This window comes from Sphingobacterium sp. GVS05A, assembly GCF_019969845.1.
Lineage (GTDB): Bacteria > Bacteroidota > Bacteroidia > Sphingobacteriales > Sphingobacteriaceae > Sphingobacterium.
This window is the reverse complement of record NZ_JAHXYR010000012.1, coordinates 1-115,343: the sequence shown is the minus strand read 5'-3', so window position 1 is coordinate 115,343 and position 115,343 is coordinate 1. Positions and strand designations below refer to the sequence as shown.

Sequence of the window (115,343 nt, the reverse complement as noted above, 5' to 3'; positions counted from 1 at the left end):
CCGTATTACTGTTCGGACAGGAGACTTCAGAAATTGACCAACGATTGCAAACTATTATGCAACGATATCAAGCAATAGGACTTAGTGTAGTACTTGTAAAAAACAACCAGATTTATTTTCATAAGAATTATGGCTACAAAAATATTAAGGACAAGACTTCGCTAAATGACAATGATATCTTTCGGATCGCTTCCATATCAAAGTCGTTTACCGCTACCTCTCTTATGCAGCTTTTAAAACAGGGTCGATGTTCTTTAGATGATGATTTCGGAGATCTTATCGGTTTTCCGATTAGAAATCCAAACTATCCCGAGGTAAGAATAACCCTACGGATGATACTTTCTCACACCTCGAGCATTAACGATCAAAACGGTTATTTTAATCTGGATGTGATCAATCCAACCAAAAATCCGAATTGGAAAAGTTCTTATAATAATTATACACCAGGCAGCCAATATCAGTATTGTAATCTAAATTTTAATATGGCAGGAGCTGTATTGGAAAAATTGACGCAGATGCGTTTTGACAGCTACATCTCCAAAAACATTCTCAAACCATTGAATCTTTATGGTGGATATTGTGTTGACTCACTGGATCATTTGAGATTAGTCCCTTTATATTCATTCGATAACAAAGCTAATATTATCGAAGAACCGAATGCATACGCACCAAGACGTGATGAACTTGCAGCTTATCAATTGGGTTATACGACTCCTGTACTCTCCCCGACTGGTGGTATGAAGATATCGACACTCGATCTTGCAAAATATATGCTTATGCATATGAACTATGGGATGGGTAACGGGAACAAAATACTAGATAAAAAATATGCAAAGATCATGCAAACAGCTGTTAATAGCGATGCAGGGTATGGTCTCGCTATTATGAATGAAAATACGGTAATTCCAGGTGTTACATTAACGGGACATACGGGCTCTGCATATGGCTTATACAGTGCAATGTTTTTCAATCCTGTGAAAAAATATGGATTTGTAGTGATCACCAATGGTTGCGACATACCTGATAGCGAAAATTTTAATCCGCTACTCAAAGACTGCATCCGCGCCTTATATGACACGTATATAAAATAGGTTAAAATTCATTAAAAAGTTTTGCAATTTCTATTTTCAACCGTTTATTTTCAACTTCGAAAAAAGGGTCTAATAAACCGAGGAGTTGGAACACATTCAGAATCATACCCTTGTCCTTCATCCATAAAAATACCCCCAAATAGATGAACACTATTTGGGGGTATAGCTTTATTTCTCGCTTTTACTTATTTCTTTTTTCCCACCCAGTTGACGATCGCTGGATCCAATGGATTGGTCGCTGATCGAAAGCGATGTACCAATTTACCATTTTCGTCGATCAGGAATTTTTCAAAATTCCATTTAATATCGCCGGTAAAATCGGGATTTTCCTGTGTAATCAGATATTTAAATAAAGGCGAAATCTGATCTCCTTTGACTTCTACTTTTTCAGCCATTAAAAAATCTACTCCATAGTTCTGTTCACAGAATTCCTGAATCTCTGTATTGGAGCCTGGTTCTTGTTGTCCAAAGTTGTTCGCTGGAAAACCAATGATAACCAATTTGTCACCAAATGTCTTGTGTAGTTCTTCCAGGTCCTTATACTGTTTCGTAAAACCACATTTAGAAGCTGTATTGACAATCAATATCTTCTTTCCTTTGAAATCAGACATTTTCACCTCTTGCCCTTCCAGCGTCTTAAAAGTGAAATTATAAATTTCGGGGTTGCCAAATAACATTGACATGTACACCATAATAGTTGCTACGATCATATTTATTTAATTTAAAGACTCAACAATGAGTTACTCTCTCTTTCTAGCACCGCACTAAACAATTCGTTAATAGGTGACTTTAGTATTGTTCCGACCTTGATCTGATGTGCCTCACACACTTCACGCAATAACAAATCAAAGCTATAAGCAATTGAGCCAACAAAGTGGCACTCATACTGTGTATAATCTGCATAAGTCAAAATAGAGGCCTGAACAAACTCTTCAAAACCACCTTTTACCAGATCAATAATAAATGGATGGGTAATATTATCAGACATAAATGGCGCAAAGGAGGCTAAAAAAGCATTTGGCCGTTCTTTCTGGTACACATTTTTTATAACAACCTCTTTATTTATACGGTATTTAACGGCGAATTTCTCGTTCAGATCTTTTGGCATGCGCCCATATAAAAATAAGCGTAGGAGCTTTTTACCGAAGTAAGCGCCCGAACCCTCGTCTCCCAGCACATAACCATTACCATTGTGGGAGGCCATGAGCTCCTCACCATCAAAAAAGCTAAGATCCGATCCCGTACCAAGTGTAGCTACATATCCTTTTTTATTACCACAGGTCGCTAAAGCACTACCAAAAAGATCGTTCTCAACTGCGATATAGGCATTTTCAAACAAAGGGGTCAATGCATTTGAAACCATTTCACGACGATCAGGGGTAATACAGCCCGCTCCAAAAAAATAAAGCTCTGTAACCTCGTCAGCATAGGGTATTATTTCAGGTATTTCTTTAATAACCCGTGTGATTTCTTTTTCATTAACGAAAAAAGGATTGAGTCCATTTGTACTGAACGAAATAGGAGCACTATCAGGCAATTCCAATTTCCAATCCGACTTTGACGAGCCACTATCAACAACTAAGATCATACAAATTCTTGATTATTTTCCCCTTATAAACTAGTGTATCAAATATACAAAAATTACCTCCAAACTGAAACGACGATTCTTAAAGAAAATATGTATCTTGGATTTCTTATGTGACATCTTTACAATCTAATGAAACTTTTTGAATCAGTCAGAATTCGACGGGTATAATGAACTAATGAAGAACCAATAAAATACTTTTTTGTTTGATTTAAGCATAAGATACTTTTAATTTTGTAAGCGCATACTAAAATTATTTTTCATGGACAGTGACCATTTAAATGTACCCACAATAAACTTTGAGGTATCATTTCCAGAAGTACAAGCTCATTACATTGACGTAAAAATGAGCCTCAAAAAACTCAATCAACCCTATGTCGATCTAAAGATGCCAGTCTGGTCACCAGGTTCTTATTTAATTCGTGAATATGCAAAAAATGTAGAACGATTTAAACCTGTCGATGCCAATGGAAATCCCATTCCCTTCAGCAAAATATCAAAAAATACCTGGCGCATTACGACAGATGTACTGGATCAGATCGATGTACACTATTCGGTATATGGCTTTGAGGTCTCTGTCCGTACAAATTTTTTCGACAGCGACCACGCATTTATCGTCCCAACAGCAACATTCCTACATATTGAAGGTTATCTTGATGTCCCTTCGACCATCGTTATTGTGCCAAAAGAAACCTGGAAAAGTATATCAACAGGACTTGAATGGTTAACACAACATACCTTTCATGCGCCCAACTTTGATGTTTTATATGACAGTCCGATTGAAGTAGGTAACCAGGATATTTGGAAGTTTCATGCTGCAGGAGTAGAACATGAGTGTGCGATGGTGGGTGGTGGCTCTTATGACAAAGAGCGTCTTACCGCAGACATTACACGTATTGTGGAAGAAGAAACCCGTATTTGGGGATCAAACCCCAACAAACGTTATGTCATTATCACACACAACTACCAATCTGGTGGTGGCGGCCTTGAACACCTTAACTCCACTGTACTGGGAGCTTCGAGAAATGCCTATCGCAATGAACACAGCTACAAAACATATCTGAGCCTCGTGGCCCATGAATATTTTCACCTTTGGAATGTCAAGCGCCTTCGCCCAAAAGCATTGGGTCCATTTGATTACGATGAGGAGAACTATACCACAGGATTATGGATTATGGAAGGGGTTACCTCCTATTATGACAATTTAATCATCAAACGCTGTGGGTTCTATGATGAAAAGGAATACCTTTCATTATTGGCCAATGATTTCAATATTATATTAAACCGTCCGGGACATGAGATACAATCTGCGGCTGCATCAAGCTTCGATACCTGGATCAAATATTATAGACCAGATGAAAATACCATTAATTCGGCCATTTCTTATTATAACAAAGGGGCTATGCTTAGTGCCCTGCTTGATATCAAAGTAATAGCTGCTACAGATGGAAAAATCAAATTGGATGACATCATACGTGCTGCTTATGAAGAATTTTTCTTAAAACTTGACCGTGGCTTTGAAGAAAAAGAGTTTCAGAGCCTAGCGGAGCATATTGCCGGGACCTCGCTGGATGATATATTCCAGGCTGCGCATCAGGATGGCGAACTCGATTACAACGCTTATTTTAATTTGGTAGGATACGAAATTGTGGATACCAACAAAGATAATGACACATTAACCTTGGGTATCACAACCAACAAAACAGATGGTGTAATCAGTGTTGCAACTGTTGAAAAAGGGACGGGTGCCTACGATGCGGGTTTAAACGTCAGAGATGAATTAATTGCAATCAATAATATCAGACTTGATTTAAAAGACAAGGAGATTGATTTTATCATCCAACATGCTACTGATGGTGAAATATTGAATTTCCTTATTGCAAGAGATGGTCTGGTTCGAGAGATACCGGTCCAGATCAGAAGAAATAACAAGAAGATTCATGAAATCCGTCCACTTAAAGATCAAACGTTCCTGCAGGAACTGTTGGGAAAAATCTGGATGGCTTGATGTGAACGTTAGTCAATATGTGCCATTTAACAGAAAGAGCAGAAATATATTTCTGCTCTTTCTCTCAATATTAAAACTTATATCTTACCGAAAATCCAATAGGATCAAATATCTTGATGCTGGATTCATTCAGAAAATCAAAATAAGGTTTTACATCCAATGAAATCTGAAATGGGGCTTGTGGAATATTATACTCTATTCCGACAATACCGTCTATACTTAAATTAAGATGTGAGTCGAACGATTGACGTTGACCATTTATAATTTTGTCTTTTTCTTTGTACGACCCGATACTTCCACCAAAACCATAGTACCAATTTAGACCAGTCGCTAAAGGTTTGTAAATCTCATACAATCCGACAACACGAAACCGGCGGAAATCAGAATTGCTTTGAATACTCATAATACCTTCCAATGCGTGGTTTGAATTAAGTGTATGACGATAAGTAATCCCCTGAGCAGAACCAAACCGCCCACCAATAGCGCCTCTATTATCCAACTGAGCTACAGCTTTATTGGATAACGCACCAAACATCAGCATTCCACCGACAGCCAAAAATATTTTTCTCATAAAAATTGAACGCTTTATACTCTACTTTATATCTTTCAAAAGTAACAATTACAGCTATAACGACACAATGTTTAATTTGTTATGACATTAATCCCAATATCTCCAACTTTATTTCTGATATTTTTTTTATATTTAAGTCAATAGTGATAACCAAATAAACTCAAGTGATATGGGCAGAATTTTTGACTTTATAACCTTATATAAAGAAAAATACGCAAAGGACATTATGGTTGCGGGCAGAGACTCCAGTGGCAACTGGAAAACTTACTCCACCAAAGAATATACAGATGCAATTGATTCCTTGAGTAGGGCTCTATTGAAATTGGAGCTTAAGAAAGGGGATCGTGTCGGAATAATGTCCGGTAATAGACCGGAATGGAACTTGGTTGATTTTGCCTGCAATCAAATAGGACTTGCAACAGTTCCCCTTTATCCTACATTATCTACTCAAGATCTTTCATTCATTGTGAACGATTCTGATGTTAAAATGTTATTTGTAAGCAACAAAGACCTGACAGCCCGTATTGAGCAGGCGATCAAGGAACATGGCATACAACCCCAGGTATATACCTTTGATCAGATTGAAAATCATACTCCTCTAACTGAGTTAATTGCAAGTGCAAAAGAAGACACGACTGATCTGTCCTCTCATCGCGATAGCGTTACCGAAGATGATCTATTGACCTTGATTTATACCTCGGGCACCACAGGGCGTCCCAAAGGTGTTTACCTATCCCATAAAAATGTCTATAGCAATGTCACCGCCTGCAATTATCTGATACGGGAAGATTTCAAAACTGCACTTAGTTTTCTTCCGTTGTGTCATATTTTCGAACGCATGGTTGTCTATATGTATTATTCAAAGGGGATTCAAATTTACTTTTCGGAAACCCTGGATAATGTAGTTGCCGATATTAACGATGTAAAACCAGATGTCTTTACAACGGTGCCACGTGTACTGGAAAAAGTCTACGACAAAATCATTGAAAAAGGTAAGGCACTGACCGGTATTAAAAAGAAGCTATTCTTCTGGGCGGTAGACTTAGGGCTAAAATTCCAGGAGCCAGGCAAAAACGGCATGCTCTATTCGATTAAACTGGGTATTGCCCGTAAGCTGATCTTTTCTAAATGGCAGGAAGCATTAGGAGGTAATATTAAGATTATTGTATCTGGTGGTGCGGCTCTTCAAGAGCGCTTAGCGCGTATATTTTGGGCTGCTGACCTTAAGGTACTTGAAGGATATGGATTGACGGAAACATCTCCTGTTATTGCCGTAAACTCTTATTTACCAAATGGACTAAAATTTGGAACAGTCGGAAAACCGCTTAAAAACCTTGAAGTAAAAATTGCATCAGATGGTGAGATACTAGTGAAAGGCCCTAGTATTACAACTGGCTATTATCAAAACGAGGAAGCTACTAAAGAAGCTTTCGATGAAAATGGCTTCTTCAAAACCGGAGATATTGGCGAAATTACGACGGATGGTTTCTTAAAGATCACCGATCGAAAGAAGGAGATGTTTAAAACAGCTGGTGGAAAATACATTGCACCACAGTCCATTGAAAACAAGTTAATGGAATCAACCTTGATCGGCCAGGTGATGGTAATCGGCGAAAATCGCAAATTTCCAAGTGCATTAATCGTCCCTGCCTTTGATGTCCTTTCAAAATGGGCTGCTCAAAAAGGAATATCCAGCAGTGCAAATGAAGAACTTATCAAAAATTCCGAAGTTGTTCAGAAATACCAAGAGGAAATAAACCGATTATCAGGTAACTTTGGCCATTGGGAGATTGTCAAGAAATTTATTCTTTTACCAAAAGAATGGTCAATAAATGAAGGTCAATTGACCCCAAAATTGAGTTTGAAACGAAAAGTTATTTTAAAAGAGAATGAAGCTGCCATCGACAAATTGTATGTAGAGCAGAATCAAGAATAACAATTTGCACGATTATTGGAGCGGATGATCTTATTATGAAGCACGTTACACTAAAAGATTTATTTACATTCGGATACTGGAAAAATATTTGGCAGGTCATGATTGATGCCTTCAACGGATTCAATGATGATAAGTGCATGAAAAAAAGTGCATCGCTAGCCTATTATACGATCTTTTCGATCGGTCCGTTGTTAATGATCGTCATTTGGTGTATCGGTTTCTTTTATGGTGAACATCTTCAAAGTGGTTCTTCTGCACAAGATGAAGTACTGAACGAAGTTACGATACTTTTTGGACAGGGTGTGACCACGCAGATTCAATCCTATCTTCAGAAAATTACATTTGAAAACAAATCCAATATAGGCATTACAGTCGGTATTGTTACTTTGGTCCTTTCCTCCACGACTTTATTTGTCGATATCCAGGATTCAATAAACAATATCTGGAAAGTTAAGCCTAAACCTAAGAAAGGCTGGCTAAAATTAATCATCAATAGACTAATTTCCTTTTCCATCGTTATTGCTTTAGGTTTCTTATTAATTGCTTCATTGATGATAAATGGGGTTATTGTCGCGGTCACCAACCTGGTCATGACCTATTTCCCCATTATTCCGATTGCCCTGATATCTTGGGTAAATACCGGTATTACGTTTTCTGTCATTGTGATACTGTTTGGATTTATCTTCTCATTCTTACCGGATGCCAAGGTGAAATTCCGCGATATGCTCGGCGGGGCTATTTTCACTGGGCTTCTTTTTATGCTGGGGCGCTACGGAATTTCAATTTACCTCAACCTCTCCTCCACGGCGAGCTTTTACGGTGCAGCAGGTTCTATCATAATCATGTTATTGTGGATCTATTATTCCGCTGCAATACTTTACTTCGGAGCTGAGTTTACCAAGTTTTATGCGATCAAATTTGGAGCGGGCATCGTTCCGTCCGCATTTGCTGTTGCTGTTGAACAAACAGAAAAAGTCAAGAAAATGGGTTCTGATGCTGAAGCCCATATCGGAGATACAATCCAAGTCTTAAAGTAGTCACATTATTTTTTCTCTTTTTTTCCACTGATAGAGCCGTCTATTCCGATCACATCGATCACCCTGTCACCAATTTGTGTGATATCTGATTTCAGACCGATCATCACAGTAAAAATATTGACCGGCGTATCCTGTATTTTTCGGAAATTATGTAAGTACCCTAACTCCAATCCAAGAAAAAAACCATTGAATTTGTAGTCAGCTCCAGCACCTAGTTTACTGGATAGGTTAAAACGATTTATATTTTCCATCTTAACCAGTTTCTGATCAGCTATCACATTCGCACGGGGCTCACTTGTCAAGCCTATTCCCGGCCCAAGAAAACCGTAAACATTCAATCGGCGCATCTGTTTTCGCACACCGCCCGAAAATGCGAAAGTATAAAAATTCGTATTTGCATCCTCAATACGATAGGCAAAATCAGGATCGGGAAGACGTTGCTTGTATTTAAATGACAGGGTATACAATGTTGGCGACACAAAAAACATCGAATTTTTAAGGGAAATATCCAGGCCAATACTACCAGAAAATTTTGGGGAGAGTATATCTTTCGTTTTGCCTATAGGAAATCCCATTCCGGTTGTTCCCCAATAGTAAACTTTCCGATAATGTATTGTATCAACACCACCCTGGGCATAGGTAGCGATGCTAAACAAAGGAAGAAGAACGAAAACAAGAAGAAATTTATTCATTTAAAAGCGTTTAATATTGAATAAGAACAATATTAAACGCAGAATGTTCCAAGTATCTAGAATATTTTAAAGATAACTTTTGGATTGTGGACCTTGATTAAACAACAGATCGATAATACTCAAATCTGGATAGAAACCATTTTTGTCCAAAAAAACCTGATAGTATTCTTTGGGAGCAGCCAATACACTTTCCTTTTTTGGATGTATGATTTCCCTATAATCGATCGCCTCCGCCTCATTGACCGTATATTCCTCTGTAAAGGAAACTGTTCTTTTTAGCTTGATTGATTTTAGTACCAGCTCCAACTGTGCAACGTTAAAGTCCAGGAGATAATCGAATTTTTCCTGATAAAAACGACTAAAATCATCTTCATAATATTCGAAATACGCAGAACTCCGGTAAGCGGTCTGAATACTCAACCAATGTAAACGCTGCCAGTCAAATTCATAACTGATCCGGATATCTTTCATTGGGACGCGTTCCTTATTACCATGTTGGATGGGAACTATTAAATCCTGTACCCCATTGGCAGAAGCAATGCGTGCCCGTGTACGATAGCTCTGTTTTTGAAAATGTTCATATTTTTCGATTACAACAGGGAGATTATTCTCCTGAATGGTATGAAAATAAGATATCGGCGGAAGATAACATGCTGGAAGTAATAACTGCGATTCCATAAAAACTGATGATTTTTGTTATAAGTGACGCAAAAATAACTTAATTTAAGGATATTTGTAAAATACAACTGGGAATTTTAGCTATAGCATGAAACAAAAAGCGTTAAACGCATTAATCTATGTCATCTCTCTTCTCCCCTATTGGTTTCTATATTTGATTTCCGATGGGCTTTATTATATCCTCTATTATATTATTGGGTATAGAAAGGGTATCGTATTCCAAAATTTAGAAAATGCTTTTCCCGAAAAAACTGAGGCTGAAAGACTAGTAATCGCAAAAAAATTCTACCGCTTTTTTCCGGATTTACTGGTAGAATCCATTAAGCTAAAAACGATTTCAGCCAAAGAAGTCAAGCGGAAAATGACTTTAGAAAATGAAGAGGAACTAACGCGTCATCTCGCTGCCGGGAAAAATGTGATTGGGGTAACCTCGCATTATGCCAACTGGGAACTCGGGATACACCGTCTGAGTTTGATCACTGATTTTCCAACATTGATTGTTTACAAACCGTTAAACAACAAGGACATTGATACAGTCTACAATTCGATGCGCGGTCGTTTTGGAGCAGAAATGGTTCCAATGAAACAAATTCTCCGACATATTGTAAAATTGAAAGGGCAGCCCAATGTCAGTATGCTGGTCGCTGATCAGACCCCACTATATTCTGATTCTGATTATTTTATCAATTGGTTGAACCAGGAAACATTAGTTTATACAGGAGCTGAGCGGCTATCAAGAATAAGCAGGGCCCCCGTTGTATTTTGTTATATTGGCCGAAAAGCAAAAAGAGGGCAATACTTCTGCAAGTTTGTTACCCTGGTAGAAGATCCTTCCGAATTTGCCGAACATGAAATAACGGATTTACACAATCGCTTTGCGGAGCAAATGATTCATGAAAATCCCGAATATTGGCTTTGGTCACATAATCGCTGGAAAAGGAAACGTAGAAAATGAGTAAATTACCAAAAGTAGCTGTTGTCATATTGAACTGGAATGGTCGTTTCTTCCTGGAGAAATTCTTACCTTCCGTCTACAACAGTTCTTATCCAAATATTGAATTCGTCATTGGTGACAATGCATCGGATGATGATTCTATTCTATTTGTCAAGCAGTACTATCCCACTATTACCATTCTTGAAAACGACAAGAATTATGGATTTGCTGGTGGATACAACAAAGTCCTGGAACGTGTAGATGCGGATTATTATGTCTTGTTAAATTCAGATGTAGAAGTCAGCCAAAACTGGATAGAGCCTGTTATTGCTTATATGGAGCGTACCCCGGGTATTGCTGCCGCACAACCCAAGATACTATCCTTTCATAATAAAGATAAATTTGAGCATGCCGGTGCCGCCGGAGGCTATCTGGACTATTTCGGTTTTCCTTTTTGTAAAGGAAGGATTTTACACGAAGTTGAGGAAGACCATGACCAGTACAATCAGGAATCTGAGATTTTCTGGGCATCAGGTGCCGCGCTTTTCATCCGAGAAAAAGCCTGGAAAGAAGCGAATGGTTTAGATGAAGATTTCTTTGCTCATATGGAGGAAATTGATCTATGCTGGCGATTGAAAAAGATGGGCTATAGTATAGGTTACTGTCCAACGTCCGTTGTCTATCATGTAGGCGGTGGGACATTAAATGCCAGCAACCCTAAGAAGACCTACCTGAACTTTAGGAATAATCTGGTTATGCTGCAAAAGAACCTACCTTTGGGTAAAGCAATTTGGATAATTTTCTTACGCCTTTGGTTTGATTTAGCAGCATTGATGAAGTTTCTAATTGACCGAAAGCCGAAAGATGCATGGGCGATCAGTCGCGCACATCAGTATTTCTTCCTAAACATTTTTAAAAATGCTAGAAAACGAAAGAAATATACAGCGACAGAAAACCAGACGGGACAGTATAATAATTCAATTATTATTGATTTTTACACGAATAATAAACATAAATTTTCGCAATTGAATCCAAAGGATTTCAAATAAGGCATTTGAAGTCCGCATCTTAAAATGCACAAAAACGCATTTTAGAAATAAGGCACTCTTTACAACAAGATTCTTTATTTATTTTATTTAAACGTACTTTTTATTTGTAATTTTGCAACATGTTGGCGATGGATATTGAAAAAAAGATAAAAGACTTAACAGCAGAACTTAATCATTACAACTATCAATACTATGTATTGGCGAATAGTCTTATTTCAGATTATGACTTCGATCTCAAATTAAAGGAACTCGAAGCACTGGAACGTCAATATCCGGAATTTGCCGATCCAAACTCACCTACACAACGCGTCGGTGGCGATATCACATCTAAATTCCAAACAGAGAAACATCGTTGGCCCATGCTTTCATTGGGCAATACTTACAGCCAGGAAGAGCTGTTTGACTTTGATCAGCGAATCCGCAAGATCATAGGCGATCAGTTTGAGTATGTCTGTGAATTAAAATTCGACGGCCTCTCCATCAGCCTCACCTATGAAAACGGAGTACTGAGCAAAGCAGTTACCCGTGGCGATGGAACACAGGGTGATGTTGTGACAAGTAATGTCAAAACGATTCGCTCCATTCCAATCAGACTCAAAGAGGGCGACTACCCGCAACAGTTTGAAATTCGTGGGGAGATATTTATGCATAAATCCGCCTTTTTACGTCTAAACAAGGAACGTGAAGAGAATGAAGAGCAGACTTATGCCAATCCGCGCAATTTCGCTTCGGGTACGATAAAACTTCAGGATTCAGCGGAGGTTGCCAAAAGGCCCTTGGATTGTTTTCTATACTTCTTGTATTGTGACAATAGAACCAATTTATTTCACGATCACTGGAACAGCCTTGAACAAGTGAAAGACTGGGGCTTTCCTGTCTGTGAACATACAAGAAAATGTAGTACACTAGCTGATGTCTTTGAATTCATTGACTATTGGGACACCGAACGACATAATCTCGGCTATGAAATCGACGGTATCGTCATCAAAGTGAATGATTATGCCCAACAGGAAGATTTAGGTTTTACGGCGAAAAACCCAAGATGGGCGATATCCTATAAATTCAAAGCCGAACGTGTTGAGACAACACTAAATACTATTAGCTATCAGGTTGGGCGTACCGGAGCGGTCACTCCTGTTGCTAACCTTCAACCTGTATTGTTAGCGGGGACCACGGTCAAACGCGCTTCACTGCACAATGCCAATGAAATTGCACGATTAGATTTACATCAAGGTGATACCGTTTATGTAGAAAAAGGTGGAGAAATCATCCCAAAAATCATTGGCGTGAACCTTGAAAAGAGATTAGCAGATACGACAGCCTTTATTTATCCGGACAGCTGTCCAGAATGTGGCACCACATTAATTAGACAGGAAGGTGAAGCAGTTCACTACTGTCCGAATGAAACAGGATGCCCCCCACAGATCGTCGGTAAAATGCAGCATTTTATCGGGCGTAAGATGATGGATATCGAGGGAATGGGCGATGAAACAGTAGAGACCTTTTTCAAAAAAGGACTATTGCATAATATCGTCGATATCTACGGTCTAAAAGATCATCAGGAAGACTTACAGCAACTCGACCGCTTTGGCCAAAAATCCATAGACAATATGCTTTCGGGCATTGAGAAATCAAAGGAGAAACCTTTTGAGAAAGTGTTGTTTTCTTTGGGCATACGTCATGTTGGCGAAACAATCGCAAAAAAACTAGCACAGCATTTCAAGAACATCGATGCCCTTGCTCAGGCTTCAACGGAAGAAATTGAAGCGGTACAAGATATCGGACGCCGTATCGCGGAGAGTGTTAAAGAATATTTAGACAACCCTATTCATCAGCAACAACTCATCAGCCTAAGACAGTATGGCTTAAATTTGGAAATTGAGGAAAGGGAAATCATTCTGGCCAGCGAAAATCTCAGCGGAAAGACCTTTTTGATTTCAGGTGTATTTGCTGAGTATTCCAGGGAGCAGCTCGCTGAGCTGATTGAGAGCAATGGAGGCAAGATGCTTTCTTCCATTTCTGCAAAGTTGAATTATCTGGTTGCAGGAGATAAAATGGGACCATCTAAATTAGCGAAGGCAGAAAAATTAGGTGTCCCAATGATTAATGAAAAGGATCTCTTAGACCTTATTCATGCCAAATAGGATTTTTTAATTAAATTTATATAAATACAAAAACAAGATGAACGAGCTTCACGGCGCAGGAGTAGCATTGGTCACTCCTTTTAACTCAGATGAATCTGTTGATTTCGAGGCATTAGGTCAACTCATTGACTTGCAAATCAACGAGGGTATGGATTATTTGGTTTCTTTAGGTACAACTGGAGAAGTTGCCACATTAACTAAAGAAGAACGAAAGCGTATCTGGGATTTCACTGTCAAGCGCGTGAACGGTAGACTTCCTTTGGTTGCTGGCATCGGTGGTAACAATACCGCAGAGATTGTAGAACAGATCAAAGCTTTCGATCCAACTGGTTTTTGTGCCATTTTATCTGTGTCACCTTATTATAACAAACCGACACAGGAAGGAATTTATCAGCACTATAAGGCTATTGCGCAAGTTTCCCCTTTACCTATTATATTATATAATGTACCGGGCCGTACAGGTAGCAATATGACAGCACAAACGACATTACGTTTGGCGAATGATTTTTCAAATATTGTTGCAATAAAAGAAGCTTCCGGCAATTTTGCTCAATTCAGCGAAATCTTACGGGACAAACCGGCAGATTTTCTATTGATCTCCGGAGATGATCCGGTGACCTTACCCATGATGGCACTCGGTGCTGCTGGCATTATCTCTGTTGTTGGAAATGCATTTCCAAAACGCGTTGCCAAGCTGGCAAAATTATGTGCAGAAGGGAATTATCATGAAGCAAGAGCAATACATAACGATCTACTCCAGATAACAGATCTTTGTTTTGTGGAAGGAAATCCTGCTGGCGTCAAATATATTCTTAAAAAATTAGGTATCGGTAACGACACTTTACGCCTTCCATTGGTAGGTATCAGTGAAAAAACACAAGTAGCGATAGCAGAAGAAATGCACAAATTGAATTAAGTGATCAATTTGTTTGTTATTGAAAAGTTTAGATCTCGCTTGAGGTCTAAACTTTTTTGCTTCAAGGCGTTGCAATATAACAATATAATACCTACCTTTGCACTTCCACAAATGTGGAATTTTAAATAACAAAATTAATTAACAAAATGCAACAGTACGAATCTGTAATCGTTCTTACCCCGTTGCTTTCTGAAGATGCTGCGAAAGAAGTAATCGCAAAATTCAAAAACATCTTAACAGAAGGCGGAGCCGAGATTGTCGCTGAAGACAATTGGGGTTTGAAAAAATTAGCGTATCCAATCCAGAAAAAATCTACTGGATTTTATCACTTAACTGAATTCAAGGCTCCAGGTGAATTAATCAACAAATTAGAGGTTGAATACAAACGTGATGAGCGCATTATGCGTTTCTTGACTGTAAGTTTAGACAAACATGCTAGAGCTTACAACGAGAAAAAACGTAGCGGTGCATTCAACAAAAAAGCTGAAACTAAAACTGAGGAGGGCGCAAACTAATGGCTAACGAAAATATCCAATACGTAACTGCTCCTAAAGTAGAGGACAACCGTAAAAAATACTGTCGTTTCAAAAAGAATGGTATCAAATATATCGATTATAAAGATGCTAACTTCTTGATGAAATTTGTAAATGATCAAGGTAAAATCTTACCTCGTCGTTTAACTGGTACATCTTTGAAATTTCAACGTAAAGTAGCTCAAGCTGTTAAACGTGCTCGTCACATCGGTTTGTTACCTTACTTAGCTGATGCAATTAAATAAGGAGGACGATAGAAAATGGAAGTAATTTTAAAACAAGATATCAAAGGCTTAGGTGAGCAAAACGATATCGTTAATGTAAAACCAGGTTTCGGTCGTAACTACTTAATCCCTCAAGGATTTGCTATTCAAGCGACTGAATCTGCAAAGAAAGTTTTAGCTGAGAACATCAAACAAGCTCAGTTCAAACAAGAGAAAATCAAAAAAGACGCTACTGAATTAGCTGGTAAATTGGAAGCTGTAAAACTTTCGATTGGTGCTAAAGCAGGTGAATCTGGCAAAATCTTCGGTAAAGTAAATAGCATTCAAATTGCTGATGCGTTGAAAGCAAAAGGTTTTGATGTAGATCGTCGTCGTATTACATTCGAAGTTGAACCTAAAGAAATAGGTGAATATATCGCTAACTTAAACTTACACAAAGAAGTTAAAGTTCAAGTTCCTTTCGAAGTAATCGCTGAATAATTTTATATTATTTGGTACAACATACAAAAGCGGCTATTTAATAGATAGCCGCTTTTTATTTGTCTCTTACCTTACCTTACCTTACCTTACCTTACCTTACCTTACCTTACCTTACCTTACCTTACCTTACCTTACCTTACCTTACCTTACCTTACCTTACCTTACCTGCTTAAAACAAAAAACTCGCGCTGCTGAGAACAACGCGAGGCATAATCTAGGGTATTTGAAAGGGAAAATCTTTATTTAAATCAAAATATCAATAAAAAACCAAAAACAAAACAAATAAACCAATAAAACATTCATTTTTATCTCGTTTTCATATTCAAAAGAAGCAAAAATTATCCATTTATCAAAATAAAATCAATTTTATTTTGATAAAAACACATAAAATATCAAAATACAATAGAAAAAATAAAAATAACACCACTAAAAACAAGCAAAAGTCAACAAAACACAATAAATACACATAAAAAACAAACTTTAATAGCATAAAAACAAAAGACAAGACAAAAAAAAGACCTGAAATAAAAATATTCCAGATCCTTTACGTTAAAACAACAATTATTATGCTAATTGCTTCTCTAATTTCTCATTTAAAACAGACTTTGGAACTGCTCCAATTTGCTTATCTACAATTTCTCCATTTTTGAAGAACAATAAAGCAGGGATATTGCGGATACCATAACGAACTGAAATCTCTGGATTTTCATCTACGTTTACTTTTCCTATCACAGCCTTACCTTCGTAATCTTTAGCTAATTCTTCAACAACAGGACCAACCATACGACAAGGACCACACCATTCTGCCCAAAAATCAATTAATACGGGTTTGTCCGCTTTCAAAACAACTTCTTCAAAGTTGCTATCTGTAATTTCTAATGCCATAATCTTAATCTTTTTAATTTTATAAACCGAAGTTATATTTATGATACTACTTAATTGCTAAAATCAATAAACAAAGATAGTAACAACTGTCAATGTAATTGTAATCTTAATTACACAAAATCTAATCCAGATTAGTTCAAACGGTAATTAATCCCTTCAAACTTATCTATACAGTCCAAAAACTCATTTGTGAGGTTTATTTTCAGACTTTTAGCTGGCATTTCGACAGAGATTTCGTCCTGAGGATCCCAGATTTTAAATTTCAATTGACAATTTGGCACAACGCCTTCAATCTCGTTCTGCGCCAAGATATCTTTAATGCCATCTAAGAATTCTTCATTCAACTTCGGCAGAGGAATATTAATTGTAAAACTCTTCGCCATCTTTTCTCGGAGCTCAGAAAGCAACTGTACACTTCTTAATTCGAAACCCCAGTTTCCGACCTGTCTAAAACGCTCCTGAACCAATCCGCGCAATTGAACGAAATAACCCTCTTGTAAATACCCCTTTAATTTCACATACTCTTCACCAAACACCGCCATATCGTAAGAATCGCTATAATCCTCAATAATAAAAGATGCAAATGGCTTACCGTTTTTAGTCAGACGGTGGTTTGCCGAAGCTATAATCCCACCAATAACCAATTCTTTGTTCTTGATACGATTAAATTCGAGTAATGTCTCTTCATCTACTTCAGCAGCTTTTGCTTTGTTAATCAGGGAGAGATCAGACACTGGATTATGACAGAAATGTTCGATCTCAAACCGATAAGTATCTAACGGATGACTTGTCAGGTATATACCGATGACATCTTTTTCGTATTTAAGCTTCTCGATCAATCCCCATTGTGGACAAGGTGTTAATACAGGTTCCGGTAGTTCGGCAGCTTCACCAGCACCAAATAAGCTGGCCTGTGCAGAGTTTTCATTTTCTTTATAGCGTTGCGCAAATCGGATTGCTTTCTCCATACCTGTTGAATTATCCTCGGTATGGAAATACTGCGCACGATGGGTACTTTCAAAACTATCAAAACCACCGGCGTAAGCCAAACTCTCAAAAGCTTTTTTATTGACCGCACGTAAATCTATACGCTTGGCCATATCAAAAACAGATTTATACAATCCAGATTGTCTCGTTTGCACAATAGCATCTACAGCACCTGCACCTACACCTTTAACGGCACCGATACCAAATCGAATCGCTCCACGTTCATTTACCGTAAATTTATAGTAAGACTCGTTCACATCAGGACCAAGCACCTCCAACCCCATACGCTTACATTCCTCCATAAAGAATGTAACCTGCTTGATATCATTCATGTTATTCGAAAGCACTGCCGCCATGTACTCTGCAGGGAAATGCGCCTTTAGATAAGCTGTCTGATAAGCTACCCATGCATAACAGGTGGAGTGTGATTTATTGAACGCATAACTGGCAAAAGCTTCCCAGTCAGTCCAGATTTTCTCCAGTACTTTCGCATTATGTCCTTTTTCCTCCGCCTGTGCAACAAACTTAGGCTTCATCTTATCAAGTACAGCCTTTTGTTTTTTACCCATCGCTTTACGCAAAACATCAGCATCACCTTTGGAAAAACCCGCCAGCTTTTGGGATAAAAGCATTACCTGTTCCTGATACACCGTAATCCCGTAAGTTTCCTTCAAATACTCCTCACAAGCATCCAAATCGTAGACAATGGGGTCAATTCCATGTTTACGCTTAATAAAACTCGGGATATACTCTATTGGCCCCGGACGGTATAAAGCATTCATCGCAATTAAATCGGCGAATACCGTAGGCTTCAGATCGCGCATATACTTTTGCATCCCCGGAGATTCATACTGGAATACACCGATTGTCTCTCCGCGCTGGAAAAGCTCATAGGTCAATACGTCGTCTATCGGAAATTTGTCGGGATCTAAAACTATACCATGACTTAATTTAACATTCTCAACAGTATCCTTGATAAGTGTCAGGGTCTTCAATCCCAAAAAGTCCATTTTCAATAGACCAGCACTTTCAACGACGTGGTTATCAAACTGGGTCACATACAGATCGGAATCCTTTGCCAGGGAGACAGGGACGAAATTGGTAATATCATCCGGCGTAATAATCACACCACAGGCATGAATACCTGTATTCCGGACAGACCCTTCCAATACCCGTGCCTGACGAATCGTTTCGGCTTCGAGTCCGGCGCCATCAGCGATTGACTTTAAGCGATTGACGGCCTCGATCTCTTCTGTTCTTAACTTCTCCTTTAGACCAGCATCATCCAATGTAAATATTTTGGATAACTTCAGATTTGGAATCAATTTGGCAATTTCATTTGCATCTCCCAAAGGCAAATCCAGCACACGGGCGGTATCTTTAATCGAAGACTTGGCGGCCATTGTACCATAAGTAATGATCTGAGCCACCTGGCTGGCGCCATATTTATTGATTACATACTGCATGACCCGTCCACGCCCCTCATCATCAAAGTCAATATCAATATCGGGCATGGAAACACGATCGGGATTTAGAAAACGCTCAAATAGCAAATCGTATTTTATGGGATCAATATTCGTGATGCCGAGGCAATACGCAACAGCTGACCCAGCCGCAGATCCCCGGCCCGGCCCCACCGAAACACCCATATCACGCGCTGCAGCAATAAAATCCTGTACAATCAAAAAATATCCGGGATATCCTGTTTTTTCAATTGTTGCCAATTCAAAATCCAGACGTTCCCGAATATCATCCGTTATCTCTTCGTAACGTTTCTCTGCACCAACATAGCATAAATGGGCAAGATATTTATTCTCCCCTCTTTTTCCACCATCTTCATTGTCCTCGGCAACCTGAAATTCTTCTGGTATATCAAATTTTGGTAATAGGACATCCCTGTTCAATTTGAAGATCTCCACCTTATCTAAGATCTCCTGTATATTAAGAATCGCTTCAGGCAAATCCTTGAATAAGGTTTTCATTTCATCAGAAGATTTAAAATAATACTCCTGATTTGGCAATCCGAAGCGGAACCCCCGCCCCCTACCTTTAGGTGTAGAAAGCTTCTCGCCATCCTTTACACATAAAAGGATATCATGGGCGTGTGCATCTCCTTTCTTTTCGTAATAAGTATTGTTGGTGGCAACAACTTTAACATCGTATTTACGGGCAAACTTAAGTAAGGTCTGGTTTACCCGATCCTCATCTTCCTGTCCATGTCGCATTAACTCCAGATAGAAATCTTCCCCAAAATGCTCCTTCCACCATTGCAAAGCTTCCTCCGCCTGGTTTTCACCGATATTAAGCACTTTACTGGGCACTTCCCCTTGAAGATTTCCCGAAAGCACAATGATATCTTCCTTATATTGTAGAATAAGATTTTTATCTATGCGGGGCACATAATAGAATCCGGCAGTATAGGCGAAAGACGCTAACTTGGCTAGATTATGATAACCGCGTTTATTCTTCGCCAACAAAACAACCTGATAACCATTATCCTTTCTGGATTTATCTTTATGATCTTCACAGACAAAGAATTCACAACCTACTATTGGTTTTAGGAGCTGACCAGTAGGTTCCTCCCCATTTTCCAGCGCTTCCGCATTCTTTGCTTCCACCTCCTTATTATGTCCAATGACTCTGGAAACGAATTCAAATGCCCCCATCATATTACCGTGATCGGTAAGCGCAACAGCAGGCATATTATCCTTTACCGCAGCAGAAACCAACTTGTCATACGACATCGTCGATTGTAGGATAGAAAACTGCGAATGGTTATGTAAATGTGCGAATTTCGCTTCTTTAAGTGCCGATAATGTATCTGCATCTACAACAACACGAACATCATCCGGTTCAGCCCGTTTTCTGATCTCATCAGAAGCTGCCTTTAAATTAATGTGTTTAAGCCCTGCAGTAGGAACGGGACCAGGATTATTTGTTTTGAAATCAACAAAGTAACCAGTATCTACCTGAAGTTCTTCTGCCGTAAACACCTCTCGTCTGACCAATTCCAGAAAACAACGTGTTGTCGCTTCAACGTCGGCAGTGGCATTATGGGCCTCAGCAAACGGAACTCCAAACAAATAGGAGTGTAATTCGGTCAAATTAGGCAGTTTATACCGACCACCACGTCCACCAGGAATTTTCAACAGATCCGCAGTCACTTCGGTACAGGTATCCAAAACAGGCATGCTCGCCATTTTAGAATCCACACCATAACGATAAAACTCACAGCCCATGATATTGAGGTCAAAACCGATGTTCTGTCCCACAACAAATTTCGCTTTATTTAACGCTGTATTGAATTTTTCCAGGGCAATCTGTAGTGGCACCCCCTGTTCTTCAGCCAATGCGGTAGATATACCGTGTATTTTTTCAGAGTCATAGGGTATATCAAATCCATCAGGTTTAATCAAAAAATCCTGATGTTCGACCAAATTTCCCATCTCATCGTGGATCTGCCATGCCAACTGGATACAACGCGGCCAATTATCCGTGTCCGTAATTGGCGCGTCCCAACGCTTCGGCAAACCCGTTGTCTCTGTATCGAAAATAATATACATAAATTTCTAAACCTCTTTAATACAATACGTTAAATGTAATCAAATTTACATTTATTTGAACTTGAAATTTACGAAATTCTTAGGGAAGATTATGTCAGATTTTTGCGAAAAGTATTAACAGCTATTTAATATTGTACCTGTTACACTATCCCTTTATTTACTATATTTGAACTTGACTCCAATTTCTATGATTAAAGCGATTTTTTTTGATATAGATGGGACATTGTTAAGTTTCAAAACTCATCAGGTCCCCGAATCCACACAACAGGCATTTCAATTTCTAAAAGAGAAAAACATAAAAGTTTTCGTTTCGACCGGTCGTTCCTTTAATCAATTGGGACATATCCGCTATCTTGATTTCGATGGTTTTATAACATTTAATGGTGGTTATTGTGTCACTAAAGATGAACAGGTTATCTATAAAAATAACATTGTCCAAACGGATATTCGTTCATTACTGGATTATGCGAAGCATCATCCTAAGCTTACTTTTTCATTTATGTCCGAAAAAGAAATTTCCCTAAATCAGGTCACGCCCGAAGTACTAAAAATGTATCAACAAGTCAATGTAAAGACGCCGCCTATACGTAATTACGAAGACAACTTTGATCTGGAATCTGTCATGCAGATCAATGTTTTTATCAATCCGGAGGAAGAGGCTGAATTTATGGAAAACGTTATGCCCAATTCGGTTGCATCACGATGGACATCCGTTTTTGCAGATGTAAACCCAATGGGCCAAAGTAAAAAAGTTGGTATTGATGTTTTTTTAGAACATTTTGGCATCGAACTTTCGGAAACCATGTCCTTTGGTGATGGGGGAAATGATATTACCATGCTCGCCCATACACAGGTTGGTATCGCCATGGGAAATGCGAATCCCGAAGTAAAGGAAATTGCAGATTATATTACTGACGATGTGGATAGCAACGGCATCTGGAATGCCTTAAAACATTTTGGTGTTATTTAGAAGTGAATTGTGAGTGTAGCGCGACAGGTATTGCTATTGCTGTTCAATAGCAAACTATGTCGTTCTGGGAAAAGATATTCCAATCTGTTCTGGAAATCTGCCATTAGGGTATTCTCAAATTGACCGTTCAGGTAATGATTCATACGATGACTTACCTCAAATAGCATTATTTTGGGAGATCCCGAGAGACGGATTCGGATAGGATGTGAAGACATGCTATTATATCCGTTTGCAACTGCATTTTGCACCATCGGAAATAATAGAAGCGGAGGTATCATCAGCTCATTTTCCGATTGGAAACGGTTTTCCCATTTCAGTGAGAAACCGGCAGGCATTAACCTATTGACGATTTCGAAATATTGGTTTAACAAACCCAGCTCGACCTCTATTTCCTGGTAGGTCCCGAGCTCCAATAGCAACATTTTTTTTTGAAATATCCGATATTCCGGTTCCACCACAGCTTCTTCCGCTAAGATCTTTTCCATTAGAAAATGATCTATTTGACTGTTACCAAATGACAATCTATCGGACAGTGCTAATGCCTCTTCATTTCTTACAGACTTTTTACGCAGAATGCGATCAATTATACCTGACATTTCTTAAATTGCTATAGATTAGATACACAAAAATAAGGAAACATTATGTCAAATATTGCAATAGTTATTGAAGAAAGAGCCGCAGACATAGGTAATTTCTTGGTGGGAAGACTACTTCCATTCAGACAAAAAAGGATGGTCGGTCCGTTTATATTTATTGACCATATGGGGCCTGAAACGATCTCCGAGCCTCAGTTCATGGATATTGCTCCACATCCTCATATTGGACTATCAACATTAACTTACCTCTTCGAAGGGAGCATTATGCACCGCGACAGTCTAGGAAACGAGGTCGAAATAAAACCGGGAGCGGTAAACTGGATGACAGCCGGAAAAGGGGTAACACATTCCGAACGAACTCCGGACTACCTAAGGTCTATCACTCATGAACTACATGGTTTACAGATCTGGGTCGCATTACCAAAGGATCTGGAAAAGATGGAACCAAATTTTGTTCACATTGAAGAACCTCAACTTCCCCATTGGAGCGAAGACGGTGTAAACTATCGTCTGATTGCAGGTGAGATTAACAATCATCGTTCGGAAGTACCCGTATACAGTCCCTTATATCTTATTGAAATTAAAGCTGACAAAGACTCTCTTATTAAGCTAGGTGAACATCTCTACGGAGAAAGCGGATTGTACATTCTTCATGGCTCGGTACATGCAGAAGGCCAAGAATTTGGCCCAAAACAAATTCTGGTTGCAAAGGATGCCAAATTATGTGAATTCGAAATCAAAGCCGGCACCTCAGTGTACATCTTTGGTGGTGAACCTTTCCCCGAACAACGCTATATCGACTGGAATTTTGTTGCTTCGGACATTGAGACCCTCAAAATCGCCAGAGCAAAATGGGAGCAACACGAATTCCCTGAAGTTCCCGGAGATGATGGCTATATTCCCATTCCGCCAGTAAATCCGACTTTAGGACAAAAGAAAACTTAAAAACAGTACAAAGCTTGGCTGAATGACATAAAAATAGGGGTATCTAAAAAGTTCAGATACCCCTATTTTTTTATTTTGTTCATACCCCTCCAATGTACCTTTTTCAAATTTTCAATGGAGAGTGCTTCTACTTTCTGTATAGATTCTTTTTTCGTTACACTCTACTTCGTTAATGTTCTAATGCGCTATCCCACTGACACCACCAGAAACAACAAGTTTCATCGCATCGGTAGGTGACATATCCAGCTTTTTTACCTTATCCGCACTGATGATAACAACCTGACCGGCAAAAGAATAAGAATAGGGAAAATAAACCATCACCTCATCTTCCAAACCAATACTTTTTAGATCATGTTGTGTCAGGAACCCTATCTTTTTTAGTCCGAACTCGTTTACAGTTACCAGCACGGGTTCATTGAATTTTTTCGCATCACCCACAAATGCTTCGGTAAAATCCTTTATCGAAGTATACAAGGTATTCAAAAGCGGTATTCTTTTGATCTGATGATTAATCCACACTTTAATCGGGTCAGTTACAAAATTCGTAAATATCACCCCCGCAAGAACAAGAATAAGAATTACAGTCAAGATTCCGATTCCGGGAATATATAGCGGATGCCCTTTTTCATCCTGAAAAAAATGTTCTGTCAGATTCAGCGCAGAGTCTATCGACGCAAAAATCCATACGATCAGAAAGACAGCACCAGCCAAAGGCACAACAACGAGAATACCTCGAATTAGATAATTAATAAATCCCCTGAATAATTTGCCCAGCATGAGTTAGAAAATCAAAATATATTTATACAAAAATGCAGAATATCCTTTATTATTCATAAAAATATACTCTTTTTACCCGTTGCGAGATACTCGTCAACAGTTCATAAGGAATAGTTCCGATAGATTTCGCAGCAAGCTTAATATCGGGGTAAACAATTACCTCGTCTTCCTCGGCGACTTCGATATCCGTAACATCAAGCATACACATGTCCATGCAAATATCTCCGATCGTCGGTACAAGACAGCCATTGACCATCATCTTACCTACACCATTGCCAAAACGTCTGTCATAACCATCTGCATAACCAATTTTTATGGTTGCTGTTTTGCTATCCCGGAGCAATACCCCATGCCGATTATAACCTACCGTCTCTCCAGCAGCTAAATGTTTTATTTGCGTCACATTGGTCTTCAAACTACTGACTTCTCTGAGCGGAAGATCATGTCGTTCAACATCGATCCCATACAGTCCGATTCCCAACCGAACCATATCAAAATAAGCCTGCGGCCATAGTTCGATGCCCGAGGTTGCTGCAATATGTCTTAAGAACGAATAACCGAGACCTTCTTCAAGGCGCTTTGTAAATTGATCCAAGAGGTCAATCTGCTGTTGGGTGAAAGTATTATCCGCTTTATTTCCAGCAGAGGCCAAATGGGAAAATGCTGATTTTACCTGAAGTATCGAACCATCTTTTAGCTCCGTAATGAGTCTATCGACTTCATCAGGCATAAAACCAAGACGATGCATTCCTGTATCCACTTTGATATGAACCGGAAAGGATGCAATTCCCTTCCCTTTTAAGTAATTCAAGAAAGAAGACAGAATTCGAAAGCTATAAATCTCAGGTTCAAGATTATGCTGAACGATGGATTCAAACGTATTTTCATCCGGACTCATCACAACGATTGGCAATGTTATGCCTGCTCCCCTCAGATCAACCCCTTCGTCGGCAAATGCAACAGTCAGGTAATCCACTCTATTGAACTGTAAAAGGTTTGCAATTTCAAAGCTTCCACTTCCATAAGAAAATGCTTTGACCATCGACATCAATTTTACATGTTTTGGCAACAATTGACGATAGACATTCAAGTTATTCTCCATGGCATTCAGGTTGATTTCAAGCACGGTATCATGTGATTTCGCCACTAACAACCGGCTGATTCGTTCAAAATGAAATTCACGCCCCCCTTTCAATAAAATAGTAGAATCTTCCAATTGAATAGCTCTGATATCTTCCAAAAATGCTGTTGTACTAGGGTAAGACACCGATGGAACAGCAAATTGATCAGCAACCTGGGCCAAAATCTCCCCGATCAAGATCAGTTTATCTAGACGGTATTCTGAAAGTAAGCGTTTCAATTTTGACAGACTTTTCTCATCTGTTATATTTACTCCAGGTATATCGGAAAGGATCAATATTTTTCGGGGATGCTGGCCCTGTTGATTTAAAAACTCAAGCGCAATCTGCAGGGCATCCAGATCATTACTATAGGAATCATCAATAATCGAGCTATTCTTTTTCCCTTTTTTGAGTTCTAGTCGCATCGCTACAGGCTGCAGCTCCTTAATTCTCGATGCAATTACCTCTTTTTCATAACCAAAACGCAACATAACGGCAACACAGTTGATCGCGTTTTCCACATTTCCTTTATCGACAAAAGGCACCTCGATGGCAAATGTCCGTCCGCCATAGAAAAGTGTAACTACCGTGAACTTATCATCCACCTGCTTGAGGGAATAAACCTCCAATGAAAGCCCTTCATCAAATCCCCAGGAAAACTTTCGAGGTCGATAGGGCAGTTGAATATCCTCTACATAACGGCTGGGAAAGATCATGGTTTCAACATCCTTGAACAGGTTTATCTTTTCGTAGATCTTTTCGTTCTTTGACTCAAAACCAGCTTTATGGGCCACGCCTATATTTGTTAGCAAGCCAATTGTTGGTTTGATCATATTTTCCAACGTCACCATTTCCCCCTTCTCTGAAATTCCAGCTTCGATAATAGCCAGATTATACTGGTCTGATAAACCCCATAACGAAAGTGCAACGCCCAATTGTGAATTGTAACTTTTAGGGCTGCGGTAGATTTTATATTCAGGAGACATGAGTTGATATAACCATTCCTTGATTATTGTCTTCCCATTGCTGCCAGTTATGCCGATAACCGGAAAGCTAAACTTCTGCCTATGAAAAGCCGCCAATATTTGCATAGCTTCAAGACTGTCCGAAACCCATATCAGATTTGCATCCGGAAATAACAGTTCCTGTTCCTCATCAATCTGCAGAACAAAGTTTCTCACGCCCTTATCATAGGCCTCTTTGATATAATGATGACCATCCCTACTCTTCTGAAGCGCGAAAAACACACCATTATCAGCCTGAACAATCTTCCGACTATCATAAAATAAATGCTGAACTAAAGAATTGGGATCCGTGATAAATGTGCGATTAGGGTGTAAAATCTGGACGATTTCCGATATTTTATACATTCTCCTGATATTTTGATTGGATCAAAACTGAACATTTTTTTAGTTATTTCATATTATTTTTGAAATTTTGACAATATGTTCGAGGAAGATAAAAAAAACAAAAAGATACTAACAGCACGTCAGGCTCAATTAAAGGCTGAAAGTTATTGTGCTTACCAGGAAAGATCCCAGCAAGAAGTGCGGGACAAACTTTACGGTTGGGGGTTACATGAGGAGGATGTCGAAAATATTATAGCAAATTTGATCGCAGAAAACTTTTTAAATGAAGAACGCTTCGCAATAGCCTATTGCAATGGTAAGCTTCGTATGAAGGGGTGGGGCAAAATCAAAATCAAACAGGCTCTAAAAGGAAAGCGGGTTTCTGAACAATTAATAAAAATTGCATTCAAGCAGATTGACCTAGACGAATATGAGACTATATTGCAAAATATTATTGACAAAAAAATTCGGGAAATAAACAGCAAAGATTCTTTCATCGTCAGGAACAAAGTCTATCAATTTGCGTTGTCTAGGGGATTTGAAAGCGATTTAATTTTTTCTATACTGAATTCAAAGGAGTTATAAAAAACAACAAAATAAAGTAAACAAATATTTTGCAATATTAAATTTTCGCTCTATATTTGCATCACCAAAAAGGAACACGAGGTTCTTTTTAAAATTGAAATAAAAATTCCATGCGAAAATAGCTCAGCTGGTAGAGCACAACCTTGCCAAGGTTGGGGTCGCGAGTTCGAATCTCGTTTTTCGCTCACCTGCCTAGGTGGTGGAACTGGTAGACACGCAGGACTTAAAATCCTGTTCCCGTTAAGGGAGTGCGGGTTCGATTCCCGCCCTAGGTACAAGAAAGCTCATCAGTCGATGGGCTTTTCTTGTTTATGACAGTAGATACAGCAAAAAGCCATAAAGTAAACTCAAAAGTATAAGCTGCAACATCCCGATCCGATATCTAAACAATAGAAAAATTGAAACAGCAACCCATAGCAGTGCTCTCCAATCCAATTCCGCCACAACGAATGCGTTAGGAAGCAAAATACCCTGTCCCAAATAAAAAGCTAAATTAACAATCACACCCACCACAGAGGCGGTGACCAAAGAAAGTACGTACTGGATTGCCGTATTCTTTTGAGACCGCTCGATCAAGGGAGCCCCAACGAAGATCAATGCAAAATTTGGCAAAAAAGTAAAATACGCGGTAGCCGTCAGACCTACCGTAGCCATGACATACGAATGGTCGAAATGGTTGAATCCAGCCATAAATCCCACATAGGCCAACACGATTACCAACGGACCTGGCGTCGTCTCGGCCAAAGCAAAACCATCTATCATTTGCATTTTTGTCAACCAAAAAAATTTTTCCGTAACCAGACCGGCTATATAGGGAATAACAGTATATGACCCTCCAATGGTAAAGTAAGCCGATCTCGTAAACAAAAAAGAGAGCTCTTTCCAAAATGCAGCATCTGGCATAAATACATACAGGAAAATAAACGGCCCCAACCACAACAGGAAAAATGCAGATAATTGGATGCAAGTCTTACGTACAGAAATTGGAGGCACTTTCTCTAACGAATTAATAGGATAACATTCTTCGACATCTTTCGCTTCTTCCTTTTCAACTATAGCGGTGCCTTTTTTAGTTTTTAGAAAATAAAGAATAAAGCCCCCAACAATAACCCCCAGAATAATCCAGGGCATAGGTATTTTAACGAAATAAGAAAGTGAAAATGCCGCTAGAGCCACGATATAATGCCATGCACTCAATAATGATTTTTGCCCCACTTTATAGGTTGCAAACAGTACAATCGCTAGAACTGCGGGTTTTAAACCCGAAAATAATGCAGAAAGAATAGTCGAGTTACCAAAGTAGACGTACACCAGACTAAGTCCAAATATGATAAACAAAGAAGGTAAAATAAAGAACAACCCCGCTAATATCCCACCTTTCAGACCATGCAATTTCCAGCCAAGATAGATGGTCAATTGATGCGCTTCAGGTCTAGGCAGCAACATACAAGCATTAAGCGCTTGAAAGAACTTCTTATTGCTTACCCATTTTTTCTTGTCCACCAAGAAATCATGCATTAAGGTAATATGCCCTGTTGTTCCACCAAAACTTATCCAGCCCAGTATAAACCAAAACCGGAGTGCCTCCCGAAAATCAGGAGTACGCAACTCATTTCTTTCAACGGATATTTTTTCTCCCAATATTGTCTAAGAATTTATATTATGATCACTGTAATTATACTGATGAAGATAGGAGCTAAATCCATGACGCATTTTAACAAGAATGCTTAATGCCTCCGATAAGGCATAAAAAAAGCGATATATTTATAAAATATCTCGCTTTTTAGTTCAGGAAAAAGTCCTGATAATTTTATTTTTTATCGAGGATAGTCACTTCCACCCTTCTATTTTTTTGACGTCCATCTGGCGTTTTGTTATCACCCACAGGGTTTGACTGACCAAAACCCTTAGCAGTAATACGGGACTCCTGCACGCCCGAATCTACCAAAAATTTCTTTACAGATGCTGCACGTTTATCCGAAAGCCATTGATTATATTCAACAGTACCAGTCGCATCAGTATAACCATCAACTTTAATTTTATTATTGTTCTCGTTCAAAATTACGGCTAGCTTACTTACTTCAGTCTTCGCTTTATCAGACAGATAAGAAGAATTTGTCGGGAACAATAGATCGGATGAAATACTGAATTTAATCCCCTCATCAGTCCTTTTCGCGTCATTAAAATCCTTTTTCACATTTTTCAAACCATCATCAGTTCCATCTTTTGTGACAACAGCCCCAGGATTAACTACAATAGCCTGTTGTTTACAAGAAAATAATGATAAACTTGCACATACGGCCAATAGTCCCAAATTAATTTTTCTAAGCATCGTTTTTAACGTATTTATTGTCGATTTAAGCAGGGTAAATATAAGGAAAAAACTCTAAAAAGGAGCTGCTTTTCCTTATACAGGATCGTAACAAATCTATTTCTTCACATAGACTGTATCCAATGTCTTTTTAATCTCTGGAATCCGTTCATACAATTTCCAGATCATCCCTGTATTGGCATTTTCGATCATTATGGCTATTGTAGCCTGATTCCTTGCCCGATAGCTCTCAGAAACATCATTGTTTTTCAGGTCGATCCATGCTCTGAATCCATATTGTGTAAATAGCACATCAGCATATTCTTCGTAAAATTTACGCATTGCCTTCAGACCGATCTCTCTTTCAAATGGATAGGAAGCAATTGAAATTGCGGGATTGACAAAATATCCCTGATAAGCATTGTCAGTGTGCTCAACACCCCAGATATCCGTAAATCTCGTCCCGATATTCAATTCATTGTCTCTCCGTTTATAGGCAAGGATATAATCAGACAGATACTTTTTATAATCCACAAAATTATCCACTTTTCCCTTAGGATCCATGATTAAGAATGGCCGATAAACAGACATTAATGACTCCGTCAGATTTCCTCCCGCAATACTTTTCGCGAAGATAACCTTATCATCCGAATAGATTGAGGCAGGTGCATTCCAAACACTACCAATCAATGGGTTGTTGCTTATAGAGCGCGCAAGTGAGTCATTTAATTTTGTTTTTATCTCGGGAGCCAGCGTATTTAACTCATCAGTAAAATCCATTGCATCCCCATGTTTGGTTGCAAATCCATTCATGTAAGCTGAAGCGGCTAAAGGATGTGTAGGAGAAGACATCGCCAGCAGATAGGTACTTAGACTCTCATTAAATCCACCCAATGGGCGTGACCTCGCTGTACTATCTATAGGTGACCACTTATTCCAGAGAACATCTGTATTATTTGGATCTGTAAAATAACGCCAATTTATTCTTTCCCATAAAGTAGTAATTGATTTCCTTAAGGATTGCTCTTCCGGATCCTCCTTTGCGAAGTATTCACGGGCGATTAACAATGACTCCATTAAATGGGAAGTTCCTCTTATATCATAGGTAGGCACAGAATCCCGATAGAAGGGTACACCTGATCTCCCATCGTAAAAGGCAGTAAAAACACCCTGATGATTTTGTGCTGCCCCTAAGAATTTCACCATACGTGTCATCCGTGATAACAAGGCCTGCCTGGATATCAATTGATTTTCAGCAGCAACAAGTAGGCCCAAAATGGCATAACCTGTTTCATTCGTTGAAACAACAGCCTGCCGATTTCCGCGATCAGGGAGGTACATACCACTGTTTACATCATAATTATCAATAAAATAATTGACATGCGCATTCCGAATAAAATTTAGCATCTCAGCATCGGTCCCTTTTTGGGTCTGTATTTCTTTTACATCTGAAAAAGGGGACTCTACATAGTTGTAATCAACCCATGCTATTTTATAATAATATTTTTTATTATACTCATTCACCCGGTCGAGACACTTCTGTACATAAGTCGGTAAGATTGCGATTGGTTGAAAATTGAGTTTATCTTCTGATCTATAAATTTTCACATAGCGGATACTCGGGGTTAATGGCAACTGCCATACAAGTTCAACTTGTTTATCTACGGAACTTATTTTAGATAAAATAGCTGCCGATGACAGTTTCACTTTTGGATAATTTCTTGGCAGGAACTCTATTTGATCAATAAAAAGCTGATGTGTAGTTGCGCTGGTTCCATTTTGTTCTAATAGTAATGAGGAAACGGCTTTTCCAATAGTAATTCCCTCAAATTTTGACACTGGGATAGAAACATTGAGCCAAGTATCATAAGCAAAGTCTTCGATGTAATGGGTAATATCCAAGGCATTACTGCGTACATCGCTTTGTTGCAATGCAACTTTCGGCAACTGTCCCTTTTCGGTATTACTTTGGATAAACAACTTAAAGGTTAAATGATCATCCTTAGCGATCATATATTGAAATTTTTGCTTATCATTTAATATACTGGCTTCCCATTTACCATTAGGGGATGAAACGTAACGTAGCGAAAGCGAATTCCCTGGAGTGAAAAATAGGCTATCCGAAACAGGAAGACTATGATTCACATTCTGTACCCAAGACTCTCCAGTGTAATGCGCCATGCTTTTTGCGTAGCTTCCATTGATTATACTATTATCAAATAGGACCTCCGGATAACTCTCAGATCTTGCAAGTATGGGCGAAATCAATAGAAAAAGAAAGTAAAAGTATTTTTTCAGCATAAGTCAACATTTTTCACAGGCTTACAATCAAAAATTAAGCCACCACCGAGATTATAACGCAAATGTAACAAAGGATTTCCAATGATATTGTACGCTCAAATTTTAATTTCGGAAAAAATGCGCTAAATTAGCCCCCTGAATATTTTCATAAAATAGATATATGAAAACCACGTTTGATTTTGAAAAGCCAATTGCAGATTTGCAATTGCAGATTGAAAAGGTAACACAAGTTGCCGAAAAAACCCAAGTTGATATGAGCGCAACCGTTCGTGAACTTGAGGAAAAACTTGCTTCTACGGAAAAAGAAATATACAGCAATTTAACTGGATGGCAGAATGTTCAAATGTCCCGTCATCAGGATCGTCCACAGACCTATGATTATATCGAAGCTATCTGCGATGAATTTATTGAATTGCACGGTGATCGCACCGTAAAAGATGACAAGGCAATTGTAGGTGGAATGGCCTCAATCGATGGTAATCCTGTTATGATCATTGGTCATCAGAAAGGTAAAAATACCAAAGAACGTCAATATCATAATTTTGGCATGGCCAATCCAGAAGGTTACCGTAAAGCATTGCGCTTGATGAAAATGGCTGAAAAATTCAATAAGCCTGTTATCACTTTGATCGACACGATGGGGGCTTATCCTGGTTTGGAAGCTGAAGAGCGTGGACAAGGTGAAGCCATTGCACGCAACCTGATGGAAATGGCAGTACTTAAAGTTCCTATCATCTGCGTTGTTATTGGTGAGGGTGCTTCCGGAGGAGCCTTGGGTATCGGGGTAGGTAATCGTGTGTATATGATGGAACATACGTGGTATTCCGTTATTTCACCAGAATCTTGCTCGTCAATCCTATGGAGAAGCTGGGATCATAAAGAGAAAGCAGCCGAAGCGTTGAAACTAACTTCCAGTGATATGTTAAGCAATGGTCTGATAGACGGTATCATTCCCGAGCCATTAGGCGGTGCTCATCAAGATCCCGCAAAAGCAGCCGCTAATCTTAAAGAACAATTATTAAAAGATCTTGCTGAATTGACAGCAAAAGACAGCGATACATTGATCAAAGAACGAATTGACAAATTTAGCAATATGGGCGTTGTGACAGAATAATGTTACTCCCCTATTCCTCAAAATATAAAAAAGTCGGCACCAATTGCCGACTTTTTCATTTTAACAAGTTATTTGTTTCAGAAAAGCCAAAAAAGGTCTACCCAAAATCGCTCGATTTACGATCAAATTCCACTGATCTCAAATAGGAATCCACATCGTCAAGAAAAATAAACACGTAATTTATAAACGATTATAAAATATATCAATAAAAAACACAGAAACTCTTTGACACAATCACATATTTTTATACCTTTGCATCACTTTCAAAAACAGAAAGGATTCCGTAGCTCAGCTGGTAGAGCAATACACTTTTAATGTATGGGTCCTGGGTTCGAATCCCAGCGGGATCACAAAAAAAAGCTAATCTTGCGATTAGCTTTTTTTATTTACAACATCAGGGTGCCCTCCCCGTAAACTATTTTTAATCATGCGTCAGTACGACCTCCAAAAATTTCACTGTTTCTCCCCCAACAATATTTTTTGCACAAAGTTCCACGGATTGCTTTCCTAATGGCAAGTCTATTTGTCCGAGTCTAATCGAATTTCCTCGTCCACTTGTTGGAGATGACGGATTAATTGAAAAATTAAATGCTTTCCCACCTATTTTTAAAATCATATCTCCACCAGTATTTCCAACATCCTTGACATAGCGTACCGAAACATTAAACTGTGCTCGTTTTAACACATTGATATCCCATACGAGATATTGATTGCTATTTTTCCATCCGGATACATAATAACGGTCTCTTTTGCCATCTCCAAATTTCATCGCATCCCCATACTGTTTCGCATAGAAAGACAATAAACGATTTTCGGTGACCTGTGCATCCACATAAATAAGATCATTGGATTCAGGCGCAGCTATATCCTGTTTTAACTGGACAACAATAACTTCATCTGCCGGGTCAGCAGCTATTTGATCCAATGGGATGTGAAGCCCCACAGCGTCGGAACTATACCCTTTAATGCTCTTCTTTGAAGACAATAAAGAGAGGGATTTGATACCAGCTGTAAGACCTCCTACAGTCAATAGCTCTCCTTTTGGTCGATTAAAGACATGCAGATACAATGTGCTCTTTCTTTTTGTGATCACCCCCCATTGTTGACGTGGCAAGGGAGAAGGATCCACCCCCATAACACTCTCTTTATTTTTTGTCATCCACAGCCCCATCCCCTTCAAAATATCCACATCCGGTTCATCGAAACTGCCATCGCCTTTGGGACCAATATTCAATAAAATATTCCCTCCCATAGCCGTTGCTTTCGCCAACAACTGGATAAAATGGGCGGTTGGTTTATGATTCATATCTGTTAACGAATAACCGTATGAATCATTGGTCGTTGGGATAGCCTCCCAATAAGCCCCGTTAGAAACAGGATAGAACTCTTCTGGCCGGTCAGCGGTATTTAAATAATCACCATAATTCTTGTCGCCTGTACGTGCTAATCGTCCGTTAACGACAATCGTAGGATCTGCTTCTCTGATAGCTTTCAGAATCCTAAAATTTTCCGACAACGGCAGCTTATGTGGCGTATCAAACCACAGTAAATCGGGATTATATTTATGGATCAGTTCTTGTATTTGCGGAATAGCTTTTTCATCCACATAACGTTTTGCTTTGGGTAACCAGTCTGGGTGGTTGTCAAACCAGTTTGCTCCACCCAAAAGCTTATCTCCGCCCGGGTTGTTATAATCCCAGTCATTCCCCGGCGCATTGGGATCTTCCCAATCGAACGCATGAGAATAGTAAAATCCAAATAGCAAGCCATGTTTATGGCACGCGTTGGCAAGTTCCGCCATTGGATCTCGTTTGAAAGCAGTGCTCTTGGTAGAATAAGCGCTGGCATACTGCGACGGGTACATCGCAAAACCATCGTGATGTTTGGAGGTGATGATAAAGTACTTCATACCTGCATTTTTAGCTAACATCACCCATTCTTCCGCATTAAAATTTACAGGATTAAATCTCGCGGCAGAATCCAAGTATTCCTGACGGGGAATCTGCATGACACGCATGAGATGCTCAGCATATCCACCTCCTCTTTTCCCCTTCCAGATATTACCATATTGTGAATAAATGCCCCAGTGGACAAACATTCCAAAGGAAGCCTCTTTCCATTTTTTGATACGTTGCTCCTGTCCCACTAAGGATTCTTTCCACCAGCCTGCTTCCGCAGCGGATATCGCGTTTCTATCCCTCGTGCTCGGGTCATTAAACATATCTGCAGCTTCATTTCCCTTATTTACATTAACCTGTCCCATCACCACCATTACAGCAGTTGAAAGCATTAGAATAAGGCAATGCCTGATTTTTGTCATTAGTTTCGATATTATAAATTGTCTCCAATAGCCGAACTAAAGCTTTGAGGAAGACAATAGTTCAACAGAAAAATTTGTGTTACCATCAAAAATAGCTCAAAAAGCTAAAGATAAGGTGCAATTTTTGTTCATTTTAGGGGAGTAACAACCAAAGTCAGAAAAAATAAAACCTATCCGTTTCTGTGGTGTTTATTTTATACTATAAACTTAAGGACTCATGAGCAATCCCTCAAATTATTGGCATGTTCAAATAGGATCTACCGCCAATACCAGTGAAACCTTTATTGAAGTCACCAAAGACGGTCCGTATATTTTACACGGGCAGGTACCCTTTCATTTGCAATATATTATTCCAGACCGACAGAGCGTCTCCAGATCCTATGAAAACGGGGAATCTTTTAAACTTGAAAAAGACACCTATTTATGTCGCTGTGGGCTGTCCAAAAATAAACCCTTTTGCGACAACTCTCATGAGCAGGCCAGATCTTTTGGTGTTGACTTGACCGATACAGCGACACTACATGATTCGCTCCAAACAGCAGAAATTATTGAAGGGCCTGTATTTTCTCTCAGTGACGATGAAAAATTATGTGCATTTGCACGCTTTTGTGATCAAGGAAAAAGAATTTGGAATGAGATAACCGATAGCGATGAACAGTCCTTAGAAAGCGCAGTCAATATGGCCCATTACTGTCCTAGTGGCAGACTGATTGTCTGGAACCAGGAGAATACTCCCATCGAAGAAAATACTATCGCTGAGGTCGGTCTCATTGAAGACGTATTGAATCAGTGCAGTGGACCTATCGCACTTTGGGGTGGGATCCCTGTAAAAAGCAGCAGTGGCAAGTATTATGAAGTACGAAACCGCCAGACCCTTTGTCGTTGTGGGCAATCATCCAACAAACCATTTTGCGATGGCACACATGCCTCAATGGAATTTCAGGATGGACTCAGTAAGTACACACAAAAATAGCAGATACAAGTTATCGGTATTTATACAATATTTGTTTAAAATTCAGAACATGGAAAAGTTAACCGCAAAAGCAAGCATTCAGATCCAAAAAACCATCAGTGAAGTTTTTGAAGCCATCGTTGATCCCAACAAAATGAATCGCTATTTTATTAAGTCCTCAACAGGCCGTCTAGAGACCGGAAAAACTGTAGAATGGACTTTCCCTGAGTTCCCCGACAGTTTCCCTGTAACCGGAAAAACAATCCGTCCAGACGACTATATTTCCTTTGACTGGAGTGGCGGATTAGCAAATCAACTGGTTGAAATCAGCTTATCTTCCTTCGGGGAGGGGTCCACTGTTGTCAAAATTACAGAACATGAAATGAATAACGATGAGGAAGGCATTTTGATTATGATGCGTCAGACCGAAGGGTGGGCAAATTTTCTAGCCTGTATGAAGGCCTATCTTGAATATAATATCAATCTTCGGAAGGGTGCTTTTGATTTTATGTTTTAACAGAAATAAAAAATGGTGGCAAATAAAACCTCTTATATCGAAAAAAGTGTCGATGATTTTATTCAGGATATACCCGATGCACAAAAGCGGGAAGACAGCATCCAATTGGTACAATTGATGCAATCTGTTTCAAACGAAGCACCGAAGATGTTTGGCGAATCCATCATCGGCTTTGGACAGTATTACTATAAATATGCTAGCGGGCGTGAAGGGTATGCTCCCTTAATCGGATTCAGTCCCCGTAAGGCTGCCATTTCACTTTATGTATATACCGGACTTGAAGAACATAAATCACTTATCGAACAACTGGGCAAATATAAAATAGGCAAAGCCTGCATTTACATTAAAAAACTGAGCGACATCAATACGGAACATCTGACCACATTAATGCAAGAGACCATCCAATTTATAACAACCAAATACGCAAGGATCAAGGATTAGACACAAAATTATGACAAGTAGCGTTTCAACAATTGACGAGTATATTGACCAGTTCGAAGGGGATAAGAAGACGTATCTCAATCAGGTAAGGCAGCTGATTGCTGGAGTAGTCCCAGCTGAAACTACAGAAACCATCTCCTATCAGATGCCTACATTTCGATATAATGGCAATCTGATCCATTTTGCAATGAATAAACAGCATCTCGGAATATACCCCGGACCTGACGCCATCGAGCATTTCGCAGCAGAACTTAAAGATTTTAAAACATCAAAAGGAGCAATACAGATTCCGATAGATCAACCCTTACCAGAAAAAATCATTCGTGATATTGTTGCCTTTAATATCGAAAAACTCAAGGATAAACAAGGCCCCAACTGGCATAAAAGCAGAGGAAATTGGCTAGAAGCCGAAGAACTGATGCAACAGATTATGCTCAAAACCACACTAAAAAAAGAATTCAAATGGGGCAGTGACATCTATACATACAAAGGGAAGAATGTCATCGGGTGGGGTGGTTTCAAAAACTTCTTTTCCCTATGGTTCTATAATGGTGTATTTTTAGAAGATAAGGAAAATGTCCTGATCAGCGCGTCAGAAGGTAAAACCAAAGCTCTTCGACAATGGCGTTTTCAGCATGTCAGCGAGATGGATAGCACAAAAATCGAGGCTTACATTCAAGAATCTATTCGAACAATTGACGAGGGAAAAGAAATTAAACCCACCAAAAGCGAGGCCGTACCTCCTTCTGGAATTCTTTTGAAAGCACTCCATTCAGATCAGGGATTTCATGATCACTTCAAGGCCCTCACACCAGGAAAACAAAAAGAATATATTCAGTATATCGACGAAGCGAAACAAGAAAAAACCAAATTATCCCGTCTAGAGAAAATCAAACCACTGATTACTGCAAATAAAGGATTACACGACAAATATAAATAAGTGGAATTTTAAACTAAAAATCGACGCTCATGGAAAATTCAATTATACCGTCCCTATGGTTTGATCAGAATGCGAAGGAAGCTTTTGATTTATACTGCCGGACTTTTCCAAACAGTCATATTGAAAGTAACTCCCCGATCGTTGTCGAGGCACTGCTTAATGGCGTAAAATTTATCGGCATCAATGGAGGACCGATGTTTAAGCCAAATCCATCCATATCATTTATGGTGATCTGCGAATCAGCCGAAGAGATTGATCGCATCTGGAATACATTATCCGTAGACGGAAACGTACTGATGCCACTAAACAGCTATCCCTGGAGTGCTTATTATGGCTGGGTAGCGGACAAATATGGTGTAAACTGGCAGTTATACCAAGGCAACGTAAGTGACACAAACCAACAAGCAATCGTCCCTACGCTAATGTATTGCGGGCCTCAACAAGGCAAGTGCGAAACAGCAGTTCAGTTCTATGAAGAACTATTCAAAGATTTTCACAGCAACGGTATTTTACGTTATCCGGAAGGCGATTATAAAGGGGAAATCCAGCACACTCAATTTCTTATCAATGGATTTACCTTAATGGCCATGGATAGCGGAGTCATTCAGGACTTTACGTTTAGTGAAGGTGTTTCCCTCACCATCCTCTGCCGGGATCAAGCTGAAATTGACTATTACTGGAATCGCATTACACAACAGGGACAAGAGAGCATGTGTGGATGGTGTAAAGATGAATTCGGCGTGAGTTGGCAAATTGTGCCAACACAAATTGCTACATACCTTCAAAATCCTGGAGCTGGAGAAGCCTTGATGAAAATGAAAAAAATAATTATCAAAGACTTGATCGGATAATTTTATTTAGGACAATAACATTCCACCGTAGTGGGCGGGATAGATAAAAAAACGGGAGTATCCAAAAAGATTGGACACTCCCGTTTTTCATTAATATCATTCGTCTACGATCTCCTTTTAGAAATTCAATTTCAGGAGAGTTCACTTTCAATCGTTGAACAGTTCTGGTTATGCGTTTACCTGCAACGCCACTGCGTATAACTTCATCTGTTTGATCATCGACAATAAACCATTGGCCCGTGTTGGCGACAAGTGTTCTTTTAAACCGATTTCATCAACGAAATACAGGTCTGCATCAACAATTTCTTTTGCTGTATGTCCCGACAGCACTTTGACCATCAGACTAACCAAACCCTTGGTGATAATCGCGTCGCTATCTGCTGTAAAAAACACTTTTCCATCTTTCACCTCCGGATACAACCATACCTTGGACTGACAGCCCTTGATAATATATTCTTCTGTCTTATATTGTTCATCAATTAAAGGAACTTCCTTCCCCAACTGGATGATGTACTCATATTTTTCCATCCAATCCGTAAAGAAAGCAAAATCTTCAACTAATTCGTTTTGTATTTCATTAATTGTCATAATCGTTTTTATTACACTAACATATTGACTGCACGTTGAATACCCGCCACCAAGATATCTATTTCTTCTTTTGTGTTATAAAGTGCCAACGAAGCCCGGATCGTTCCAGGGATACCAAAGCGATCCATTACAGGCTGAGCACAATGGTGTCCAGTTCGCACAGCAATACCCAATTTATCTAAAATCACCCCTACATCGTAGGGATGTGTACCTTCAATGATAAATGAAATAACAGAACATTTTTGATCTGCAGTACCTATAAATTTCATTCCCGGGATCTCCGACAATTTTTCCAATGCATATTCCAGTAACTCGTGTTCGTAAGCCTCAATATTTTTTAAGCCAATCGAATTGATATAGTCTATTGCTTCATTCAAACAGATTCCTGCTTCAATATTCGGAGTGCCTGCTTCAAATTTAAAAGGCAGCTCATTATAGGTTGTCTTTTCGAAAGTCACTTCCTTAATCATATCGCCACCGCCTTGATAAGGAGGCATTGCGTTTAACAGCTCTTCCTTACCATACAACACGCCGACACCTGTGGGGCCATACATTTTATGCCCTGAGAAAACTAAAAAGTCAACATCGAGATCTTGCACATCAACCCGGATATGTTGGACAGCTTGCGCTGCATCTACCAATACGACAGCCCCATGCTTATGCGCAATCGAGATAATCTCTTTTACCGGATTGATCGTCCCCAGCGCATTAGAGACATAAGTTACAGCAACCAGCTTCGTTCTTTCGTTAATAAGGTTTTGATAGGCGTCCATATCGAGCTCCCCCTTATCATTCATCGGAATAACACGGATCTTACAGCCTTTTTCATCACAGAGCATCTGCCAAGGAACAATATTGGAGTGGTGCTCCATTGCAGAAATAATAATTTCATCTCCCGCATGGATAAATGCTCTGCCATAGCAGGTAGCAACCAAATTGATACTATCGGTCGTCCCCTTCGTGATAATCACTTGCTTGTCTTCAGGCGCATTAATAAAAGATTGAAGCTTTTTACGGGTCACCTCAAAAGCATCTGTCGATATCTGGCTGAGGTAGTGAACTCCACGATGTACATTACTATTCATATCTGTATAATAATGTGCAATGGAATTGATTACCGCATTGGGCTTTTGTGTTGTCGCACCATTGTCCAGATAAACCAAAGGCTTGCCATTTACCTGTCTTTTTAGAATAGGAAAATCCGCACGTATTTTATCTATATTATATTTTTCCAAAGTCGTCTAAATAATTTATACAAAGTTAATAGTATTTTATCGAATACATGGCCGACAATCTGTTTTTTATGTCATTATCAATCATCCAAGTTACTTGACCAATTAAATTAAAAAGTGACTCAAAACCATTAAAGAACCACTTTTTGTAGGTCATTTGCCATTTTTTACAATTATATCTTGCTTTTATAATTTATTGATGCTATTTATTTACCTTTGTATTGATATGCAAGAATTACCTCTAAATTTACCAGAAGGCTCACGTAAAGAAGTGATGGCCTACTTGGAGCCTTTCATGTTGAATGAAATGAGCGAATACCTGAAGCCTGTAGAAGAAATGTGGCAACCTGCTGATTTCCTTCCAGACGCTTCAAGGGATACTTTTTTTGAGGAAATAAGAGATTTACAGGAGAGTGCGAAAGAACTGTCCTATGACTTGGTTGCGGTATTAGTTGGTGATACGATTACCGAAGAAGCCCTTCCAACCTACGAATCTTGGCTGACAATGGTTGAGGATGTCGATAAAAACGAACAAGGCGGATGGATGAAATGGGTTCGTGCGTGGACTGCAGAAGAAAACCGTCACGGCGATCTATTGAACAAATACCTTTATCTGTCGGGTAGAATAGATATGCGTCAGTTTGAAATGTCTACACAATATTTGATACAAGATGGTTTCGATATCGGAACTGGTGCTGATCCCTACCGTAACTTTATATATACATCATTCCAGGAACTTGCCACCAACGTATCCCATCGTCGGGTATCGGGACTTTCTAAAAAAGGAGGTGACAAGCTTCTGGCAAAAATGTGTGGTGTCATTGCTTCAGATGAAGCACGCCATGCCAAAGCATACATGTCTTTCATATCAAAGGCTATTACAGTAGACGCAAACGAAGTAATGATTGCATTTGAAGATATGATGCGTAAAAAGATTGTCATGCCAGCACAGTTTTTGAGAGAAGCAGGCGAGCCTCAGGGCGAAGCTTTTGCACACTTTTCTGATGCCGCACAGCGACTAGGTGTGTATACTGCATTGGATTATGTCGATATCTTGAAAGAACTTAATAATGAGTGGAAAATTGATCAAGTTTCAGGCCTGAATGACAAAGGTGAGAAAGCAAGAGACTACCTCTTAAAATTACCGGATCGCTTGACTAGATTAGCTGACCGCATGAAGATTCCTGAAAAAGATTATAAATTCAAATGGATTTACGGATAAACAAAAAAGCTTGACCAGAAATAGTCAAGCTTTTTTGTTTATTCTATTTACTTTGTTGTCGGCTGTATGATTGTAAAAATTACAATATAGTAATCATGATCCCCAATAGGTCTACTCTCTCCATACCCAAGTAATCTGAAAATTATTGCGTATTATATTCATTAATTCTATCTATTTGAATCTAAAATAGATATATATAACATTAAATAAAAACCATATATATCGTTTTTCATAATGAAGTCCGAGTATTCTGCATTATTCAGTTACCCTTCGACGATGCTACGGAACATATTTACCTCTTCTTCGCCCCTGAGAGCAGATAACAGCATGGTGTAACCTAGGCCCTTACACTATATTTCCGTGCGTAACTCGGACTCACCACGGACTCATGTCGCATTCACCACGGTCACAGTGTAACGCAGGTACGATGATGTGTCGAAGCGGGTACGACGCATTGACGAAAAAGGTTTGCACCGGATATAAGAAAGGGAGCAAACTCGCTATGAATTTGCTCCCTTTCTTATAAGCATCTAGTCTGTCAATTATGACTAAGTACCAACTCCCAAAAAGATTTTTAATACGATCTCCTTTGGAAAATATTTGATTAGGGCTTATTTCACATTTCCCATTAATTTCCGCACCACAGGCGACAATGCGATGAGTACCACACCTGCGATTAAAGAATACAAGCCCAATTGCTTATAACTTTCAGTGTACGTCACTAAGTTATCCGCCAACGAACTTCCTTCTTTTGCTTCAGCCATACTCGCACCGATCAGGCCAGCTACATATTGTCCATAAGCACTTGCCAAAAACCACATCCCCATCATAATGCCTTGTAACCTTGCTGGTGATAGTTTCGTCATAATGGAGAGTCCAATTGGCGAAAGACAAAGCTCCCCGACGGTAATCACTAATAAGGCAAGTGTAAAGATATCCAATGAGGTCATCCCTTCATGAGCGAATAAACGCGTCGCAAAAAGTACATAATAACCTAAACCTAAGAAAACAAAGCCCAAACCAAATTTGATAATAGTATTCGGCTCAAGTTTACGTTTTCCCAACCAAATCCAGAATAGCCCAAATAATGGTGCTAAGGCAATAATAAATAATGCACCGCCAGAATTATTGACACCATTTGGATCAAGTGTCACTGCCCCAAGTAAAGAATCATTCAGGTGCTTGGCAGCAAAGATGCTCAATGAACCACCACTCTGTTCATATATCCCCCAAAAGATAATGGAAAACAAAATAAATACCAGTGCAGCAATTAATTTCTTGCGTTCCTCCTTGGTCACTTGTGACATTTCATAAAACAGATATAACAGTGTCAATGGGCCAATGGTATACATAAAATAGTCCGTATATTGGGTTTTCGACACCATGATCTGAATAACGGGTATAAAGATCAAAGTCAGCGCATATACTGCATATTCAACCCATTTTGGCAAGGCTTTCGTCTTTACGATAGCATCTGGGTGTCCAGGTTTAAGCCCGATAGGCCCAAGATGTCTTTTGGTAAAGTGAAAATTAATCAAACTTGCCAGCATCCCTATTGCAGCTAAACCAAAGGCAACATTCCAACGGTGAGGTTCGGAGATAACCGAGCTCAACATATATCCTTTACCAATGGCGACACAAACATAACCACCTAAAAATGCGCCTAGATTGATCCCCGCATAGAACAACGAGAAACCACCATCACGACGGCTATCGCCATCACGATAGAGCTCCCCTACCATCGTAGAAATATTCGGTTTAAAAAAGCCGGTGCCAATAATAATAAATGAGAGACCAAAAAAGAAGTATTGATGTGGATCCGCGGCTAGGAAAAGACTCCCTACAATCATTAATATACCTCCCCAGAACAATGATTTTCTAAAACCTAAAATCTTATCAGCAAAAAGACCGCCGATAAATGTAAAAGCATAGACAAATGCTTGGGTAGCTCCATACTGTAAATTAGCCTCTTTCTCCGCAAAGTTCAGTTGTGTGATCATAAAGAACACCAACATGCCCCGCATCCCATAAAAACAAAATCTTTCCCACATTTCCGAGAAAAAAAGGCTCCAGATCTGTCTTGGGTACTTTCCCTTAAAATTTTGAATCTCCTCTAGCGATTCCCGTGTACTAACCTCCATACTGTATTTATATTAATCAAAAAAGCTTCTTTCGTAAAAGAAGCTTATATAGTTATTATTTAACTCCGTGCATCAATCTTTTGATCAAAGGATTGAACAGCATGACAAGCAATCCGGCCAAAGCTGGAATAGCCGTAAATAAAAAGAAAAAGTGACTCAATGAATATTCCTGTTGAATTGTTTCTACCTGTCCGCCCAGTACTGCTGCAACCTTTTGTGCAATAGCGATTGCTAGATACCAGATACCGAACATAAAAGCCAACATCCGTGCTGGAACCAGTTTAGAAACATAGGATAGGCCCACTGGAGAAATAAACAATTCTCCCAGGGTATGAAATAGGTAGGTCAAGACGAGAAATACCATAGAAATTTTCATTCCTGGTGCTATGCCCCATGAACCTAACCCGATAATCAAAAATCCGATGGCAACCAGTATCAGACCAAATCCATATTTAAAGGCAGCTGAGGGATTGTATTTGGATTCCCATATCTTAGATACCGTGGAAGCTAGTGCAATGATAAAAAATGAGTTGAGAATAGAAAACCAGGATACTTTGATTTCGGAAGCTTCTTTGTTAAACTCCTGATAAAGCATCCAGATTGCTGCACCCCAGATAAGTCCAAAGCAGACAAATAATACGATATTGGAGATGGCAATCTTATCCCAGGTTACCTTTGCAAGTTTTATTAAAACCCAACTGATAATTGCTAGTGGTACAATCGTTAATAAACCATTGACCACATTAAATGTCGTCAATGCAGCACCTGTAAGCGCTCTATCGATATTATCCCTTGCGACAATGACCAATGAGGTTGCCCCCTGTTCAAAGCTCATGAAAAAGAAGATAAGGAAAAACGCCAAAAGCACCACGGCAAACATTCTATCCCGCACAGTCTTGTCATAACGCAAAATCCGGGAAACGATCAAATAAATAAACAAGATCAGTGCAATAATGACCATGATATACTGACCTCTCAAAAAAGAAGTATCCAGTCCAGCGAAAACATCAATAATACCATTTTTCGACAATGGGTCATTGAAGGCATATACGAAGCCTATTATAGCGACAATACCAATAAGCACGAAATCCTTTATTGTAAACGGATTTTTAGTATCCGTATCATTGACAATAACTTCTTTCTTCTCCCCGGTCGCGGATTTGTCCAAAATACCAAGGTTACCCATGAGTGGTTTTGCAAACACAAACTGAAGGGTACCTAAGAGCATAAAAATACCAGCCAATCCAAATCCCCAATGCCATCCATATGTTTCAGCGATATAACCACAGAGCATCATCCCAAAGAAAGCGCCTGCATTGACCCCCATATAGAATATCGTATACGCTCCATCCTTCTTTTCAGGAAGGTCTTTATACATTTCGCCAAGGATTGAAGGCATGTTCGGTTTGAAAAAACCTGTTCCGATAACCAAACAGATCAATCCCAGAAAAAACATGATCGCGGTATCAAAAGCCATTGCGGCATGCCCTAATGTCATGATTGCTGAGCCAATAATAACAGCTTTTCTGGATCCGATGTATTTGTCGGCGATGATTCCACCGAGTATTGGCGTCAGATAAAGCATCATTGCATATGTTCCGTACAATGCACCTGCTTGTTGTGCTGTCCAGGCCCAGCCAGAGAATGGGCTACCTTGAATAACTGCGGCAGTTAAAAATTGCATCAATAGGACACGCATACCATAGAATGAAAACCGTTCCCACATCTCTGTAAAGAAAAGTACGAACAGTCCTGAGCGCTGTCCTAGTACATTCGATTTAAAAAAATCGTTCGACGGGCTAGTAGTTATATCCCCGTTTAGTCTCCCCATAAGTAATCAACCTTTATTTTTATAAAATACTTACAAAGAAACAAAAACAAAATCACTTTTGGCCAAAATAAAGTTGCATAAACAAAAAAAGGCAATCCAAATGGGTTGCCTTTTCAGTAACATTTTTAATATGCCCTATCTTTTGTGCAATTGTTCGTAAAGATCAATGACCTTTTTCTGAAGTTCGATAACTTCGCCATCACGTAGTTGCAACTTTTGCGTTAACGCATTGACCTCATTGACATACTCTTTATCCTCTTCTGAATCAGAAGTAGATAATAGTTGAACAACTGTCAAATTGAATAATTTTGAGATTTGATTTAGGCGCGACAGATTTACATCTGTAATACCTGTTTCAATTTTAGAAAATGCTGGGATTGAGATATCCAATCGCTTTGCAACATCCTCTTGACTCCACCCCTTCTGGTGTCTAAGTAATCTGATTTTTTTTCCTAATGCATTCATCTGGTAGATATTTTAAACAAAAATAGTAAATAAAAATATAATTTACATTAAATTATATTTTTTTCTCTAAAAATCCCTAAAAAACCGATCAGCGAGCACGGAGAGATTAACCCCATTATAATTATTTAAACTCATAAGTAGTAAATTGTAACCCTTAGATTTAACCCCGTCCAAAAACGAATACAGGCCATCCAAGCTCACAACAACCTCTAAATCAGGATTATTAAAACTTTTTTTAATATTCTCAGGAACACTTTCAATATCCTTATTAAGTTCCTTACAGGAGTGGATATTCACGTAGACCACAGAGAGATCCGACTCTCCCATCGAGTCCGCATATTGTAACAAAAAGGACGAATCTAAACTATCATACGAGTTTAATTCGATAATTGTGACCAATTTCTGATTAGGAAATTGTTCTTTTACCGCGTGAATACTCGACCTAACTTTATCCGCATTGCAGGCATAATCTTGATAGACCACAGATCCTTCTGAGCTCGCCACAAACTCCAGATAACGGATAGATGTATTAAAACTCTTTATTGCATCAAAGAACTCTTTCTTTTTAATGCCCAACCATTCACAGACTGTATAAGCGCCTGCGATATTAGACAGATTATGTTTCCCGAATACTTGTAAAGGAACTTCTCCGTCTGCGGTATTTAGATAGGTAACACCCTTATTGATTGTGTAATCGGGGATCTTATAGCCATGCCGGTTAATCTTACAGTCTTTGGTATCCTGCAAAACTTTTTGTAGAACAGCATCTTCTTTATTATAGATCAGCGTTCCTTTAGGGGGTATGGAATCAATAAAATCTTCAAATTGTTTAATATATTCCTCTTGAGATATTTTGGAATTAAATTCATTCCATACGATACCAGAGATGAGTGCGATATTAGGCTTATAATATAAAAATTTCGACTTGGAATCAATTTTGGACGAAACATATTCATCTCCCTCGATAATAATAATCTTATTATGCTTGGTAATATCCACAAGTTTATCAAAACCTCTTAATTGCGCCCCAACCAAATAATCAAATTCTTTTCCTAAGGAGCGCATGACGTGCATAACCATGCTCGTAATCGTTGTTTTCCCGTAGCTCCCGGCAATAACCACACGGATTTTATCCTGTGAGAGTTCCTGTATAAACTCTGGAAAAGAATAGATCTTCAGGCCTAATTCCTGGGCCTTTTTTAATTCAGGATTATCTGCTTCCGCATGTGCACCCAAAATAACGGCATCAATATCTTCCGTCACCTTGTCGGCAAACCAACCCAATTGATCTGGCAATAACCCAGCTTCGATGAGATGGGAACGGGAAGGTTCCACAATCTGATCATCAGATCCAGTAATTTGGTGCCCCTGCTTCGCCAAAGAAATGGCAAGGTTATGCATCACACTACCACCTATCGCTATAAAATGAATACGCATCGCTCTGTTACCGTTTCACAAACTTGGCTGCACACCAATTATTTAAAACTTTTTTGGAGATAAATTCGAAACCTAAAGACTCAGCGGTATCACGTAACATCGCCAAATCTTCCTGTTCATAAAATCCGCTTAAGTATAACTCTCCATTTTTATTGATACTTAAAGCATATTGTGGTAATTGTTCCAATAGAATATTTCGATTGATATTTGCTAAGATAGTATCGAAAATTCGGCCTTCTAAAACTTCGAAGGAACCACAAATAGCCTCGATATTGTCTACGGTATTAAGCTGTCTATTTTCGATCACACTGTCCACACAGATTTCATCATAATCTACTGCCAGGACAGCATTAGCGCCTTTTTTGGACGCCAAAATCGCTAGAATACCAGTACCACAGCCCATATCCAGCACCTGCTTACCCTCAAAATCATTCTCTAAAATATATTGGAGCATCATCGATGTGGTCTGATGGTGTCCTGTCCCGAAGGACATTTTAGGATCAATGATTATTTCATAAGGGAAATCAGATTTTGCGTCATGAAACGTAGCACGTACATAACACTGTCCACCGACTTCAATGGGATTAAAATTACTCTCCCAGAGTTTGTTCCAATTCTGGTTTTCAATTTCCTGAACCTTATAATCTACTTCAAATCCCTCATCAAGATTTAGCATTAACGTTTCTAATGCTTGCAAATCAAGATTTGCAGCTGGAATATAAGCTGCAAATCCTGATTCGGTATCTTCAAAAGTATCAAAGCCGATGTCTGCCAAATCAGATACCAATAGATCTTTTTGCCATTCCTCACCCGATAGCATTTGAAAGATAACCTCTATGTATTTCATTTCTAAAAATTAGCCGTTAAACACTTTGGCAATATCTATAAAATCTCTCGATTTCAAAGAAGCTCCTCCAATCAAACCACCGTCAATATCTGCCTGTGCAAATAGATCCTTCGCATTGCCCGGATTACAAGATCCACCATAAAGGATACTTGTGTTATCCGCTGCTTCTTGGCCGTATTTTTCTGCGACAACCTGACGGATAAACTGATGAACTTCCTGCGCCTGCTCTGGGCTAGCCGTAAGTCCTGTTCCGATCGCCCAAACTGGCTCATAAGCCAATACGACAGCAGCAAAAGCTTCATTGGACAAATGGAACAATCCAGCTGTCAATTGTGTTTTAATTATTTCAAAGAAATCACCCGATTCACGTTCTTCTTTTGTTTCTCCGATACAAAATATAGGCGTCAGGCCATGTTTCAGCGCGATATCTACTTTAGCAGCCAACAACGCATCTGTTTCGCCAAAATAAGCACGTCTTTCAGAGTGACCTAAGATCACATGTGAAGCACCCACCGATTTTACCTGACCTGCTGAAATCTCACCTGTGTATGCTCCAGACTCCGCCTGATGAATATTTTGTGCACCAATATTCACATTAGCAACATTCTTAGATAATTGCCCAAGACTTGACAAGTGGATGAAAGGGCTACAAACAACCAGTTCCTGATTTCCAATTACCTCATCTTTGGCCATATTGATAATTTCAGAGAATAAACTTAATCCTGATTGATAGTCTAAATTCATTTTCCAATTACCAGCTACGATTTTCTTACGCATGATTTTTACGATTTAATTATATTTTTTGTTAAGTTGATTCAATTCCCTTGTGAGCCGTTCCGGTAGTTCCTCATTTTTCGACATATATAGCGCTTCAAGATACTCCATAAACTTATCAAAGTTATAGATCTTTGTATCCCCATTGAACACCCAGGCAAACGACGGTACAAATTTAGCATAAAAACTTGTATCTGCTAACATACTTGCAATTCCAATTACGGTTCCAGTATTGAAAGACGAGTTAATCCCCGCTCGTGTATAGTCACCTATAAAAACACCACACTTCAATAAACCTGTATCTCTAAAGTCTTCCAGTTTATAATCATAAATCGTAACCGTTTTTAGATTATTTTTTAGATTTGAATTGGACGTTCCTGCACCGAGATTACACCAGTCACCAATGACCGAACAGCCCAAATAGCCGTGATGACCTTTTGCGGAGAAGTCACCAATAACTGAATTACCCACTTCACCACCTACAACACTCTGCTTACCAACAGATACATTCCCATAGATTGTTGCACCCATTTTTACAACAGCCCCCTTCCCTAAGTATAAAGGCCCTCGCAGATGTGCTCCTTCCATAATCGTGGCACCTTCATCAATGTAAATGGGTCCAGTGGTCGAGTTGAGTGTCACACACTCCATCGTGACCTGTTCAGCAATGTAAAAATCTGTACCCAGCAACCGGTTTGTCGAGGAGATGGTCGCCGTGACTGTCTTTTTTGCTAAAAGATTGAAATCATTAACAATTTCTGCGCCCGTTAATAAAAACAGGTCCTCTACCCCTTTCAACAAACATATGGTATCATAAGCATCCATTAGTTTAAAGGCACCCTCTTGATGATATCGCCAGGCGATGACTGTTCCATTTTGTTGCAGGGCATCCCCCGCTTCCATTGCAGTAATAGTCCGCAATAAGCCCTCAGATGGAATAATATTCTCGGACAGGCATACATCACCATCTTCCAGAATACCACCTTCAGCAAGCTCTAATTTGAACACCTGAGCCAAGCGATACCATTTCTCCCTTAGTGTCAGTATACCTACACGTAAGTCAAGACAGGATTTAATAAAGGTAAAAGGATATAAACTCTTTTTATCAAAAGAAGTCAACGGGAGAGTGAGCTTATCCAACGGTCGGATAGCATCAAAACAATCTACAAAAAAGATTTTCACAAAATAAAAATAACAAAAAAAACCCGACAAATAACATTTATCGAGTTCTTAATATTGTAATATACAGATCTGCTACAATTATTTTTTGTTGTAACGGCTACGGAATTTGTCGATACGTCCAGCAGTATCAACCAATTTCATTTTACCTGTATAGAAAGGGTGTGATGTATGAGAAATCTCTAATTTTACAACTGGATACTCATTACCATCTTCCCACTGAATAGTCTCTTTCGTGTCAACACAAGATTTAGTAATAAAAGCATAGTCGTTTGACATATCTTTAAATACAACTAATCTGTAATTTGAAGGATGCAAATCTTTTTTCATTATTATTATGATTACGTATATTCAATTATTGAGGTGCAAAGATAATTTATAAAAATGTAATTTGCAACAATTGCAAAGAATAATTCACTGAATTTTTCCACACTTTCAGTTACCGGCACTTAAACGGTTACAAATGTAACAATCTTTATTTATCCCCCAAGAATTATTTTGTTTTCCAAGTTTTTTCTCCTAACTTAACTTACTACAATTAAATCATTTACATAATTATGAGCAAATTAGATGAAAAAATTGCTGCATATACTGCAGAATCCAAAAAACTAGGTCTATCGCTAGATGATGCGTTTATTGCAAAAGTGACAAAAGGAATGGGGCCTTCCATTTACAATGCAGATTCAGAAACTATTGCAGCATCAGATCCCGAGGAGCTTAATCGCGTCAAGCAAAATTTCCTGATCAAAAAATTAGGTCTTAAAGATGGTCCTGATTTAGACAAGGCATTAGAAGAGGTTATTACCGCTATTGGTAAATCCAATAAAAATAAATACCGTGTTTTGGTGTATGCTTTATTGGCAAAAAAATTCAAAAAAGAATCTGTTTACCAATAAGCATCAAAATTTTAATAATCCAACTTCTATCCAAAAATCAATTCTCCAAAGAATTGAGGTAAGTGGAAATTAGGGGTTGGATTATCTACTTTATTCCATGACAGAAAATGCGGATTTTTTAGGTTGTCACCACACTTGTAAAAGTTCCCATGTATTTTCTTCCCTTTCAGATCACTTGTATCATTAAATTTAAAGACAGCCAGTGGAATGACCTGGATCATGCTCCAACGTCTGTCAGTGCCACTATGCCGCTCAATCATGGAGAATGCTTGCACCGTCTCGATCTCCGCCGCGCTGAGTCTGTTTCTCGTTGATTTATCAGGAGTTCCGTAGCCGATCAATCCTGTTCCTATCAAATTAAACTCAATATTATAATAATGCTTACGATCATCAAATGAAACGAAAAGCTCTACACAACTATCCTCCCAAACATTTTGATTCACCTCCGCATAATTTCCACGCAATTGCTCTTCTGCGACATCAAACTGTAAGAGCAATGCTTTTTGCGTGTAACCAATTTTAAATCGCACCTGCGGCTTGTAAGGATACGACTCGCTCCAATTACTATATTCCAATGTATTCCATTCCAAATCTTTGACAAGATCCGAAAGCTGATTAAAATTGTGACTGCCGGTCAAATCTGCTGTAATAGGCAGAATGGTTAGTTTCTTCATATACAATAAAGTTAAGAAAAAGAAGCTTCATCATCAGATGGAAGCTTCTCAAAATATTAAAGGTATAAAATCGTTAAATACAATCAAAAATTACCTTTCTCATAAATTCCTCATTCTTTTCCATCTCCTCTACCAATTTCAGCTGTGTATTAGTGCGTACCAAATTATGTTCATCATATTTGGTTTTATAATAGTGGTCGCCCTCGATATAATCGGTCAAGAAACGTACACCTTGCATATAAGGCAACAAAAATGCGCCATCCACCAAAGTTTCTTTTTCCAGTGTCGTCAAAAATTCGTTTGCTTCTTCCAAATATCCTTCCGCATAAGCCTTATATAACGAAAGGTTCAGCACGATTTTCGATATATCCTTCTCATCTTCGGCTACGGGATTAATAATGGTACGGATGGCATCCCCAAAATCATAAGCCACATACCCTGGCATTACTGTATCCAAATCGATTACACATTGCATTTTATCATGAACGTCAAGCAATACGTTGTTAAACTTTGTATCGTTATGTGTGATACGTAGCGGCAATGCACCTTTATTTCCCAAATCCAGAATCGTCTTCATGCGGTCTTCACGGCTAAAGATAAAATCCAGCTTATCTTGCACCAGACGAACACGTTGGCAGACATCTTTTGCGATAGCCTTTCTCAGGTTATCAAGTCGGAATTCTACATTGTGAAAATTAGGAAGCACCTCCACAATACGGGAAGCATCCAAGTCAGAAAGCTGTTTCTGGAACAGTCCAAAAGCACGTCCGCCTTCTGCGGCCTGTACTTCTGTCTCTACAATATCATAACTCTTCGTATCCTCGATCAGGATAAACATACGCCAGTAATTCCCGGTACTATCTGTTGTATATAGCTTGCCGTCCAGTGTAGGAATGATTGTCAGAACATGATCACTAACCTGCTTGCCGTCGGCAACTTTTACTTTTTTACTGAGGTGTTTTGTTACGATTTCAATATTATGCATCAGGCCGTCCACATTTGGAAAAACGTGATGGTTAATGCGTTGCAATAAATGCGATATCCCACTATCTATGGAGGTAATTACACGATAAGTATCATTGATATGACCAGAACCAAAAGGCTGCACTGAAATGATATCTCCTTCTAATGTGAATTGTTTTGCTGCGTTCTCTACTACTAATTGGTTAAAATCAGACATTAAACTATGTTTTTTAAATCATCAATGTGCTTGCAATATCACAAATTGAATTAATAAATGATAATTTTTATTTCAATCAAACGATTGCATGAAATTTAATAAATTTAAACAATCGTTTGCACTTTCATTTATAGCAAATGAAATAATATATTTGTTGATAAGAGCCAGTCACATAGACGGTTCTTATTGTAAGATAAATAACTAATATACAAACTCCTCATATCTCAAAACAATGGATAGAAGAAATTTTATTAAATCAACTGCCATCACTACCGCTGGAATCGGCGTTCTTTCAAGCACAGACTTATTTGCTCAAACAAACGGGAAGATAAAAATCGGCTTTATCGGGGTTGGTCTTCGTGGACGTAATCACGTTCAGATTGCCTTACATAGAGACGATTTAGAAATTGTGGCAATATGTGATACACAAGAAGAATCTCTTGCACAATGCCGTAAACAGTTCAATGAGAAAGGCACCAAACTTCCGAAAGAGTATACTGGAGGCGTTGATGCTTATAAAAAAATGTTGAGCAACGAAAAATTAGATGCCGTTATCATCGCAACACCTTGGCAATTTCACAAAGACCAAGCTATTGATGCCATGAAAGCGGGTTTATATGTAGGTTGTGAGGTTATCGCAGGCTTGACCGTACAAGATCACTGGGATGTCGTAAAAGCTTCCGAAGAGACAGGAAAACCTTACATGACATTGGAAAATGTTGCTTTCCGTCGCGATGTGCTTGCTGTACTAAATATGCACAGACAAGGTTTATTCGGCGAATTGTTACATCTTGAAGGTGGTTATCAACATGATTTACGCGAAGTTCTATTCAATGATGGAAAGAGTTATTACGGTCATGGTGTAGAGTACGGACCAAAAGCACTTTCTGAAGCACAATGGCGTACACAATTTAACATTGACCAAGATGGTGACCTTTACCCAACACATGGTTTAGGTCCGATCATGCAATTTGTTGACATCAACAAAGGCAATAGATTTACACACATCACATCTTACTCAAGTAAGGCACGTGGTTTGGCGGCTTATGTGAATAAAGTATCACCAGGACACGCTAACAGCAAGCTGAACTATAAAAACGGTGACATTACACAAACGATGTTACAATGTGCAAATGGTGAAACAATGTTGTTAACACATGATACCCATTTACCAAGACCATATTCTATCGGTTTCCGTGTACAGGGTACAGACGGTATATGGATGGACGTCGCTAAAGGTATCCATATCGAAGGTAAATCAAAACCCCATACTTGGGATCCGGCAGACGAATGGGTTAAAAAATACGACCACCCTATCTGGAAGAAATACGAAGAATTAGCGACTGGTTCAGGTCATGGTGGTATGGACTGGTTTGTGTTCAATGCTTTTATCCAAGCTGTAAAACAAAAAGTTCAAACGCCAATTGACGTTTATGATTCAGTAACGATGAGTGCGGTATTCCCACTTTCTACAGAATCTATCAAAAAAGGTAATAAAACTTTAGAGTTCCCAGATTTCACAAAAGGAAAATGGAAAACAAAGAAAAATACCTTTATGCTGGACGATAGCGGTATGTAATAGCACAAAATAGTATAAACCATAGAAGCTGTATCCCGAAAAGATACAGCTTCTTTCGTTATAGCATTTAATATAATACCGATAGTTCTACCATTTAGGCTGCCTTTTTCTTAAATTAGCGTTCACAAACAATTTTTCCATAACATTATGCTCACCGAAGCAATTATAATCTTAGTACTAATTATCTTAAATGGAATCCTATCTGCTTCCGAAATTTCAATTGTTTCCAGCAGAAAGGCGCGCTTACAGGCCGAGAGCGATAAGAATAATCCAGCTGCCAAGATTGCACTACATCTCAAGGAATCCCCCAATAGCTTTCTATCCACAGTACAAATTGGGATTACGCTAATTGGTATCTTAACAGGTTTCTTTTCGGGGGGTAGCATCTCTGCCTACCTGATCGAAGTTTTTAATACATCGAGCATACTCGCACCCTATAGCCACGAGCTAGCGGTTGTTTTGGTGGTGCTGATCATTACCTATTTTTCATTGGTTCTTGGCGAACTGGTACCCAAGCGTATCGGGATGGCTATCCCTGAAAAATATGCCATGTTGATTGCTTACCCGATGAACTTGCTCAGCAAGATTGTCAGACCATTTGTCTGGTTATTGAGCGCCTCGACAGAGTTTATTGTCAAGATCCTCAATATCAAAAGTACGGGAAACAGTGTTACCGAAGAAGAAATCAAGGCATTGGTCGACGAAGGGGTCGATAGCGGTGTGATTGAAGGCATTGAACACGATATCGTGGATCGTCTCCTCAGTTTAGGTGACAAAAAAGCGATCAATCTGATGACTCACCGCAAGAACATTGTGTTTCTGGATCTTGAAGACAGTTTTGAAGAGAACAGGCAGATTATCCTTGACAATGACCATTCCATTTATCCTGTTTGCGAAGGTGGACTGGACAATATCAAAGGTGTTGTCCATGTCAAATCGCTGCTTAGACAATGTTTTCAAAACAAACCCTTTGATCTCAGGGAACTTCTGCTGCCGATCAAGTTCGTCAACGAATTCAGTCCTTCATATAGTATTATGAATGCGCTGAGAACATCGCAGGTGCATCAAGCAGTGGTTATCGACGAATATGGCTCTCCACAAGGTATTATTACACTACGCGACATCGTAGGAGACCTGGTTGGTAACATTACCGAAAGCGACATCAGTGTACGTCCCAAAATGCGTCAATTGGAAAGTGGCGACTATGTCGTTGATGGCCAATATCAGATCGAGGATCTCTTGGATGAATTTGAGATAGGCCTTTCAGAAGAAGACGAGGACGACATCAACAATGTTACAACAGTCGGAGGTCTGGTATTTTTATTATTGGATCACGTCCCTGAGGAGGGCGAACGTGTACGCTTCAAAAACATGGTATTTGAGGTTTTGGATATGGATGGCAATCGTATAGATAAGCTGTTATTAAAAGTCGAGGAATAAAACAAAGTTTATCACTTTCAATAACAATAAAGGGCCGATCATAATAGATTGGCCCTTTATTGTTATTCTAATTTTAAGACAGTTATCTTAGTTGATGCCATGCATCATCTTTTTCAGAATAGGATTGAAAACGATCAATAATAATGCAGTTACGGCAGGAACGATAGCAAAGATCATAAAGAAATAAGACATCGAATGTTCCGTTGTAATTTTATCAATATAGGAACCTAAAAATCCACCAATAAAATTAGCGATGGCAGAAGCACAGAACCAACAGCCAAAAAGTAAGCCTAAAAACTTCTTTGGAGAGAGTTTACTTACATAAGAAAGTCCTACAGGTGATAGACAAAGTTCTCCCGCTGAGTGGAAGAAATAAGCGATAACAAGCCATATCATACTAACTGAAGCTGTTTTGGCCCCCTGCGGAATATCATTTGCACCGTAAGCCAAAGCCGCAAAACCAATACCGACCAGGATCAAACCCATAGCGAATTTTACGGGTCCCGAAGGATTCCATATTTTTTCCCAGAATTTACTGAAAGACGATGCTAGCGAAATAATAAAAAATGCATTTAATATCTGGAACCAAGAAGCGCCAACCTCCGAGCCTGTTATACCGATCTCACGAAATACTTTCCATAAGCCCAGGCACCAGATAATACCAAAGGAAATCGCTGTAAACAAAATCGTCAATGGATATTGTTTATAGATCTTTCTGGCAAGAGCAGTCAATACAATAGTTACAATAACAATGGGAACAATCGTTAGGATAGTATCAATCCATTTAAAGGCTACTGCTGAGTCCCCTGAAAGTACACGCTGTGTATAATCTTTGGCAAAAATAGACATGGAACCTCCGGCTTGTTCAAAAGATAAAAAGAATACCACACTGGCAAGCATGAATATTGTAACGACAATAAGGCGGTCTCTAACGACATTACCGGGAATAACCTCATCAACCTCTTCTTTATTTTTAACTTTCTCGTCGTGATGAGCCTGTAGAGCTTTGGGAGTATCGCCAATAATTCCGAATATTTTCTGTCCAAAATAGAATTGTAACATTCCAAAAAACATAAAAACCCCTGCTAAACCAAATCCATAGTGCCAACCGATCTTCTCACCGATATAGCCACACAAAAGCATTCCTAAAAATGAACCAGCATTGATACCCATATAGAAAATCGTATAACCTGCATCTTTCTTCGCACTTTTATCTGGGTATAGGTTTCCAACCATTGAGGAGATATTTGGTTTAAACATCCCATTTCCCAAGATCATCAAGAGTAGACCTAAGAAAAAGAAGCCTGAATTGACAGCCTCAAATGCCATGGATAGGTGACCCAGCGTCATAATCAACGCACCTATCAAGATAGCCTTTTTAAAACCGGTCAATTTATCCGCAATCATACCACCAATCAGCGGAGTCAAATAAACAAAACCTGTATATAAACCATATAACTTCATTGCGCGTTCATTGCTCCATTCCCATCCCCCATCAGCGATCGTACTGATTAAAAATAAGGTCAATAGCGCCCGCATTCCATAATAACTAAAACGCTCCCACATTTCCGTAAAGAACAGCACAAATAATCCGGCAGGATGCCCATTTACCATCTTGTCATCTATCCCCTGCTTGGCCAGATGTGCTACAAGAACTTGATCTTTTTCTTGATTCATATAATTTCAATAATTGTTTTATAACTCAGGTTTTGTTTTTAATTTGATAAAAATCGCATGAAGATACACTATTTTTCTATGAATTAATCAATCCCATGCATCATCTTTTTTATTTTTTTGTTACCAAGCAGCAGAAATACTGCCGCTATCATAGGTATCACGGTAAACACGGCAAAGAAAAACGACATGGAGTGTGATTCGGTAATCTTATCAATGTATGAACCAATAAATCCACCAATAAAATTAGCGATGGCATTGGCACAAAACCAAAAACCGAATAACAGTCCCAGGAATTTCTTTGGCGACAATTTACTCACATAAGACAAACCCACCGGACCGATGCAAAGCTCACCCACCGTATGAAAAAAGTAAGCCAATATCAACCAGATCATACTGACCGAAGCCGTCTTTGCCCCTGTTGGAATCTCTGCGCTCCCTATTGCTAAGGCAGCAAACCCAACACCGACCAAGGTTAGCCCCATCGCGAACTTAATCGGACCAGACGGATTCCATACACGCTCCCAGATCTTACTGAATGAAGTGGCTAGCGTTATGATAAAGAAAGAATTGAGCATGGGAAACCAAGATACGGTCACTTCCGAATTCATGCCATGATATTCACGGTACACCTTCCATAGGCACAACGACCAAATAATCACAAATGAGATGCTGGAAAAGAGTATGATTAAGGGGTATTTACGGATTATTTTCTTCGCCAATACCAACAGTACACCGGTAATCACAACAATAGGTACGATAGTTAACGCGAAATCTGCCCATTTAAAAATTGTGGCAGCATCTCCGCTCAGTACACGCTGGGTATAATTTTTGGCGAATATGGTCATCGAACCTCCGGCCTGTTCAAAAGCTAAATGGAATACAATACTTGAGAACATAAAAATTGCGATGACCAATAGCCGATCACGTACAATATGCCTTGGGTGTTCATCGTCCTGATTCAACTTCTCCGAAACCGAGTTTTCTTTTTCTGGTGTATCCCCTATTTTCCCAAAGATGCGTTGTGCAAAGTAAAACTGCAACATGCCCAGAAACATAAATATACCGGCAAGTCCAAAACCATAATGCCAGCCTATTTTCTCACCGATATAACCGCACAGCATCATACCCAAAAAGGCTCCACCATTGATCCCCATATAGAAAATCGTATATCCGGCATCCTTTTTACCGCCCTTATCAGGATATAGCTTACCGACCATAGAAGATATATTGGGTTTGAACAAACCATTTCCCAGAACAATAAGGACCAATCCAGCCAAAAAGAAATTTTTATTAAATCCCTCCATAGCCATCGAAATATGGCCTAGGGTCATGATGACCGCCCCTACCATGATAGACTTTTTATATCCTATCAGACGATCCGCGATAATTCCACCGAATAAAGGCGTTAAAAAGACCATGCCCGTATACAGGCCGTACAGCTTCATGGCCTCCGAATTTGTCCAGCCCCAGCCATGTTGCGCAATCGTCGAAACCAGAAAGTTTACCAATAGCGCACGCATGCCATAGTAACTAAAACGTTCCCACATCTCCGTAAAAAACAATACAAATAATCCAGCGGGATGCCCTTTCACCAATACTCGTTCAGCCCCCACTTGATTTAAGTGAGATTCCAGAACAGCATCTTTTTCAAAATTCATGTTTTTCTAATCGTTATTTTTCAATATCAGGTAGTGTGATTTCAATTTATCCATTGCTATCCAGATCAGATCGTCCTATGTTCATAGGCCACCAAAGAAGGTGTTGCAATCAAATCAGTCGACAAATAATATGGACAAAATTTAGATTTACTTCAATAGGATATCTCCTATCGATTAAATTCTCGGTTAAGAACAAAGTTCTCCCCAATAGCATGAAAAGAACTTTGTTTATATACTTTTATATTAGATCAATGGACGCAAGCGCTCCAATAATTTTTTAGTTGCGAAGATTCCTTCCTCTTCACTCAATTTACTTCCTTCGTACTCAATCCCAATATAGCCTTTGAATTTCGCCTTTTTCACGATTTTTAACATACGCTCATAGTCAATTTGAGTTTCATTACCATTCGCATCAAAATCATGTGTTTTCGCACTTACACCATGCGCATAAGGCATTAAGTCTATCACACCTTGATAACGGTCATATTCATAGAAATTACCCAAATCAGGTAAACTTCCACAATATTTGCTTCCTACAGCTTTCAGGGTTTTAGCCAACCAGTCACCATGCGAGGAAATACCACCATGATTTTCAACGATAATACTGATACCCGCTTTCTTTCCGATATCAGACAACGCTGTCAAGCTTTCCACCACACGTTTGCTGACTTCATCAGGTGTACCTTTACCAGCTGCATTAACGCGGATGGCATGGCAACCTAAAAAGTTTGCCGCAGAAATCCATTTATAGTGATTTTGTACAGCCTGTTTTCTTTTAGTTTCATCTTCGTCACCAAGATTTCCCTCACCATCAACCATGATCAACACATTCCTTACACCATTATCCTTTGCACGCATGTTCAGTTCAGTCAGGTAATTGTTATCATTAGCCTTATCTTTAAAGAATTGATTCACATACTCTACACCATAGATACCATATTTTTTTGCAGCTATAACCGGGAAATCCAAATTGTTCAGATCACCTTTAAATAAAGTTTTATGCAATGACCATTCAGCCAAGGAAATGTCAAACCAGTCTTTCTTTGCTACAGCAAAGCTCTCCAACGATGGCGCCAATGCTACACCAGCAGAGGCTAATGCAAGGTTTTTAAGAAAATCTCTTCTAGAATTCATGTGTTTAGATTTAAAGTGTGTTATTTATATATTTCCCCAACCGGTAGTCAGTACATCCACGAGATGCATGGTTTGGATGGGTAATTTATGTTTATCAATATACGCCTGCAGTTGCAACAAGCAAGACGAATCTGTCGAAATTATATAATCAGCATTCAATGCCATAGCATTCCTGACTTTCTGTTCCGCCATGGCCGCCGATATTCCCTCAAACTTGACAGCAAAACTTCCACCAAAACCGCAACAGGTTTCACTATCTTTTACTTCCACCATTTCCAATCCCAGCACCTTGCTCAGCAATTTTCTCGGTTCATCCTTGATCTTACACTCGCGCAGGGCTGAACAAGAGTCATGATACACCCCAACACCTTCCAATTCAGCCCCAAAATAATCTTTTTTCAAGACATTGACCAAGAAATCGGAAACCTCCATGACCTGTTGTTGTATTTTATGACATTGGTGGGAATCTGCAGAATTTGCAAACAGATCGCTATAACCATTTCTGACCATACCGGTACAGGAGGCCGAAGGAGAAATAATGACATGATCTCCCGAAAAATCTTCTAAAAACTTCTTTCCTACCTGCTTCGCTTCGTCCCAAAAACCGGCATTATAAGCCGATTGCCCACAGCAAGTCTGATCAGGATTATAACTCACCTCACAGCCCACCTTCTCCAATAAACGGATCGTATTAAAAGCGGTTTCTGGATAAAGCTGATCTATAAAACAAGGAACAAAAAGTTCTACCTTCATATTTAATTCAATCAATAAAATTAAGATTTATTGGATATTAATATCCGCACCAAAAGTAACAATCCAATTACAAAAAATAAAGAAAGTACCAGTGCTGAATAGCGAATATTGTGTGTGATCTGTTCTATCAGGCCAAAGGAGAACAAGCCAATGACGATAGCCACCTTTTCTGTAACATCATAAAAGGAGAAAAAAGCCGTCGTATCCTTGATATCCGTTGGGATCAATTTGGAATAGGTCGACCTCGATAAAGATTGAATTCCGCCCATAACCAAACCGACCAATGCGGCAATAATATAAAACTGCATTGCTGTAGACAAGTAGAATGCAGCGATACAGATCGCAATCCAGATCATCACTACGACGATCAGCACCTTAATATTTCCAAAAAGCTTGGACAAGTACGACATCAAAAATGCACCTAAGATCGCTACAAGTTGGATTAAAAGAATTGTAGCAATTAATCGCTCAGCTCCAAGATGAAGTATTTTCTCTCCAAATGAGGAGGCCACGATCATCAGTGTCTGTACCCCGATTGCGTAGAAGAAAAAAGCGGGTAGAAACTGCTTTATTTCGGGTATACCTTTAATTTTATGGATCACATGGCTAAACTCATCCCGCACATTCTGTACAAAGCTTTTACCGATATTATTGCCTGTAGCTTCAATTTTAGGCAAATATTTAAAGGGAATCATGGAAAAGCCCAACCACCACAGTCCTACCATCAAGAAAGATATCCGGGCTGGCAACGATGGATCGGTAATACCAAACCACTCCGGTTTCAAAACCACGATAAAACAAAGTATCTGCAAGGTCACACAACCGATATAACCAAAAGCAAATCCCTGTGCACTCACCCGATCCTGTTGATCTACAGTTGCTAACAGCGGCAAGTAGGAATTATTGAACAACACACCACCGATATAACCCATCGCAGCCAAAGCGAAACAGATAATACCGATCTCCAGGGTATCAAGTTTGAAGAAAAACAGACACATACATGAGATTGCTCCCACATAAGTAAAGAATTTCATGATCGGTTTTTTCAATCCTTTAGCATCTGCATAGGACGATATAAAAGGCAAAGAAAATGACATTAACAAATAAGCCGCAGCCAAAGCAAAATTAGAAAGCGCAGTATTGACAATCTTCAAACCAAAGAAATCAACAACATCACCATGTTCCTTTGTCGTTGTAATTGCGGTATAGTATACTGGGAAAATGGTCGAAGTGATCACGAGGTTGTAAGCGGAATTGGCCCAATCAAACATCGCCCATGAACGAATCAGTTTTTTATTGTTTTTTACAATTGCTTCCATTTAAATTGGCTTAATAAGTTTGACGAATATAAGTAATTATTTTAGCCATTTCTTTACGAATTTCACCTGCGCGATCATCAATATAATTATTGTTCATAAAAGAGAAAGCAAGTCGTCTTCCCGACCTTGTGACCAGATAACCACTCTGGTTATACACAGACGTAATTGTTCCGGTTTTTGCGAAAACAAATGGTTCGCCCTGGTCTTTATTATAGGTTCTTTTCAGTGTACCATCCACCCCACCTGCAGAAAACAGTCGAAAACGCACCCGCTCATCTGGGATCTTATTTTTCAGAAGCACCAGAAGGTCAACATTATTCTGTGGTGTGACTTTGTTATAGGAAGATAGTCCCGATCCATCAAAAATCGCCACCTCATTCGAAAAAAACTTATAGACTTTATTTTTCATCCAGTCCCGAACCAGATAGGTATCAAATTGGCCATACTGCTTCCATGAGCACATCATCAAAAATTGTTCAGCGATAAAATTATCACTTGGCAACATCATCTCCCGGATCAGATTTTTGGTCTCTCCGGAATACAATATCTTTGTATCATTCGGTTTTTTATAGGCTATCAGATTTACTTTTTTGCCGAGTGTGTCTGACAGTAATTTCACAAATAGACTATCGGAATAAATAAACGGTACTTCATTGACATAATCGTTTGGAACAGGGCGTTTGGACATCCAAAAAACATTGCTCCGAAATGAGCGGGAAAGTTCAAAATCACCAGCTTTAGGTTCAGGTAAAAAATTCAGGTCTTTCTGAAAAATCCCAGGAGAAGTATTTAAATGATTATACCCTCTTTGACGGAAAGTGACCACATTGCCATAAATCGGAAAAGTGCTTATCTCAGGCTGATAGTATGCTTCGAAATCCTCCATTGCCCAACCGTGGGCATAGAACTTATTTTTCATTGTTCCGGGCACAACATAAATTGTTTTGTTCGTTCTTTTCAGAAAGTTATAGACCACCCGTGTATCAAGTCTATTATGCAAAAAAGTTGGATCTCCCGTCCCCCAGATCAACAGTGAGTCACCCCTTTCCACATATTCCAATCCAGGAATGGAGTCACCCAACAGCTCCAGCGCCGCATAGGTTGTATACATTTTGGTATTTGAAGCCGGCGTAAAATGCTTATTGCCATTGACGTCCAGAACAAACTTATTCGCATTTAAGTCATACAGTGAAAATCCATAGAAATGATCATTTAATATTTTTGATTCCTGAAGCATCCGAAAGACGTCTTCAAAATCTTGAGACTTTGCAATAAGGGTAGAGAATGGGATAAGCCAAAGCAGCAATATCGTGCGCAAGAAATTTTTCATTGGTTCAAACATACAAAAAAGAGCAACAACTCCTTTTCTCCTATTGCCAAAATTCAGATACAAATCATTTAAAACGGCAAAAGGAGGAAATTAACTCCTCCTTTTGCTGTCTTTATATCAGGTATTAATAACCTGGGTTTTGCTTTAAGGCGCCACCGCTTCTATCAATTTGTGACTGTGGAATTGGCAGATATTCATTTTGGGGCTTAAAGTTCAAACCTTTATAACGAGCCATAAAACCACCTTCAAAATTAGCATAGCTTTCCAGAACGGTTTTAGCTTCGCCCCATCTCACTAAATCATAAAACCGGTGTCCTTCCATCGCCAATTCCAGACGACGTTCAAAACGGACAGCTTTGCGTGCAAAATTTTGATCAGGGAAAGCAGGGTAAGGTTTCACATCATATGCAGCTGCCGGCACATCATCTCCCGTTAGTTTTGGGGGTAATTTAGCAGCTCTTTCGCGAATAGCATTGACCGATTTCAAAGCCCCGTCCAGATCACCAAGTTCAACCTGGCACTCTGCTGCCATGAGAATAACGTCAGCTAAGCGAATGATATTTACATCCAGATCAGTGATATAAGCTGCACCAGCCGCCGTGTGTCCACTGTGTAAACTTTTTGGGATCATTGTTTTTATACCCACAAAAGGTCCTCCTGAACCTACTTCACGGATCCAGGCATCTCCCGGCATTACACCATAATCATAAAAGTGTACACCTCTACGACCTACCGTGTAATCCAAACGAGGATCGAAACGTAAGTTCACATCTAACTTGTATTTTTCCTTCTCTGCTGTAGATAAACCAAAATCAGATTTATACGGATTATTACGGTAAGTATCTAACATTGGTAAGCCTTTAGCATCGACTTTATAAGCATTTACCAGATCGATGGTTGGTTGATAGAATCCACAACAACCAACAGGATTGCTCCCGTTCAAACCAGACAACATATCCCCTACGTTAGCGTTATCGCCGCTTCCATCAGGATTGATGGCATGCTTTGCTAGCAAAAGCGCCTCTGGTCCATCTTTCGTAAGTACATCGAAATTGTTCTGATAAGGCATTGTACGAATATCTTTACTTCCGATGACATCTTTAAATAAAGCTAAGGCATCAGCATATTTCTTTTGATATAAATACACTTTACCCAAATAAGCTTGCGCTATTCCTTTATCCATACGCCCTGACTGCTTATTGATTTTTGTCTGTGGAAGGTTAGCGATACCAAATTTCAGGTCATCGATAATTTTAGGAACAACATCATCTGTGTTTGGTTTTACTTTAGCATCATCCACGGAGGTATTTTCATCGACATAAGCCAAATTTTTGAAAACCCGCCACAGGAAGAAGTAATAATGCGCACGTAACACTTTTGCCTCGGCTTCAATTTCCGTTGCTCTGGCAGAGGTGACAGTTTTTCCTCCTGCTTGATCTAATTTCAGTAAGCGTAATGTATTATTTGCACGTGACACCCCTTCATAATACACTTCCCACATGGTGCTCAGATTATCATTAGAGCTATTTGGCGTATGGAACTCGATCATATTCATATTGGGTTGATCCGTCGCCTCAGAGCCTTTATGTGCATTATCGGCCCCTACCTCGCCAAATAACCATTGGCTCGGTGCTGAGGCATAGTTCCCCCAGGTTCCGTTCACATTCCCATTCAGGATTCCATAAGCACCTATTAATGACGCTTCGATCCCTTTCGAATTGATGACCTGACTCTCAGGCAGCTCACCCTGCGGATCCCTTTCTAGAAAAGATTTACCACATGAGCTCAATAACATCAATGATATACCTAGAACTGTAATTATATTTCTTTTTTTCATTTCAATCAAATTTTATCGTAATTCATTCCGTGCTTAAAATCCAAGACTCACACCCAACATATATTGACGTGCCTGTGGGTACACACCAAAGTCAACACCCAACGCGGAATATGTTGATGGTGTTGCACTGACCTCTGGATCCAAACCTTGGTATTTCGTAATGGTAAACAGATTCGTAACTCCTACATAGGCTCTCAGTTTCTTTATACCAGTATTGTTACCAAAAACCTTATTGGTATCAAAATTATAGCCAACCTGAAGGTTCTTTAGCTTTAAGAAACTAGCATCTTGCACATAATAGCTAGAAGAAGCATATTCATAGGCTGATGCATTGTTTACCTGCGATGGTATCATGCTTGAGGGATTGTTCTTTGCATCCCACGCATCCAGCACCCGTTCGCTTTTTTGCCCTCTGAAAACACCGAAATCGGTAAAATAACGTGTCGCCTCATAGTTTTTATTTCCTTTTGACCCATAGAAATAAGCCATAAAGTCAAAATTCTTATAACCGGCGTTGATATTGAATGAATAAACAAAATCAGGATGTGGGCTTCCGATTACTGTACGGTCATTGGCATCAATTTTTCCGTCTCTATTAACATCTTCGTATTTAAGTGCCCCGGCTCTGGATCTTCCATCTTCGTACTTCGCGACAGCGGCATTGGCCATATCCGCATCAGAATAGATTCCGATGACCTTATAGCCATAAAAAGCACCTATTGCTTCACCAGGTTTGAGGATTGATGTTTCCATACTTCTAAAACTTCCGTACACCTGTTGGCTAACAGAAGGGGCCAATGATACGATCTTATTCACGTTACGTGAGATAGTACCAGACAAATCCAATGTAAAAGCGCTCTGTTGACGTCTCCCGTAATGATAATTTAAAGACAGTTCGATCCCTTTATTTTCCATATCTCCGATGTTGACATAAGGCGATGCGGCACGACCCGCCGCAACCGCTGGCAAAGGAAGCAGATACAACATGTCTTTGGTCTTCTTATTGTACCAATCGAAGGATCCATCAAAATCACCTTGTAATAAGGTAAAGTCCAAACCAAGGTTCAACGCAGAAACCTGTTCCCATTTAACATCTGGGTTACTATAGGCGTTGTGCCACATTCCTGATGTCAAGCTTCCGTCAATTGGGTAGGATGAAGAATTTACCGCAACTTGATAACGATCTAAATATTGATTGGCAGGAATACGTTGATTACCTGTCACCCCGTAACCAGCTCTGATTTTCAGATCAGAAAGCCAAGATATGCCTTTCATGAATTCCTCTTGCGACAAGCGCCAAGCTGCACTGGCACCTGGGAAAGTACCATATTTATTGTTTGGACCAAAATTGGACGACCCATCCCGACGCACCGTCGCACTTAAGATATAACGGTCTTTGAATGAATAGTCAACTTTTCCAAAAATAGAAAATAAGGAGCCTACCGAGCCACCGCCTTCACTCACACGGCCTGTTGATGCGGCGTCCAAATAAAGGTAATCCAGAGTTGACATGGTAAAGAACCCATTTCCTTTACCCCTGATCTGTCTGTTTCTATTTTGGATAGCCTCAGTACCTGCTAAGATAGCTAGACTGTGATCTTCATTAATTGTTGCCTTATAATTTAATGTATTTGTCCAAGTCCATTCCTTATTTAACCCAAAGAACTCATTGATCCCATTATTAAAACTTCCTTCCGTAAATTCGGGATTAGGGTAGGTATATGATATCCCATTATAGTTTTCATACTTCATACCGAAACTACTACGGAATGTCAGTCCAGAAAAGATATCATATTCCCCAAATACGTTTCCGAAGAACATATTGCTCTTGTTCTTATTATCTTTTGCACGATAGGCAATAGCGACAGGATTTTCACCGTTACCAAATTGTCCTCCAACGGATCCAGCAAAATTTCCGCCCATATCATAAACCGGAATAATATTATGGATACGATAAGCGAAACCAAGGGCACTTCCTTCACCGATATAATCACCCGCAGTATTTGTATTCACCCCTACTCCGAAGCCTTCTGTAAAACTGTATTGCATGTTTTCGCCAAAGCGCAACTTGTTATTGAAAGCAGAGAACCGTGTATTTGAACGAAGATTATATTTTTCAAAACCGGTATGGATAATAGTACCTTTTTGTTTCAGGTAACCTCCGGAAATCGCGTATGAAGCATTCTCTCCACCACCAAGCACACTTAACTGATGTGATTGTGTGGGTGCATTTTGGGACAATGCATCAAACCAGTTGGTACCTGACTTATTTGCTTTTGTGATCTGGAAAAAATCAGCACGACTATTGGCGTCAAATTTATACTTTGACATGTCGATATCAGCGTCTGTAATTACATCTTTACCGCCTACTTTAGGTCCGTTTATAAGATAATCTGGCAACTTCTTACTTTCGCCGTTTAATAAATTTTCGATATCCAAGGTCTGTTGTGGAGACAACATCTTTGGAAAACGAGAGCTATTTGGTACTTGTACACCATAGTATGAATCAAGGTTAAATTGAGGTTTCCCCTCCTTTCCGATCTTTGTGGTAATGATAACCACACCATTATTCGCGCGTGAACCATAGATTGAGGCTGCGGAGGCATCTTTCAGCACCTGCATGGATTCGATATCGTTTTGATTAAGCCAGCTTAATTTGCCTTCATAAGGAACACCATCTATAATATAAAGTGGTTCATTATTGTTGATCGTACTATAACCCCGGATCTTAATTTGCGGAGTTGACCCCGGTGCACCATCTACGACAATTTGAACCCCTGTCGCCCGTCCCTGTAATGATTCTACTGCACTGGCAGCTGGAGTCGTTTTAAGGTCTTTCACGCTCACCACCGCAACGGCTCCGGTCAAATCTTTCTTACGTTGTGTCGAATAACCCGTTACTACGACTTCTTCCAATGCACCTTCAGCAGAATTTAACGAAATTGTCAGATCCGCTTTTCCAGTGATTGCGACTTCAGCGCTTGAGTAACCAATGTAACTCACGACCAAAACATCACCAACTTTTCCCTGGATCGTAAATGCTCCATCCGCGTCTGTTGATGTTCCCTTGCTTGTTCCTTTAATTTTAACCGATACACCGGTAATCACTTGGCCTGTAGTGGCATCTTTTACTACACCCTTAATGGGTATTTCCTGCAATCCTTTAGTTTTCACCAACGAAACGACTCCAACTCGACCATGAGCAACAGCTCCTTTGGCAGATACCTGAGCAGTCATTCCGCCTGCGATGAGTAGAGAACTCATCAGCAAGAACCTCTTATTGAACTTTTGGCCCAATATGAGATCAAAACAGCAATTTTTGTCCGTTTTTTTCATCATAATTTAAATAGGTGGTTTAAAAAATTTATGTTTATTTATCTGTTTGTTTAGCTTGGTATTGGTTTATTTTAAGTCTTGGTCGTTCAGCTCCAACAGAGACAATATGCATTATCACTGATTATGAGCCACTTTGGTTATCATTTTCAATTTTTTTTGGTTATTTACAGAAATGTTAAAATCTGTTAAATAAATGTAAAGAATAAAAAATATAAAAAAAAGAAAATTCTTACTTTAAATCACAAGACACTATAAATCAAGTTATTGTAATTCATACACTAAGTCAAACATTCATATTTCTGTTACAAAAGAACGTTGAGGAAATTTAGTTCATCTGCTTCCCGCTCAATATCAAGTCGGAATGTCAAATATTCGCCAAATACATTTAAATCCGCTAAAAGGTACTTATATTTGTTTTGATGAATGTAAGTAGTTTATTAGAACGGGCACTCCGATTTGAGTTCCTTTCCAAGGAAGAGGGTGTTTTTTTATATCAGAATGCACCTACAGCTGATTTGACTTTCGTAGCCAATGAATTGCGCAAGATACAAGTACCACATGGCAAGGTAACCTGGCAGATCGACAGGAATGTCAATACGACCAATGTCTGTATTGCAAACTGTAAGTTCTGCAATTTCTTTCGTCGTCCCGGGCATGAAGACAGTTACATCACCGATATTGAGAGTTACAAACAAAAGATCGAAGAAACATTTAAATTTGGTGGCGACCAACTTTTGCTACAGGGGGGACATCATCCGGATCTAGGTATTGAATTCTACAAAAATCTATATAGACAGTTAAAGGAACTTTACCCTACACTGAAACTCCATTCACTCGGCCCACCTGAAATCGCCCATATTTCTAAACTGGAAAATATGAGCCATATCGACGTGTTGACCCAGCTGAAAGAAGCGGGTCTGGATTCTCTGCCTGGTGCTGGCGCCGAAATTCTTAATGACCGTGTCAGACGTTTGATATCTAAAGGAAAATGTGGCGGTAAGGAATGGCTCGATGTGATGCGTGCGGCGCACAAAATCAATCTACCTAGTTCCGCTACCATGATGTTTGGGCATATTGAAACCATCGAAGAGCGTTTTGAACATTTGGTATGGATCAGAGAAGTACAAGATGAAAAACCTGCCGATTCTTATGGTTTTATAGCCTTTATACCTTGGCCTTTCCAAGATGATGGCACATTATTAAAAAGACTCCGCGGCATTACCAATGATGTTACCAGTGAAGAGTATATCCGTATGATCGCTTTGAGCCGAATCATGTTACCTAATATCAAAAATATCCAGGCATCATGGCTTACGGTTGGAAAACGTACCGCCCAGCTATGCTTGCATGCCGGTGCCAACGATTTTGGATCCATTATGATCGAGGAAAATGTCGTTTCGGCAGCAGGTGCTCCCCATCGGTTCACCTCTAAGTCAATACAGGAAGCTATTCTAGAAGCGGGTTTTGAACCGCAATTGAGAACGCAAAAATATGATTTCAGAGAACTGCCTGCACACATGGTCGAACAAGTCATTAACTATTAATACCCTACATTGAAAGACGTCATTAGAAATATTGAAGCTATTATTTTTGCTTCTGCGGAAGGAATAGATCTTGCTGATATCAAACAGATTCTACAAGAAGCCTTGGCTATTGAATTATCGAAAGAAGAGTTGCGTGAATTGATCAAAAAGATTGAAGGCAAATATCAGGATGAAGACCAAGTATTGGAGTTACGCTATATCAATAATTCGTACCAGTTTCTGACCAAAGCGGTCTATCACGAGGCGATACAGCAACTACAAAATCACAACAATAAACGCAAGCTCAGTCAATCGGCTCTGGAAACACTTGCCATTATCGCATACAGACAGCCGATTACCAAGCTGGAAGTTGAGCAGATCAGAGGTGTCAGCTGTGATTATTCTATTCAAAGACTACTAGAAAAGAAACTGATCAAAATAGCTGGAAAAGCCGATACAATTGGGAAACCATTATTGTACGCAACCAGCCAACAGTTTATGGATCATTTCGGAATCAATGGTGTTCGTGATCTTCCGCAGCTAAAAGATATCGTTACAGAAGACAATGCAATTGGTGAAACAAATGAGTAAATAAAAAAAAATAAATTTTTATTTTTAAAAAACAATTCAACATATTGATTAGCAGAAAAATAAAGGGCTATATTTTTTTCAAAAAAAGTTTTAAAAAATAGTTTTCTTCTCTAATTTTACAACATTGAATAAGCAACAATAAAGTATTATTTTATGAACACGGCAATATTAGCTAACGAAGATCTTGAAGAAGTAAAATTCGCGTCTTTCAATGGACCTGATGACGACGATGATGATTTCGAAAACGATGATTTCGAAATTCCTGAAATTGAAGGATTGGATGACTTCGACGATGATGATGAGTTTTAATATTTAGTGCAATATAACACTACCTATCAAAACCAGAGAATCATTAAAAAAATAAGGCGTTCAAACAAATTGAACGCCTTATTTTTTTTACTCACCGATTTATTTCGCCTGGTCGATCAACTTATGCAATTCCATCTTTGGGATCATCCCACTCTGGCGCCATAGCTGTTGACCATTTTTAAATAATATAAAAGTAGGTACTCCACTTACTTTATAAATGGAAGCAATTTTTGGATTCTTATCCACATCTATTTTTATAATCGATAGATCCTCCTGATAAAATTCCTTTACATCCTGTAGCACCGGTGCCATCGTCTGGCATGGACCGCACCACGTCGCAAAAAAATCCACTAAAACCAGCGAATTTGATTGAATAATCTGGTCAAAAGTTGCCATTATTAATTCTCCTTTATTTCATTTTTCAATGCCTTATATCCACCCTGAATATTGCACACATTTTTAAATCCCTTTGCACGCAAAATAGAAATGGCAACCGCACTGCGATAACCCGATTGACAATGCACATAAAGTAGCTTATTATCTTTTTCTAGCGTGTTACCAAAATTAATGAAATCCGTCAAGGGAATGTTCATTGCATTGTCAATATGTCCTTTATCAAATTCTTTCACTGTCCGTACATCCACAATATGACCTGGATCTGATCTTTCTCTAAATTCCCCAACCCTCAGGTTTATAACAGAATCGATAGGTTCACGGCCCTTCCAACGGTCTATCCCTCCGTCCAATATACCGATTGCCCGCTTATAGCCCAATTGCGCTAGAAGTTCCGCCACCGCAGTACGATCTTGCTCCTCAGCAACAATTAAGAGTCTTTGGTTCTTATCAGGGACAACCTGTTGCAGGAAAGTATCAAATGGGCCATTAAAACCTACATTGATCGATCCTGGAATGAACCCCTTTAAGAAATCGTCACCTGACCGTGTATCCAAAACCACCACATCATGCTGTTTACGCAGTTTTTTAAATTGCTTCAAGGCAAGTAATGGTAAATCAGCTGTGGTATAATGTGATTCTTTTTGCTGTAGATTTGATTTTGCATTAGCTGATAGAGCACCAGGACATATAAAGACAGCCCCTATCAATGCGGCTACTAAAATTCTGTTCATCTTATTTGCTATTTAAAGGGGATAAGTAATTTTTCCAATTCCGTTATTTTACCATTATAGATATTTAAATCGACATTTCCACGGATACCGGCCACCGAGCCTTTTTCTGAAAATTGCCAAAATGCCCAATGCTCTTTAGGATTTTCGATCCAAAAATTATAGTTCGCGATCCAAAGGGTATAGTTCGCAAATTCCTTTTCCAAAAAATCACTATAGAACTTATCCCCGGAGTATAGGATAGGTTTGACTTTATAATGTGCTTCCACCTCGTCGAGCCAACGTTTCAATCCCACTTTCAGGCTATCCATCGATTGCTGTTTTGGATGCTCCTCGATATCGAGTACAGGGGGAAGATCGCCTGGATGGAGCTGAACCTTGCGGATAAAATTTTTGGCCTGTTTGACCGAATTTTCATTTGGCCTAAAATAATGGTATGCGCCCCGTAATATAGCTCGGTTACGTATTTTGGACCAATTTCGGCTAAATTTATCATCTATTCCTTTCTCTCCCATTGTCGCCCTGATAAATACAAAGTCAATGGGAAATTGATCGTTGATCGTATTTAGTTTCTGCCAGTCGATATCTTCCTGATACGTCGAAACATCAATACCAAACACCTTGTCATCATGCTTACTCATGATTTCGATATTACGGATATCATATTTAGCTTCCTTTGTTAAGGATTTATTTTTGGATGTTGCCACACGGAAGTAATACATTATCCCGGCTTTATAGTGCCATGCAACAAGAAATAAGAAAAACATAAACATCCCCACGATCATCCATATCCATTTGGTTTCGCGAGGTTGCTGTTTCTTTCCACTCCCTTTTGTTCTTTTTGATTGCTGTTGCGCCATACGATGATGAAGTTACGGCAATCACAATTAACTCGCAAAGTTTTCGTAACAATTTATATTTTTGTATATGATCGTATACAACCCTAAAGATTGGCTGTCAGCAACTTTCAAACTGCATAAATCAGACACTTTTATAAAGCTATTACCTTTTCTTATCTTAATAGCTATCTATTCCTGGGGGATAGCCTACCTCGAAATGGAATATCTCAAATTAAATGAAAGAAGCTGGGTTAAAAACATTACCATCGTCCATAACCTGTTGGGTTTTGTGATCTCCCTATTGTTGGTATTTAGGACCAACTCGGCCTATGACCGTTGGTGGGAGGCACGCAAGCAATGGGGTACATTGACCAATATAAGCCGGGCCTTTGCCTATAAGCTCAACGCTATGCTCGATGCGGATGACAAGGTCAATCGCAGTTTCTTCCGAAAAACTATTCCTCTGTTTGCAGAGACCCTATACGATTTTTTGCGATCCGACTACACCAAGTTTATGCTCGATGAAAATGAGCATCCCGAACTTAGGGCATTGGACAGCAAGAAGCATGGTCCAAATCAGGTTTCCAATATGATTTTCCAGAAGATAAACGATCTTTACAAAGAAGGAATTATCAGTGGAGACCAATTGATTATACTCAATGAAGAGATTGTGTCCATGACCAATGTATGTGGTGCCTGTGAACGGATAAAAAATACGCCAATTCCATTAGCTTATAGCGCGTTTATCAAGAAGTTCATTATCTTCTATACAATGACACTTCCTGTAGGCTATGTTTTTTCGATCGGATATTTTGTTGTCGTCGCCGTTCCTTTTATCCTATACGTATTAGCTTCGCTTGAATTGATCGGTGAATCCATTGAGGAGCCCTTTGGTATAGATCAGGATGATCTACCGATAGATAAAATAGCTGCCAATATCAAAAAACACTGCCACGAGATTATTCCGGCATAGCATTTTTAAAATAATCTTGCTCATTTTCAAACCATAAGACATTGCTGCAAAAATAAGTTTTGCAAATCTATTCAGAATTTCTACTTTTGTCGCGGAGAGTTGGCAGAGTGGTCGAATGCGGCGGTCTTGAAAACCGTTAACTGTCACAGGTTCGGGGGTTCGAATCCCTCACTCTCCGCCACCAAAAATAAAGCCCGACGATAGTCGGGTTTTGTCGTTTATAGACTTTTGCAAACAATGTTTGATAAAAAGTGTATAAACGACGAAAAAATCAACGGAGTGAATGGCTTTATTTTATGGTGAAGCCTCCCCCATTGGGATCATGTTATTATCCCTCACTCTCCGCAGAAAGATCCTTCATCGACAGATGAGAGATCTTTTATTTTACAGATAAGTTGATAGAAATTTACACTTATTCATAATCTGGTATATTTTTGTCGAGGATGATATTTCGACTGATTGTTAGCTTACCCGATTCTATTATTGGGGAGGACTCTCCCTGAACCACCACGATTTTCAGCAGTCTCTCTTTTCACAATTGATCCCGCGTGATCGAATAAAAGACTGATTTTGCCGTCTAAGCAATTTGTAATTTTAAAAAAAATCATTCAATAAAAACCTGATATCCAGCAATATTTTCAGAACAAATCGTCCAAACGGCACATTAAACAAAGAAAAATGTAAAATAAGTTTTGTAAATCTGTTCAGAATTTCTACTTTTGTCGCGGAGAGTTGGCAGAGTGGTCGAATGCGGCGGTCTTGAAAACCGTTAACTGTCACAGGTTCGGGGGTTCGAATCCCTCACTCTCCGCAGAACAAGCCTTTCAGAAATGAAAGGCTTTTTTCGTTGTATTCGGATTCGAACCAGAAGGGTCGGCCGGGGTTCGAACTTTTAGATTATGATGAAAGTAACTTCTACCGAACACTTTCTCTACATACCGACATATCCCATATAAAACAAGAAGGAAAACCCTGTTTTTCACTTGTTAGACTTGATGACGAGCCTTCCTTTTTTAATATTCAGCTCGATCATGCATTCACAAAATCCTATGATATGTTTACAAAGCGAGAGCGAGAAATTTTAGATTGTATCGTTGAGGGTAAGATGAGCAAAACAATTGCCGATGAGCTGTGTATCAGTCTTCACACGATAAACACGCACCGCAAGAATATTCTTGCTAAAGCTGGTTTAAGACACCCGTGGATCTGATAGCAAAGGTAATAAAGAGAGGTTGACTATAAGTCAGAGTCTACTTACAATCAAACAATGTCGGAGTCCGATCTTTCATTTCCAGATCAATAAGAATAGATTTATTTTTCAGTCCACCGGCAAAACCAACGAGCTTACCCGATCCACCGATAATCCGATGACAGGGCACAATAATAGATATCGGATTCTTGTTCAATGCGCCACCGACTGCCCTTACAGCTTTTATATCGCCCAGTTGGCGCGCCAGATCTCCATAGGTTCTAGTCTGGCCATAGGGAATAGTGAGCAAAGCTTCCCACACCTTAAGCTGAAACGGAGTTCCCAGCATATCCAGCGGCAGGTCAAAAACAGTACGCTTCCGATCAAAATATTCCAAAAGCTGTTGTTGAGCAAGCAAAAGTAATGGTGCATGGTCATCTCTATCCGGTTTAGATAACTTCGTCCGAGTATAGTCTTCACCTTCCCACAATACGGCAGTAAGACCACGCCTCGTCGCCACAAGCCTTATGCTCCCTACCGGCGATGCGATATTTGTATAGATAAATCCGTTATCCTGCTCCATATTTTTTATTGGCAAGTTACTAATCTTTTTTATTTCATTTCCAGCTAAGAAAAGATGTATCTAGACAATCTCTCAAAACTGTCTGCCAACACTTTATAACCACCATAATGGTTTTATGATAGTCACAACCAGAGAAGACACGTTCTCAACCTTAGAAGTTAGTATCATTAAAACACTATTATTAGCAACAGCGAATGTTGGTCTATCGTCTTCTGCTAGACAATTCCTTAACCTATTGTAATTGAACCCTCTGAAAAAAATCAAAGAAAAAACGACTCACATTGAAAAAAAACTATGGAATAGTTCCTTCTCAGGCATCATATCAATGAGTATGAACAAGAGTTATAACCTAAAGACCAAGCATCATGGCAGAATTAAACCAAAAAACACAAGAAAGCGGAAAGAAAAAAATTAGAAGCCGAAAAATGGCTCCAAAGGTAGATCTGACAGCGATGGTAGACCTTGCTTTTCTTTTGATCACCTTCTTCATGCTGACCACCACCCTAAACAAACCTGCAGCAATGGATATTGCCATGCCAGACAAAACCAAAGGCGAGGCGACACCACCAGTGCTCATTGACGAAAACCGGACAGCGACATTGATTCTTGGGGATGGGAAATTTATGTGGTATCATGGCGACTTCAAGAAGCCCATTGCCTTTTCTGAAAAACCAAGCGATTTAGAGAAAACATTACCGCAGGTGCTCGCGCAGTTGAAAGCAAAGATCAGTAACATGCCCAACAACAAGGATATGATCGTACTGATCAAACCGAGCAAAGAGGCTAGGACGAAAGATGTGATCCATACAATTGATGAGATCAAACATCAAAACATTACACGCTATGTCATTGGTAAAACGCAAGAAGAAGAGGAAAAACAATTATTGGCTTCCATTCAGTAAAATACGAAAGGGAAAGCACCAATAGCAATGAAAATCGACTGAAGTTCTTTCTGATCAATAAACCGAGCTTAACGAGTCCATTGATGCCTTAATGAAAGATACGAATCAATAAATACAGGCAATTCAGAAAAAAAAGTCTATGTATTCAATATTCCAAACAGGACTTTAGCGATCCGAGCATAATCACAGACAAAAGGGCCATTCAAAAATTGAATGGTCCTTTTGCCTCTGTGTTCAGTATTACAATCTATTATCTTTTGTCCAGATTTTCCCAATAGCGTTCCACGTTCTCTTTTACCTCGGCAGGCAAAGAAGCATAATTGTCTGAATAGAAAGTCTTTGTATATCCATCCTCCGCCTCTGCTCGCATACGATAAAACTGTCCTTTATATAAAATCAGTGCGATACAACTCAATTGCTTTTGAACATCGTCCTTAGGGTGTCTGGAATAGATAAACACCGCATCCAGTTTTCCATCTTTGTCAGCGTCAAAAAAAGCTTTTCTGGATTCCCACACCGAAGTAATAATACCATCTTCAGCGACAGTTTCCTCCACAATAGGTACCCACATACCATCTTTTCGCTGAAATTGCTGTACATATAGTCTATCCGGATCAGCTCCGCGTTCCTCTTTTGAAAAAATGATATAGTTATCTTCCTTTTCGGTCTGAATATGCTCCACCTGCAGCACACGTTTGCCTTTAAATGGAAAACCCGAAGATTCAAAATTTTCTTTGTTGACTGTAATATCGGTGATTTGTGCCTGCGCGGTATAACATCCCAGCAGCAGCAGGACAAAAAAAGTGTATTTTCCCATAAGTTTTCCCTAAATATCTATTCAAATTACTGACAATAAAAGAAAAATCCAATATTTTTAACATGCATCTTTACATCAACCTGATTCAATTCTCCTATATTCTCGCTAAATTTATCCTATTCATACACCGTGCAACAGCTACAAATGAGGTATCCGTTTCACAAAAGCAGGCATTAATCCCATGAAGCAGGACATTCAAACCATCGCGGACATAAAAATATTAGTCGATCAGTTTTACAGCACCGTTCGTCAGGACAATCTCCTTGGCCCTATTTTTCAGGAGCGAATCCAGGACAATTGGGGCATACACCTGGAAAAAATGTATCGCTTTTGGCAGACGATCCTCCTAGATGAACATACCTACTTCGGTAGTCCATTCCCACCCCATATCCCCCTACCCATTGAGGCGAAACATTTCGATCAATGGCTCCTTCTGTTTGAAGCGACCGTCGATCGGCTATATACAGGTGAGAAAGCCGACGAAGCCAAATGGCGCGCACAAAAAATGGCACAGATGTTTCAGTTTAAAAAAGAATATTTTAATGCCAATCCAAAAAAGAAACCCCTGATATAAAAACATTTTCACGAATATCTTCTTACCCCTCTTCTTGTTTATTTTGTAACAACAAAATGCTTATCACAATCACTAAAATCAAAATAAACAAATAAAAATCAACACAATACATACAGATAACAAATTTTAACACTTTATATTCTACATAATGTAGAATACATTCTATATTTGTAGTATGAATAAATTATCAGCGACTGAAGAACAATTGATGGGGTACATCTGGGACATGAAAAAGGCCTTTATGAAAGACCTTATGGAAGCCTATCCTGAACCCAAACCTGCCCCAACGACGATTGCGACATTATTAAAGCGGATGACCGAAAAAGGTGCCATATCGTACGTGTTATATGGCAATTCAAGAGAGTACTATCCCCTATTCAATAAGGACAGCTATTATCTCGCACACGTCAATGATATTGTTGAAACGTATTTTGATAATTCAGCCTTAAAATTTGCATCTTTTTTCACAAAACAATCGCAGTTGAACAAGGAGCAATTGGAAGAACTGAAAAAAATAATTGATTCAGAAATTAAAAACAAAGCGACATGATTATCTATTTGGGAAAATTGATCGCCTGTTCAGGCTTACTGTATCTGGTATACATTTCTCTTTTGCAACAGCAAAAGCTCTTGGTATTTAACCGATTTTATCTGCTTGCCATTATACCTATCGCTCTTTTTGCACCATTGGTGCAGACTGCACTACCATCATTTATCCCTGATTTTTTTCATTTTAATAGCAATCAGCTGGAAGTAGCTCCGGAGCATATGGAGGTGGTCACCGTGGTTCCCGCAGCCGTCCAACAAGAACCGCTGATCACGACCAACACGGCTATTTTCTTTACCTATGTACTGATTGCGATTGTGCTTTTGATTAGGTATATAGTAAGCTATAAAAAGTTTTCATCCTACATCGGGCGCGCATCAGCGACAGACAATCCTTCAATTTATAGCATTCATGGCCTTAAAACTCCCTTCTCATTTTTCAGACGAATCTATGTACCCCGTGGCGCATATTTACAAGGAGAGATTGAGGCTTCGATTATCGCCCATGAACAGGCACATGTAGACCAGCTACATTCCATAGACGTGATGCTCATGCAGTTCATGCGCATTGTATTATGGTTCAACCCTTTGGTTTACCTGATCGACAGAGCTGTTCGACAAAACCACGAATACCTGGCAGACGATGCCGTAGTACAGGTTTATGAACGCGCCAGTTACCAACATCTGATTATCCAGTGGAGCATGTCCTCCCCCGATATAAACGCATTACCGGCCAGTAATTTTAATTTTTTAACAACAAAAAAACGATTAATTATGTTACAGAAAAGAACGAACAGTGGTAAGCTCCTGCTGATGCCTGCGCTTACCTTATTGCTGACAACAGCAATTAGCCTGTTGTTTTCGACTCATGTCGAAGCACAGAAAACAACGCCGGCCAAAACAGAAAAAACTGAGCCTGCGAAACCGGCCAAAACTCCCCCCACTTCCAAAAAACCGGGTGCCCCAAAAGCGGTATCTGAAAGACCTAATCCGGCAAGAAGAGAAGGAGCTCCCGCAATGGAACCCAAGAAAAATGCTGCTCCAAAAGAAGAAACAATACACTTTCCAGAGCCCAAAAAAACAGGTGGAAACAGCAAGAAAACAATAAAAAATAAGCCGCCAGCACCTAAAGAAGTAAAATTCGATGCGGCACCCAAAGTGGAAGAAGTGTATGTTGAAAACGTAAAATTTCAGGAACCTAAACGGATAACTATGCGCGGAACGGAGAATGTGAGCACTGTCACATCAGTAAACGCAAACAATGTTCAAGTCAATGATCCCAAAACTGTTTCGATAGTAAAAACAGGAACTGCTGCATCTGCAACGGCAAAGGTAACAGAAATTAGGTCGGCAGAACCAAATACGATAACGAATGTAAACGTGCGCTCTACTAGTACCATCAGCTCCGAAGCAAAGGAAAACAATGGAAAACAAGCTGCCAGAGTCATACTTCGAGGCGAACCGGCGAATAAAACAAATTCATCCAAGTAACAGGAACTGATTTCAAGTAGCACAAAGCCTTACCTTGGATTTAGAAGGCAAAGCAAAAAAGGGGCCGTATCAAAATAGCTATTTTGATACGGCCTTTATTTTTGTGCAGTGCCCATTCACAAGATACCCAACCCGATAAATTAAACTAAAAAGTATAGACAAAAGATAAACTGTTTATTTAAAATAGAGTTAATATACAGCTAATATCGCAAGAATACCTTTGTGGTATGAGAAGAAACCAAATTACAATCCTGAGTTTATTATTGTCAGTGGCAATAGCTGGCTGTAAAGACAACGACAAAATCGAAGATGGTGGAGAGAAGCCACCAATGGCAACTTTAGAAAACTATTCAAAAGAACCCGCTTTTGTCTACGGCATGCCCGGTTTTGAAAATTTAAAGATTACCACCCTGATCTCAAGTTCAGATAAATTATCCGGTAGTCCCGAATTCGTATTCGCTGGTCAACCTGATGGCGCTGGATTTATGAAGGATGACAAATCAGATGGTTTCCTGATGATCAGTAACCACGAGATCACACAATCGGTATCCCGTGTTTATCTCGATAAAAACTTCAAACCTATTAAAGGCGAATATATCATGGATGGTACTGGTGGTAGTACCAGACTTTGTTCGGCTACGCTTGCCACACCTGAAGAGCATGGTTTCTCCGCTTTTCTAACAGCTGGCGAATCAGGCGAAGAGAGCATGGTTCATAAGCTGGATCCGCTTGGATCTGTAGCCCAACGCTCGGACAAGAACCGTGTTAAACCGGCTTTAGGAAAAGCTTCCATGGAAAATGCGGTACCACTTCCAAAAGACGTATCCAATGGCAAGACCTATATCCTGATCGGAGAAGATCAATCCTACGGTTCAAACCATCAATCCGCTGGCCAATTGATACTATATGTCGCTGATCAACAAGGAGACTTGGATAACGGCAAGCTATACGCCCTAAAGCGTAGCAATAATGACTATACCGAGACGAATATGAAAAAGGGTAGTTCCTATGATGTCGAGTTTGTCGAAATTCCGAATGCCAAAAATCTGATGGGTAAAGAAATCAACCAAGCTAATATAGACAATAAAGCCATTCGTTTCTCCAGAGTAGAAGATGTAGATTACCGTAAAGGTGCTGGTAATGGACGTGAAGTCTATTTTACCGCAACAGGCCAGTCAGGTGATGGCAAAACCCCAACAGAAGGGTTAACAATGTGGGGCAGGGTCTATAAACTGAATATGGACGCTAAAGATATGCTGAAGGGTAAATTGGAAGTTATTGCTGAGGGAGATTCTGATCCGGGAAATAACCTGATCAATCCTGACAACCTATGTGTGACTGAAAACTACGTGTATATACAGGAAGATGGTGATTCCTATTATACTGATGCCAAACACGATTCTTATATCTGGCAATACAATATGGCGACCAGGACCTACAAGCCTTGGTTAAACATGAAACATGAGCGCAACAACAAAGATTGGCAAAAAGATTATAACCAAAGTGGCAACCTCAGTAAATTTGGCTCATGGGAGTTTGGTGCGATGACAGATGTTTCCAAATTGGTTGGCATTCCAAATACCTTTGCTGTCAATATCCACTCCCACACTTGGCAGAATGATAAATTTGCCAACGCTGATGGATCAGGTGCGGTTACAAACAAGGAAGGTGGCCAAGTCGTTCTTATCCGTAACGTACAACGATAATTTTACTAAAATCAACATTAATACCCAACAAGGGTATCCCTTCACTGCGAAAGGATACCCTTGTTGTTATTTTATTCAAACATAAAAAATAAATGAAATATTGGCTTGTGAGCGGTCTGATAGCAATTGTATTATTGGCTATCATGTGTAAAGGAAATCATAGGACAGATCCTCAAGATCTACCAGCTATCAGACAGTGGGTGTTAACGATCAATACCGCATTTGATAAACAGATTGACCAACAGATCGCAAACGTCGAAAGTAATAGCAGTGACCAACAGTTGCAACAGGGATTTGATCAGTTGCGGTCCACGTACAAATCCATGGAATGGGCAGTTGGTTATTTTATGCCCGAGACCGCCCGTTTTTTGAATGGCCCCAATCTAGACGAAATTGAATTGGAAGAAAATGCTGTCATCGAAGCCGAAGGTTTGCAGACATTGGAGGAATATTTCTACCCCAGCTATCAAAAGGAAGAAAAACAGCAGATTATTCGATTTTTAAAGAAACTAAAAAACAAATCCCTGGCGATCGACACTTATTTTGAGGTCAATACCTTATCACTGCCCCAGCTCATGGAATCATTGCGCAACCAGATATTTCGGATCACTACCTTAGGGGTTACGGGCTTTGACACCCCGATCTCGGGTAAAGGTCTCATCGAATCAACTCATGCCCTCAATGGCGTAGCTGATGTGTTGGCGATGATCAAAGAGCAGGTCAATCATCCTGAAGAGATTGAAAAGATCCTGGTTTTAATCAGCAGGACAAATAGCATCTTGGGCAAGAGTGCAGATCGAAATCAATTTGACTACCTCAGTCTAATGGATCAACATTTGAATAAAATTTCCGATGCACTGCATCAGTTTCGGCAATTGGAAAATATCCCATCCTTGAATGTCAATCATCCTATTTCGCCCGAAGCCTCCAATTTATTTAGCAAAGATGCCTTTAATCCGGATTTTTTTGTTCCCTCAGAACGACAAAAAATGAGTTCCGAAAAAGTCGTTTTAGGAGCCAAGTTATTTCGGGACAATATCCTTTCTGGTGACCAGAGCAGATCCTGTATTTCCTGTCATCACGCAGACAAGGCCTTTGCAGACGGACTCAAAGTGCCAACTACCCTATCGGGTGCAAAGATGGATCGCAATACCCCTTCCCTTTCCTATAGCAATTATCAACATGGGCAATTCTGGGATATGCGTCGTGAGGATCTGGAAGGGCAAAGCGTGGATGTCATTACCAATAAAGATGAGATGCATGGCTCTATGGATGAAATTGCCAAACGTCTGAATCAACATAAGGCCTATACAAAAGAGTTTAACAAGATTTATAAGACCGATACAGTTGAAAATTGGCAGGTACAGAATGTATTGGCTAGTTATGTCCGTTCATTAAGCACATTTAACTCTCGCTTTGACCGTTATATGCGTGGTCAGTCACAGCTACTGACAGCAGATGAAAAAGCAGGTTTCAATCTTTTTGTGGGTAAAGCCAAATGTGCTACCTGTCATTTTGTTCCCCTGTTTAACGGGACTGTGCCGCCGGAATATGCCAAGACCGAATCCGAAGTATTGGGACTAGCCACAGACTACCATAATCGGCAGCTGGATCCAGACCGTGGCAGAGGGCGCTATCATGAGACTGTAGCCCAATTGCAATATTCCTTTAAAACTCCTACCATACGCAATAGCAGCAAGACGGCACCTTACATGCACAATGGAGGCTATGTCACCTTGGAGCAGGTCATGGACTTTTACAACAAAGGTGGTGGCCAGCAGTTCGGTTTTAAGCTGGACAATCAGACTTTACCGACGGATACTTTAGGTTTAACAGCAAAAGAAACAGCCAAAATTATTGCATTTCTGAAAACATTGGATGATTGATAGCTAGGCAATATTGCCTCTCCCAAAATAGTAAAAATACGATAGTAAGGCTTAGCAGCGATCAACTACACAAAGAAGCCGCATGAGTGGGGAACTCATTGCGGCTTCAGCACGCAACTACGATAAAAAACATATACTTAGCCTAGGAAAAGTAGTTATTAATAAGACGGTCGAGTCCAGTAATTGTCCCAAAATATTTCAAAAAATTTATAAGAATCAATCAAAAGAGTAACATAAATAAAAAAAGCCGCAAGAACGGGGAATTCAATGCGGCTGTAACCAAACTAAGAATAGATAATTAAATTTCTGTGTCTTTAGTAATGACGGTTGAGAATCGCGATTGTCCCGAAAAAAAATAAAAAACTTTTTTATTACCTTAGATTAATAAAATAAACAAGAAAAACCAGCTTGTTTTTCATTAACTATAGGAATACATATATGAAATCGTATGCACTTGTTTTAGCAGCAGGCCTGCTTCCCTTTGTAGCATTAAGTCAAAAGATAGTCGCACCCGGCAGCACGGATATCAATACCAAGTATGTAAAACCGGAGAAGTCGCTTTACACGGTATACTATGTAAAAGATAACAACTGGGACAAACAAGGTACAATTACCTATGATATTGTTGCGGCCAACAATCAATTGAGCCTGACAAGTTCTTACACGCCCAAAGACAATGCCTGGGTCACTGCACGCACTAGCGTCGTGGATGGAAGCACACTAAAATCCATCAGCTATGCCAGTGACGCCAAGAAAACAAAATTAAATCTCAACTTTGGGGAGACCATCACCGGTAATTATTATTCCAAAGAAACCAAAAAAGATAAAAAGCTGAATTTACGTCCTACCGAACCATTTATTGACTTCAACTGGACAGACCATCTGATGGGAACACTTCCCTTGGATGTTGGATATAAGGCACGGATCCCTCAATTTTACTACAATGACGAATCCAATGTTCAGGTGGAATACTATACGATTAAAGAAGTCAAAAGCTATAGCTATGGTTCTCCGAAAACGGGCAAACATGACAGCTGGTTAATCACGCTATTGGAAGAAAATACGGGTGCAATCTATAATTATGTCGTGGACAAGAAAGACCGGCGGTTATGGCAACGAGAAATGTCCATGGGCAATGGTAAGTGGGAGATTACAGTCAACGAGGAGCTCGATTACCAGCCGATCAAAAACCGATTTAACAAAGAGCAGGCTATTCAGCAGATATCCAATGGTAACAGTGTGATCATCGGCACCGCTTATGCACGGTCAAGCTCTGGCAAGAGGCTAGCCGGTCTTGTCAATACAGCGAAAAAACAATATGCGCCAAAAGGAACTGAGATTATGCTTTTTCCAAATTCAGTATACTATGAAGAATGGCTTGAGGTAAACAAAAAAATCCGAAAGCAAAAGAAAGTTGCGGAGGTTCCGCTGGATGCCGATTTTGGCCATTCCGTCAAACGCACAAAGGTCTACGATGATGAGGGACACTTTGAATTTGCTGAGCTAATGCCCGGCAATTATATCATTATGACCAGCTTTGATTTTTCCAACTCCTATAATTATTCCTATGTATCGGGGTATACCAATTATTATAACTATTGGGGTTATACCGGATCTACCACAAATTACGGAACAGCTAGGTCATCCTATATTGACAAGGCGAATATAGAGAAACGCATCACTATAGATAAGGATGGCGAGAAGAAAGAAGTGAATTTAAAGGAAATGTAACAAAAAAATAAAAAGCCGCACAAATGGGGAATTTGCTGCGGCTTCACACTAACCTATGAAAAACATATACTTTGTGAAAAAGTCTATACTTATAAGACGGTTAAGTGAGCCAATTGTCCCGAAAAAAATAAAAAAAATTAAATTACTTTATTTTCTTCTGTACCGTTCCAAATAATGATCAAGGCTGAAGGGAAAAATTTGTTTTGTTCCCAATAGAAAACAAGCACTTGCCCCTACCCAGACCGAATAGTTAAAAGTGACTTTGATCCCAAAGGACAGCATCATCGTCAATGCAAAAATAGTTAGCAACCCTCCAGAGAACAGCGCTACCAAACGTGTCTGATAACCGATCAAAAGCAAAATTCCCAAAACTACTTCGAGTACCGTGGCTCCGATTGCGAGCACATTCCCCATGGAAGCAGGCGCAAAAAAATTAAGCTGATTGGAATAAGCGACAAAATTTACCCAGTTTCCCCATGAAGCATTCGCCGTGCCGGGTGCTCCCCACAGACCCAAACGATCCGCCACAGCAGATAAAAAAGCTGTTGCCACGGCGAGACGAACAAAAAGTTGACTATACATATACTTTATTTTATTGATCAAATATAAAACAACAATAATCGTGTCAACTTAAACCAGTTTAAGAAATCAATTGACCAACAACAATAAGGCCGCCAGTACATCGGGTAATGTGCGGCCTTAAACATCAATTAATACGAATAAGAATTTATATGGTGTATCTCTCCATTAAATTGTGACACACTATTTAAACGACAACCGAATTGTCAAATAGTCCCAATAAAATTATCAATTTATTATACCATACCGGGTCAAACTAGGATTTACGTCAAAATCCCAGCTCACATCAATATAGACACCTCACGCACTACCCCCCACCCGATCCATCTCCAATTAAATGAATAGCCATCATTAAAAAAATACATCAGGTGGCTAAAGAACTCCTGTTTTCTCCATACAAGCTTTCATACGCTGATACGTTCGCTCAATATCATGATCCAGTCCGATAGAAAAGCGGATCAGCCCATCCGAGATCCCCATACTTACACGTTCTTCCTCTGGAATTTCAGAGGAGGTCGAACTGCCCGAGCAGGAAAATAAGGTTTTATAAAATCCAAGGCTTACGGCCAAATAACCTAAGTTCTCCTTTTGCATCAGTTCCATTAGTTTGTTCGCCTTATCCGTGGTTCCTGCATCCAGCGTCAATATCCCACCAAATCCATATTCTTTATGCATCATACTTTTTAGTAGTTCATGATGTTTGTGGGAGGACAATCCCGGGTACGAAACCCCTAGTCCGTCCCGTTCAAAGCGTTCAGCGAGATACAATGCGTTATAACTATGCTGCTTCATCCGGATATGGAGCGTCCTTAAGTTTTTAAGAATACTAGCCGCACGGAGGCTATCCATTGTCGGACCGAGCAACATGCAGGCACCCGAATTGACATTTTTTGTATCGTTGATAAATTCCTGTGGTCCACAATAGACTCCACCGACTGTATCGCTGCTACCATTAATAAATTTTGTCAGGCTATGAATCACAATATCTGCTCCCAGCAGACCTGGTGAAACAGATAGCGGTGAGAAGGTATTGTCGACCACGAGTTTTATATTATATTTCTTACAGATTGCCGAAAGCTTCTTTAAATCTGCGACTTCCAATAACGGATTGCTAACACTTTCACAATAGACCACTTTCGTTGTCGGTCGTATTGCCTGTTCGATTGCATCGAAATTACTGATATCGACAAAGCTGGTATCAATTTGAAATGGTGGCAAGAAATTTTTCAGAAAAGCATAAGTCCCCCCATAAATGGTCCTGCTGGAAACGATATGGTCACCACTTTTACAGAGTTGCAATAGTACCGTTGTAATAGCCCCCATTCCCGAAGCTGTTACATTGGCTGCCGCTGTATTTTCCAGCTTCGCCAATGCCTGAGCGAGGTATAGATTCATAGGTGACGAATGCCGTGAATATAAATAACAGCCATCTGCATTGCCCTCGAAGGTATCAAACATCGTCTTGGCTGACAGAAAAGTATAGGTCGAACTATCCGAAATTGAAGGGTTCACACCACCGAATTCACCAAAGTATTGTAAATCCTGTATTTCATTTGCTGCATTAAAGTCTTTCATATTTTTTTACCTATAAAATTGGGTTATTTTAAATTTTATAACAACATTTTATCTGTATATTAGATTATAAATCTAATATTTAACAAAATATTAGAAAATATACCTACAACAGACACACTATATATTTTTAAACCAAAAAATAATCTATGCAATTCGATGAAACGGATAAGAAATTACTGCAATTTCTACAGGAAGATGCCAAACAAACCAGCAAAGAGCTTGCACGTAAGCTTGGATTATCTGTAACGGCGGTGTACGAGCGTGTACGCAAACTCGAAAACACGGGGGTAATTTCCAAATATATTGCCCTCCTGAATAAGCACAAGATTGCTAAGGATTTTATGGTACTCTGTCATGTCAAACTCACACAGCATAAAAAAGAATATATTCAGCAGTTCGAACGGGAGGTGATGGATTTACAGGAAGTCACCGAATGCTTTCATGTTAGCGGCGACTATGATTATATCCTAAAAATCTGCGTGCGCGATATGGAAGACTACCGACATTTTATGCTGAGTAAGCTGACTTCACTACAGCATATTGCCAGTACACACAGTTCATTTATGATAGCTGAGGTAAAAAATACATTGAACATTCTCGTTTAAACAACCTATTAAACGAGAATTAACTATCAAATTCATTTATTATTAAACCAATACACCATTCTTTGATGCGATGGGCTCGGGTAGATTTTCTTCACCCATCATTTGCAATAAGTCAATTTCGATCGTCCGACAGATCGACAACATCGGGATATCAAACATTAGTCCACCAAATGGATTTTCGGTATAATCCCCGACCAGCTCCATTACAATATAGATCCATCCGATCACCACACAAAAAGGAATACTTGTCCAGATTCCCCAATGACCCAACTTGGCAAATTCATTGACCAGCCCTAAGGGTAATAGCATGATCAAGATAACATTAAAAACAAATGCTGTACTCGCAAACTGCCTTGGCGAGGGAAACTTTTTGATCCGCTCGGCTTGCCCTTGGTAATCATAAAATTGATTAATACAGGTCTGCAATTGTGTTTGATTAAAATCAGAAATAATCTGATCATTTTTCAAGGCATTGATATCTTTTGCCTGTTCGGCATTTAAATAAGTTGCAAAATTTCTATAGCTTGATTGCAGTGCAAATTCCTCCGCTGAAAGGTATTTATGTAAAAAAATAGGTGTCCGGCTATAGTCTGGAAAACCAGCCTTTATTAGCCTATGCCTTTTTACGTTCAATGCCCCAATATGTCTCTTGAGGCTGATGTGCTCCCATTCGGTTGGTATCAAGAGCTGCTCACGCAGTTGATATAACCAAGCAATATGACGATAGGTTATTTTTTTCCTGATTTCTTCCAGATTTTGCTGCCCCCCTTGTTCGGTATTAAAAGCATAAAGCATGGATACAAAGGAACGGCTGGAGTTGACGATCCCACCCCATATCTTACGTGCCTCCCATAACCTATCATAAGCTTGGTTATTTTTAAAACCCACATAAAAAGCCTCTGCTGTACCAATCAGTGCCAGAGGAACCCAAGGGATGATCATCCATTCCCACTGAAAAAAATAATAAACGACAGCAACAAGAGAACACCAGGCTGTCAGCCAGATTAGGTGTACCCCAGCAAGGTTAAAGATCTGTTTGTAATTAAAATATTTTGTTGTGATCATAAAAGGTATATGTCATTAAAGTCTTCCAATATCAGTTAAATCAAAAATCCCTGTTTTTCAAATTGCTTGACCAATTTTGCGGCATCTCTTTCAGCCTCGTTCTCCTCCACCTCATAATTATCCAACAAAACGGCTGTCACACTTTCGACATTAAATTCCTTTCCCTGCAATTCCAACCAGATCTGTACAGCGGTCTCATTAAAGGTATACACCTTAGAAGCATCCAGTTGATCTTGCCCTGGATAGACTAGAATATGGTCATCGCCCAATTTGCGTAATTGTAAATCTCCTCTAAGTTTCATCTGGCTATTCTTCTTTTTATTTCTATGACATTCAAACCGTCTGTTTAGTTTGTCCTATTACGAAAATATATACTTATCCAATGAATTCGAATCGCATTTTCGTCTCCAAGGTGGCTTTCTATCAAAGATAGAAAAGACAGTGGAAAATGCAACACTCGATTTATTATATTATCATATCCTGCAATAAAAAAATTAAAATGGAATAGTGGATAACATAAGTTAACAATTTTATTAAATATATCAGCAATTTTTAAAGGTGTATTTGCGACCTCTATTCTATTGGACGGCTATATCCTGCGAATGAAATAAGAAAAAAGTAAAAAATGGCAGCAGGAGATTATATGAATCTCCTGCTGTTTACAATTCATCTATTTTCATTCCCTAATTCAGTAAGTAGTCTTCTAACAGTAATGTTTGTAAAATATTAAAACTATTATTTGTATTTAATCTAAATAAAGTTATATTTGTCCCGCTTTGAAAAACCTATACTCCTTATAAAGCTGATTGGCAGGAGCATAGTTAAACGATCTAATCATATGTCACTATAAAAACATACATAACGCTAATAGCATGCTTAAGTCAACCTACATTTTTTTCATCTCGGTATTTTTCCTTACCTCCATAGCACAAGCTCAAACGTCCTTTTCAGGGTATGTGAAAGATGCCTTCGGAAAAGCAATCGAAAGCGCCACCGTTACCGTTGTCGGCACCAACCTCAGCACATCAACTGATATCGATGGGTTTTATAAATTAAAAATAGATTCCAAACAGAACCTTAAAATTGAGGTAACCTCTGTCGGTTATATCACGCAAAGCGTCTCATTGAAAAGTAATGAAACGTACAAAGACTTTCAGCTCAAAAAGGATGACCACATGCTGGAAATTGTCAATGTAAAAGGGCAAACGGAAAACCAAAAAAAGGTCAACGAAATAAAAAGATCTGGATTTAATGTGAGTGTTGTTGACATGAATCGATATGCCAACCAGACCGCCAATGTGAGCCAAATTCTTCGTACAGCTCCCGGCGTGACATTTCGGGAAGATGGTGGACTGGGCTCTAATTTTGTCTTCCGCATTAATGGTCTTGCTGCCAAGATCTATATCGACGGTGTCCCGATGGATGATTTCGGATCTGCCATGTCTTTAAATAATATCCCGGTTAATTTGGTCGACCGAATAGAAATCTATAAAGGGGTTGTTCCTGCATTTTTAGGATCGGATGCCCTCGGGGGAGCTGTCAACATCATCACCAAACAACGGAATAGACATTTCTTGGATCTCAGCTATAGCTATGGTTCCTTCAATACCCACCAGGCATCTTTAGTCGGGATGTATACCAATCCTAAAAATAAACTATCTATCCGAACAAATGCTTTTTACAACTATTCGGACAATGACTACAAAATGTATACCGAGGAAAAATACGGTATTGTCTTTGAAAAAGTAGTAAATAATAAATTCGTCCCCATTGATGTGGTGAGACGCTTCAATGACCGCTATTATTCGTCTATGGCCCAAGTTGAGATTGGCCTCCGCGATAAAAGCTGGGCCGATCAGTTTTTCGTTGGTCTGACCTATTCCGGAAATAATAAACAAAATCAGCTCGGCGCCACGATCAACAAGCCCTATGGTGGCAGCTGGCGAGAATCGGCCTATATCATGCCTACCCTGAGCTATAAAAAGCAAAATTTCATTGTTGACCGGCTATATGCGGATATCTACGCAAACTATGGCTTTGATATCACCCGCAACAGGGATACAGCACAATATAACTATGAATGGACCGGTAATCCGATCAGCAACCCCAATGGTCAGAGCAGGCGAAAGGAGGTCTACAACAAACAAAACACCAATAGTGTACTCGGAAGGATAAATCTGAACTATGACTTCGACGAAAGCCGCAACCATAGTTTGAACCTCAACTATAATATCAGCAGCAGTTACCGCAAAACTTTTGATAAAATAGCAAACAATAATACCTCAGGTTTGCCCAAAAACATGGTTAAGCATATTGCAGGGCTGGCCTGGCAGAGTCAATGGTTTGACAAGCGTTTGGTCACCAATATTGCGATCAAATACTACGGTATAGATACCGATCAGCAGGTTGATCAGCGCAAATTCGGAGATAATAATGAAATCTTGAGTGGTGCTATTATCACACAATCAAAATATCTAGGCTACAAAGGCTATAGCTTTGCTTCCCGTTACCGGATTTTCAAAGATGGCGGAGTTAAATTCTCTGCCGAGCGGGCTTATAATATGCCCGAAATGATTGCCATTTATGGTGATGATCAAAACTATCTTGCTAATTGGGATCTCAAACCTGAGCGTAGCGACAACATCAACACGGGTTTCTATTATAATACATTTTTTAATGAAAACCATTTTATAAATCTTGACGTTTCGGGATTCTACCGCCTGGCAAAAGATTATCAAAATGTACGTATCGTCACCGAAGATGAACGCGACAAATTTCAGTACTATAATATTCCGGGTGTAAAAATATATGGTGGAAGTTTCGAATTTCGCTATGGCTATAAAGATATCATCACCGCCGCGTTAAATGGAAGTTATGATAAAGCCATCGACAACCAAAAATATACCAACGAAACCAGTCAGGAGGTTAGCTTGTCCTATGGTTATCAAATACCCAACCGACCTTGGACATACGGCAATCTAGATCTTGGTTTTGCTCAAAATGACTGGTTCAGCAAAGGCAGCCGCACACAATTTAACTGGACAACGCAGTATACCAAATGGTTTTATCTGAGCGATAGCCATCTTGGTTCGCTGGCTTCAAAAAATTACATCCCCACACAGCTTGTTCACTCCTTTCTGGTGAGCTATTCCTGGAACCGCAACAGATACAATATTTCTGGGGAGGCCCGCAATATCTTTGATGAACGCGCCTATGACAACTTTCGTCTCCAAAAGCCCGGAAGAACATTTTACGTAAAATTTAGAATATCATTACTATAATTAATAAAACACCATCAATCATCATGAAAACAAATAGACTATTTGGCTATTGTGCATTAGCAGGACTGTTATTATCTTCCTGCAAAGATAGCCCGAGCATCCCTGAAGTTACAGAAACCATACCATCGGCGTATTCTGTTTGGGTGGCTACGGCCAATGGATCGTACCTGTTGACGACCGATAAAATCATGAAGGATACCTTATTGTCGCCTGCGAATAATAAAGGGGTAGACATCACGGGCAACCTACCACAAGCCCGATATGCAGGTTATGCTTATATTTTCAATGGTTACTATTACTTATCCAATGACGGAACCCGTTTTAGTAAACACCAACTGACAGACAACGGACAATTCAAAGAAGTCGATAATTATGCTTTCCCAACCGATTTCTATCTGGGAAAAGTTGCAGCCCAATTTAGCAGCACGGACGAAATTGTTTTTACGGGAACAGGAGCGAGTGACGCGAACCTGGAGAAAAAAGTATTTGAAAAGGACATCTACTTTATGAATACCAAGGATATGACGATCTCAAAAACCTTAAAAGCGCAGATTCCAACGTTAGACTATACCGTTTACAAACCCGATGGCAGTGTTGATCCGACGATCCTCAACGTTACCAGTATGCGCATTGGCGGTGGAAAAGCGTATTTTGGTTTCTTCTACTATAACTACGATTACAAACCAGTAGACAAGAAAGCTTACGCATATATCTGTGATTACCCAAGCATGCAAAACGGTCATATGATGAGCGACGACAGAGCGAGTTATGTAGCGGGGCACTGGCAAAGAGAGAACTATTCGTTCCTGGATGATAACAATAATCTATATATATTGACCCGTGGTAAAACGGATGGTACCTACGCATTGATGCGTGTCAATAATGGTCAGACTCAATTTGATAAAAACTATCTATTTGACCTAAAAGACTACGCAGTAAAAGGTGGTGACCTTGCTTGGTTGGGTGATGGGAAAGCATACATCAGACCTTATGTGATCGATGTTGCTAATAAAAGAATCGTTGCCAACCTAGCTGAAATGACAGGCGGAGATCCGACGACAACTATCAACCTGATCGAAAATGGCAATCTGTATACTGCCGTAAAAACCCCAACCTCAAAATGGTTTATTTACGAGTATAATATCAAGAATAACAGTGTAAAAAAAGGTGCTGAGATTGATCCGGGCGTAACCCAGGTGTATCACATCAATAAATTAAAATAAGATAAGATAAATCGCAAACGCAGTGTAAAATCCGCTCCCTATCGGAAGCGGATTTTTTTATATAATTAAAACTAAAGCCTCTCCTACTGAGGGGAACTATTTTTTTCATTTTCTTTAAAATGTACTAATATTGGAGTTCCAGGACCGGTTTGTTCGTCGCAGCTTCTTTGCTACTAAAGACCATATCATTGGTAGACGAAACAGCTCCGGCATTCAGAAACAGAAAGGATACTTTACGATCTGTACCCATCAATTGCCTATTGATAGCTTTCGTCACGTCAATGCTCTGAAGACCTCCCCCTGAAACAACGATCTTCCCGGCCGATACTGTATCCATTGGCGCATTATTCCAATTGATGGTATTTTCCAGCCAAGAGCTTGTACCAGTAGTATAGATATTGATTGTACGCTGTGGTGTCGTGTTGACCCCACTGACATACATTTTTAAGACCGCCGAACTTACCTTCGGTTGCGTAACAGCAGCGATATCAAATTTTACATATGATTTGCGCGCATAAGATATCGCATCAGATTTTACGATTAGATCCGGCGATGTACCATAATTGACACCAGCATAAGTACCATTGCGCACGTAGGCGTCGGCAAGACTACTGCCTGCTAGTGAAATTACCGCATGTTGAAACGCACCTACATCTGAATTACCCGCAGGTAAAACATTGCCTACAAAATCTTTTCCGCCATTACCAGCGATAAGTATCCCCGCATTGCGGACCGGTGAATTGGCATCTACATCATATCCCTTGGCAATATCAAAGCCTGTTCCGGCGACTGGATTTGAGAACGCGGGATCAGTATAAAAGTTATTGCTTTGCACCGAAGTACCCCAATTAAACGCCGTAAATATATTGCCAGGATAAAAATTATTGTTGTTGAATCTTGTCTGGTTTGTCAATGGAATAGCTGTGCCGGCATCGTTTCTGGCTAAAGCCAAACCTGTAGCCGATGGTGCTACATAAAAAATATTATTTGAATAGGTTCCATACGGAGCACTATGGAAGATGGTCCCCCCTGGATTCTTAATGTAGAATACATTATTATAAATCTGATGATTACGGTTTGTACTACCATTAAAAAGAAACAGCTTTTTCTTACCGGTAGTTCCGATATCATTGACACTGACATTATAACGTACTGTAATATTCTGCGAATTGTACATAAACAGCATAAAGCCGCCGTTGTTGTCATGGGAATAATTATATTCAAAAACATCACCATTTGTTGGGGAATTGGCATCATAGCCATCAGCATCAAAGGCCATACCATCATTGGCGCCTCCACCAGTCAGCCCATAGACCTCATTATAAGCGACTACTGTATTCTTGCTCTTTACGGTCCAGATACCTGCATAGTTATAATTGGTTGTATTCATACAGGCTTTATAAACAGTATTATGGGTAATCTTACAGCCTCCCGTCGCTCCGGCCATGATAATGCCATCGCCATAGATATATTCCAGCAGATTATCGTCAAACAGTACATTGGTCGCTGTACCGGTGGTGCGTATACCCGTGACCGAGGAGTTGGCAATATGACAGCTTTGCACCAATACATTGCTTACGGTGCCATCAATAATAATACCGCCGGTAGCTTTTATAAAATTCGGCTGATTATCAAACGCAGCATTTACATGGTGGATGTAACAGTTCTTTAAAGCAATGTCGTTACCACCATTGACCCGGATTCCGGTTGCAGCATAACTGGTTCCGCTTGGCACCGTATTGGTCAATTCCAGATTATTCACTTCGACATAAGAAACCCTATTTAAATATAGAGCATTGGAACCATTTCTTTTCCCGCCACCATTAATAATGGGCCGTGTCTCCCCATCATATTTGTCGAGCACAATAGCTGCTCCACTGGCTCCAGAGCTTTTTATATGAAGGGTATCATTCCATACGGCACCACTCTTGAAAAGTATCCGATCTCCGGGACTGAATACCGATGCATTAATTTTGGCTAGGGTCTTCCATGCCGCTCCGGCACTTGTACCAACACTGTCATCGCTACCGGAAGGGTCTACATAGTAGGTCGCTCCCAATGTCATGCCACTGACAAGAGCCTTTGCTTTAAGTACATCATTTGCAACGAGCCTGTCGGTTTTCTTGCAACTTAACAAGCCTAGCAGGCCAATTGAAATCAGGATAATAGATTTTCTCATAATTTTGGTTTAAAATTTTATCGTAAGGATTATTCATTAACGCTTAACACATAACGTTTGAAACTGCAAATTGTCCTAAACTATTTTCAAAATTATTTATTTTTCCTCCTGAACCGTCCACTCCATTTGTCATTCATTGCATGATCGAGCCTACTGACCTCTGCAATAGTTTACTTCAATCCATAAGCGAAAATAATTTTAGCAAACAGACAAAAGTGCTTTGTAAATAAAGCTGAAACACACTACTTTTACGGTAGGCAAAAAGCGAGAACATGAATTTTATTGATGACATCCATCCTATCTTATTTTCCATTATTGTAGGTGGTATTATTGGACTCGAGCGTGAGTATCAGCTGAAATCTGCTGGATTAAGAACCATGATATTGGTTACATTGGGATCCTGTATGTTTACTATGCTCTCGTTGAGTCTGGGTGGACCGGGGAGTCCCGACCGTATCGCCTCCAATATTATTACCGGAATAGGTTTTGTAGGTGCGGGTGTGATCTTTAAGGAAGAAAACCGTGTATCGGGTCTTACCACAGCAGTTACCATATGGATCTGTGCTTCTCTAGGTATGACCATTGGTGCAGGATATTACAAAGAAGCAACGATTGGTTCCATTGCTGTATTTTTAATGTTGATTGTATTTAAATACATTCAGAACATTATCGATCGGATCAGCATGCGCTATACCTATGAGATTACCCTTCCTTTTGATGAGGGGGCCTTAGCAAAATATGAAGAGATCTTCAGGCAACATCATTTAAAAGCAAAACGTGGTAAACAGATCCGACGTTGCGGGAAATATACTATCATCTGGTATGTACAGGGCACTACCCAGAATCATGAAAATTGTGCAAAGCTACTTTTCAACGACCTGACAATTGACGAGTTTAAATTCTAAATCTTTTATCCCCTGGCTTTGGCGAGGCTATTGATTTTAGAATTGACCTACTAACGTTATCCTTTCCTATCTATATTTTGTGAGCCAAGCAATAATTTTCTTCAACAATACTATTTCGGGTGGCGTATATAAAATAAAAATGAGGTTGTCACTTCACTTTGGACAACCTCATTTTTTTATTGTACCAGGCTATTAACCATACAGTATATGACTTACTAAAGTTGTAAATTTAACTTCTGCTGTTGTTGATTTCTAAAAATAAGGATCTTAGGCTGGTCGGCATGCACATGTTTTTTAATAGCTTGCTGCAAATCTGTTAACTTATCGATTTTCTCACCTTGGTAGTTGAGGATAACATCACCTATCCGCAATCCGCTCTTATAGATTGTGCCATTTTCATCCAACCGAAGAACCAATACACCTGCAATAGATGGAAGTCCAGCGGCTGACTGTTCGCCCAATGTTTCAACAGATTTAAAGTTTCCATCTTTCCAAGCCCATTTCACCCCCTGTTCTTTTGTATCTTTTTGGATCAGCTGTGGTATCTCTGGACTGGTAGCAAGACTTTTCAGTCTTTTGCTTGTTACACCAAAATGCAGCATATCAAAATTTTTAAAACCTTGGTCTTTCCAGTTCTTCAATCGAAAATCGCCTAGAGCAGGTGCAACAAAATTCATTGCAACAACACGACCATGTTTTTCTATGCCTTTGGCCTGATCTTTTTGAAGATCTTCTTTCCGTGCATAAATATTGTAGTCCACCTCATCTCCCCAGTACTTCACCTGAATATCTTGATGAGCATGCATCACAATATTATTTCGAAAGACATCGTGGCTATTTTGGAACCAGACATGTGGATGAAAACCATTGTTGAGCATCACATTATTGTATACTTTGCGGAAAAAGCCCTCCCGCAATTTTAATCCACCGCTTAAACAGAGATTGTTGTAGATTTCATAGTTGGAAGATCCATCATCCAAATCAATATCCCAGCCGTGATCACAGCGAAAACGGTTGTCGTGAATTTTGGTTGTTTTGACCGCATCTAACAAAATCAGGTTTGGATTTGCAGCTGTCAGCTGATCCATTTTGCTTCGATCGGGATGCCAAAAACGGTCACGTCCCCAGGAATTAAAGGCGCCGTGATCGCTGGTTTCTAGTACAGTGTTAAAAACATCATTGTAAGCAATTTCATGACCGCCCCAGGTACCATCGCCCACATTGATACCAGCACGGGGTACATTGTAAATTGTATTGTGCAAAATCCGTAAAGACTCGGCCATAGAAACCTGTATACCAGCAACCTGTTTTTCGATCAGGCCGATGCTGTGAATCAAATTGTCACTGGCTTCACAATCCATGGGGTAATTATCACTTTTAGACCCCTTCACGGTATCCATCTGACTGAGTGGAACAAATTTCTCGTAGCGAAAAGCGGGGGAGCGTACTGCCTCAGGATCGCCCACAAAGTTGATGGCACCGGCCCCGAGCTGTTCGATACGATTGCCACTGACCTTTACACCGCGGTTGTAATTGTTAACGAAGACCGCATTTCCTCCCAATTCTATAAAATCATTGGCACGAAGGATACAGTTTTCAGCACCTTCAATCTTCACTGCCCCTTGACGATAGATGGTCCAGTCGCTGCGCAATAAAGGTTCCGCTGTTTTCATAAACGTAGGTGCAGTATGTGTAAAGCAGATCCCGCTGACTTCAATATCATGTACTGGATTGTTAGCGGACCCAGCAATCGTCATCAAATTTTCCAGCTGTGGCGCCTCGAATTTCAATTGATTGGGATCTTTACCTTTGGATGGCATGTAATATAGGGTCGCTGTCTGCTCATCTAAATACCATTCTTGCGCGGCGTCAAGTTCTTCAAAAATATTTTCGACATAGCGGTAGGTTTCATGCATTGGGCTTGGTCGGTTATTTTGCTCTCCGCCTTCCAATGTTACCTTTGATGCTCCATCTTTTCCGGTAATACGGTAATGGAATCCACCCCAGCGACCTGAATGTAAAACATGTACAATACCTCCTGTCGGATTTTTCCAGGTGGCAATCCGTTCTGGACTCAGTGCATCAGCGGCATAACCCTGAAAGGGTAATACGGATGCGTCATAATTTGGATACCGTGCACGGATCAAGTGTGCATCATTGGCATATAAACTTTGGAAACTCATTCCCGTTGGAACTTTCGCTTTCCAGATCCCCTTACCTCCTTGCTCCCATTTCAGATCAAGCAGTTTAGCTCCACTGAGGATAACTTGCTTTCCGTCTGCGGCTTTGATCCGCAATGGTAGTTTCTTTGTACCTGAAAGTGCCGCTGATAATTGAATCGGTTTGTCAAGATAATAAGTGCCACTAGTAAAGATAATTTCAATGCCTGTTGTCGCTTTTCCCTGTTTGGATTTTTCAACTGCTTTTAAAGCCGCTTCGGCTGTAGCAAACGGCCGCGCTACCGTTCCCGGATTTTGGTCATTGCCCTTTGTACTAACATAAACTCGCTTGATCGTACCAGACTGTTGCGCTTTTGTGGTAAAAATAGGTGCACAGCTCAGACCAACAAACAATAATTTGGGAACTAAACTTGGTTTTATCTTCATAATTTTAATATTTCGTTTGGTCAATCTTAGTTTCTTATGAAAAATAAAAGTAACTACTTATGATAAAGACGAAAATAAACGAATTTATAGTAACACATTCATTTATTTTAATTATTTTATTTTGCAGGGCGACTATACCGCCGCCCTTTTTATTTAATTTGCTCTAATCTCCCTTTGTCTCTTTTTAACTATTCAACTTTCAGGGGATTCGCTTTTCTTTTGGAACAGCCTGTTGTTTCATATTCCTGCTATTTGCACTTTCTCTACCCCTAATCAAATCCTGTTAACTTATATAAGGGATTTTGTGGTACATTATTGTTTGTCGCTTCGGTGGTCGGAATCAACCAGGTCAGGTTGTAAGGTACTACCGGAACGTTAAGCGAGGAACCACGCTGTTTCTGAATACGGTCAAAAGTATTGGCCCACTTCATAATCGTCCAGGATTTTACCTCCTCATGCAATTCCTAATCAAACTCCCTCCAAGCAGCCTCCTGGAATTGATCCATGGATAATCCACTCAAATCACGCACCTATCTGGGATCATTTTTATCCATATGTGCTCTTTTACAAATGGTATTGCTATAGTCATTTGCAGGACCATTGATGCATTTTCAGATTCGGCAGCGATCAAATACATTTCGGACAAACGTATAATCGGAAGACTAAAAGGAATACTTTTCCGTGAGGTCAAATATCCTCGATTGATAGAGACGATATCCACAAATTTCTGAAAAACGGGCGGTCCAGCACCTTTTTATCAAGCTTGACGTAGTTGCTAATGATCCCCAGGAAAAACGACGATCGCTTTTCGAAAAACTCACCATAAGATTGCCTGATGTGACAAGGGTCGGATTATAGCCAGGCGAGGTATTGAATGAGCCGTTCAAAAAATTGGAACCACGACCTGGTTCATATAACATCTCCCAAATGGATTCGCTGGTATTCAGACGGGCATTCGTCGTTGTTTAAATAGGAAATATCGAATATGGCTCAGGTCAGTGGTTCGGGCACGATGCTGCCAAAGTTTAAAAAAGCTAGCGGCAACAATTTCTTCACATACGGTTTCATCTCGAATAAATTTGTAAGCAAAAACAATAAGGATGACCTATTTTTGCTGAATGCAAAATTCCAACATCCGCTTGTTTCTAACCTTAAATTCTTCAACATTGTAATCCATTTGAGCTAATCGACAAAGCAATTTATCATAGTAAGGCAATTGAAATAAGATATTACCCTGTTAAAAATGCTACTTTTTAATCTTTTTTAAGGCATCTAGGTATTTTTTCTTTACCCCATTATCTTCCTCCAGCTCACAAAGAAGCTCCACTTCGGGGATTAGAAAATCATTTTGATCGGTTTTTAGCTTGATAATTTCGGCCAAGGCATAGGCTGTAGCCCAACGGACAACGGTCCCACTATGACGGGTATTGTCCAATAAATTAAGAATTGTTTGTTTCAATTGATCTGGGAAAAGCTTTGCAATATTCCCAACTATTTTGGCGCTTTCCCATTTTATTCTCGGCTCACTGCCCTTTAACACATTTGTCAGGTATTCCAACAGTGTGCTATCACTGATAGCCGGGTTCTTTTTAGTCGCATATTCAATAGCTTCTAGACAGGTCGCTTTATCAACAGCCTTTTGTTTATCTGCATATTCTAATAACAATTGGAGAGAAAGGTCGCCATTGAGTAATCTAGCTCCAAGAATAGCGACCCTTCCTTTTAATTTTATCGATTTGCCTTGAAAAAATTTTTCTATTTCCATCTGTAGATAAATTAGCTTATTATTTTAAGAGAGCTACATAAAATCCTGCAGAAAATAAAGATAAAAATAAAAGTCGTTTGCTTCTCACAAACGACTTTCTTCAAGTTATATTTTTAAATAAATAGCTATTATTTCATTTTAAAATAACGGTACATATTAGATAGGACGATTAGTAGTTATTCAACTACTTCATTAATCTGGACTTCGGGTTTGACATTGGTATATTTTGGAAAATCCTCTGCAAACTTTGCTCCATTCTCTTTCATCGGACCTTCATAATCCGCTACCGAGTCAAAATACAAATGACAAATAGCCAAATATGCTGGTTCACCCTGTGATCCTTTCCCAGAAAGCCCTTTGTCAATCGCGACACCTTTTAATTTTTTTCCAAAGACTTGTTTCACCAAGGCCATATGTTTATCGAGATAATAATTCCAGTCAAATGTTTTTCCAGCCTCATTAGGATAAAAGACAGTCAATTTGATCATCCCTTTTTTCTGAAAAGGTGGATCTGCCTTCACACCATTTTGGAATCCGAACAGCATGGTGATCATGACAAGAAGTAAAATGATTTTTGTTTTCATGTTTGTTTGAAATTAAGTTTATCTTGGTTGCATTATATTATTATCTACTATAAATATACTGATCAAGCAGTTAGGTCTGGTTATATTTTTTCATTTTACCTATTCTCCCTAACACCATTTCTATAATTTGCATAAATCTGAAGCTTGGATAATGATTCCATATTTTTAGTATCTTACTCTCTTATTGACGGTTGAAGACTCAAAATGCCACTTAAAAAAATGAGAAAAGAAAATTGTTATTCAATTTTCACTTTTTCAGGGACAAGCTCGACTGAATACGATGATCTGAAAAAGAATAGACCTAAGTTTGAAGAAATTAAATGTACACTAAATAAATTATGAACAAAACAATATTTTTCATTGCGCTATGTTTTGGTCTAGCCACCCTAAGTCACGCACAGGTACAACAACCCGGGAGCAAACCGAATCAAGCCCAAAAAGAAATGATCAAGCGTGGCTATGGCATGTTTATGCATTTTGGCGTCAACACGTTTACCGATATGGAGTGGTCTGATGGAAGCATTCCGGTAGAAAAATATAACCCAACACAGCTCGATCCGGATCAATGGGTGCGAACGGCTCGGGATGCTGGATTCCGTTATGTCCTATTGATTACAAAACATCATGACGGTTTCTGTCTCTGGGATAGTCAGTATACAGACTATGATGTTGCTGCCTCACCTGTGAAAACAGATGTGGTCAAAGCTGTATCCGATGCCTGTAAAAAATATGGCCTGGATTTCGCGATTTATTATTCCCTATGGGATCGTAAAGAACCATCTTACAAAGACAAGGATCCCCAAAAGTATATTGATTATATGAAAAACCAGTTGACAGAACTCTTTACCAAATATGGTAAAATTAGTGAACTATGGTTGGATGGGGGCTGGGATCGTCAACCTGATAATTGGGGGCTGGACCAACTTTTTAAGCTAGTCAAATCCTATAGTCCCAACTGCGCCATCAGTGTTAACCATACGATCGTTAAAAAAGAAGGTGAGCGAAATGCTGCCTTACCATCAACTATGACCGAGGATAATAAATACTATTTTCATTATTTTCCATCTGATTTCCGTCTTTGGGATCCTAAGCTGATCACCCGCTATGATAAAAAACAATATCTACATAAAGGTCAGTCCTATTACCTTCCCTATGAGCACACCATCTGCCTGAGCAGCCGTTGGAACTGGTTTCAGAAATCGACAGAGTTACCAATCAGATCTCTTGACGAACTGGAAGAACTGTTCTACTGGAGTACCGACAATGACAACTGCCTAGTCGTCAATGTCCCTCCTGATCAAACGGGTCGTATCCGCGAATATGAAGCGAATGCTGTTATTGAATTAGGAAAACGACTGGGAATAAAAAAAGGACACCCCTTGCCTAAAAACGGTCTGTTTGTTTCGGCAAAAGCACCTGTTACCGCAAGCTCAACCGCACAGGATACACAAGTGAACTACGCCGTTTCAAATATTACTGATGGAAGCCTAGATAGCCGCTGGATGGCCAGCGATACAATAGCAACAGTTGACATTCAATTGGATCCTAAGAAAAAATTTAACAAAATCAGCATCTTTGAATATCAGGACACCAAAAATCTAGGGGATGGGTTTTCCAATATCAGAATCAATAGAATTCAGGAGTATAAAATACAGGTCTTTAATAGCGGCAACTGGGAGACAATTTATTTGGGTGCTGAATCTATGGGCGATTGTAAGGTCATCCGGTTACCGAGAGCATATCAAACAGAAAAGCTACGATTGAATATCACAAAAGCAAGCGGCTTACCGTCCATTTATGAGATTAATGTTATTGACAAATAATGGAGTAGTCAACTAACTTATTGTGATGTATTCAAATAAGGAAAATGACATTATTTTCGATAATTAAGATTGGAAGGGCGCAATAAAAAAGAATCAGATTCGCGATGAGTCTGGTTCTTTCTAATACAATTTGTTAATCGTTTATTTTGCTTGACCTTTTCGCTCTGCCGCCGCTTTCAGCAATATTTCTTTACTTATCGCAGGAACCTCACCATTTCCGTCTGGACCTATATTCAACAATAAATTTCCGCCCTGTGTATTAATCTCCACCAACTTTTTGTTTACTTCCTCCGGGCTCTTCCAGGCACTGTCCGATCGTTTGAATCCCCATGAGTTATTCAAGGTATAACAAGCCTCCCAATCATAATCTACTTTCGCACTGATGTGCTCTTGCTCTGGTGTACCAAAATCACGTTTGAATTGCTCACGTTTGGCTACACGATTATTGATAATGAGAGATGGCTTTAACTCACGTAAATATTGGTAGAGTTCCTGTCCAGCGGCCATATCCCACCAATTAACCCAATCACCATCAAACCAGAGCATATCGGTATCGTACTTGACAATCAATTCTTTCAACTGATTTTTCATATACTGTATATAAACAGCCCTCTGATCTGGTTTCATCGCGACCTGTCCCCATTTGTCCCAACCGTTTTTTCCATCGCTATTACGATATTGTGAATCGTGGTGCCAGTCTATAATACTATAATAAGTACCAAATCGGATTCCTTTTTTCTTACAGGCAGTAGCCAATTCCTGTATGAGATCCCGCCCCTTCATTGGTGTTGAAGCAATATCATAATCTGTATATTTTGAATCCCATAGGCAAAACCCTTCATGGTGTTTGGTCGTAACTACCAGATATTGCATGCCTGCATCTTTGGCTAACTGGACGATTTGATCCGCATTAAAATGCGACGGGTTCCAGCTATGGATCAACTGGGCATATTCTTCCTTGGGAATATCTGCCCCTGCCTGAATCCATTCGGCGTAGCCTTCAATTGACTTTCCCTTATAGTCTCCACCAAGCTGGCTATAAAGTCCAAAATGGATAAACATTCCATATTTGGCTTCTCTAAACCATTGCATATGTTTATCAAAGTCTGCTTTGGATTGGTTTAAATAATTGATTTGAGCTTGTACCTTACTATTAAACAGCAAAGCAATAAGAGCGAGTGCAAGACCTGTTAATTTTTTCATTATTTCGTAATTTATAATTGGTTACACGAATTGTCAAAGCAAATATAAGGCTAGCGGGTTTCCCTTTTTAACCAAAGAAAACACCTGATCAATTCACGAATAATAATCAGTATGAAGTATTCCATACTTTATCTAAATATCGCAAATCTGTTTGGAAAGATTTATATTTACGTAAAAAGTTTTAAAAGATTTACAAAACTATAAACCAATAATTATGAGCTTAAAAACATTAATCACCAAAAGCGTACAGTACAACAACTGGGTAGTCAACAAGTATCTGGATTGGTTAGGTACCAAGTCAGATGAGCAACTCAATCAAGAAGTCCCATCGAGCTTTCCGACGATCTTAAAAACATTGAACCATATATGGCAGACGCAGGAGTATTGGTGGAGTCATATTTCAGAACGTAATGACTTTGATTTCGAAAAAACATTCAGTAATAAAGAGGATATTTTCAAGGCCATCAAAGACAGTTCGCAGAAACTCCAGGACTATGTAGAAGGTCTATCGGAACAGGATCTAGAAAAAAATGTAAAGGTCGAATCGCCTTGGTTCCAGTGTGATTTTTCAAAATATGAATATATTCAGCATTTGATTATCCATGGGACCTACCACCGTGGGCAGATCGTCACCATGGGCCGGAATATCGGTATAACAGATGCTCCGATGACGGATTATAATTTTTGGAATATCTATAAAGATCAAAAATAATAAATCAGATCGTGCAAATGGAAAAAATGACCAGTAAGGTTCGTGTAAGAGAAATCCTAGAGCAGGCCAAGCAAAGTTGGGAACAGCAAGGGCAGGATGCTCTCCTTGTAGTCATATATGAAGGTTTATTGAAAAAGAAGGTTAGCTTTCCTCTTTTGGAATTCGCAGCAAAGGAAATGGCATTATGGATACCCGAGGATGAACAACTGTACGTTATGGATATACTGGTCGCAACCAAAGAAATGGGAAGTTATGTATTAGCGGGTATGATGCTACAACTGCGCCTACCTTTATATCTTGAAGAGTCGATCCAAAGAGCATGCGCTTATATTGTAGGCGGAGACCAATGGTATGTCTGCGATATCGTAGGTGAGCGTGTACTTGGTCATGCCCTCCTTACCTATCCAGAAAAAACAATCCCTTTATTGAAACACTTGGCCCAATATTCCGACAAATGGATTGTGCGTACGATCGGTGTTGCGACACATTATGCGGTAAAGAAAGACCTCTCACCAAAATTTGCAGAAACTATGTTCAGGCTTTTACTTTCGCTATCTGATGCAACGGATTCCCATATTAAAAAGGGAATAGGCTGGGGTGCCAAAACCATCGCTAAATTCCATCCGGCAATCATAGAACGCTACCGAAAACAGATTGACTTACGAGAGACCAAGCAATGGTTCCGGACGAAAATTACCATCGGTCTCAATCGGAACAAAGTAGCAAAGTCATTATAGATAGCGCCTAAAAAGTCCATAAATAGACAAAAAAATGCAAATACCGTAAAGATCTGCTACGGTTATATTTGAAAAAGCATGCAAAAGATGGGATGGCCTGGTCTTCCTCACAACTACACCGCTATTGAAAATTGAAGATTTAAAACGAGACAGTGAGCAGAATAATGATTTTATTAGTAATACTGTTGGAAAACTAAAACAGAATCCCAAGGAGTAGAATATTTGAAATGCATCTGGGAGGATATGTACCAAATTATAAAAGAATAGGGCTAACTGAATCCTCAGTAGCCCTATTCTTTTATAACATGCAGCAATATGTGCGGCTAGTCTTTCTTCATGGTTCCTTTTTCTCTTAAGTTGATATGCCAACTGAATGCTTCCTCCAATAAATGTGGCGTATGCCCTCCCCTTTCACAGGCTCGATTGTAATAATCCAATAGTTGCGCTTTGAAGTCAGGGTGTACACAATTTTCAATAATAACTTTTGCACGCTCTCTCGGCGCCAAACCACGTAAATCGGCCAAACCATAATCTGTCACCAAAATATCAACATCATGCTCTGTATGATCCACATGGGACACCATTGGAACGATATGGGAAATAACATCGCCCTTAGAGGCCGCTTGCGTGACGAAGATACTTAAGTAAGCATTTCGCGCGAAATCTCCTGATCCACCAATGCCATTCATAATATTGGTACCCGAAGTATGCGTGGAATTTACATTTCCATAGATATCAAATTCAATTGCTGTATTGATCGCAATAATGCCCAAACGCTTGATTAAGCCCGGTGTATTGGAAATATTTTGAGGACGTAGTACAATCTTGTCGCGGTATTTGTCCAAATGATCAAATACGCGTGAATAACATTCCTCTGATACGGTAATGGAAGAAGCTGACGCAAAATCCAGCTTACCGGCATCGATTAAATCAAAGGTACTATCTTGCAATACCTCAGAAAACATCGTTAAATTATGGAATTTACTATGTATAAAGCCTGTAAGTACTGCATTGGCTACTTTTCCGATCCCAGCCTGCAATGGCATCAAACTTTCGGATAAATGTCCCAATTCAACTTCATTTTCAAAAAACGCCAATATATGTTTCGCTATTGCTGTTGTTTTAGCGTCTGGCTCAGCAATATCTGCTGGACTGTCAAGCTCATTGGTAAATACGATACCCACGATCTTGCTGGGATCCAATGGAATTGTTTTTCTACCGATTTTATTTTCGGGCGCTACAATAGGAATTACATTTCGACGTGGATAATCTTCTGCCTGATAAATATCATGTATCCCTTTAATCGTGGTTGGTATAGCGGTATTGACTTCCAAAATAACCTGTTTAGCCAATGCGGCAAAAGTAGCTGAGTTACCAACCGAAGTCGTTGGAACGATACTACCATCGGATTCGATCGCGGCAACCTCCAAAACGGCAATATCGACCTGTGGCAAATTTTTATTGTGTAACAGCTCTGCAGTCTCACTTAAATGCTGATCTATAAAAAGAACATCTCCAGCATTGATCTTATTGCGAAGGGTACGATCCACTTGAAAAGGCATGCGTTTGGATAGCGCTCCGGCTTCTGCCAGTTTTCCGTCTGTACCATGACCTAAGGAAGCTCCTGTAATCAACGTTATTTTCAAAGGATCTTCTTTGGCTCTCTCCGCTAAAGCCGGTAATACCACTTTACTATCGCCTGCCTTGGTGAAACCACTTGATCCGACAACCATGCCATCCTGAAATAATTTAGCAGCTTCGGCAGCTGTAATAACTTTATCGTGTAAGCTCTGAATTTTTATTCTTTCGTAAGCCATATCCTTATAATTTTATATTGTATGCTATTCATGTAAACTTAAGAAATTGAAACCTATTTATATCCGCTATTTTAAAAGATATTAAACGTCAGTGAACATTTCTTAAACAAACAATTTTAACGTTTTTTTAGACAGTGAATTTATTACCATTCGACACAAAATTATTCAATGGAGACGAAACAACCATAACACACTACTGTTCAGTGAAATAAATAAAAATATATTTCCAGTTATTTTTATAAAAACAGAAATAGAATTCATATCAACCTAGTTTTCAGTTCCTTAAAAATAATAAATCAAAAACCAAGTAAGTAAATACTAACTCGCCATTGATTTAATTGCAATTTTATTGTAAGCATACACTCACTTTAATAGCAACAAGGTCAGGTCTAGTAAAAAAGTCTTACCTTTGCAGCGTAGTTTTATAGGAAAAAATGAACATAAAAGATACAACGAGCGATTCAAAATATGTCAACCGCTACTATATGACGGAGGTTGATTCATTTCAAGATAGCATCTATTGCCATCACGCCATCATAGCTGAAAATCATATCACTGAGCATTGTCATGAAAAGGATCAATTTTTATATACAGAGGGGGGAGTCGTCTTTATAAAAACAGATGAAAAATCATATTTTCTGCCGGCCCGACATTATCTATGGATTCCCGCTGGTGTCAAACATAGTATTCATCCAAGTACTCCTGAGGTAGTGATGCGTAATCTCTATTTTCCAAAAACGAATAACGATACCTCATTTTACGGCAAAATGGGCATCTACCCAGTAAACGATCTACTGATTGAATTGATCATGTTTACCAATCGTTGGAATGGCAATATATTCCCTGTTGAAGAACCTAAATATAGCTTAGCTACGGCATTTAAACTTATTCTCCCTGAATTATCGCTACACGAACTTCCCTTGGCACTGCCTTATCCAAGCCATCCCAAATTAAAAGATATCGTTACTTATCTGGAAGAGAATATCGAAGAAAATGTAAGCTTCAAAAAACTTGCAAGCCTCTTTAATATCAGCGAACGTACATTGGCGAGACTCTTTCAGAAGGAATTGAATATGTCATTTATCCAATACTATACCATCCTGAGAATGTTGACTGCGCTCAAGTTGTTATTGGATGAAAAACTAAGTGTCAATGAAGTAGCTTTGAAAGTTGGATATAACAGCTTACCCACATTTAGTAATACATTCAATAAAGTCGTAGGTATTCGTCCCAGTGAGTATGTCAAACAAAAAGAATTGCTTATTTAAAAATGTTTCCCTAATTTAGGTCAATAAACCTAATTCAGGATGAAATTCAAACATATTATCTATGGTGCTGGAATTTTATTACTCAGTACTTCCGTATTTGGCAATTCTCAAGACAAAAAACCCAAACCCATTCAATTATTCAATGGGAAAGATTTAAAAAACTGGACCCCTAAAATCCGAAACCACAAGGTTGGAGATAACTATAAAAACACATTCCGTGTTGAAGATGGTTTATTGAAAGTCCGATATGATGGCTATGATAACTTCAATTTTCAATACGGCCATTTATTCTTTAATAAAGAATTCTCAGCTTATTTATTACGTGTAACCTATCGTTTTGTAGGCGAACAAGCACCGGGCGGCGAAGGTTGGGCTTGGCGCAATAGTGGTGCTATGCTACACGGACAAGATCCGAAAACAATGGGTGTAGATCAAGATTTTCCGATATCAATCGAAGGACAACTTTTAGGCGGCAATGGTAAGGACGAACGTACAACGAGTAATCTCTGTACACCGGGAACAAATGTTGTCATCGATAACAAACTATTTACCCCACACTGCATCAGCTCCACATCCAAAACCTATGCTGGAGACCGATGGGTAACAGCGGATTTTCTGGTATTGGGAGATTCACTTGTACAACATATCCTTGAAGACAAAGTGGTGATGCAATACACCAAACCTCAAATCGGTGGTGGCAATGTAACAGCCTTTGATCCTGCAGTAAAAAAAGATGGACAACTATTAAAGAAAGGAAGCATTTCGTTGCAGAGTGAGAGTCATCCAATCGACTTCAAAAAAGTAGAGCTATATGATTTGGAACCTTATATGAAAGATCCCAATAAGTTGAAAAAAGTCATTGCGGAGTTATTGCCCAATTTAAAGCAATAGTTTATCGCTAATAACATAAAATAAAAAAAGCATCAGTATTGATGCTTTTTTTATTACTATTCGCTTGGAAAGAGAAATCCAAAGTATATAACATAAAGAAAAGGGATACAGCGAGCTGTACCCCTCAATATCTATACAGAAAGCTTACGCTAAACCGTTAACGAATTTAGTTAACTTAGATTTGTTGTTAGAAGCTTTTTTCTTGTGGATCACATTTTTCTTTGCCAAACGATCAAGCATAGAAATTACGCGTGGTAACAATGTTTTTGCTTCTTCTGCAGAAGTTGTATGACGTAATTTTTTGATTGCGTTACGCGTTGTTTTTGCTTGGTAACGGTTTCTTAAACGTTTAGTAGCGTTTGCTCTAATTCTTTTGATCGCTGATTTATGATTTGCCATTTTTTTTAGCTAATTTTTATTCAATTTTTTCTTGTAATTCGGACTGCAAAAATAACACCTTATTTTCAATATTCAAAATCTATTTTGTTTTTTAGGTTTAGTATATTTGCGACATGCAAAAATTATCGATGGATGAACTTCAACGTACAGATGTTGAATCGTTTAAAAAACAAGAAAAAACGCCTATCGCAATCGTTTTGGACAATGTTCGTAGTATGCACAATGTCGGCTCGGCCTTCCGCACCGCAGACGGATTTGCTATTGAAAAAATATATTTATGTGGCATTACTGGCACTCCTCCACACCGAGAAATCGAAAAAACTGCTTTAGGTGCTACACAATCCGTGTCTTGGGAATACCATAAAAATACAACTGACGTCGTAGATCAGCTAAAAGCAGAAGGTTATACCATCATCGCCGTTGAACAAGCAGATGATAGTGTCATGTTACATCAATTTGAGCCAAAGTCGGATAAAAAGTATGCATTAATTTTTGGAAATGAGGTCAATGGAGTTGATGAAGAAGTCATGGAAAAAATCGATACTTGTATCGAAATCCCCCAATATGGTACCAAGCACTCACTTAACGTATCTGTCGCAATTGGCATTATCCTTTGGGATTTTATCCAAAAACGCAATCTGAACTAAAAATTTATCAATAAAGGTCATATTCCTATCTACATTGCTTCCATTTTAGAAAGCAAAATAGTAGATTTGTGTGCAAAATTTAAAGAAGAAATGAGTGTATTAGTTAATAAAGATTCAAAAGTAATCGTTCAAGGTTTCACTGGAAACGAAGGTACTTACCATGCGACTCAAATGATTGAGTACGGAACAAATGTAGTTGGTGGTGTGACTCCTGGTAAAGGTGGTCAACAACACTTAGACCGTCCTGTATTCAACACTGTTCAAGATGCAGTAGACGCTACAGGAGCTAATGTTTCTATTATCTTTGTACCTCCAGCATTTGCTGCAGATGCAATCATGGAAGCTGCCGCTGCGGGTATCGAAGTGATTGTCTGTATTACTGAGGGTATCCCTACAAAAGACATGATCCAAGTAAAATCTTACTTAAGCGACAAGAAATCTCGTTTGATCGGTCCTAACTGCCCTGGTATCATCACTGCAGGTGAAGCTAAGATCGGTATTATGCCAGGATTTATCTTCAAAAAAGGTAACGTAGGTGTAGTTTCTAAATCAGGAACTTTAACTTACGAAGCGGTAGATCAAACTGTAAAAGCTGGATTAGGAATCACGACAGCTATCGGAATCGGTGGTGACCCTATCATCGGTACAACAACTAAAGAAGCTGTTGAATTATTAATGAACGACCCAGAAACTGAAGCGATCATCATGATTGGTGAGATCGGTGGTGGAATGGAAGCTGAAGCTGCACGTTGGATCAAAGAACACGGCACTAAACCTGTTGTTGGATTTATCGCTGGTCAAACAGCGCCTCCAGGACGTCGTATGGGCCACGCTGGTGCAATTGTTGGTGGTGCTGATGATACTGCTGCTGCAAAAATGAAAATCATGCGTGAGTGTGGTATTCGTGTAGTTGAATCTCCAGCTGAAATCGGAAAAGCAATCGCTGAAGAATTGGCTAAATAATTAGACAATTCAACATATAAAAATAAAGGGGATCAAATTGATCCCCTTTATTTTTATATCTATTTTTCTATACCATATCCAAATGATACTACATACTGGGCATCGGTTCATCCGCCGAAGGCCCATATAAACCCGGTACTGGAATACCGAGTAACCGTAAATATACAGTCAACTGTCCACGATGGTGAACGATATGGTTATTAACAATAAAACGTATAGCGCCAGCGCGTGGTAAACGTGCTATTTCATAGTCTCCAGCTTTCAATACCCAGTCTTTAAACCAGTCTTCCTCAGCTATATCTTCTATGGCAGCTTTATTCTTTTCCAATCCTTCAGAAAGCGTCAATTTAAGCTCTTCTACTGAAGATACTTTGAGTGGATGATAATCTACCTTAAAATCAAATGTATCTTTTGGTATCGCTTTAAACACCCAACTATGTAACTCCACAACATGGGCTGCAAGCTCTCCTAGAGTCATCGATTTTTCATGCGGACGCCAATCCAATTTTTCATCTGGTATCCGATCCAAAATACGTTTGGTATTTTTTGTTTCATGATCCAATTCGATCAAATAGCTTTTTTTGATACTCATATAAATATATTATTTCATTAATTGAAAATCCTTCAATACAGTAGCCCTATAAGGAGATTCCACCGCTTGATGTGCAGCCGCCCGTGCTATCTGCCCTTCAATATAAGTTACTTTAAGTGGCAAAAACGTATTATTGACAACATTTTCTTTAAACAGTGCCTCGTACCAGGTACATGCGGCTATAAAACGTCCATAATCCAAATTAAGATGATAGCCATCCCGTGTGAATTTATCGCCTAAATAGCTTGATCGTGCATTTTGTATAGCTGTTCCCGAAGGTACCAATACATTAAAATTCCCCCAATTAAAGACTTTCTGAGAGGTATTTACGATAGCCGTATACATTGCACTCTGATTACGATTATACCGGACAAAGCCTTCATGCGATGAACCATTCTGATAGGCCCAGGTTTGATGTAATATATATTTCGTTTCTGGATACTTTACATGTTTTGTGACATACTCATATATAAGTGGTAGATCCTTTGCATAGGAATCATAATCTCCCGACAAAGGGCTTGCTTGCTGGAAACTAATATAATCCCAAGCTTCATCTACCAAAGCCGTAGAAAGCCTTTCATTTGCCCGCTCTGACATCCGACCGTCGAGATTGATCTTCCGGTAGCGATAAGCTGGTTTATCTTCTTTCGCATTGCTTACATGTAGGCTTAATGGTGCCCCACCAATGTAAAGGTTACCGATGACGATCTTTTTCTTCCCTGCTTTGGCTAATTCATACAGATTCTGCTCGATTGCATCTTCCGAAAAGCTATTCCCAATCGCCAATATGCGCAAAACGCCATCATCCAATGTTTGGCCCTGTGCATTCAAACTATTGCTGATAAAGAAAAATACAAGTAAAATACTGAGTAAGGATATCTGTTTAGCTTTCATCATATATACATTGCTGTAATGACTAAATTAGCTAATATCTCGTAGAATTGCTAATCGTATAAGAGGAAAACAGTAAAACTTGTAGACCAATACCGATTTTATTGGATCTACTGTAGCATCGATGTGTGGTCCATTGAAAAGTAGATTATAGAAACTTAAGGGCCGGCACCATTGCTCTCTGGAATCCTTTGGGAAGTATGTAAAAGCAAGAAGCCCTTGACTGTTTCCAGCAAGGGCTTCTGTGTAAAAAAAGGCACCGACCTACTCTCCCACCTGTTACGGCAATACCATCGGCTCTGGCGGGCTTGACTGCT

100 protein-coding genes and 5 tRNA genes (1 of these 105 running past the window's edge) are annotated in these 115,343 nt (G+C 39.4%); 52 read left to right on the top strand and 53 right to left on the bottom strand.

The features are described 5' to 3' along the window. Window positions 1-1,091, top strand: partial view of a serine hydrolase domain-containing protein gene (locus LC454_RS25145; protein ID WP_223585187.1) — the 3' portion only. The gene continues 46 nt to the left of window position 1, outside the view; 1,091 of the gene's 1,137 nt are visible here — the last part of the coding sequence; its start codon lies beyond the left edge, outside the window; it ends in the stop codon at window positions 1,089-1,091. A gap of 185 nt (window positions 1,092-1,276) precedes the next feature. On the opposite strand, the gene LC454_RS25140 is transcribed toward LC454_RS25145, so the two are convergent. Both LC454_RS25140 and LC454_RS25135 read right to left on the bottom strand, forming a co-directional pair. After that, on the bottom strand, window positions 1,277-1,801 hold the full coding sequence (locus LC454_RS25140; protein ID WP_223585186.1) for a glutathione peroxidase: 525 nt from the start codon (window positions 1,799-1,801) through the stop codon (window positions 1,277-1,279). 11 nt (window positions 1,802-1,812) lie between these two features. Beyond that, complete coding sequence (locus tag LC454_RS25135) at window positions 1,813-2,679, bottom strand: N-acetylglucosamine kinase (RefSeq protein WP_223585185.1); 867 nt, start codon at window positions 2,677-2,679, stop codon at window positions 1,813-1,815. A gap of 259 nt (window positions 2,680-2,938) precedes the next feature. On the opposite strand from LC454_RS25135, the gene LC454_RS25130 reads away from it, so the two are divergent. Next, window positions 2,939-4,684, top strand: coding sequence for a M61 family metallopeptidase (locus LC454_RS25130; RefSeq protein WP_223585184.1), 1,746 nt, complete (start codon window positions 2,939-2,941; stop codon window positions 4,682-4,684). 70 nt (window positions 4,685-4,754) lie between these two features. Here LC454_RS25130 and LC454_RS25125 read toward each other — a convergent pair whose 3' ends face one another. After that, the gene (locus LC454_RS25125) at window positions 4,755-5,255 is read right to left on the bottom strand and encodes a hypothetical protein (protein WP_223585183.1); all 501 of its coding nucleotides are present in this window, start codon (window positions 5,253-5,255) and stop codon (window positions 4,755-4,757) included. Between the two features lie 169 nt (window positions 5,256-5,424). Here LC454_RS25125 and LC454_RS25120 point away from each other — a divergent pair, with 169 nt between their 5' ends. Continuing rightward, complete coding sequence (locus LC454_RS25120) at window positions 5,425-7,191, top strand: AMP-dependent synthetase/ligase (RefSeq protein ID WP_223585182.1); 1,767 nt, start codon at window positions 5,425-5,427, stop codon at window positions 7,189-7,191. Window positions 7,192-7,226: 35 nt separating this feature from the next. Then, window positions 7,227-8,228 (top strand): YihY/virulence factor BrkB family protein, encoded by a 1,002-nt coding sequence (locus LC454_RS25115; protein ID WP_223585181.1) that lies wholly within the window; start codon window positions 7,227-7,229, stop codon window positions 8,226-8,228. 5 nt (window positions 8,229-8,233) lie between these two features. Here the strand turns inward: LC454_RS25115 and LC454_RS25110 are convergent, their stop codons facing one another. Then, on the bottom strand, window positions 8,234-8,920 hold the full coding sequence (locus LC454_RS25110) for a hypothetical protein (RefSeq protein WP_223585180.1): 687 nt from the start codon (window positions 8,918-8,920) through the stop codon (window positions 8,234-8,236). Between the two features lie 66 nt (window positions 8,921-8,986). Then, window positions 8,987-9,598, bottom strand: a complete 612-nt coding sequence (locus LC454_RS25105; RefSeq protein ID WP_223585179.1) for a WbqC family protein — start codon at window positions 9,596-9,598, stop codon at window positions 8,987-8,989. 88 nt (window positions 9,599-9,686) lie between these two features. Between LC454_RS25105 and LC454_RS25100 the strand changes: the two genes are divergently transcribed. The 7 genes from LC454_RS25100 (at window position 9,687) to rplI (ending at window position 15,878) form a co-directional block, all read left to right on the top strand. Continuing rightward, complete coding sequence (locus LC454_RS25100) at window positions 9,687-10,553, top strand: lysophospholipid acyltransferase family protein (RefSeq protein ID WP_223585178.1); 867 nt, start codon at window positions 9,687-9,689, stop codon at window positions 10,551-10,553. Further along, window positions 10,550-11,581: a glycosyltransferase family 2 protein gene (locus LC454_RS25095; RefSeq protein ID WP_223585177.1), complete on the top strand. Its 1,032-nt coding sequence runs from the start codon at window positions 10,550-10,552 to the stop codon at window positions 11,579-11,581. The genes LC454_RS25100 and LC454_RS25095 overlap by 4 nt, the downstream gene beginning before the upstream one ends. 119 nt (window positions 11,582-11,700) lie before the next feature. Further along, complete coding sequence (ligA, locus tag LC454_RS25090; RefSeq protein ID WP_223585176.1) at window positions 11,701-13,725, top strand: NAD-dependent DNA ligase LigA; 2,025 nt, start codon at window positions 11,701-11,703, stop codon at window positions 13,723-13,725. A gap of 37 nt (window positions 13,726-13,762) precedes the next feature. Next, window positions 13,763-14,641, top strand: coding sequence for a 4-hydroxy-tetrahydrodipicolinate synthase (dapA, locus tag LC454_RS25085; protein WP_223585175.1), 879 nt, complete (start codon window positions 13,763-13,765; stop codon window positions 14,639-14,641). Between the two features lie 146 nt (window positions 14,642-14,787). Beyond that, window positions 14,788-15,156, top strand: coding sequence for a 30S ribosomal protein S6 (gene rpsF, locus LC454_RS25080; protein ID WP_104385828.1), 369 nt, complete (start codon window positions 14,788-14,790; stop codon window positions 15,154-15,156). Further along, complete coding sequence (rpsR, locus tag LC454_RS25075) at window positions 15,156-15,419, top strand: 30S ribosomal protein S18 (RefSeq protein WP_028071347.1); 264 nt, start codon at window positions 15,156-15,158, stop codon at window positions 15,417-15,419. The genes rpsF and rpsR overlap by 1 nt, the downstream gene beginning before the upstream one ends. A 15-nt stretch (window positions 15,420-15,434) precedes the next feature. Next, window positions 15,435-15,878 carry a 50S ribosomal protein L9 gene (gene rplI, locus LC454_RS25070; protein ID WP_223585174.1) on the top strand — a complete coding sequence of 148 codons (444 nt, stop codon included), beginning with the start codon at window positions 15,435-15,437 and terminating at the stop codon, window positions 15,876-15,878. 564 nt (window positions 15,879-16,442) lie between these two features. Here the strand turns inward: rplI and trxA (LC454_RS25065) are convergent. Beyond that, window positions 16,443-16,763 (bottom strand): thioredoxin, encoded by a 321-nt coding sequence (trxA, locus tag LC454_RS25065; protein WP_104385830.1) that lies wholly within the window; start codon window positions 16,761-16,763, stop codon window positions 16,443-16,445. 131 nt (window positions 16,764-16,894) lie between these two features. Beyond that, window positions 16,895-21,313: a DNA polymerase III subunit alpha gene (gene dnaE, locus LC454_RS25060; RefSeq protein ID WP_223585173.1), complete on the bottom strand. Its 4,419-nt coding sequence runs from the start codon at window positions 21,311-21,313 to the stop codon at window positions 16,895-16,897. Between the two features lie 187 nt (window positions 21,314-21,500). On the opposite strand from dnaE, the gene LC454_RS25055 reads away from it, so the two are divergent. Next, window positions 21,501-22,283: a Cof-type HAD-IIB family hydrolase gene (locus LC454_RS25055; protein ID WP_223585172.1), complete on the top strand. Its 783-nt coding sequence runs from the start codon at window positions 21,501-21,503 to the stop codon at window positions 22,281-22,283. On the opposite strand, the gene LC454_RS25050 is transcribed toward LC454_RS25055, so the two are convergent. Then, complete coding sequence (locus LC454_RS25050; RefSeq protein ID WP_223585171.1) at window positions 22,280-22,879, bottom strand: hypothetical protein; 600 nt, start codon at window positions 22,877-22,879, stop codon at window positions 22,280-22,282. The genes LC454_RS25055 and LC454_RS25050 overlap by 4 nt on opposite strands. Window positions 22,880-22,924: 45 nt before the next feature. On the opposite strand from LC454_RS25050, the gene LC454_RS25045 reads away from it, so the two are divergent. Further along, window positions 22,925-23,824 carry a pirin family protein gene (locus LC454_RS25045; protein ID WP_223585170.1) on the top strand — a complete coding sequence of 300 codons (900 nt, stop codon included), beginning with the start codon at window positions 22,925-22,927 and terminating at the stop codon, window positions 23,822-23,824. Between the two features lie 177 nt (window positions 23,825-24,001). Here LC454_RS25045 and LC454_RS25040 read toward each other — a convergent pair whose 3' ends face one another. Together LC454_RS25040 and LC454_RS25035 are read right to left on the bottom strand one after the other, a co-directional pair. Further along, window positions 24,002-24,601 carry a DUF502 domain-containing protein gene (locus tag LC454_RS25040; RefSeq protein ID WP_223585169.1) on the bottom strand — a complete coding sequence of 200 codons (600 nt, stop codon included), beginning with the start codon at window positions 24,599-24,601 and terminating at the stop codon, window positions 24,002-24,004. 49 nt (window positions 24,602-24,650) lie between these two features. Next, entirely contained in the window at window positions 24,651-27,092 is a 2,442-nt protein-coding gene (locus LC454_RS25035) for a bifunctional UDP-N-acetylmuramoyl-tripeptide:D-alanyl-D-alanine ligase/alanine racemase (protein WP_223585168.1), read from the bottom strand. Window positions 27,093-27,167: 75 nt separating this feature from the next. Between LC454_RS25035 and LC454_RS25030 the strand changes: the two genes are divergently transcribed. From LC454_RS25030 to LC454_RS25020, 3 genes are all read left to right on the top strand, one after another. Continuing rightward, complete coding sequence (locus tag LC454_RS25030; protein ID WP_223585167.1) at window positions 27,168-27,656, top strand: regulatory protein RecX; 489 nt, start codon at window positions 27,168-27,170, stop codon at window positions 27,654-27,656. A 112-nt stretch (window positions 27,657-27,768) separates the two neighbouring features. Beyond that, a tRNA-Gly gene (locus LC454_RS25025) sits at window positions 27,769-27,841 on the top strand. A gap of 5 nt (window positions 27,842-27,846) precedes the next feature. Next, window positions 27,847-27,931, top strand: a tRNA-Leu gene (locus LC454_RS25020). Between the two features lie 34 nt (window positions 27,932-27,965). On the opposite strand, the gene chrA is transcribed toward LC454_RS25020, so the two are convergent. The 3 genes from chrA to LC454_RS25005 all read right to left on the bottom strand — a co-directional run bounded on the left by chrA (window position 27,966) and on the right by LC454_RS25005 (window position 32,268). Then, complete coding sequence (gene chrA, locus LC454_RS25015; protein ID WP_223585166.1) at window positions 27,966-29,297, bottom strand: chromate efflux transporter; 1,332 nt, start codon at window positions 29,295-29,297, stop codon at window positions 27,966-27,968. A gap of 169 nt (window positions 29,298-29,466) precedes the next feature. Beyond that, complete coding sequence (locus LC454_RS25010) at window positions 29,467-29,988, bottom strand: OmpA family protein (protein ID WP_120259505.1); 522 nt, start codon at window positions 29,986-29,988, stop codon at window positions 29,467-29,469. 96 nt (window positions 29,989-30,084) lie between these two features. Further along, the gene (locus LC454_RS25005) at window positions 30,085-32,268 is read right to left on the bottom strand and encodes a glucoamylase family protein (protein ID WP_223585165.1); all 2,184 of its coding nucleotides are present in this window, start codon (window positions 32,266-32,268) and stop codon (window positions 30,085-30,087) included. Between the two features lie 160 nt (window positions 32,269-32,428). Between LC454_RS25005 and LC454_RS25000 the strand changes: the two genes are divergently transcribed. Then, window positions 32,429-33,382, top strand: coding sequence for an acetyl-CoA carboxylase carboxyltransferase subunit alpha (locus tag LC454_RS25000; RefSeq protein WP_120259503.1), 954 nt, complete (start codon window positions 32,429-32,431; stop codon window positions 33,380-33,382). Between the two features lie 277 nt (window positions 33,383-33,659). Then, window positions 33,660-33,732 (top strand) — tRNA-Lys (locus LC454_RS24995). A 71-nt stretch (window positions 33,733-33,803) separates the two neighbouring features. Here LC454_RS24995 and LC454_RS24990 read toward each other — a convergent pair. Further along, the gene (locus LC454_RS24990; protein ID WP_223585164.1) at window positions 33,804-35,702 is read right to left on the bottom strand and encodes an alpha-L-fucosidase; all 1,899 of its coding nucleotides are present in this window, start codon (window positions 35,700-35,702) and stop codon (window positions 33,804-33,806) included. A gap of 217 nt (window positions 35,703-35,919) precedes the next feature. Between LC454_RS24990 and LC454_RS24985 the strand changes: the two genes are divergently transcribed. The 5 genes from LC454_RS24985 to LC454_RS24965 are packed head-to-tail and all read left to right on the top strand — an operon-like array spanning window position 35,920 to window position 39,403. After that, window positions 35,920-36,675, top strand: a complete 756-nt coding sequence (locus tag LC454_RS24985; protein ID WP_223585163.1) for a CDGSH iron-sulfur domain-containing protein — start codon at window positions 35,920-35,922, stop codon at window positions 36,673-36,675. Window positions 36,676-36,724: 49 nt separating this feature from the next. Continuing rightward, entirely contained in the window at window positions 36,725-37,171 is a 447-nt protein-coding gene (locus LC454_RS24980; protein WP_223585162.1) for an SRPBCC domain-containing protein, read from the top strand. A 12-nt stretch (window positions 37,172-37,183) separates the two neighbouring features. Next, the gene (locus LC454_RS24975; protein ID WP_223585161.1) at window positions 37,184-37,612 is read left to right on the top strand and encodes a DUF1801 domain-containing protein; all 429 of its coding nucleotides are present in this window, start codon (window positions 37,184-37,186) and stop codon (window positions 37,610-37,612) included. A 10-nt stretch (window positions 37,613-37,622) separates the two neighbouring features. Then, window positions 37,623-38,552, top strand: coding sequence for a DUF1801 domain-containing protein (locus LC454_RS24970; RefSeq protein WP_223585160.1), 930 nt, complete (start codon window positions 37,623-37,625; stop codon window positions 38,550-38,552). A gap of 29 nt (window positions 38,553-38,581) precedes the next feature. After that, on the top strand, window positions 38,582-39,403 hold the full coding sequence (locus LC454_RS24965) for a VOC family protein (protein WP_223585159.1): 822 nt from the start codon (window positions 38,582-38,584) through the stop codon (window positions 39,401-39,403). A gap of 168 nt (window positions 39,404-39,571) precedes the next feature. On the opposite strand, the gene LC454_RS24960 is transcribed toward LC454_RS24965, so the two are convergent. Then, complete coding sequence (locus LC454_RS24960) at window positions 39,572-39,991, bottom strand: SufE family protein (protein WP_120259416.1); 420 nt, start codon at window positions 39,989-39,991, stop codon at window positions 39,572-39,574. An 11-nt stretch (window positions 39,992-40,002) separates the two neighbouring features. After that, window positions 40,003-41,226 carry a cysteine desulfurase gene (locus LC454_RS24955; RefSeq protein ID WP_223585158.1) on the bottom strand — a complete coding sequence of 408 codons (1,224 nt, stop codon included), beginning with the start codon at window positions 41,224-41,226 and terminating at the stop codon, window positions 40,003-40,005. A gap of 223 nt (window positions 41,227-41,449) precedes the next feature. Between LC454_RS24955 and LC454_RS24950 the strand changes: the two genes are divergently transcribed. Further along, a complete protein-coding gene (locus LC454_RS24950) occupies window positions 41,450-42,445 on the top strand; it encodes an acyl-ACP desaturase (RefSeq protein WP_223585157.1) in 996 nt (331 codons plus the stop codon). A 611-nt stretch (window positions 42,446-43,056) separates the two neighbouring features. Here LC454_RS24950 and LC454_RS24945 read toward each other — a convergent pair. The 8 genes from LC454_RS24945 to LC454_RS24910 form a co-directional block, all read right to left on the bottom strand. After that, window positions 43,057-44,586 carry a peptide MFS transporter gene (locus LC454_RS24945; protein ID WP_120259414.1) on the bottom strand — a complete coding sequence of 510 codons (1,530 nt, stop codon included), beginning with the start codon at window positions 44,584-44,586 and terminating at the stop codon, window positions 43,057-43,059. A 55-nt stretch (window positions 44,587-44,641) separates the two neighbouring features. Next, window positions 44,642-46,417, bottom strand: coding sequence for a peptide MFS transporter (locus LC454_RS24940; RefSeq protein ID WP_223585156.1), 1,776 nt, complete (start codon window positions 46,415-46,417; stop codon window positions 44,642-44,644). Window positions 46,418-46,552: 135 nt separating this feature from the next. Further along, window positions 46,553-46,882, bottom strand: coding sequence for a helix-turn-helix domain-containing protein (locus LC454_RS24935; protein WP_120259412.1), 330 nt, complete (start codon window positions 46,880-46,882; stop codon window positions 46,553-46,555). 66 nt (window positions 46,883-46,948) lie between these two features. Then, window positions 46,949-48,319, bottom strand: coding sequence for a Mur ligase family protein (locus LC454_RS24930; protein ID WP_223585155.1), 1,371 nt, complete (start codon window positions 48,317-48,319; stop codon window positions 46,949-46,951). Between the two features lie 7 nt (window positions 48,320-48,326). Further along, window positions 48,327-49,166 carry a 50S ribosomal protein L11 methyltransferase gene (gene prmA / locus LC454_RS24925; protein WP_223585154.1) on the bottom strand — a complete coding sequence of 280 codons (840 nt, stop codon included), beginning with the start codon at window positions 49,164-49,166 and terminating at the stop codon, window positions 48,327-48,329. 9 nt (window positions 49,167-49,175) lie between these two features. Continuing rightward, window positions 49,176-49,943 (bottom strand): triose-phosphate isomerase, encoded by a 768-nt coding sequence (tpiA, locus tag LC454_RS24920; RefSeq protein ID WP_223585153.1) that lies wholly within the window; start codon window positions 49,941-49,943, stop codon window positions 49,176-49,178. A 12-nt stretch (window positions 49,944-49,955) separates the two neighbouring features. Beyond that, window positions 49,956-51,122: a putative sugar nucleotidyl transferase gene (locus tag LC454_RS24915; protein ID WP_223585152.1), complete on the bottom strand. Its 1,167-nt coding sequence runs from the start codon at window positions 51,120-51,122 to the stop codon at window positions 49,956-49,958. Between the two features lie 78 nt (window positions 51,123-51,200). Next, window positions 51,201-51,449: a type B 50S ribosomal protein L31 gene (locus LC454_RS24910; protein WP_077437478.1), complete on the bottom strand. Its 249-nt coding sequence runs from the start codon at window positions 51,447-51,449 to the stop codon at window positions 51,201-51,203. 227 nt (window positions 51,450-51,676) lie between these two features. Between LC454_RS24910 and LC454_RS24905 the strand changes: the two genes are divergently transcribed. After that, window positions 51,677-52,015 (top strand): DUF2853 family protein, encoded by a 339-nt coding sequence (locus tag LC454_RS24905; protein WP_223585151.1) that lies wholly within the window; start codon window positions 51,677-51,679, stop codon window positions 52,013-52,015. A gap of 26 nt (window positions 52,016-52,041) precedes the next feature. On the opposite strand, the gene LC454_RS24900 is transcribed toward LC454_RS24905, so the two are convergent. Further along, window positions 52,042-52,689 carry a carbohydrate-binding family 9-like protein gene (locus LC454_RS24900; protein ID WP_223585150.1) on the bottom strand — a complete coding sequence of 216 codons (648 nt, stop codon included), beginning with the start codon at window positions 52,687-52,689 and terminating at the stop codon, window positions 52,042-52,044. Between the two features lie 73 nt (window positions 52,690-52,762). Continuing rightward, window positions 52,763-53,869 (bottom strand): phosphotransferase enzyme family protein, encoded by a 1,107-nt coding sequence (locus tag LC454_RS24895; RefSeq protein ID WP_223585149.1) that lies wholly within the window; start codon window positions 53,867-53,869, stop codon window positions 52,763-52,765. A gap of 232 nt (window positions 53,870-54,101) precedes the next feature. On the opposite strand from LC454_RS24895, the gene LC454_RS24890 reads away from it, so the two are divergent. After that, window positions 54,102-55,448, top strand: coding sequence for a Gfo/Idh/MocA family protein (locus LC454_RS24890; protein WP_223585148.1), 1,347 nt, complete (start codon window positions 54,102-54,104; stop codon window positions 55,446-55,448). Window positions 55,449-55,595: 147 nt separating this feature from the next. Then, window positions 55,596-56,888, top strand: coding sequence for a hemolysin family protein (locus tag LC454_RS24885; RefSeq protein WP_223585147.1), 1,293 nt, complete (start codon window positions 55,596-55,598; stop codon window positions 56,886-56,888). Window positions 56,889-56,975: 87 nt separating this feature from the next. On the opposite strand, the gene LC454_RS24880 is transcribed toward LC454_RS24885, so the two are convergent. The 8 genes from LC454_RS24880 to LC454_RS24845 all read right to left on the bottom strand — a co-directional run bounded on the left by LC454_RS24880 (window position 56,976) and on the right by LC454_RS24845 (window position 69,935). Further along, window positions 56,976-58,565 carry a peptide MFS transporter gene (locus LC454_RS24880; RefSeq protein ID WP_223585146.1) on the bottom strand — a complete coding sequence of 530 codons (1,590 nt, stop codon included), beginning with the start codon at window positions 58,563-58,565 and terminating at the stop codon, window positions 56,976-56,978. An 83-nt stretch (window positions 58,566-58,648) separates the two neighbouring features. Next, on the bottom strand, window positions 58,649-60,223 hold the full coding sequence (locus LC454_RS24875) for a peptide MFS transporter (RefSeq protein ID WP_223585145.1): 1,575 nt from the start codon (window positions 60,221-60,223) through the stop codon (window positions 58,649-58,651). A 243-nt stretch (window positions 60,224-60,466) separates the two neighbouring features. Then, the gene (locus LC454_RS24870; protein ID WP_223585144.1) at window positions 60,467-61,357 is read right to left on the bottom strand and encodes a TIM barrel protein; all 891 of its coding nucleotides are present in this window, start codon (window positions 61,355-61,357) and stop codon (window positions 60,467-60,469) included. Between the two features lie 24 nt (window positions 61,358-61,381). Then, window positions 61,382-62,110, bottom strand: a complete 729-nt coding sequence (locus LC454_RS24865) for a (Fe-S)-binding protein (protein WP_223585143.1) — start codon at window positions 62,108-62,110, stop codon at window positions 61,382-61,384. Between the two features lie 20 nt (window positions 62,111-62,130). Continuing rightward, entirely contained in the window at window positions 62,131-63,429 is a 1,299-nt protein-coding gene (locus tag LC454_RS24860; RefSeq protein WP_223585142.1) for an MFS transporter, read from the bottom strand. Window positions 63,430-63,439: 10 nt separating this feature from the next. Next, window positions 63,440-64,759 (bottom strand): D-alanyl-D-alanine carboxypeptidase/D-alanyl-D-alanine-endopeptidase, encoded by a 1,320-nt coding sequence (locus LC454_RS24855; RefSeq protein ID WP_223585141.1) that lies wholly within the window; start codon window positions 64,757-64,759, stop codon window positions 63,440-63,442. A gap of 124 nt (window positions 64,760-64,883) precedes the next feature. Beyond that, window positions 64,884-66,596: a RagB/SusD family nutrient uptake outer membrane protein gene (locus LC454_RS24850; protein ID WP_223585140.1), complete on the bottom strand. Its 1,713-nt coding sequence runs from the start codon at window positions 66,594-66,596 to the stop codon at window positions 64,884-64,886. A 33-nt stretch (window positions 66,597-66,629) separates the two neighbouring features. Then, window positions 66,630-69,935: a SusC/RagA family TonB-linked outer membrane protein gene (locus LC454_RS24845; protein WP_223585139.1), complete on the bottom strand. Its 3,306-nt coding sequence runs from the start codon at window positions 69,933-69,935 to the stop codon at window positions 66,630-66,632. A gap of 416 nt (window positions 69,936-70,351) precedes the next feature. Here LC454_RS24845 and mqnC point away from each other — a divergent pair, with 416 nt between their 5' ends. From mqnC to LC454_RS24830, 3 genes are all read left to right on the top strand, one after another. After that, window positions 70,352-71,476: a cyclic dehypoxanthinyl futalosine synthase gene (mqnC, locus tag LC454_RS24840; RefSeq protein WP_223585138.1), complete on the top strand. Its 1,125-nt coding sequence runs from the start codon at window positions 70,352-70,354 to the stop codon at window positions 71,474-71,476. A 9-nt stretch (window positions 71,477-71,485) separates the two neighbouring features. Continuing rightward, window positions 71,486-72,046: an SMC-Scp complex subunit ScpB gene (gene scpB, locus LC454_RS24835; RefSeq protein WP_223585137.1), complete on the top strand. Its 561-nt coding sequence runs from the start codon at window positions 71,486-71,488 to the stop codon at window positions 72,044-72,046. A 153-nt stretch (window positions 72,047-72,199) separates the two neighbouring features. Then, window positions 72,200-72,355, top strand: coding sequence for a hypothetical protein (locus LC454_RS24830; RefSeq protein WP_167457266.1), 156 nt, complete (start codon window positions 72,200-72,202; stop codon window positions 72,353-72,355). 99 nt (window positions 72,356-72,454) lie between these two features. Here LC454_RS24830 and trxA (LC454_RS24825) read toward each other — a convergent pair whose 3' ends face one another. Genes trxA (LC454_RS24825) through LC454_RS24815 form a run of 3 tightly spaced genes read right to left on the bottom strand, consistent with a single transcriptional unit; the run spans window position 72,455 to window position 74,339 of the window. Beyond that, entirely contained in the window at window positions 72,455-72,751 is a 297-nt protein-coding gene (gene trxA, locus LC454_RS24825; RefSeq protein WP_104385868.1) for a thioredoxin, read from the bottom strand. Between the two features lie 2 nt (window positions 72,752-72,753). After that, window positions 72,754-73,482, bottom strand: a complete 729-nt coding sequence (locus tag LC454_RS24820) for a rhodanese-like domain-containing protein (protein WP_223585136.1) — start codon at window positions 73,480-73,482, stop codon at window positions 72,754-72,756. A gap of 8 nt (window positions 73,483-73,490) precedes the next feature. Continuing rightward, a complete protein-coding gene (locus tag LC454_RS24815) occupies window positions 73,491-74,339 on the bottom strand; it encodes a glycoside hydrolase family 25 protein (RefSeq protein ID WP_223585135.1) in 849 nt (282 codons plus the stop codon). A 67-nt stretch (window positions 74,340-74,406) separates the two neighbouring features. On the opposite strand from LC454_RS24815, the gene LC454_RS24810 reads away from it, so the two are divergent. From LC454_RS24810 to LC454_RS24795, 4 genes are all read left to right on the top strand, one after another. Further along, window positions 74,407-75,291: a bestrophin family protein gene (locus LC454_RS24810; protein WP_223585134.1), complete on the top strand. Its 885-nt coding sequence runs from the start codon at window positions 74,407-74,409 to the stop codon at window positions 75,289-75,291. A gap of 93 nt (window positions 75,292-75,384) precedes the next feature. Beyond that, window positions 75,385-75,472: transfer RNA gene (locus tag LC454_RS24805), tRNA-Ser, on the top strand. 545 nt (window positions 75,473-76,017) lie between these two features. After that, a tRNA-Ser gene (locus LC454_RS24800) sits at window positions 76,018-76,102 on the top strand. A 243-nt stretch (window positions 76,103-76,345) separates the two neighbouring features. Continuing rightward, on the top strand, window positions 76,346-76,501 hold the full coding sequence (locus LC454_RS24795) for a LuxR C-terminal-related transcriptional regulator (protein WP_223585133.1): 156 nt from the start codon (window positions 76,346-76,348) through the stop codon (window positions 76,499-76,501). Between the two features lie 40 nt (window positions 76,502-76,541). Here the strand turns inward: LC454_RS24795 and LC454_RS24790 are convergent, their stop codons facing one another. Next, on the bottom strand, window positions 76,542-77,063 hold the full coding sequence (locus LC454_RS24790) for a methylated-DNA--[protein]-cysteine S-methyltransferase (protein ID WP_223585132.1): 522 nt from the start codon (window positions 77,061-77,063) through the stop codon (window positions 76,542-76,544). A gap of 365 nt (window positions 77,064-77,428) precedes the next feature. Between LC454_RS24790 and LC454_RS24785 the strand changes: the two genes are divergently transcribed. Then, window positions 77,429-77,965, top strand: coding sequence for an ExbD/TolR family protein (locus LC454_RS24785; RefSeq protein ID WP_223585131.1), 537 nt, complete (start codon window positions 77,429-77,431; stop codon window positions 77,963-77,965). 250 nt (window positions 77,966-78,215) lie between these two features. On the opposite strand, the gene LC454_RS24780 is transcribed toward LC454_RS24785, so the two are convergent. Beyond that, window positions 78,216-78,782 (bottom strand): hypothetical protein, encoded by a 567-nt coding sequence (locus LC454_RS24780; protein ID WP_223585130.1) that lies wholly within the window; start codon window positions 78,780-78,782, stop codon window positions 78,216-78,218. A 181-nt stretch (window positions 78,783-78,963) separates the two neighbouring features. On the opposite strand from LC454_RS24780, the gene LC454_RS24775 reads away from it, so the two are divergent. The 6 genes from LC454_RS24775 (at window position 78,964) to LC454_RS24750 (ending at window position 86,716) form a co-directional block, all read left to right on the top strand. Next, window positions 78,964-79,356: a group III truncated hemoglobin gene (locus LC454_RS24775; RefSeq protein ID WP_120259386.1), complete on the top strand. Its 393-nt coding sequence runs from the start codon at window positions 78,964-78,966 to the stop codon at window positions 79,354-79,356. Between the two features lie 175 nt (window positions 79,357-79,531). Next, window positions 79,532-79,906 carry a BlaI/MecI/CopY family transcriptional regulator gene (locus LC454_RS24770; RefSeq protein ID WP_223585129.1) on the top strand — a complete coding sequence of 125 codons (375 nt, stop codon included), beginning with the start codon at window positions 79,532-79,534 and terminating at the stop codon, window positions 79,904-79,906. After that, window positions 79,903-81,393 (top strand): M56 family metallopeptidase, encoded by a 1,491-nt coding sequence (locus tag LC454_RS24765; RefSeq protein ID WP_223585128.1) that lies wholly within the window; start codon window positions 79,903-79,905, stop codon window positions 81,391-81,393. Before LC454_RS24770 ends, LC454_RS24765 begins: the two co-directional genes overlap by 4 nt. A 227-nt stretch (window positions 81,394-81,620) precedes the next feature. Continuing rightward, complete coding sequence (locus tag LC454_RS24760) at window positions 81,621-83,099, top strand: hypothetical protein (RefSeq protein ID WP_223585127.1); 1,479 nt, start codon at window positions 81,621-81,623, stop codon at window positions 83,097-83,099. Window positions 83,100-83,191: 92 nt separating this feature from the next. Continuing rightward, window positions 83,192-84,985 carry a cytochrome-c peroxidase gene (locus LC454_RS24755; RefSeq protein WP_223585126.1) on the top strand — a complete coding sequence of 598 codons (1,794 nt, stop codon included), beginning with the start codon at window positions 83,192-83,194 and terminating at the stop codon, window positions 84,983-84,985. Window positions 84,986-85,423: 438 nt separating this feature from the next. After that, window positions 85,424-86,716: a hypothetical protein gene (locus tag LC454_RS24750; protein ID WP_223585125.1), complete on the top strand. Its 1,293-nt coding sequence runs from the start codon at window positions 85,424-85,426 to the stop codon at window positions 86,714-86,716. Window positions 86,717-86,863: 147 nt separating this feature from the next. On the opposite strand, the gene LC454_RS24745 is transcribed toward LC454_RS24750, so the two are convergent. Both LC454_RS24745 and LC454_RS24740 read right to left on the bottom strand, forming a co-directional pair. After that, window positions 86,864-87,298 (bottom strand): DoxX family membrane protein, encoded by a 435-nt coding sequence (locus LC454_RS24745; RefSeq protein WP_223585124.1) that lies wholly within the window; start codon window positions 87,296-87,298, stop codon window positions 86,864-86,866. Window positions 87,299-87,667: 369 nt separating this feature from the next. Further along, window positions 87,668-88,870 carry an aminotransferase class I/II-fold pyridoxal phosphate-dependent enzyme gene (locus tag LC454_RS24740; RefSeq protein WP_223585123.1) on the bottom strand — a complete coding sequence of 401 codons (1,203 nt, stop codon included), beginning with the start codon at window positions 88,868-88,870 and terminating at the stop codon, window positions 87,668-87,670. Between the two features lie 146 nt (window positions 88,871-89,016). On the opposite strand from LC454_RS24740, the gene LC454_RS24735 reads away from it, so the two are divergent. Further along, window positions 89,017-89,475, top strand: a complete 459-nt coding sequence (locus tag LC454_RS24735; RefSeq protein WP_223585122.1) for an Lrp/AsnC family transcriptional regulator — start codon at window positions 89,017-89,019, stop codon at window positions 89,473-89,475. A 42-nt stretch (window positions 89,476-89,517) separates the two neighbouring features. On the opposite strand, the gene LC454_RS24730 is transcribed toward LC454_RS24735, so the two are convergent. Together LC454_RS24730 and LC454_RS24725 are read right to left on the bottom strand one after the other, a co-directional pair. Further along, window positions 89,518-90,540, bottom strand: a complete 1,023-nt coding sequence (locus LC454_RS24730) for a bestrophin family protein (RefSeq protein ID WP_223585121.1) — start codon at window positions 90,538-90,540, stop codon at window positions 89,518-89,520. A gap of 35 nt (window positions 90,541-90,575) precedes the next feature. Beyond that, on the bottom strand, window positions 90,576-90,842 hold the full coding sequence (locus tag LC454_RS24725) for a PqqD family protein (protein ID WP_223585120.1): 267 nt from the start codon (window positions 90,840-90,842) through the stop codon (window positions 90,576-90,578). 570 nt (window positions 90,843-91,412) lie between these two features. On the opposite strand from LC454_RS24725, the gene LC454_RS24720 reads away from it, so the two are divergent. Next, the gene (locus tag LC454_RS24720; RefSeq protein WP_223585119.1) at window positions 91,413-93,821 is read left to right on the top strand and encodes a TonB-dependent receptor plug domain-containing protein; all 2,409 of its coding nucleotides are present in this window, start codon (window positions 91,413-91,415) and stop codon (window positions 93,819-93,821) included. A 23-nt stretch (window positions 93,822-93,844) separates the two neighbouring features. Continuing rightward, entirely contained in the window at window positions 93,845-95,044 is a 1,200-nt protein-coding gene (locus tag LC454_RS24715) for a hypothetical protein (protein WP_223585118.1), read from the top strand. A 124-nt stretch (window positions 95,045-95,168) separates the two neighbouring features. Here the strand turns inward: LC454_RS24715 and LC454_RS24710 are convergent, their stop codons facing one another. Continuing rightward, entirely contained in the window at window positions 95,169-97,223 is a 2,055-nt protein-coding gene (locus LC454_RS24710; protein ID WP_223585117.1) for a DNRLRE domain-containing protein, read from the bottom strand. A 272-nt stretch (window positions 97,224-97,495) separates the two neighbouring features. On the opposite strand from LC454_RS24710, the gene LC454_RS24705 reads away from it, so the two are divergent. Further along, window positions 97,496-98,128 (top strand): MgtC/SapB family protein, encoded by a 633-nt coding sequence (locus tag LC454_RS24705; RefSeq protein WP_223585116.1) that lies wholly within the window; start codon window positions 97,496-97,498, stop codon window positions 98,126-98,128. A gap of 215 nt (window positions 98,129-98,343) precedes the next feature. Here LC454_RS24705 and LC454_RS24700 read toward each other — a convergent pair whose 3' ends face one another. The 4 genes from LC454_RS24700 to LC454_RS24685 all read right to left on the bottom strand — a co-directional run bounded on the left by LC454_RS24700 (window position 98,344) and on the right by LC454_RS24685 (window position 103,083). After that, window positions 98,344-100,734, bottom strand: a complete 2,391-nt coding sequence (locus tag LC454_RS24700; RefSeq protein ID WP_223585115.1) for a PDZ domain-containing protein — start codon at window positions 100,732-100,734, stop codon at window positions 98,344-98,346. Window positions 100,735-101,003: 269 nt separating this feature from the next. After that, window positions 101,004-101,165: a hypothetical protein gene (locus LC454_RS24695; RefSeq protein WP_223585114.1), complete on the bottom strand. Its 162-nt coding sequence runs from the start codon at window positions 101,163-101,165 to the stop codon at window positions 101,004-101,006. 815 nt (window positions 101,166-101,980) lie between these two features. Further along, entirely contained in the window at window positions 101,981-102,499 is a 519-nt protein-coding gene (locus LC454_RS24690) for a hypothetical protein (RefSeq protein ID WP_223585113.1), read from the bottom strand. A gap of 176 nt (window positions 102,500-102,675) precedes the next feature. Then, window positions 102,676-103,083: an EthD family reductase gene (locus LC454_RS24685; protein WP_223585112.1), complete on the bottom strand. Its 408-nt coding sequence runs from the start codon at window positions 103,081-103,083 to the stop codon at window positions 102,676-102,678. A 338-nt stretch (window positions 103,084-103,421) separates the two neighbouring features. Between LC454_RS24685 and LC454_RS24680 the strand changes: the two genes are divergently transcribed. Then, window positions 103,422-104,906, top strand: a complete 1,485-nt coding sequence (locus LC454_RS24680; RefSeq protein ID WP_223585111.1) for an alpha-L-fucosidase — start codon at window positions 103,422-103,424, stop codon at window positions 104,904-104,906. Between the two features lie 141 nt (window positions 104,907-105,047). Here the strand turns inward: LC454_RS24680 and LC454_RS24675 are convergent, their stop codons facing one another. Beyond that, complete coding sequence (locus tag LC454_RS24675; RefSeq protein WP_223585110.1) at window positions 105,048-106,109, bottom strand: alpha-L-fucosidase; 1,062 nt, start codon at window positions 106,107-106,109, stop codon at window positions 105,048-105,050. 214 nt (window positions 106,110-106,323) lie between these two features. Between LC454_RS24675 and LC454_RS24670 the strand changes: the two genes are divergently transcribed. Together LC454_RS24670 and LC454_RS24665 are read left to right on the top strand one after the other, a co-directional pair. Continuing rightward, window positions 106,324-106,821, top strand: a complete 498-nt coding sequence (locus tag LC454_RS24670) for a DinB family protein (RefSeq protein ID WP_223585109.1) — start codon at window positions 106,324-106,326, stop codon at window positions 106,819-106,821. A gap of 17 nt (window positions 106,822-106,838) precedes the next feature. Then, window positions 106,839-107,558, top strand: coding sequence for a DNA alkylation repair protein (locus LC454_RS24665; RefSeq protein WP_223585108.1), 720 nt, complete (start codon window positions 106,839-106,841; stop codon window positions 107,556-107,558). 323 nt (window positions 107,559-107,881) lie between these two features. Here the strand turns inward: LC454_RS24665 and LC454_RS24660 are convergent, their stop codons facing one another. Continuing rightward, window positions 107,882-109,375, bottom strand: a complete 1,494-nt coding sequence (locus LC454_RS24660) for a succinate CoA transferase (protein WP_223585107.1) — start codon at window positions 109,373-109,375, stop codon at window positions 107,882-107,884. A gap of 434 nt (window positions 109,376-109,809) precedes the next feature. Here LC454_RS24660 and LC454_RS24655 point away from each other — a divergent pair, with 434 nt between their 5' ends. Together LC454_RS24655 and LC454_RS24650 are read left to right on the top strand one after the other, a co-directional pair. Continuing rightward, window positions 109,810-110,643: an AraC family transcriptional regulator gene (locus LC454_RS24655; protein ID WP_223585106.1), complete on the top strand. Its 834-nt coding sequence runs from the start codon at window positions 109,810-109,812 to the stop codon at window positions 110,641-110,643. A 39-nt stretch (window positions 110,644-110,682) separates the two neighbouring features. Then, window positions 110,683-111,534 carry a DUF1080 domain-containing protein gene (locus tag LC454_RS24650; RefSeq protein WP_223585105.1) on the top strand — a complete coding sequence of 284 codons (852 nt, stop codon included), beginning with the start codon at window positions 110,683-110,685 and terminating at the stop codon, window positions 111,532-111,534. A 144-nt stretch (window positions 111,535-111,678) separates the two neighbouring features. Here the strand turns inward: LC454_RS24650 and rpsT are convergent, their stop codons facing one another. After that, window positions 111,679-111,933 (bottom strand): 30S ribosomal protein S20, encoded by a 255-nt coding sequence (gene rpsT, locus LC454_RS24645; RefSeq protein WP_046671646.1) that lies wholly within the window; start codon window positions 111,931-111,933, stop codon window positions 111,679-111,681. Between the two features lie 113 nt (window positions 111,934-112,046). On the opposite strand from rpsT, the gene LC454_RS24640 reads away from it, so the two are divergent. Then, entirely contained in the window at window positions 112,047-112,580 is a 534-nt protein-coding gene (locus LC454_RS24640) for an RNA methyltransferase (RefSeq protein ID WP_223585104.1), read from the top strand. A 90-nt stretch (window positions 112,581-112,670) separates the two neighbouring features. Further along, complete coding sequence (gene sucD / locus LC454_RS24635; RefSeq protein ID WP_077438675.1) at window positions 112,671-113,543, top strand: succinate--CoA ligase subunit alpha; 873 nt, start codon at window positions 112,671-112,673, stop codon at window positions 113,541-113,543. 88 nt (window positions 113,544-113,631) lie between these two features. On the opposite strand, the gene LC454_RS24630 is transcribed toward sucD, so the two are convergent. Beyond that, window positions 113,632-114,135, bottom strand: a complete 504-nt coding sequence (locus LC454_RS24630) for a DinB family protein (protein WP_223585103.1) — start codon at window positions 114,133-114,135, stop codon at window positions 113,632-113,634. A 9-nt stretch (window positions 114,136-114,144) separates the two neighbouring features. Continuing rightward, on the bottom strand, window positions 114,145-115,032 hold the full coding sequence (locus tag LC454_RS24625) for a DUF4886 domain-containing protein (RefSeq protein ID WP_223585102.1): 888 nt from the start codon (window positions 115,030-115,032) through the stop codon (window positions 114,145-114,147). Window positions 115,033-115,343: the final 311 nt, after the last annotated feature.

Excerpts from the sequence above, each read along its gene's own strand:
- LC454_RS25140 (WP_223585186.1), bottom strand. The coding sequence starts at position 1,801 with ATGATCGTAGCAACTATTATGGTGTACATGTCAATGTTATTTGGCAAC.
- LC454_RS25135 (WP_223585185.1), bottom strand. The coding sequence starts at position 2,679 with ATGATCTTAGTTGTTGATAGTGGCTCGTCAAAGTCGGATTGGAAATTG.
- LC454_RS25130 (WP_223585184.1), top strand. The coding sequence starts at position 2,939 with ATGGACAGTGACCATTTAAATGTACCCACAATAAACTTTGAGGTATCA.
- LC454_RS25125 (WP_223585183.1), bottom strand. The coding sequence starts at position 5,255 with ATGAGAAAAATATTTTTGGCTGTCGGTGGAATGCTGATGTTTGGTGCG.
- LC454_RS25120 (WP_223585182.1), top strand. The coding sequence starts at position 5,425 with ATGGGCAGAATTTTTGACTTTATAACCTTATATAAAGAAAAATACGCA.
- LC454_RS25115 (WP_223585181.1), top strand. The coding sequence starts at position 7,227 with ATGAAGCACGTTACACTAAAAGATTTATTTACATTCGGATACTGGAAA.
- LC454_RS25110 (WP_223585180.1), bottom strand. The coding sequence starts at position 8,920 with ATGAATAAATTTCTTCTTGTTTTCGTTCTTCTTCCTTTGTTTAGCATC.
- LC454_RS25105 (WP_223585179.1), bottom strand. The coding sequence starts at position 9,598 with ATGGAATCGCAGTTATTACTTCCAGCATGTTATCTTCCGCCGATATCT.
- LC454_RS25100 (WP_223585178.1), top strand. The coding sequence starts at position 9,687 with ATGAAACAAAAAGCGTTAAACGCATTAATCTATGTCATCTCTCTTCTC.
- LC454_RS25095 (WP_223585177.1), top strand. The coding sequence starts at position 10,550 with ATGAGTAAATTACCAAAAGTAGCTGTTGTCATATTGAACTGGAATGGT.
- ligA (WP_223585176.1), top strand. The coding sequence starts at position 11,701 with ATGTTGGCGATGGATATTGAAAAAAAGATAAAAGACTTAACAGCAGAA.
- dapA (WP_223585175.1), top strand. The coding sequence starts at position 13,763 with ATGAACGAGCTTCACGGCGCAGGAGTAGCATTGGTCACTCCTTTTAAC.
- rpsF (WP_104385828.1), top strand. The coding sequence starts at position 14,788 with ATGCAACAGTACGAATCTGTAATCGTTCTTACCCCGTTGCTTTCTGAA.
- rpsR (WP_028071347.1), top strand. The coding sequence starts at position 15,156 with ATGGCTAACGAAAATATCCAATACGTAACTGCTCCTAAAGTAGAGGAC.
- rplI (WP_223585174.1), top strand. The coding sequence starts at position 15,435 with ATGGAAGTAATTTTAAAACAAGATATCAAAGGCTTAGGTGAGCAAAAC.
- trxA (WP_104385830.1), bottom strand. The coding sequence starts at position 16,763 with ATGGCATTAGAAATTACAGATAGCAACTTTGAAGAAGTTGTTTTGAAA.
- dnaE (WP_223585173.1), bottom strand. The coding sequence starts at position 21,313 with ATGTATATTATTTTCGATACAGAGACAACGGGTTTGCCGAAGCGTTGG.
- LC454_RS25055 (WP_223585172.1), top strand. The coding sequence starts at position 21,501 with ATGATTAAAGCGATTTTTTTTGATATAGATGGGACATTGTTAAGTTTC.
- LC454_RS25050 (WP_223585171.1), bottom strand. The coding sequence starts at position 22,879 with ATGTCAGGTATAATTGATCGCATTCTGCGTAAAAAGTCTGTAAGAAAT.
- LC454_RS25045 (WP_223585170.1), top strand. The coding sequence starts at position 22,925 with ATGTCAAATATTGCAATAGTTATTGAAGAAAGAGCCGCAGACATAGGT.
- LC454_RS25040 (WP_223585169.1), bottom strand. The coding sequence starts at position 24,601 with ATGCTGGGCAAATTATTCAGGGGATTTATTAATTATCTAATTCGAGGT.
- LC454_RS25035 (WP_223585168.1), bottom strand. The coding sequence starts at position 27,092 with ATGTATAAAATATCGGAAATCGTCCAGATTTTACACCCTAATCGCACA.
- LC454_RS25030 (WP_223585167.1), top strand. The coding sequence starts at position 27,168 with ATGTTCGAGGAAGATAAAAAAAACAAAAAGATACTAACAGCACGTCAG.
- LC454_RS25010 (WP_120259505.1), bottom strand. The coding sequence starts at position 29,988 with ATGCTTAGAAAAATTAATTTGGGACTATTGGCCGTATGTGCAAGTTTA.
- LC454_RS25005 (WP_223585165.1), bottom strand. The coding sequence starts at position 32,268 with ATGCTGAAAAAATACTTTTACTTTCTTTTTCTATTGATTTCGCCCATA.
- LC454_RS25000 (WP_120259503.1), top strand. The coding sequence starts at position 32,429 with ATGAAAACCACGTTTGATTTTGAAAAGCCAATTGCAGATTTGCAATTG.
- LC454_RS24990 (WP_223585164.1), bottom strand. The coding sequence starts at position 35,702 with ATGACAAAAATCAGGCATTGCCTTATTCTAATGCTTTCAACTGCTGTA.
- LC454_RS24985 (WP_223585163.1), top strand. The coding sequence starts at position 35,920 with ATGAGCAATCCCTCAAATTATTGGCATGTTCAAATAGGATCTACCGCC.
- LC454_RS24980 (WP_223585162.1), top strand. The coding sequence starts at position 36,725 with ATGGAAAAGTTAACCGCAAAAGCAAGCATTCAGATCCAAAAAACCATC.
- LC454_RS24975 (WP_223585161.1), top strand. The coding sequence starts at position 37,184 with ATGGTGGCAAATAAAACCTCTTATATCGAAAAAAGTGTCGATGATTTT.
- LC454_RS24970 (WP_223585160.1), top strand. The coding sequence starts at position 37,623 with ATGACAAGTAGCGTTTCAACAATTGACGAGTATATTGACCAGTTCGAA.
- LC454_RS24965 (WP_223585159.1), top strand. The coding sequence starts at position 38,582 with ATGGAAAATTCAATTATACCGTCCCTATGGTTTGATCAGAATGCGAAG.
- LC454_RS24960 (WP_120259416.1), bottom strand. The coding sequence starts at position 39,991 with ATGACAATTAATGAAATACAAAACGAATTAGTTGAAGATTTTGCTTTC.
- LC454_RS24950 (WP_223585157.1), top strand. The coding sequence starts at position 41,450 with ATGCAAGAATTACCTCTAAATTTACCAGAAGGCTCACGTAAAGAAGTG.
- LC454_RS24945 (WP_120259414.1), bottom strand. The coding sequence starts at position 44,586 with ATGGAGGTTAGTACACGGGAATCGCTAGAGGAGATTCAAAATTTTAAG.
- LC454_RS24940 (WP_223585156.1), bottom strand. The coding sequence starts at position 46,417 with ATGGGGAGACTAAACGGGGATATAACTACTAGCCCGTCGAACGATTTT.
- LC454_RS24935 (WP_120259412.1), bottom strand. The coding sequence starts at position 46,882 with ATGAATGCATTAGGAAAAAAAATCAGATTACTTAGACACCAGAAGGGG.
- LC454_RS24930 (WP_223585155.1), bottom strand. The coding sequence starts at position 48,319 with ATGCGTATTCATTTTATAGCGATAGGTGGTAGTGTGATGCATAACCTT.
- prmA (WP_223585154.1), bottom strand. The coding sequence starts at position 49,166 with ATGAAATACATAGAGGTTATCTTTCAAATGCTATCGGGTGAGGAATGG.
- tpiA (WP_223585153.1), bottom strand. The coding sequence starts at position 49,943 with ATGCGTAAGAAAATCGTAGCTGGTAATTGGAAAATGAATTTAGACTAT.
- LC454_RS24910 (WP_077437478.1), bottom strand. The coding sequence starts at position 51,449 with ATGAAAAAAGATTTGCATCCTTCAAATTACAGATTAGTTGTATTTAAA.
- LC454_RS24905 (WP_223585151.1), top strand. The coding sequence starts at position 51,677 with ATGAGCAAATTAGATGAAAAAATTGCTGCATATACTGCAGAATCCAAA.
- LC454_RS24900 (WP_223585150.1), bottom strand. The coding sequence starts at position 52,689 with ATGAAGAAACTAACCATTCTGCCTATTACAGCAGATTTGACCGGCAGT.
- LC454_RS24895 (WP_223585149.1), bottom strand. The coding sequence starts at position 53,869 with ATGTCTGATTTTAACCAATTAGTAGTAGAGAACGCAGCAAAACAATTC.
- LC454_RS24890 (WP_223585148.1), top strand. The coding sequence starts at position 54,102 with ATGGATAGAAGAAATTTTATTAAATCAACTGCCATCACTACCGCTGGA.
- LC454_RS24885 (WP_223585147.1), top strand. The coding sequence starts at position 55,596 with ATGCTCACCGAAGCAATTATAATCTTAGTACTAATTATCTTAAATGGA.
- LC454_RS24880 (WP_223585146.1), bottom strand. The coding sequence starts at position 58,565 with ATGAATCAAGAAAAAGATCAAGTTCTTGTAGCACATCTGGCCAAGCAG.
- LC454_RS24875 (WP_223585145.1), bottom strand. The coding sequence starts at position 60,223 with ATGAATTTTGAAAAAGATGCTGTTCTGGAATCTCACTTAAATCAAGTG.
- LC454_RS24870 (WP_223585144.1), bottom strand. The coding sequence starts at position 61,357 with ATGAATTCTAGAAGAGATTTTCTTAAAAACCTTGCATTAGCCTCTGCT.
- LC454_RS24865 (WP_223585143.1), bottom strand. The coding sequence starts at position 62,110 with ATGAAGGTAGAACTTTTTGTTCCTTGTTTTATAGATCAGCTTTATCCA.
- LC454_RS24860 (WP_223585142.1), bottom strand. The coding sequence starts at position 63,429 with ATGGAAGCAATTGTAAAAAACAATAAAAAACTGATTCGTTCATGGGCG.
- LC454_RS24855 (WP_223585141.1), bottom strand. The coding sequence starts at position 64,759 with ATGAAAAATTTCTTGCGCACGATATTGCTGCTTTGGCTTATCCCATTC.
- LC454_RS24850 (WP_223585140.1), bottom strand. The coding sequence starts at position 66,596 with ATGAAAAAAAGAAATATAATTACAGTTCTAGGTATATCATTGATGTTA.
- LC454_RS24845 (WP_223585139.1), bottom strand. The coding sequence starts at position 69,935 with ATGATGAAAAAAACGGACAAAAATTGCTGTTTTGATCTCATATTGGGC.
- mqnC (WP_223585138.1), top strand. The coding sequence starts at position 70,352 with ATGAATGTAAGTAGTTTATTAGAACGGGCACTCCGATTTGAGTTCCTT.
- LC454_RS24830 (WP_167457266.1), top strand. The coding sequence starts at position 72,200 with ATGAACACGGCAATATTAGCTAACGAAGATCTTGAAGAAGTAAAATTC.
- trxA (WP_104385868.1), bottom strand. The coding sequence starts at position 72,751 with ATGGCAACTTTTGACCAGATTATTCAATCAAATTCGCTGGTTTTAGTG.
- LC454_RS24820 (WP_223585136.1), bottom strand. The coding sequence starts at position 73,482 with ATGAACAGAATTTTAGTAGCCGCATTGATAGGGGCTGTCTTTATATGT.
- LC454_RS24815 (WP_223585135.1), bottom strand. The coding sequence starts at position 74,339 with ATGGCGCAACAGCAATCAAAAAGAACAAAAGGGAGTGGAAAGAAACAG.
- LC454_RS24810 (WP_223585134.1), top strand. The coding sequence starts at position 74,407 with ATGATCGTATACAACCCTAAAGATTGGCTGTCAGCAACTTTCAAACTG.
- LC454_RS24795 (WP_223585133.1), top strand. The coding sequence starts at position 76,346 with ATGTTTACAAAGCGAGAGCGAGAAATTTTAGATTGTATCGTTGAGGGT.
- LC454_RS24790 (WP_223585132.1), bottom strand. The coding sequence starts at position 77,063 with ATGGAGCAGGATAACGGATTTATCTATACAAATATCGCATCGCCGGTA.
- LC454_RS24785 (WP_223585131.1), top strand. The coding sequence starts at position 77,429 with ATGGCAGAATTAAACCAAAAAACACAAGAAAGCGGAAAGAAAAAAATT.
- LC454_RS24780 (WP_223585130.1), bottom strand. The coding sequence starts at position 78,782 with ATGGGAAAATACACTTTTTTTGTCCTGCTGCTGCTGGGATGTTATACC.
- LC454_RS24775 (WP_120259386.1), top strand. The coding sequence starts at position 78,964 with ATGAAGCAGGACATTCAAACCATCGCGGACATAAAAATATTAGTCGAT.
- LC454_RS24770 (WP_223585129.1), top strand. The coding sequence starts at position 79,532 with ATGAATAAATTATCAGCGACTGAAGAACAATTGATGGGGTACATCTGG.
- LC454_RS24765 (WP_223585128.1), top strand. The coding sequence starts at position 79,903 with ATGATTATCTATTTGGGAAAATTGATCGCCTGTTCAGGCTTACTGTAT.
- LC454_RS24760 (WP_223585127.1), top strand. The coding sequence starts at position 81,621 with ATGAGAAGAAACCAAATTACAATCCTGAGTTTATTATTGTCAGTGGCA.
- LC454_RS24755 (WP_223585126.1), top strand. The coding sequence starts at position 83,192 with ATGAAATATTGGCTTGTGAGCGGTCTGATAGCAATTGTATTATTGGCT.
- LC454_RS24750 (WP_223585125.1), top strand. The coding sequence starts at position 85,424 with ATGAAATCGTATGCACTTGTTTTAGCAGCAGGCCTGCTTCCCTTTGTA.
- LC454_RS24745 (WP_223585124.1), bottom strand. The coding sequence starts at position 87,298 with ATGTATAGTCAACTTTTTGTTCGTCTCGCCGTGGCAACAGCTTTTTTA.
- LC454_RS24740 (WP_223585123.1), bottom strand. The coding sequence starts at position 88,870 with ATGAAAGACTTTAATGCAGCAAATGAAATACAGGATTTACAATACTTT.
- LC454_RS24735 (WP_223585122.1), top strand. The coding sequence starts at position 89,017 with ATGCAATTCGATGAAACGGATAAGAAATTACTGCAATTTCTACAGGAA.
- LC454_RS24730 (WP_223585121.1), bottom strand. The coding sequence starts at position 90,540 with ATGATCACAACAAAATATTTTAATTACAAACAGATCTTTAACCTTGCT.
- LC454_RS24725 (WP_223585120.1), bottom strand. The coding sequence starts at position 90,842 with ATGAAACTTAGAGGAGATTTACAATTACGCAAATTGGGCGATGACCAT.
- LC454_RS24720 (WP_223585119.1), top strand. The coding sequence starts at position 91,413 with ATGCTTAAGTCAACCTACATTTTTTTCATCTCGGTATTTTTCCTTACC.
- LC454_RS24715 (WP_223585118.1), top strand. The coding sequence starts at position 93,845 with ATGAAAACAAATAGACTATTTGGCTATTGTGCATTAGCAGGACTGTTA.
- LC454_RS24710 (WP_223585117.1), bottom strand. The coding sequence starts at position 97,223 with ATGAGAAAATCTATTATCCTGATTTCAATTGGCCTGCTAGGCTTGTTA.
- LC454_RS24705 (WP_223585116.1), top strand. The coding sequence starts at position 97,496 with ATGAATTTTATTGATGACATCCATCCTATCTTATTTTCCATTATTGTA.
- LC454_RS24700 (WP_223585115.1), bottom strand. The coding sequence starts at position 100,734 with ATGAAGATAAAACCAAGTTTAGTTCCCAAATTATTGTTTGTTGGTCTG.
- LC454_RS24695 (WP_223585114.1), bottom strand. The coding sequence starts at position 101,165 with ATGAAGTGGGCCAATACTTTTGACCGTATTCAGAAACAGCGTGGTTCC.
- LC454_RS24690 (WP_223585113.1), bottom strand. The coding sequence starts at position 102,499 with ATGGAAATAGAAAAATTTTTTCAAGGCAAATCGATAAAATTAAAAGGA.
- LC454_RS24685 (WP_223585112.1), bottom strand. The coding sequence starts at position 103,083 with ATGAAAACAAAAATCATTTTACTTCTTGTCATGATCACCATGCTGTTC.
- LC454_RS24680 (WP_223585111.1), top strand. The coding sequence starts at position 103,422 with ATGAACAAAACAATATTTTTCATTGCGCTATGTTTTGGTCTAGCCACC.
- LC454_RS24675 (WP_223585110.1), bottom strand. The coding sequence starts at position 106,109 with ATGAAAAAATTAACAGGTCTTGCACTCGCTCTTATTGCTTTGCTGTTT.
- LC454_RS24670 (WP_223585109.1), top strand. The coding sequence starts at position 106,324 with ATGAGCTTAAAAACATTAATCACCAAAAGCGTACAGTACAACAACTGG.
- LC454_RS24665 (WP_223585108.1), top strand. The coding sequence starts at position 106,839 with ATGGAAAAAATGACCAGTAAGGTTCGTGTAAGAGAAATCCTAGAGCAG.
- LC454_RS24660 (WP_223585107.1), bottom strand. The coding sequence starts at position 109,375 with ATGGCTTACGAAAGAATAAAAATTCAGAGCTTACACGATAAAGTTATT.
- LC454_RS24655 (WP_223585106.1), top strand. The coding sequence starts at position 109,810 with ATGAACATAAAAGATACAACGAGCGATTCAAAATATGTCAACCGCTAC.
- LC454_RS24650 (WP_223585105.1), top strand. The coding sequence starts at position 110,683 with ATGAAATTCAAACATATTATCTATGGTGCTGGAATTTTATTACTCAGT.
- rpsT (WP_046671646.1), bottom strand. The coding sequence starts at position 111,933 with ATGGCAAATCATAAATCAGCGATCAAAAGAATTAGAGCAAACGCTACT.
- LC454_RS24640 (WP_223585104.1), top strand. The coding sequence starts at position 112,047 with ATGCAAAAATTATCGATGGATGAACTTCAACGTACAGATGTTGAATCG.
- sucD (WP_077438675.1), top strand. The coding sequence starts at position 112,671 with ATGAGTGTATTAGTTAATAAAGATTCAAAAGTAATCGTTCAAGGTTTC.
- LC454_RS24630 (WP_223585103.1), bottom strand. The coding sequence starts at position 114,135 with ATGAGTATCAAAAAAAGCTATTTGATCGAATTGGATCATGAAACAAAA.
- LC454_RS24625 (WP_223585102.1), bottom strand. The coding sequence starts at position 115,032 with ATGATGAAAGCTAAACAGATATCCTTACTCAGTATTTTACTTGTATTT.